General features: G+C 53.4%; 111 protein-coding genes and 3 tRNA genes (2 of these 114 only partly in view). 56 read left to right on the plus strand and 58 right to left on the minus strand.

The features are described from left to right. The 7 genes from nagZ to ACWWFX_RS12060 all read left to right on the plus strand — a co-directional run. Positions 1–998: the 3' portion of a beta-N-acetylhexosaminidase gene (gene nagZ / locus ACWWFX_RS12030; RefSeq protein WP_456147587.1), read on the plus strand. Its footprint begins 28 nt before the window's first position; only the last 998 of its 1026 coding nucleotides appear in the window; the start codon falls outside the window, past its left edge; its stop codon occupies positions 996–998. Between the two features lie 33 nt (positions 999–1031). Continuing rightward, on the plus strand, positions 1032–1574 hold the full coding sequence (ycfP, locus tag ACWWFX_RS12035; RefSeq protein ID WP_473223891.1) for an alpha/beta hydrolase YcfP: 543 nt from the start codon (positions 1032–1034) through the stop codon (positions 1572–1574). A gap of 270 nt (positions 1575–1844) precedes the next feature. Further along, the gene (locus tag ACWWFX_RS12040; protein ID WP_015964229.1) at positions 1845–3149 is read left to right on the plus strand and encodes an NAD(P)/FAD-dependent oxidoreductase; all 1305 of its coding nucleotides are present in this window, start codon (positions 1845–1847) and stop codon (positions 3147–3149) included. A 195-nt stretch (positions 3150–3344) separates the two neighbouring features. Next, on the plus strand, positions 3345–3884 hold the full coding sequence (locus ACWWFX_RS12045) for a glycine zipper 2TM domain-containing protein (RefSeq protein ID WP_015964230.1): 540 nt from the start codon (positions 3345–3347) through the stop codon (positions 3882–3884). A 289-nt stretch (positions 3885–4173) separates the two neighbouring features. After that, positions 4174–4530 (plus strand): hypothetical protein, encoded by a 357-nt coding sequence (locus ACWWFX_RS12050; protein ID WP_473223892.1) that lies wholly within the window; start codon positions 4174–4176, stop codon positions 4528–4530. A gap of 123 nt (positions 4531–4653) precedes the next feature. Further along, a complete protein-coding gene (locus ACWWFX_RS12055; RefSeq protein ID WP_473223893.1) occupies positions 4654–4935 on the plus strand; it encodes a hypothetical protein in 282 nt (93 codons plus the stop codon). A 3-nt stretch (positions 4936–4938) separates the two neighbouring features. Then, positions 4939–5436, plus strand: a complete 498-nt coding sequence (locus tag ACWWFX_RS12060) for a hypothetical protein (RefSeq protein ID WP_276220040.1) — start codon at positions 4939–4941, stop codon at positions 5434–5436. A gap of 59 nt (positions 5437–5495) precedes the next feature. On the opposite strand, the gene ACWWFX_RS12065 is transcribed toward ACWWFX_RS12060, so the two are convergent. Beyond that, positions 5496–6131, minus strand: coding sequence for a TetR/AcrR family transcriptional regulator (locus tag ACWWFX_RS12065; RefSeq protein ID WP_015964234.1), 636 nt, complete (start codon positions 6129–6131; stop codon positions 5496–5498). A gap of 249 nt (positions 6132–6380) precedes the next feature. Between ACWWFX_RS12065 and bhsA the strand changes: the two genes are divergently transcribed. Then, positions 6381–6638, plus strand: coding sequence for a multiple stress resistance protein BhsA (gene bhsA, locus ACWWFX_RS12070; RefSeq protein ID WP_015964235.1), 258 nt, complete (start codon positions 6381–6383; stop codon positions 6636–6638). A 100-nt stretch (positions 6639–6738) separates the two neighbouring features. Here bhsA and ldtC read toward each other — a convergent pair whose 3' ends face one another. Both ldtC and ACWWFX_RS12080 read right to left on the minus strand, forming a co-directional pair. Then, positions 6739–7704, minus strand: coding sequence for a L,D-transpeptidase LdtC (gene ldtC, locus ACWWFX_RS12075; protein ID WP_473223961.1), 966 nt, complete (start codon positions 7702–7704; stop codon positions 6739–6741). A 139-nt stretch (positions 7705–7843) separates the two neighbouring features. After that, positions 7844–10000 (minus strand): TonB-dependent siderophore receptor, encoded by a 2157-nt coding sequence (locus ACWWFX_RS12080; protein WP_473223894.1) that lies wholly within the window; start codon positions 9998–10000, stop codon positions 7844–7846. Between the two features lie 407 nt (positions 10001–10407). On the opposite strand from ACWWFX_RS12080, the gene ACWWFX_RS12085 reads away from it, so the two are divergent. The 6 genes from ACWWFX_RS12085 (at position 10408) to ACWWFX_RS12110 (ending at position 15701) form a co-directional block, all read left to right on the plus strand. Next, the gene (locus ACWWFX_RS12085; RefSeq protein ID WP_473223895.1) at positions 10408–11229 is read left to right on the plus strand and encodes an ABC transporter ATP-binding protein; all 822 of its coding nucleotides are present in this window, start codon (positions 10408–10410) and stop codon (positions 11227–11229) included. Beyond that, positions 11229–12254, plus strand: a complete 1026-nt coding sequence (locus ACWWFX_RS12090; protein ID WP_473223962.1) for a FecCD family ABC transporter permease — start codon at positions 11229–11231, stop codon at positions 12252–12254. The genes ACWWFX_RS12085 and ACWWFX_RS12090 overlap by 1 nt, the downstream gene beginning before the upstream one ends. Continuing rightward, on the plus strand, positions 12251–13303 hold the full coding sequence (locus ACWWFX_RS12095; protein ID WP_473223896.1) for a FecCD family ABC transporter permease: 1053 nt from the start codon (positions 12251–12253) through the stop codon (positions 13301–13303). Before ACWWFX_RS12090 ends, ACWWFX_RS12095 begins: the two co-directional genes overlap by 4 nt. Positions 13304–13313: 10 nt before the next feature. Beyond that, a complete protein-coding gene (locus tag ACWWFX_RS12100) occupies positions 13314–14258 on the plus strand; it encodes an ABC transporter substrate-binding protein (RefSeq protein WP_473223897.1) in 945 nt (314 codons plus the stop codon). Further along, positions 14255–15151, plus strand: coding sequence for a MurR/RpiR family transcriptional regulator (locus ACWWFX_RS12105; protein WP_473223898.1), 897 nt, complete (start codon positions 14255–14257; stop codon positions 15149–15151). Before ACWWFX_RS12100 ends, ACWWFX_RS12105 begins: the two co-directional genes overlap by 4 nt. Positions 15152–15404: 253 nt before the next feature. Next, on the plus strand, positions 15405–15701 hold the full coding sequence (locus ACWWFX_RS12110; protein ID WP_473223899.1) for a hypothetical protein: 297 nt from the start codon (positions 15405–15407) through the stop codon (positions 15699–15701). Positions 15702–15828: 127 nt separating this feature from the next. Here ACWWFX_RS12110 and ACWWFX_RS12115 read toward each other — a convergent pair. The 3 genes from ACWWFX_RS12115 to ACWWFX_RS12125 form a co-directional block, all read right to left on the minus strand. Next, positions 15829–15905: transfer RNA gene (locus tag ACWWFX_RS12115), tRNA-Val, on the minus strand. 4 nt (positions 15906–15909) lie between these two features. Next, positions 15910–15986, minus strand: a tRNA-Val gene (locus ACWWFX_RS12120). A 4-nt stretch (positions 15987–15990) separates the two neighbouring features. After that, a tRNA-Val gene (locus ACWWFX_RS12125) sits at positions 15991–16067 on the minus strand. Positions 16068–16306: 239 nt separating this feature from the next. Here ACWWFX_RS12125 and zinT point away from each other — a divergent pair. Further along, entirely contained in the window at positions 16307–16957 is a 651-nt protein-coding gene (zinT, locus tag ACWWFX_RS12130; RefSeq protein WP_276220048.1) for a metal-binding protein ZinT, read from the plus strand. A gap of 33 nt (positions 16958–16990) precedes the next feature. Here zinT and mdtK read toward each other — a convergent pair whose 3' ends face one another. Continuing rightward, positions 16991–18364 (minus strand): MdtK family multidrug efflux MATE transporter, encoded by a 1374-nt coding sequence (gene mdtK / locus ACWWFX_RS12135; protein ID WP_276220049.1) that lies wholly within the window; start codon positions 18362–18364, stop codon positions 16991–16993. Between the two features lie 237 nt (positions 18365–18601). Between mdtK and ACWWFX_RS12140 the strand changes: the two genes are divergently transcribed. Further along, positions 18602–19246, plus strand: coding sequence for a riboflavin synthase subunit alpha (locus ACWWFX_RS12140; protein WP_473223900.1), 645 nt, complete (start codon positions 18602–18604; stop codon positions 19244–19246). Positions 19247–19279: 33 nt separating this feature from the next. On the opposite strand, the gene cfa is transcribed toward ACWWFX_RS12140, so the two are convergent. Both cfa and punC read right to left on the minus strand, forming a co-directional pair. Further along, a complete protein-coding gene (gene cfa, locus ACWWFX_RS12145) occupies positions 19280–20428 on the minus strand; it encodes a cyclopropane fatty acyl phospholipid synthase (RefSeq protein WP_276220051.1) in 1149 nt (382 codons plus the stop codon). Between the two features lie 297 nt (positions 20429–20725). Further along, positions 20726–21910: a purine nucleoside transporter PunC gene (punC, locus tag ACWWFX_RS12150; RefSeq protein WP_473223901.1), complete on the minus strand. Its 1185-nt coding sequence runs from the start codon at positions 21908–21910 to the stop codon at positions 20726–20728. A 108-nt stretch (positions 21911–22018) separates the two neighbouring features. Between punC and punR the strand changes: the two genes are divergently transcribed. Then, positions 22019–22951 carry a DNA-binding transcriptional activator PunR gene (gene punR, locus ACWWFX_RS12155; RefSeq protein ID WP_473223902.1) on the plus strand — a complete coding sequence of 311 codons (933 nt, stop codon included), beginning with the start codon at positions 22019–22021 and terminating at the stop codon, positions 22949–22951. Here punR and purR read toward each other — a convergent pair. Continuing rightward, on the minus strand, positions 22948–23973 hold the full coding sequence (purR, locus tag ACWWFX_RS12160; protein WP_276220054.1) for an HTH-type transcriptional repressor PurR: 1026 nt from the start codon (positions 23971–23973) through the stop codon (positions 22948–22950). The two genes, punR and purR, sit on opposite strands and share 4 nt — an antisense overlap. Positions 23974–24267: 294 nt before the next feature. On the opposite strand from purR, the gene cydH reads away from it, so the two are divergent. Both cydH and ACWWFX_RS12170 read left to right on the plus strand, forming a co-directional pair. Continuing rightward, positions 24268–24357 carry a cytochrome bd-I oxidase subunit CydH gene (cydH, locus tag ACWWFX_RS12165; RefSeq protein ID WP_015964251.1) on the plus strand — a complete coding sequence of 30 codons (90 nt, stop codon included), beginning with the start codon at positions 24268–24270 and terminating at the stop codon, positions 24355–24357. 161 nt (positions 24358–24518) lie between these two features. Next, entirely contained in the window at positions 24519–25685 is a 1167-nt protein-coding gene (locus tag ACWWFX_RS12170; RefSeq protein WP_276220055.1) for an MFS transporter, read from the plus strand. Positions 25686–25723: 38 nt separating this feature from the next. Here the strand turns inward: ACWWFX_RS12170 and sodB are convergent, their stop codons facing one another. Together sodB and ACWWFX_RS12180 are read right to left on the minus strand one after the other, a co-directional pair. Further along, on the minus strand, positions 25724–26305 hold the full coding sequence (gene sodB, locus ACWWFX_RS12175; RefSeq protein ID WP_015964253.1) for a superoxide dismutase [Fe]: 582 nt from the start codon (positions 26303–26305) through the stop codon (positions 25724–25726). 122 nt (positions 26306–26427) lie between these two features. Continuing rightward, complete coding sequence (locus tag ACWWFX_RS12180) at positions 26428–27285, minus strand: C40 family peptidase (protein ID WP_276220056.1); 858 nt, start codon at positions 27283–27285, stop codon at positions 26428–26430. A 339-nt stretch (positions 27286–27624) separates the two neighbouring features. Between ACWWFX_RS12180 and ACWWFX_RS12185 the strand changes: the two genes are divergently transcribed. Further along, positions 27625–27972 (plus strand): Grx4 family monothiol glutaredoxin, encoded by a 348-nt coding sequence (locus tag ACWWFX_RS12185; protein WP_015964255.1) that lies wholly within the window; start codon positions 27625–27627, stop codon positions 27970–27972. 74 nt (positions 27973–28046) lie between these two features. Here ACWWFX_RS12185 and rnt read toward each other — a convergent pair whose 3' ends face one another. The 4 genes from rnt to ACWWFX_RS12205 form a co-directional block, all read right to left on the minus strand. After that, positions 28047–28691, minus strand: a complete 645-nt coding sequence (gene rnt, locus ACWWFX_RS12190) for a ribonuclease T (protein ID WP_473223903.1) — start codon at positions 28689–28691, stop codon at positions 28047–28049. A 104-nt stretch (positions 28692–28795) separates the two neighbouring features. Continuing rightward, positions 28796–29203 (minus strand): lactoylglutathione lyase, encoded by a 408-nt coding sequence (gene gloA / locus ACWWFX_RS12195; protein WP_015964257.1) that lies wholly within the window; start codon positions 29201–29203, stop codon positions 28796–28798. Between the two features lie 84 nt (positions 29204–29287). Then, positions 29288–30385: an alkene reductase gene (nemA, locus tag ACWWFX_RS12200; protein ID WP_276220058.1), complete on the minus strand. Its 1098-nt coding sequence runs from the start codon at positions 30383–30385 to the stop codon at positions 29288–29290. Between the two features lie 52 nt (positions 30386–30437). Next, a complete protein-coding gene (locus ACWWFX_RS12205) occupies positions 30438–31037 on the minus strand; it encodes a TetR/AcrR family transcriptional regulator (protein WP_276220059.1) in 600 nt (199 codons plus the stop codon). A 127-nt stretch (positions 31038–31164) separates the two neighbouring features. Between ACWWFX_RS12205 and ACWWFX_RS12210 the strand changes: the two genes are divergently transcribed. From ACWWFX_RS12210 to sodC, 3 genes are all read left to right on the plus strand, one after another. Then, positions 31165–31404: a DUF1289 domain-containing protein gene (locus ACWWFX_RS12210; protein WP_015964260.1), complete on the plus strand. Its 240-nt coding sequence runs from the start codon at positions 31165–31167 to the stop codon at positions 31402–31404. A 48-nt stretch (positions 31405–31452) separates the two neighbouring features. Then, positions 31453–32349 carry an aldo/keto reductase gene (locus tag ACWWFX_RS12215; protein WP_276220060.1) on the plus strand — a complete coding sequence of 299 codons (897 nt, stop codon included), beginning with the start codon at positions 31453–31455 and terminating at the stop codon, positions 32347–32349. 76 nt (positions 32350–32425) lie between these two features. Continuing rightward, positions 32426–32947: a superoxide dismutase [Cu-Zn] SodC gene (gene sodC / locus ACWWFX_RS12220; RefSeq protein ID WP_015964262.1), complete on the plus strand. Its 522-nt coding sequence runs from the start codon at positions 32426–32428 to the stop codon at positions 32945–32947. Here sodC and ACWWFX_RS12225 read toward each other — a convergent pair. Genes ACWWFX_RS12225 through ACWWFX_RS12235 form a run of 3 tightly spaced genes read right to left on the minus strand, consistent with a single transcriptional unit; the run spans position 32940 to position 36020 of the window. Continuing rightward, positions 32940–34964, minus strand: a complete 2025-nt coding sequence (locus tag ACWWFX_RS12225; protein WP_473223904.1) for an FUSC family protein — start codon at positions 34962–34964, stop codon at positions 32940–32942. The genes sodC and ACWWFX_RS12225 overlap by 8 nt on opposite strands. After that, a complete protein-coding gene (locus ACWWFX_RS12230; protein ID WP_276220062.1) occupies positions 34961–35818 on the minus strand; it encodes an efflux RND transporter periplasmic adaptor subunit in 858 nt (285 codons plus the stop codon). The genes ACWWFX_RS12225 and ACWWFX_RS12230 overlap by 4 nt, the downstream gene beginning before the upstream one ends. 10 nt (positions 35819–35828) lie before the next feature. Next, complete coding sequence (locus tag ACWWFX_RS12235) at positions 35829–36020, minus strand: DUF1656 domain-containing protein (RefSeq protein WP_051051017.1); 192 nt, start codon at positions 36018–36020, stop codon at positions 35829–35831. Positions 36021–36260: 240 nt separating this feature from the next. On the opposite strand from ACWWFX_RS12235, the gene slyA reads away from it, so the two are divergent. Continuing rightward, entirely contained in the window at positions 36261–36701 is a 441-nt protein-coding gene (gene slyA, locus ACWWFX_RS12240) for a transcriptional regulator SlyA (RefSeq protein ID WP_276220063.1), read from the plus strand. Between the two features lie 46 nt (positions 36702–36747). Here slyA and ACWWFX_RS12245 read toward each other — a convergent pair whose 3' ends face one another. Further along, the gene (locus tag ACWWFX_RS12245) at positions 36748–38112 is read right to left on the minus strand and encodes an MASE4 domain-containing protein (protein WP_473223905.1); all 1365 of its coding nucleotides are present in this window, start codon (positions 38110–38112) and stop codon (positions 36748–36750) included. A gap of 244 nt (positions 38113–38356) precedes the next feature. After that, entirely contained in the window at positions 38357–38824 is a 468-nt protein-coding gene (gene slyB / locus ACWWFX_RS12250) for an outer membrane lipoprotein SlyB (RefSeq protein WP_015964268.1), read from the minus strand. 283 nt (positions 38825–39107) lie between these two features. On the opposite strand from slyB, the gene anmK reads away from it, so the two are divergent. From anmK to tyrS, 4 genes are all read left to right on the plus strand, one after another. Then, positions 39108–40223 (plus strand): anhydro-N-acetylmuramic acid kinase, encoded by a 1116-nt coding sequence (gene anmK / locus ACWWFX_RS12255; RefSeq protein WP_456145635.1) that lies wholly within the window; start codon positions 39108–39110, stop codon positions 40221–40223. Between the two features lie 97 nt (positions 40224–40320). Beyond that, complete coding sequence (gene mliC, locus ACWWFX_RS12260; RefSeq protein ID WP_015964270.1) at positions 40321–40644, plus strand: C-type lysozyme inhibitor; 324 nt, start codon at positions 40321–40323, stop codon at positions 40642–40644. Positions 40645–40701: 57 nt separating this feature from the next. Then, positions 40702–41358: a pyridoxamine 5'-phosphate oxidase gene (gene pdxH, locus ACWWFX_RS12265; RefSeq protein WP_276220066.1), complete on the plus strand. Its 657-nt coding sequence runs from the start codon at positions 40702–40704 to the stop codon at positions 41356–41358. Positions 41359–41482: 124 nt separating this feature from the next. Next, positions 41483–42757, plus strand: a complete 1275-nt coding sequence (tyrS, locus tag ACWWFX_RS12270) for a tyrosine--tRNA ligase (RefSeq protein ID WP_473223906.1) — start codon at positions 41483–41485, stop codon at positions 42755–42757. A gap of 118 nt (positions 42758–42875) precedes the next feature. Here tyrS and gstA read toward each other — a convergent pair whose 3' ends face one another. The 13 genes from gstA to blr all read right to left on the minus strand — a co-directional run bounded on the left by gstA (position 42876) and on the right by blr (position 54763). Then, on the minus strand, positions 42876–43481 hold the full coding sequence (gene gstA / locus ACWWFX_RS12275) for a glutathione transferase GstA (RefSeq protein WP_473223907.1): 606 nt from the start codon (positions 43479–43481) through the stop codon (positions 42876–42878). A gap of 151 nt (positions 43482–43632) precedes the next feature. Continuing rightward, on the minus strand, positions 43633–45138 hold the full coding sequence (gene dtpA, locus ACWWFX_RS12280; protein WP_276220068.1) for a dipeptide/tripeptide permease DtpA: 1506 nt from the start codon (positions 45136–45138) through the stop codon (positions 43633–43635). A 593-nt stretch (positions 45139–45731) separates the two neighbouring features. Further along, a complete protein-coding gene (gene nth / locus ACWWFX_RS12285; protein ID WP_276220069.1) occupies positions 45732–46367 on the minus strand; it encodes an endonuclease III in 636 nt (211 codons plus the stop codon). Then, a complete protein-coding gene (locus tag ACWWFX_RS12290) occupies positions 46367–47062 on the minus strand; it encodes an electron transport complex subunit E (protein ID WP_276220070.1) in 696 nt (231 codons plus the stop codon). The genes nth and ACWWFX_RS12290 overlap by 1 nt, the downstream gene beginning before the upstream one ends. A 3-nt stretch (positions 47063–47065) precedes the next feature. Next, on the minus strand, positions 47066–47686 hold the full coding sequence (gene rsxG, locus ACWWFX_RS12295) for an electron transport complex subunit RsxG (RefSeq protein ID WP_276220126.1): 621 nt from the start codon (positions 47684–47686) through the stop codon (positions 47066–47068). Positions 47687–47695: 9 nt separating this feature from the next. Further along, positions 47696–48748 carry an electron transport complex subunit RsxD gene (gene rsxD / locus ACWWFX_RS12300; RefSeq protein WP_473223908.1) on the minus strand — a complete coding sequence of 351 codons (1053 nt, stop codon included), beginning with the start codon at positions 48746–48748 and terminating at the stop codon, positions 47696–47698. Beyond that, positions 48749–50872, minus strand: coding sequence for an electron transport complex subunit RsxC (gene rsxC, locus ACWWFX_RS12305; RefSeq protein WP_473223909.1), 2124 nt, complete (start codon positions 50870–50872; stop codon positions 48749–48751). Continuing rightward, complete coding sequence (gene rsxB / locus ACWWFX_RS12310; protein WP_015964280.1) at positions 50865–51440, minus strand: electron transport complex subunit RsxB; 576 nt, start codon at positions 51438–51440, stop codon at positions 50865–50867. The genes rsxC and rsxB overlap by 8 nt, the downstream gene beginning before the upstream one ends. Continuing rightward, on the minus strand, positions 51440–52021 hold the full coding sequence (rsxA, locus tag ACWWFX_RS12315) for an electron transport complex subunit RsxA (RefSeq protein ID WP_015964281.1): 582 nt from the start codon (positions 52019–52021) through the stop codon (positions 51440–51442). Before rsxA ends, rsxB begins: the two co-directional genes overlap by 1 nt. A gap of 77 nt (positions 52022–52098) precedes the next feature. Further along, positions 52099–52539, minus strand: a complete 441-nt coding sequence (locus ACWWFX_RS12320; RefSeq protein ID WP_456145627.1) for a DUF2569 domain-containing protein — start codon at positions 52537–52539, stop codon at positions 52099–52101. Between the two features lie 76 nt (positions 52540–52615). Continuing rightward, on the minus strand, positions 52616–52831 hold the full coding sequence (ydgT, locus tag ACWWFX_RS12325) for a transcription modulator YdgT (RefSeq protein WP_015964283.1): 216 nt from the start codon (positions 52829–52831) through the stop codon (positions 52616–52618). A gap of 277 nt (positions 52832–53108) precedes the next feature. Continuing rightward, positions 53109–54509, minus strand: coding sequence for a GH1 family beta-glucosidase (locus ACWWFX_RS12330; protein WP_456145626.1), 1401 nt, complete (start codon positions 54507–54509; stop codon positions 53109–53111). Between the two features lie 116 nt (positions 54510–54625). After that, entirely contained in the window at positions 54626–54763 is a 138-nt protein-coding gene (gene blr, locus ACWWFX_RS12335) for a division septum protein Blr (RefSeq protein WP_015964285.1), read from the minus strand. Positions 54764–55014: 251 nt separating this feature from the next. On the opposite strand from blr, the gene ACWWFX_RS12340 reads away from it, so the two are divergent. Then, on the plus strand, positions 55015–56055 hold the full coding sequence (locus ACWWFX_RS12340; protein ID WP_276220075.1) for an oxidoreductase: 1041 nt from the start codon (positions 55015–55017) through the stop codon (positions 56053–56055). Positions 56056–56104: 49 nt separating this feature from the next. On the opposite strand, the gene add is transcribed toward ACWWFX_RS12340, so the two are convergent. From add to malX, 3 genes are all read right to left on the minus strand, one after another. Continuing rightward, positions 56105–57106 (minus strand): adenosine deaminase, encoded by a 1002-nt coding sequence (gene add / locus ACWWFX_RS12345; RefSeq protein ID WP_473223910.1) that lies wholly within the window; start codon positions 57104–57106, stop codon positions 56105–56107. A 97-nt stretch (positions 57107–57203) separates the two neighbouring features. After that, complete coding sequence (locus tag ACWWFX_RS12350) at positions 57204–58376, minus strand: MalY/PatB family protein (protein WP_473223911.1); 1173 nt, start codon at positions 58374–58376, stop codon at positions 57204–57206. A 66-nt stretch (positions 58377–58442) separates the two neighbouring features. Next, a complete protein-coding gene (gene malX / locus ACWWFX_RS12355) occupies positions 58443–60035 on the minus strand; it encodes a maltose/glucose-specific PTS transporter subunit IIBC (RefSeq protein WP_473223912.1) in 1593 nt (530 codons plus the stop codon). Between the two features lie 172 nt (positions 60036–60207). Between malX and ACWWFX_RS12360 the strand changes: the two genes are divergently transcribed. After that, positions 60208–61236, plus strand: a complete 1029-nt coding sequence (locus tag ACWWFX_RS12360; RefSeq protein ID WP_276220078.1) for a Mal regulon transcriptional regulator MalI — start codon at positions 60208–60210, stop codon at positions 61234–61236. 25 nt (positions 61237–61261) lie between these two features. On the opposite strand, the gene ACWWFX_RS12365 is transcribed toward ACWWFX_RS12360, so the two are convergent. Together ACWWFX_RS12365 and manA are read right to left on the minus strand one after the other, a co-directional pair. Beyond that, entirely contained in the window at positions 61262–62845 is a 1584-nt protein-coding gene (locus ACWWFX_RS12365) for a YdgA family protein (RefSeq protein WP_473223913.1), read from the minus strand. Positions 62846–62944: 99 nt separating this feature from the next. Further along, positions 62945–64123 (minus strand): mannose-6-phosphate isomerase, encoded by a 1179-nt coding sequence (gene manA, locus ACWWFX_RS12370; RefSeq protein ID WP_473223914.1) that lies wholly within the window; start codon positions 64121–64123, stop codon positions 62945–62947. 227 nt (positions 64124–64350) lie between these two features. Here manA and fumA point away from each other — a divergent pair, with 227 nt between their 5' ends. Further along, positions 64351–65997 (plus strand): class I fumarate hydratase FumA, encoded by a 1647-nt coding sequence (gene fumA, locus ACWWFX_RS12375; protein WP_149462602.1) that lies wholly within the window; start codon positions 64351–64353, stop codon positions 65995–65997. A gap of 117 nt (positions 65998–66114) precedes the next feature. Next, positions 66115–67518, plus strand: coding sequence for a class II fumarate hydratase (gene fumC / locus ACWWFX_RS12380; protein WP_276220082.1), 1404 nt, complete (start codon positions 66115–66117; stop codon positions 67516–67518). Here fumC and tus read toward each other — a convergent pair. Both tus and rstB read right to left on the minus strand, forming a co-directional pair. After that, entirely contained in the window at positions 67515–68447 is a 933-nt protein-coding gene (gene tus, locus ACWWFX_RS12385; protein WP_473223915.1) for a DNA replication terminus site-binding protein, read from the minus strand. The two genes, fumC and tus, sit on opposite strands and share 4 nt — an antisense overlap. A gap of 73 nt (positions 68448–68520) precedes the next feature. Further along, a complete protein-coding gene (gene rstB, locus ACWWFX_RS12390; protein WP_473223916.1) occupies positions 68521–69822 on the minus strand; it encodes a two-component system sensor histidine kinase RstB in 1302 nt (433 codons plus the stop codon). A 164-nt stretch (positions 69823–69986) separates the two neighbouring features. Between rstB and ACWWFX_RS12395 the strand changes: the two genes are divergently transcribed. After that, entirely contained in the window at positions 69987–70526 is a 540-nt protein-coding gene (locus tag ACWWFX_RS12395; protein WP_473223917.1) for an isochorismatase family protein, read from the plus strand. Here the strand turns inward: ACWWFX_RS12395 and rstA are convergent. Then, positions 70520–71248: a two-component system response regulator RstA gene (gene rstA / locus ACWWFX_RS12400; RefSeq protein WP_473223918.1), complete on the minus strand. Its 729-nt coding sequence runs from the start codon at positions 71246–71248 to the stop codon at positions 70520–70522. The genes ACWWFX_RS12395 and rstA overlap by 7 nt on opposite strands. A gap of 122 nt (positions 71249–71370) precedes the next feature. Between rstA and ACWWFX_RS12405 the strand changes: the two genes are divergently transcribed. Then, entirely contained in the window at positions 71371–71706 is a 336-nt protein-coding gene (locus ACWWFX_RS12405; protein ID WP_473223919.1) for a GlpM family protein, read from the plus strand. On the opposite strand, the gene folM is transcribed toward ACWWFX_RS12405, so the two are convergent. The 3 genes from folM to ydgH form a co-directional block, all read right to left on the minus strand. After that, positions 71703–72425 carry a dihydromonapterin reductase gene (folM, locus tag ACWWFX_RS12410; protein ID WP_276220086.1) on the minus strand — a complete coding sequence of 241 codons (723 nt, stop codon included), beginning with the start codon at positions 72423–72425 and terminating at the stop codon, positions 71703–71705. The two genes, ACWWFX_RS12405 and folM, sit on opposite strands and share 4 nt — an antisense overlap. A gap of 37 nt (positions 72426–72462) precedes the next feature. Continuing rightward, entirely contained in the window at positions 72463–73845 is a 1383-nt protein-coding gene (locus tag ACWWFX_RS12415) for an amino acid permease (protein ID WP_456145614.1), read from the minus strand. Positions 73846–74017: 172 nt separating this feature from the next. Then, positions 74018–74968, minus strand: coding sequence for a DUF1471 family protein YdgH (gene ydgH / locus ACWWFX_RS12420; RefSeq protein WP_276220088.1), 951 nt, complete (start codon positions 74966–74968; stop codon positions 74018–74020). A 521-nt stretch (positions 74969–75489) separates the two neighbouring features. On the opposite strand from ydgH, the gene pntA reads away from it, so the two are divergent. From pntA to ACWWFX_RS12435, 3 genes are all read left to right on the plus strand, one after another. Next, positions 75490–77019 carry a Re/Si-specific NAD(P)(+) transhydrogenase subunit alpha gene (gene pntA / locus ACWWFX_RS12425; RefSeq protein ID WP_473223920.1) on the plus strand — a complete coding sequence of 510 codons (1530 nt, stop codon included), beginning with the start codon at positions 75490–75492 and terminating at the stop codon, positions 77017–77019. A gap of 10 nt (positions 77020–77029) precedes the next feature. Next, positions 77030–78418, plus strand: a complete 1389-nt coding sequence (gene pntB, locus ACWWFX_RS12430) for a Re/Si-specific NAD(P)(+) transhydrogenase subunit beta (RefSeq protein ID WP_276220090.1) — start codon at positions 77030–77032, stop codon at positions 78416–78418. Positions 78419–78543: 125 nt separating this feature from the next. Beyond that, positions 78544–78732: a YdiH family protein gene (locus ACWWFX_RS12435; protein ID WP_015964304.1), complete on the plus strand. Its 189-nt coding sequence runs from the start codon at positions 78544–78546 to the stop codon at positions 78730–78732. Between the two features lie 70 nt (positions 78733–78802). On the opposite strand, the gene uspE is transcribed toward ACWWFX_RS12435, so the two are convergent. Continuing rightward, positions 78803–79753 carry a universal stress protein UspE gene (gene uspE, locus ACWWFX_RS12440; RefSeq protein WP_276220091.1) on the minus strand — a complete coding sequence of 317 codons (951 nt, stop codon included), beginning with the start codon at positions 79751–79753 and terminating at the stop codon, positions 78803–78805. 576 nt (positions 79754–80329) lie between these two features. On the opposite strand from uspE, the gene ACWWFX_RS12445 reads away from it, so the two are divergent. Both ACWWFX_RS12445 and ACWWFX_RS12450 read left to right on the plus strand, forming a co-directional pair. Beyond that, entirely contained in the window at positions 80330–81433 is a 1104-nt protein-coding gene (locus ACWWFX_RS12445; RefSeq protein WP_473223921.1) for a cobalamin-independent methionine synthase II family protein, read from the plus strand. A gap of 152 nt (positions 81434–81585) precedes the next feature. Continuing rightward, positions 81586–82422 (plus strand): alpha/beta fold hydrolase, encoded by an 837-nt coding sequence (locus ACWWFX_RS12450; RefSeq protein WP_276220093.1) that lies wholly within the window; start codon positions 81586–81588, stop codon positions 82420–82422. Positions 82423–82493: 71 nt separating this feature from the next. On the opposite strand, the gene fnr is transcribed toward ACWWFX_RS12450, so the two are convergent. Together fnr and ogt are read right to left on the minus strand one after the other, a co-directional pair. Continuing rightward, a complete protein-coding gene (gene fnr, locus ACWWFX_RS12455; RefSeq protein ID WP_015964308.1) occupies positions 82494–83246 on the minus strand; it encodes a fumarate/nitrate reduction transcriptional regulator Fnr in 753 nt (250 codons plus the stop codon). A gap of 194 nt (positions 83247–83440) precedes the next feature. Further along, the gene (gene ogt, locus ACWWFX_RS12460; protein ID WP_276220094.1) at positions 83441–83956 is read right to left on the minus strand and encodes a methylated-DNA--[protein]-cysteine S-methyltransferase; all 516 of its coding nucleotides are present in this window, start codon (positions 83954–83956) and stop codon (positions 83441–83443) included. Between the two features lie 453 nt (positions 83957–84409). On the opposite strand from ogt, the gene smrA reads away from it, so the two are divergent. Then, positions 84410–84973 (plus strand): DNA endonuclease SmrA, encoded by a 564-nt coding sequence (smrA, locus tag ACWWFX_RS12465; RefSeq protein ID WP_276220095.1) that lies wholly within the window; start codon positions 84410–84412, stop codon positions 84971–84973. On the opposite strand, the gene ACWWFX_RS12470 is transcribed toward smrA, so the two are convergent. Then, the gene (locus ACWWFX_RS12470; RefSeq protein WP_231827175.1) at positions 84970–85776 is read right to left on the minus strand and encodes an IclR family transcriptional regulator domain-containing protein; all 807 of its coding nucleotides are present in this window, start codon (positions 85774–85776) and stop codon (positions 84970–84972) included. The two genes, smrA and ACWWFX_RS12470, sit on opposite strands and share 4 nt — an antisense overlap. Before the next feature lie 167 nt (positions 85777–85943). Here ACWWFX_RS12470 and ACWWFX_RS12475 point away from each other — a divergent pair, with 167 nt between their 5' ends. The 7 genes from ACWWFX_RS12475 (at position 85944) to ACWWFX_RS12505 (ending at position 91740) form a co-directional block, all read left to right on the plus strand. After that, on the plus strand, positions 85944–86633 hold the full coding sequence (locus ACWWFX_RS12475) for a 3-oxoacid CoA-transferase subunit A (protein WP_276220096.1): 690 nt from the start codon (positions 85944–85946) through the stop codon (positions 86631–86633). Between the two features lie 10 nt (positions 86634–86643). Next, complete coding sequence (locus ACWWFX_RS12480) at positions 86644–87300, plus strand: 3-oxoacid CoA-transferase subunit B (RefSeq protein WP_015964314.1); 657 nt, start codon at positions 86644–86646, stop codon at positions 87298–87300. 9 nt (positions 87301–87309) lie between these two features. Then, positions 87310–88512 carry a 3-oxoadipyl-CoA thiolase gene (gene pcaF, locus ACWWFX_RS12485; RefSeq protein WP_473223963.1) on the plus strand — a complete coding sequence of 401 codons (1203 nt, stop codon included), beginning with the start codon at positions 87310–87312 and terminating at the stop codon, positions 88510–88512. Positions 88513–88521: 9 nt separating this feature from the next. Next, positions 88522–89886: a 3-carboxy-cis,cis-muconate cycloisomerase gene (locus tag ACWWFX_RS12490; protein ID WP_473223922.1), complete on the plus strand. Its 1365-nt coding sequence runs from the start codon at positions 88522–88524 to the stop codon at positions 89884–89886. Then, positions 89864–90628 (plus strand): 3-oxoadipate enol-lactonase, encoded by a 765-nt coding sequence (pcaD, locus tag ACWWFX_RS12495; protein ID WP_473223923.1) that lies wholly within the window; start codon positions 89864–89866, stop codon positions 90626–90628. Before ACWWFX_RS12490 ends, pcaD begins: the two co-directional genes overlap by 23 nt. After that, positions 90618–91007: a 4-carboxymuconolactone decarboxylase gene (pcaC, locus tag ACWWFX_RS12500; protein WP_015964318.1), complete on the plus strand. Its 390-nt coding sequence runs from the start codon at positions 90618–90620 to the stop codon at positions 91005–91007. The genes pcaD and pcaC overlap by 11 nt, the downstream gene beginning before the upstream one ends. Positions 91008–91566: 559 nt before the next feature. Continuing rightward, positions 91567–91740, plus strand: coding sequence for a GhoT/OrtT family toxin (locus tag ACWWFX_RS12505; RefSeq protein ID WP_276220099.1), 174 nt, complete (start codon positions 91567–91569; stop codon positions 91738–91740). A 369-nt stretch (positions 91741–92109) separates the two neighbouring features. Here the strand turns inward: ACWWFX_RS12505 and yncL are convergent, their stop codons facing one another. Then, complete coding sequence (yncL, locus tag ACWWFX_RS12510; protein WP_015964321.1) at positions 92110–92205, minus strand: stress response membrane protein YncL; 96 nt, start codon at positions 92203–92205, stop codon at positions 92110–92112. Positions 92206–92406: 201 nt separating this feature from the next. On the opposite strand from yncL, the gene ACWWFX_RS12515 reads away from it, so the two are divergent. After that, the gene (locus ACWWFX_RS12515; protein ID WP_071843511.1) at positions 92407–92580 is read left to right on the plus strand and encodes a GhoT/OrtT family toxin; all 174 of its coding nucleotides are present in this window, start codon (positions 92407–92409) and stop codon (positions 92578–92580) included. A gap of 72 nt (positions 92581–92652) precedes the next feature. Continuing rightward, a complete protein-coding gene (locus tag ACWWFX_RS12520; protein ID WP_473223924.1) occupies positions 92653–93432 on the plus strand; it encodes an alpha/beta fold hydrolase in 780 nt (259 codons plus the stop codon). An 18-nt stretch (positions 93433–93450) separates the two neighbouring features. On the opposite strand, the gene ACWWFX_RS12525 is transcribed toward ACWWFX_RS12520, so the two are convergent. The 4 genes from ACWWFX_RS12525 to ACWWFX_RS12540 all read right to left on the minus strand — a co-directional run bounded on the left by ACWWFX_RS12525 (position 93451) and on the right by ACWWFX_RS12540 (position 101285). After that, positions 93451–94884 carry an aldehyde dehydrogenase gene (locus tag ACWWFX_RS12525; protein WP_473223925.1) on the minus strand — a complete coding sequence of 478 codons (1434 nt, stop codon included), beginning with the start codon at positions 94882–94884 and terminating at the stop codon, positions 93451–93453. Positions 94885–94990: 106 nt separating this feature from the next. After that, on the minus strand, positions 94991–97102 hold the full coding sequence (locus ACWWFX_RS12530) for a virulence factor SrfC family protein (protein WP_473223926.1): 2112 nt from the start codon (positions 97100–97102) through the stop codon (positions 94991–94993). Then, a complete protein-coding gene (locus ACWWFX_RS12535) occupies positions 97099–100068 on the minus strand; it encodes a virulence factor SrfB (protein ID WP_473223927.1) in 2970 nt (989 codons plus the stop codon). Before ACWWFX_RS12535 ends, ACWWFX_RS12530 begins: the two co-directional genes overlap by 4 nt. Before the next feature lie 2 nt (positions 100069–100070). Beyond that, complete coding sequence (locus ACWWFX_RS12540; RefSeq protein WP_473223928.1) at positions 100071–101285, minus strand: SrfA family protein; 1215 nt, start codon at positions 101283–101285, stop codon at positions 100071–100073. A 246-nt stretch (positions 101286–101531) separates the two neighbouring features. Here ACWWFX_RS12540 and ACWWFX_RS12545 point away from each other — a divergent pair, with 246 nt between their 5' ends. The 3 genes from ACWWFX_RS12545 (at position 101532) to ACWWFX_RS12555 (ending at position 105521) form a co-directional block, all read left to right on the plus strand. Further along, on the plus strand, positions 101532–103511 hold the full coding sequence (locus ACWWFX_RS12545; protein WP_473223929.1) for an acyltransferase family protein: 1980 nt from the start codon (positions 101532–101534) through the stop codon (positions 103509–103511). Positions 103512–103679: 168 nt separating this feature from the next. Beyond that, positions 103680–105278, plus strand: a complete 1599-nt coding sequence (locus ACWWFX_RS12550; protein ID WP_473223930.1) for an ABC transporter substrate-binding protein — start codon at positions 103680–103682, stop codon at positions 105276–105278. 9 nt (positions 105279–105287) lie between these two features. Beyond that, positions 105288–105521, plus strand: coding sequence for a YdcY family protein (locus ACWWFX_RS12555; RefSeq protein WP_473223931.1), 234 nt, complete (start codon positions 105288–105290; stop codon positions 105519–105521). Between the two features lie 3 nt (positions 105522–105524). On the opposite strand, the gene ACWWFX_RS12560 is transcribed toward ACWWFX_RS12555, so the two are convergent. Continuing rightward, on the minus strand, positions 105525–105974 hold the full coding sequence (locus ACWWFX_RS12560) for a DMT family transporter (RefSeq protein WP_276220107.1): 450 nt from the start codon (positions 105972–105974) through the stop codon (positions 105525–105527). Continuing rightward, a complete protein-coding gene (locus ACWWFX_RS12565) occupies positions 105971–106489 on the minus strand; it encodes a GNAT family N-acetyltransferase (protein WP_473223932.1) in 519 nt (172 codons plus the stop codon). The genes ACWWFX_RS12560 and ACWWFX_RS12565 overlap by 4 nt, the downstream gene beginning before the upstream one ends. A 39-nt stretch (positions 106490–106528) precedes the next feature. Between ACWWFX_RS12565 and ACWWFX_RS12570 the strand changes: the two genes are divergently transcribed. The 3 genes from ACWWFX_RS12570 (at position 106529) to ACWWFX_RS12580 (ending at position 109106) form a co-directional block, all read left to right on the plus strand. Next, positions 106529–107104 (plus strand): helix-turn-helix domain-containing protein, encoded by a 576-nt coding sequence (locus ACWWFX_RS12570; RefSeq protein ID WP_473223933.1) that lies wholly within the window; start codon positions 106529–106531, stop codon positions 107102–107104. 76 nt (positions 107105–107180) lie between these two features. Beyond that, the gene (locus ACWWFX_RS12575) at positions 107181–108215 is read left to right on the plus strand and encodes an NADP-dependent oxidoreductase (protein ID WP_473223934.1); all 1035 of its coding nucleotides are present in this window, start codon (positions 107181–107183) and stop codon (positions 108213–108215) included. A gap of 231 nt (positions 108216–108446) precedes the next feature. Further along, entirely contained in the window at positions 108447–109106 is a 660-nt protein-coding gene (locus tag ACWWFX_RS12580) for a GntR family transcriptional regulator (protein ID WP_276220128.1), read from the plus strand. 104 nt (positions 109107–109210) lie between these two features. Here the strand turns inward: ACWWFX_RS12580 and pqqU are convergent, their stop codons facing one another. Beyond that, positions 109211–111325, minus strand: coding sequence for a TonB-dependent receptor PqqU (gene pqqU / locus ACWWFX_RS12585; RefSeq protein ID WP_473223935.1), 2115 nt, complete (start codon positions 111323–111325; stop codon positions 109211–109213). Positions 111326–111584: 259 nt separating this feature from the next. Here pqqU and yncE point away from each other — a divergent pair, with 259 nt between their 5' ends. Further along, complete coding sequence (yncE, locus tag ACWWFX_RS12590; RefSeq protein ID WP_276220112.1) at positions 111585–112646, plus strand: 7-bladed beta-propeller protein YncE; 1062 nt, start codon at positions 111585–111587, stop codon at positions 112644–112646. Positions 112647–112696: 50 nt separating this feature from the next. Here the strand turns inward: yncE and ansP are convergent, their stop codons facing one another. Beyond that, a protein-coding gene (gene ansP / locus ACWWFX_RS12595) for an L-asparagine permease (RefSeq protein WP_231827196.1) crosses the window boundary here: on the minus strand, positions 112697–113695 show its 3' portion. 444 nt of this gene lie beyond the right edge of the window; the window shows 999 of its 1443 coding nt (coding positions 445–1443); the start codon falls outside the window, past its right edge; it ends in the stop codon at positions 112697–112699.

Raw genomic sequence — 113695 nt, forward strand, 5'->3', positions numbered from 1 at the left:
GCTACGAGCTGGATGCGGAAGAGCGCGAGATTCTGGCGCATCCGCTGGTGGGCGGCCTGATTTTATTTACCCGTAACTATCATGATCCGGCGCAGCTGCGCGAACTGGTGCGCCAGATCCGCGAGGCGTCGCGCAATCATCTGGTGGTGGCGGTCGATCAGGAAGGTGGCCGGGTGCAGCGTTTCCGTGAAGGCTTTACTCGCCTGCCTGCCGCACAATCTTTTGCCGCCGTACTCGGCGAGGAAGAGGGTGGACGCCTGGCGGTTGAGGCCGGTTGGCTGATGGCCAGCGAAATGATCGCCATGGATATTGATATCAGCTTCGCTCCGGTGCTGGACGTCGGGCATATCAGCGCCGCGATTGGCGAGCGCTCCTATCATGCGGACCCGCAAAAAGCGCTGGCGATGGCGCGTCACTTTATCGACGGTATGCACAGCGCCGGGATGAAAACCACCGGCAAACACTTCCCTGGTCACGGCGCAGTCACCGCCGATTCGCATAAAGAGACGCCGCGCGATCCGCGCCGCGAAGCCGACATTCGCGCGAAAGATATGGCGGTGTTCCAGACGCTGATTACGGAAAACAAACTCGATGCCATTATGCCTGCGCACGTCATCTACAGCGACGTAGACCCGCGCCCGGCAAGCGGCTCGCCGCACTGGCTCAAAACCGTGCTGCGCGGTGAGTTAGGTTTCGATGGCGTGATTTTCTCTGACGATTTGTCGATGGAAGGCGCGGCGATTATGGGCAGTTACGCCGAGCGCGGCCAGGCATCGCTGGATGCGGGTTGCGATATGATCCTGGTCTGCAATAATCGTAAAGGAGCGGTCAGCGTTCTTGATAACCTGTCGCCGATCAATGCTGAACGTGTTACGAAATTGTATCATAAAGGTTCATTTACACGTCAGGCGTTAAGGGATTCCGCCCGCTGGAAGACAGTCAGTGCGCAACTGGAACAGCTCCACGAACGCTGGCAGGACGTGAAGGCAGGCCATTAACCCTCCCGACAAGGGAGTTGTGGTGAGGATCAAATGATTATCTATTTACACGGTTTTGACTCGAACAGCCCAGGCAACCATGAAAAAGTGTTGCAGCTTCAGTTTATCGACCCGGATGTGCGGTTGATTAGCTACAGTACGCTGCATCCAAAACATGACATGCAGCATCTGCTGAAAGAAGTGGACAAAATGTTGCAACTTAACGTTGACGATCGCCCGCTGATTTGCGGCGTGGGGCTCGGCGGCTACTGGGCGGAACGCATCGGCTTTTTATGCGATGTGCGTCAGGTGATTTTCAACCCGAACCTGTTCCCTGATGAGAACATGGACGGGAAGATTGACCGCCCGGAAGAGTATGTCGATATTGCCACCAAGTGTGTGAACAACTTCCGCGAGAAAAACCGCGACCGCTGCCTGGCGATCCTTTCCCGGAAGGATGAAGCGCTCGACAGCCAGCGTTCGGCACAGGAACTGCATCACTTTTATGAAATTATCTGGGATGACGTTCAGGGGCATAAATTCAAAAGTATCTCGCCACATCTGCAACGTATCAGAGCCTTTAAAACCTTAGGCTGAGCCGTTTTTTCACGCCCCGTTCTGGGGCGTGAAATGTTAAATCCCCCTCGTTTTTTTACTCCCCTTATCCGCAAAAATCCCATGAAACGCTAAAGTTGCTTAACTTCTGCGCGGTAAAACTTGATACACATCAAATTTGGTATGACCAATGCACCGTTCATGTTATTCTTCTTGCTGCTGAATGGTTTCGGGATAGTAACTTGTTGTTAGATAAGAGCTATTTTAATAACTTTTAATTAACAATTGGTTAATAATTTTTAAGGGGGTCACGTGACTACACCAATCAAAAGAATCGTTATTGTGGGTGGTGGCGCTGGCGGCCTGGAACTGGCTACTCAACTGGGTAGAAAGCTTGGCCGGAGCAAAAAAGCGAAAATTACGCTGGTGGATCGCAACCACAGTCATCTGTGGAAGCCGCTGCTGCACGAAGTGGCAACCGGTTCGCTGGATGAAGGCGTGGATGCGCTGAGCTACCTGGCGCACGCGCGTAACCATCACTTCCAGTTCCAGTTGGGTTCAGTGATGGATATCAACCGCGAAGCGAAAACGATTACCATCGCCGAATTGCGTGATGAGAAGGGCGACCTGCTGGTGCCGGAACGTAAGCTGGCTTATGACACACTGGTGATGGCGCTGGGCAGCACCTCCAACGACTTCAACACCCCGGGCGTGAAAGAGCACTGCATCTTCCTCGATAACCCGCATCAGGCGCGTCGTTTCCACCAGGAGATGCTGAATCTGTTCCTGAAATATTCAGCGAACCTGGGCGCGAACGGTAAAGTCAACATCGCCATCGTTGGCGGCGGGGCAACGGGCGTCGAGCTTTCTGCTGAACTGCACAACGCGGTGAAACAGCTGCACAGCTACGGCTACAAAGGCCTGACCAACGACGCGTTGAACGTTACGCTGGTGGAAGCGGGCGAACGTATTCTGCCTGCGCTGCCGCCGCGTATTTCCGGCGCCGCTCACAACGAGCTGACCAAAATGGGCGTACGCGTCCTGACGCAGACCATGGTCACCAGCGCCGATGAAGGCGGCCTGCATACCAAAGACGGCGAATATATTCAGGCCGACCTGATGGTGTGGGCAGCAGGCATCAAAGCGCCAGACTTTATGAAAGAGATTGGCGGCCTGGAAACCAACCGTATCAACCAGCTGGTGGTTGAGCCGACGCTGCAGACCACGCGCGATGCGGACATTTTTGCAATTGGTGACTGTGCGTCCTGCGCGCGTCCGGAAGGTGGTTTTGTGCCGCCGCGCGCTCAGGCTGCGCACCAGATGGCAACCTGCGCCCTGAATAACATTCTGGCGCAGATGAAGGGCAAAGAGCTGAAACCGTATTCTTATAAAGATCACGGCTCACTGGTTTCACTTTCGAACTACTCGACGGTCGGCAGCCTGATGGGCAACCTGATGCGCGGTTCGATGATGGTTGAAGGTCGCATTGCGCGTATGGTGTATATCTCGCTGTACCGTATGCACCAGATTGCGCTGCACGGCTACATCAAAACCGGCCTGATGATGCTGGTCGGCAGTATCAACCGCGTTATCCGCCCGCGCCTGAAACTGCACTAATGCAACATTCCGGCCCGACGTCCAGTCGGGCCGTTTTCAGCAGATTGTTCGCTGACTAACGGTAATTCCCGCTAAGACTCCTCTGAATCACGCTGGTTTGTGGTTTTATCTCGCACTTTTCATCCGCTTTCTCATTTGCTAACCCCCTCGTCAAGTTGCAGAATTGTTACTATCAGCAACAAAGGAGGATCTCCCGTGAATAAATCGATGTTGGCGGGTATAGGGATTGGCGTCGCCGCCGCGCTTGGCGTGGCGGCAGTCGCCAGCCTGAACGTGTTCGACCGTGGCCCGCAGTACGCGCAGGTGATTTCGGCTAAGCCTATCAAGGAAACCGTGAAAACCCCGCGCGAAGAGTGCCGCAATGTGGCCGTGACCCATCGCCGCCCGGTACAGGATGAAAACCGTATCACCGGTTCCGTGCTCGGCGCTGTCGCTGGCGGCGTGATTGGTCATCAGTTTGGTGGTGGGCGCGGGAAAGACGTTGCCACGGTGGTAGGGGCATTAGGCGGCGGCTACGCCGGGAATCAGATCCAGGGATCGATGCAGGATAATGATACCTACACCAGCACTCAGAAACGCTGCAAAACCGTGTATGACAAATCCGAGAAAATGCTCGGATATGACGTGACGTATAAAATTGGCGACCAGCAGGGGAAAATCCGTATGGATAAAGATCCGGGAACGCAAATTCCGCTGGATAATAATGGCCAATTGGTCCTGACTAACAAAACGTAAAAATAGCGTTAATGTTGTTTTAGCCCCTCATTCGCTCAGGCTGAGGGGCTTTTTTTTATGCACAGGATGGGTAAGGGCATCTTTATGGATTCCGAAATATGCGTGGGACGTGGAAGAATCACACCGGAGATGATGGCCTTTTTGTAGAATACAGACACGCAGAATGCCGCGTGGTGGCGTCAGGGGGGGCGGTAGCAGAAGCCCCCTGTGTTAAGTAACTGGCGTGCAGACACGACTGTTCAGTAAGGTTATTTCGTATCCAGCAACTGAGGCTAGCGAAGGTAATATAATGGATCAAAATAATATCCACAGAATATGTAGAATGTTTTGGGGTTTAATTGGGTGTCTCTTGTTTATGCAAGTCAGTGTGTGGCTACAAGATGCAGAACTTCAAGTGTGGTCAGAAGTGAGTGGCTGGGTTGCGGCTTATATTTTTTTATATTTCTTCGCGTTCTCAATTATTGATTCCGGCGTCGATAATGTGGCATCCTTCCATCAAAGCTATAATCAACAGAATGTAAGCAAGTCATTTCTTGGCGGTTTTATTAAAAACAAAGGGGTTGTTTCTAAAGGATACAAATTGATGTTTAATGTGGGATTTTTATTTATGTTATTTTTCAGGATTAAAGATGAATTTTTTAAATAATAAATAAACAGCCCTCAGAAGAGAATGCGTTAATGAATTCATCATGCTGAATGTGATACCATGGCAAGATCATCAGAAGTATGTTTTTTTGCACAATTAAAACAGAATTGATAGGGGGGGGTAATGAGTGGTCTTGAGCAATATTATTCTGGTGATAATGACTGGGCAGCATTGTCAAAATTATATGAAAAGTATCAGGGCTTAGAGGATGTGGTAAAATTATCAAATGAGTTCAATGGCGATTTGGCATTATCCAGTGTTATTTATGGCAAGGTTGGGAAATATTATTATCTTAAATGGATAGGGAGGAAGATACCAGCACTTAATGATTTATCACCATTGGACTGTAATGATGACTTAATTTTAAACATCAGACTTAAAGAAATGCTGATGAGGATGCCATAACAAATGAATACATTATTTTTCATCTTAACACTCTCTGCGTTCTCCCCTAATGCGGCGTTATGTCCCTCGCAAATCTTTGATAAAGCCGACATCGCGATGGACACGCTAACATCCTGGCGAGCCGTAGACGATTTCTATACACGTTATCGCAATTGTGATGATGGTTACATCCTCGAAGGAACGTCAGACCGAATTGCGAGACTGCTGGTTGATGAATGGTACAGACTTGAGGAGTTATCGCCTCTAATTAAAGCCAGACCACCTTTAGCGGATTATATCCTTAGTCATATTAGCACTTATACGGATAAGGAAGACCTTGAAAAACTGCAATTTCTCTCTTCCAGTCAGTGTAAAATAGCTAATCAAAAATTTTGTGAACGACTTAATTTTGCGACTGTTTTGGCGTTAAAGGAGCAATTTAATGAAGAAAAAGAACCACCAGATAAAGACAAACGGATTGGACCTGATAATTATCAGCCAATGTCACTTGATGCTGTGTAACGGGGAGTTCTTCACATACCATCGCTCCCCGTCTCAACCGTTATCCTATCGCCAGAAAATCACTCACCCAACATATGCGGCCACAGCCCCAGCGTCGTACGGGTAATCTGCATCAACGTGTCAAAACTTGCGCCTTCGCGCGCGCTAATCGACATACCCTGCAATACACAGCTTAAGAACAGCGCCAGCTCATTTACATCTTTCCCGGCCGGAATTTCACCTTTCTCCTGACGATGCTGTAAAAACTCGCGCAGCGTTTGTTCCTGAACGGCGTGGCGGGATTTAATGGTTTTGGCTATCTCTTTTGACGACGCCGCCAGTGCGGCGGACGTGTTAATCATAAAGCAGCCCGCCGGAGTGTCTTTACTGGTGTAGCAGGTCGCGACAGCGGTGAAGTAATCTTTCAGCGCCTCATCCACACGCTTGTCATCACAACAGAGCTTCGCTTCATGTTTTGCGGCGAAGTGAGCGATGTAGTGATCGAGAACGGCGCGGAAGAGCCCCTCTTTATTCACGAATTCTGCATACAGGGTAGGTGCTTTTGCGCCCGTGGCCTCTACGAGATCGGAGAGTGACGTGGCTTCGTAGCCATGCTGCCAGAAAAGCGTCATTGCTTTATCCAGCGCTGCTTCCCGGTCAAATACTTTTGGTCGACCACGGCCCTTTTTAGCGCAACTTTGCGTCTCAGTTGTCATAGTGCCGTTGTACCTCTTTCGGTTTTAGTGAACGCTCATTATAAAAATAATCGCTTCAGGCTGCCAGCGGTGAATTCCCAAAAATAAATAATTCATATGGGTATGAAAAATATGCTGATTTTAATTATTTAAATGATCGTTATAAAAATCATGTTGACGAGTGATCCAGATCTCATTATTATTACCTTATCGATCGTTAAGTTAATAAAGTTTGCTCTACATCATAGTTCATCTGCATAGGTCATAATCATGAAAAACGTAAAAACTCTGGCTCTCGCCGCTGTTCTGAGTTCTCTGTCATTCGCAAGTTTCGCTGCGGTTGAAGTTCAATCTACCCCGGCGGATCAGCACAAAGTCGGTACCATCGCGGCATCAGCAGGCCCGAACCTGGCTTCCCTGGAAGATCAGCTGTCTCAGAAAGCAGACGAAATGGGCGCTAAATCGTTCCGTATCACTTCCGTAAGTGGTCCGAACAACCTGCACGGTACGGCTGTTATTTATAAATAAGCATTAACTCCCTCATTAATGCCGTTTTAAATAAGCCACTGCCATAAAAAAGCCCTGAGTGATCGCATCACTCAGGGCTTTTGCCTGTCTGGAATCAGCGTTACATCGACTGCTCTTGCGCAACGTGATGGCGGGTGACGTCAACCGGCATGCCGGAGCGCAGCTCCATCGCATAGTTCATCACATCAGTATTCGTCTGTGCCTTCTCTTTAAACGCACTCATCGTCTCATTCAGCACAATAGGCTGCGTTTTCGGGTCATCATCGATATGTTTCGACAGGGGCTGGTGAACTTCAACCAGATGCACGCCGCCCGGTTCAACCGAGGCTTTAATCGGCGTGTTGATGATATTCACTTTGGTGCCCGGCGTCACTTTCTCAAACAAGCTGCGGATATCACCGTCACGCAGGCGAATACAGCCGGAGCTAACGCGCATGCCGATACCGAAGTCGGCGTTCGTTCCGTGCAGCAGATAAACGCCGCCCTGAGCTGCTAAGCGAATGGCGTGATGGCCCATCGGGTTATCCGGACCGGCGGGCATCACCGCAGGCAAAATAATGCCCTGTGCTTTATAGCGCGCGCGAATGTTTGCCGTGGGTGTCCAGGTCGGGTTGGCACGTTTGTCCGATACGGTGGTCACCATGGTTGGCGTTACCGTATCCCCGCCTAACTGGCCAATGCCGATAGGGTAGACGGTTACCTTGTTGCTTCCTGGTGGGTAGTAATAGAGGCGCAATTCCGCCAGATTGATGACGATACCTTCACGCGGCACGTCCGGTAAAAGCGTTTGCAGTGGAATGGTCAGCACGCTGCCTGCACGCGGAACGTACGGGTCTACGCCAGGGTTTGCCTGCAATAACGCCAGGAAACCGACGTTATACTTTTTAGCGATTGCCTCCAGCGAGCCGCCGTCATTTTCAACCACGTGATAGCGGTTTTCCCCGACGAGACGGCTACCGTTGGTTGGCAGCGGCCAGGTATTGGCGGAAATGGGCAGGCTCCACGCAACGGTTGCGGCAAGCGCGATGCCCATTGCCCAGCGCGTAAAACGTCTTTGTTTACTCATCATGTTCATCCAGTTAACAAGTCGCTAAAACATAAACGGATATTATGATTGCTGGAAGTGTCGGGAAGTGAAGGGCGATTGCAAGTATGTGTAAATATTTCGTATGAGGCAGCCCTTGCCGCAAGGGCTGCCAGACGGTTCAGAACGCCATTTTGACCGTGAACTGCACTTCTCGCGGATCGCCAATCTGGTTGCCCAGATTGTTCGTGGCGATGGAAGAGGTGTAGTACGTTTTATCAAACAGATTTTTAACATTAACCTGCAAGGTGACCGGATATTTAAGCTTCATTTTGTACGCCGCGAAAACATCGGCTACCGCATAGCCCGGCAGGTAATAATCCGCGCCGTTGGTGCCGCTGCGGCGGCTCACCGCATGGCCGCCACCGCCGACGGTCAGCGTATTGCTGTCGATAACGTTGTTGAAGTCATAGGTCAGGAACAGCGAACCGGTGTGGCGCGGCACGTTTGGCAGTGGTTTACCCGCGTAATCCGGGTCTTCCAGCACTTTCGCATCCGTGTAGCCATAGCTGGCAATCACGTTGAGGTTTTCCGTGAGTGAACCTGCAACATCCACTTCGACACCGCGCGAGCGCACCTTGCCTGCGGTTTTAGCAACAGTTTCGTCACCCACGTCTTCGGTATAGAGCACGTTTTTCTTATGAATATCAAACAGCGCGATGTTGGCGGTTACGCCATCGAACAGATCAAATTTCGCACCCAGTTCATAGGCAGTTGACTCTTCCGGCGGCAGGTTACCGATATAGCTGGCGATGGATGACTGCGGCATAAAGGCCTGTGACACGTTGCCAAACAGCGAAACCGAGGGCGATAGCTTATACACCAGGCCAAATTTCGGCGTCAGTTTTTCATCGTGGCTGTCGGTATTAACGTTAAACGGACGACCTTTCCCGGCATATTGCGTGTAGTACTGGTAACGCGCGCCCGCCACGGCAATCCATTTATCAGTCAGATATAACGCGTCCTGAACGTAGGTCGCGTAGCTCTCCTGTTTGATGCGCTGATCGCTGTCGGATTCAGAAACGGTGGTACATTTTCCTACCGTCCCATATACCGGGTTGTAGATATTGAATCCTTTTACATTCTTACAGCGAATCATGTCCGTACGCAGCAGATCGTAATTTTCATACGCTACGCCGGTCAAAAGCTCGTTATAGAAACCACCAATCACAATATTGCCCTGAAGATCCGCCCGCGTGCTGTGCATCCGCTGGGTTGATCCCTGCGTGGCATCGACGCGGCGCGTCAGATCGCCGGTGGCGGAGTCATAGGCCGTCACGCGCGCCTGGTTGTCGTCATATTTATCCTGGCTGAAACTGTAATCAAAACGCGCCGTCCATTCGGGGTTGAGGCGATACTCGGCATTCAGTTGCGCCAGATCCGACTCACCGTTGGTTTCATTGTAAGGCTCATCGAAACGCTCCTTGCGCGAAACCTTCACCGCGTGCCCGGTATCGAGGTCAAAAATGGTGCCGCGATCGAACGGCGTGCGATAGTTGCGGTGCGAGTACGACACGTTAACCGTCGCATCGTCGCCAAACCAGGTCAGGGAAGGGGCGATAAAGCTGCTCTGTTCCTTGCCAAAATTACGCCAGTAATCTTCGTGCTGATATTCGCCAATTAACCGATAAGCCAGCCGCGTGCCTTCAATCGGACCGGTCACATCAAGCTGCCCGGTACCGCCGCCAAAGCTGCTGGAGGTGGCAGAAATCTCGCCAGCAAATTGTTGTTCCGGACGTTTGGTCACGACGTTAATTAACCCGCCAGGGTCGAGAATTCCGTACAGCGTAGAGGAGGGGCCTTTCAGCACTTCCACGCGTGACGTGGCGGCGTTGAAGCTGCGGGGCAACACGGTACGCAGGCCGTTGGTCATTATCGAACCGTCGCGGTTGGCGCTGAAGCCTCGACGGGTAAACGCATCCTGCGTCCCGCCGAGAGTATTGGTTTGCACCACGTTGGCGACGTTATACAACGCTTCATCAAGCGTAGTGGCATGCTGATCGGTGAGTACCCGATCGCTGACCGTATTCACGACCTGCGGAATATCCAGCATCGGCATCGATGTGAGTGTGGCGGTAGAGGTGCTCAGTGGTTGATAGCCGTCGGTCACGTTTTTATCGGCCTGCGCGACGCTTGCGTCGACCGTCATCGTCTCTTCCTTTGGCTTCTGGTCGGCAGTGGCTGCGCTGACAGAAGGGGCGGTTGTCACGCCAAGGAAGAGCAGTGAAAAAAGCGCATAGCCATTTTTGCCCGTGAACGTCGGGGTTAAGTGTGTCATCTGTCTGTTTTCCCATAAAAAAGCTGCCGTATCTGGCAGCTCAAAATCACGAAAAGTCATTGCCCGGTATTGCATGGCATACCTGTTTGCGATCGTGAGATGCGCTCAGGTTTGTAATTGAGAATCATTCAACCATGCGGGGATGTAGTAGTAAATGATTATGGTAATAAAAAAAGAGGGGCGTGATTCGCAGCGAAATTGGCGGCGGTAATTGGAGTGAAAAGAAAATATATACCTGATAAATAATGTATTACTGACTTTCTGACCGGCATTGTGTACACGATGTGGCCGTAAAGCGAGCTGAAGATGTAGCGCTATTGACTACTACATTACGACACTGCATGATCAAAAGAGAATGAGATTTATTCCAATTTGAAGCCAGGCCGCAGTGGCCGGAGAGTTAAACCATGCCACAACGGCAATCACCGCACGCCGAACAAGGCATTGTGCTGAAATCGTTATGCGCGGGCTATGGCAGCCAGCGTATCGTCAATGACATCAACCTTACGCTTCCTGCCGGGAAACTCACTGTTCTGATCGGCGCTAACGGGTCGGGAAAATCGACGCTGTTATCGACCATCGCGCGGACGTTAAAACCGCAGGCTGGAAGCGTACACCTGAACGGGCGCGACATTCATCAACAGCCCACTAAACAGGTCGCCCGACAGATGGGTATTTTGCCGCAGTCGCCGATCACGCCGGAAGGATTAACCGTTTTTGAACTGGTCTCAAGGGGACGTTTTCCCTGGCAGGGGCTGATTCGCCAATGGTCTGATGATGATGAACGCGCGGTGACAGACGCGCTGGCCCTGACGGGCACCGCTGCTCTGGCGCACTTACCCGTTGAGAGTCTCTCTGGCGGGCAGCGTCAACGCTGCTGGATAGCGATGGCGCTGGCGCAGCAGACACCGACCATTCTGCTTGATGAACCGACGGCGTGGCTGGATCTGCGTTATCAGGTGGAGATCCTGCAACTTCTGCAACGCTTAACCCGCGATCATGGCCGCACCGTGGTCACCGTTCTGCACGACCTCAATTTCGCGGTTAATTACGCCGATACGCTGGTGCTGATGAAACAGGGACGGGTGGTTGAGGTGCTGGACGACCTGACCCGCTGTACGCCGGAGCTGATCCGCCATGTGTTTGATGTTGACGTCGAGATGATGATAAACCCGCAGAATGGCAAACCGTGGTTTATGCCGTTTCGCGCAGTGGCGGACCACGCATGATGGCGGCTTCGTCGATCGCCCGACACCCTTCTTTGCGTCGTGCAACGCTGGCGGTTGTGCCTCTTACGCTGGTGCTCATGGCGAGTGCGGTAATCCATCTAGGCTTAGGGGCGCGGGCCATTTCCCCCCGCACGGTCGTAGAGGCGTTGCTGAACTACGATCCGCGCAATTTTGATCATCGTATTATTGTCAGCCTGCGGTTGACGCGTCTTATCGCCGCGCTGCTTACCGGCGCGGCGCTGGGCGTCGCCGGGATGCTTCTGCAAACGGTGATCCGCAATCCGCTGGGCGAACCGCATATTCTTGGTCTGAATGCCGGTGCTACGCTGGCGGTCGTGCTCTGCTCTGCATCAGGCGTCACCTCGGCGCAATGGGGCGTAATGCAACCGCTGGTGGCGGCCTGCGGCGCGGGTGGATTATTCGCGCTGGTGATGTTCACCGCCAGCGCCGGGCGCAGTGGCCCGACGGCGATGAAAATCACCCTTTGCGGTGTGGCGCTGTCCGCATTTGCGTCAGCGGTAAGCGCGGCGATTCTGATCCTCGATGAACAAACGTTGCAGGCCATGCGCACCTGGCTTGCGGGCGACCTGGCGGGCGTGAGCCAGAGCGTACTTCGCATTGCCGTGATCCCCATGGCAACAGGCCTGCTGATGGCAATGCTACTGGCGTCGCATATAGCCCAACTAGCGCTCGGCGATAACGTTGCCCGCGGGCTGGGCGTGAATGTCACGCGCACACGTGCGTTGTCGGTTGTCGCCATTGCGCTGCTGTGCGGCGGCGCGGTGACGGTCGCCGGGCCCATTGGCTTTATCGGCCTGGTGGTGCCGCATATTGTGCGTTATCTGGCCGGACACAACCTGCGCAGCGGCTTACTGCTGGCAATGCCGGTGGGCGCTGCGCTGTTGCTGATTGCCGATATCTTTGCCCGCTGGCTGCTGACGCCGCAGGAACTGGCGACGGGCGTAATGACCGCGTTGGTTGGCGCACCGCTGTTTATCCTGATTGCCGTGAGGTTTTTCAAATGAATCACGTCATTGCACGCGCGGGCTTTCGTCGATTATCACTGGGCGTATTCCAGAGGCTGATTCGCCCGCGAGCGTTAAAAATTGCGGCGACACTGGCGGCAATCATCGTGATGTTAATTCTCTTTGGCGTCACGCGCGGGTCGTTACCCATTCCCGCCAGCGCTATTGGCAAGGCGCTTTTTATGCCCGACGCGCTCGACGCGCAGCAGATGACCATCGTGCGGGATATCCGTCTACCGCGCCTGCTGATGGCGGTTCTGTGCGGAGGCATGCTCGGTATGGCGGGGGCGGCGATGCAATCTATTACCCGCAATGGTCTTGCCGACCCCGGTTTAATTGGCGTCAAAGAGGGGACCAGCGTGGTGGTGCTCACGCTGATTTTACTGTTTCCGTCCGTGGGGCTGGTCTGGCGTCCACTCGCCGGGATGGCAGGCGGGCTGCTGATTGCGCTGTTGGTGATGGTGCTGGCAAGGGATCTCTCACGACCGCGTTTTATTCTGGTCGGCATTGGCGTCTCCTGGGCGCTGTCGGCGGCGATGGGCATTTTTATCACCACGGCAGATATTCGCGATGTGCAAACGGCGATGACCTGGCTTGCCGGAAGTTTGCACGCCGCGACCTGGCCGCTGCTGCTGGTGGCGCTGGTCTGGGCGCTGCCTGCGATGATCATTCTTTATCTCACCGCCCGGGCGGCAGATGTGGCGCTGCTGGGCAATCAGGTTGCTAACGGGCTAGGCGTGGATATTACGCGCTTAACCTGGCTGCGGTTTTTGGCACCCGTCCTGCTGACCTCGGCGAGCGTTTCCTGCGTCGGCAGCCTGGGATTTGTGGGGCTTATGGCACCGCATATGGCGCGATTCTGGCTGCGCGGCGGGCAGGTGGCGTTGTTGAGTGGCAGCGCGCTGATCGGTGCTCTGTTGGTACTGGTGACCGACACGGTTGGACGGCTGGCTTTTGCTCCCTTACAAATTCCGGCAGGCATTGTGATTTCTCTGTTTGGCTGTCCCTTCTTCATTTTGCTGTTATGGCGTCGTCGCGACGTTTTATAAGGACTGAATCATGCGTTGGTTATTACTCATGCTGGCAGGCGTGGTGGCATCGGCAGGTGCGCAAACTCAACCGTTTACCGACGATCTCGGGCGTGTCGTGCAGGTACCCGTGCATCCGCAGCGAATCGTCTCTCTTCACGATCTGGATATCACGATCCCGTTGATCGAGCTGGGTGCGCCGCCGATTGCTAGCCACGGTCGAACGCGCCCGGATGGCAGCCACTATTTGCGCTCCAGCGCGCAGCTCACCGGCATCGACTTTGATAACAGCGACATTGCATTTATTGGCACGGCTGATATCGATTTAGAAGCGATTGCGGCGGCAAAGCCCGATCTGATTATTACTGAACCGAACCGAAATGTGCCGGTGGAGCAACTGGCGAAAATCGCGCCGACGGTCAGTATCGATCATCTGCTCGGCAGTGCGCCGCGTATTTACAGCAAACTGGCGCAGCTCACCGGCACCCAGGCGCGCCTTGCTGTGCTGGAACGTCGCTATCAGGCGCAAATCGCGCAGCTTAAACAGACGATAGATACGCAGAAAATCACGGTTTCGGTGATTCAGGCCAATAATGGCAAAGTCACCGTGCATCATAGCTATCACACTCTGGGACGCGTATTACGTGATGCGGGCTTCCGCTTCCCGCCGCTGGTTGACGCGATTCCTGACGGGCAGCGTATCGACGTCAGCGCAGAGCAACTTCCCGACCTGGATGCGGATTTTATCTTTGCAACATACCGTTCAGACACGGGGGGCAAACCACAGGATGAGCTTCAGGCAATGGAAAAAGTGATGCCGGGCTGGTGTGATTTTATGCAAGCCTGCCGTACCGGGCGCTACATTCTGCTGCCGCGTGAAGAGGTGATTTCCAACTCCTTTGCCGCGCTGAGTCTGATGGTGGCCCAGGTACAATCGCATATCGCCGGGCGGCCAGTGCCAGGAGACGCAAAATGACACGGATGCCGCAACGCAAGGATAAACGCCGGGTCGATCTGTTTGGCGAACGATTGCGCCACCGTAGCGCGCAGCTTTCCCCGCGCCTGTTGGCTGTCGTGCAGTGGATTGATGACAATCGAGAAGCGGTGCTCGACCACACGGCGATGGAAATCGCCCACGCCACGAACACATCAGATGCGACCGTGGTGCGCGCGATCCAGGCTCTGGGGTTTGCCGGGCTGCGTGATTTAAAACAAACGATGGCACACTGGTTTGGCCCCACCATTACCTCGTCGGAGAAAATGGTCTCGACGGTCAGCGAATTAACCAGCGACGTACATTCCAGCATCGACTTTGTGCTGGAAGGGCACCAGCGCGCCTGTGAAATGCTGGCAAGTCCCCACAACCGTGTCGCTATCGCTCAGGCCGTCGCGCTATTGAGTGAGGCGCGTCAGGTCGGATTATTTGGCATTGGCGCATCCGGGATCCTCTCGGAATACACCGCGCGCTTATTCAGCCGCATTGGTTTACCGTCTTATGTGCTTAACCGTACCGGCTTCAGCCTGGCGGAACAGCTTATTTCTATGCAGCGCGGTGATGTGCTGATCATGATGGGACAGAAGTCGCCGCACCGGGAAGGACTCACCGCGCTTGGCGAGGCGAAGCGTTTGGGGATCCCGGTTATTTTGTTGACGCAGGCGACGGAATCACGATTCAGCGAACTGTCTCAGGTGGTGATCGAGGTTCCGCGCGGTGAAAATGGACGCGTGCCGCTGCATGGCACGGTGATGGTTTGCCTTGAAATGCTGGTGCTGAGCGTGGCATCAACCACATCGCAGCGCACTATTCGTTCAATGAAGAGAATCAATGAGTTACATCGATCGATTGGAAAATCATCAGGTCGCAAATAATTTGAGTATGAGCTCTACGACGTAGACTTGCGCGACATCTCATTTTTGATTATCGATAGAAGATATCGCGGGTAATACTATTTTCAGCCGTAAAAAATCACGCTACATTAATTCTGAGATTGAGAAAATTCTTAAATCATTCTCGGCTTATTTGGATGTGATGTGGGATGGTTGAAATAAACGCTTATCAATGATTGATGGGCTTCGTCCACCGCGTCACAGGACTTTCTCACAGGACGTGAGGTATACACGGATGAAACGTACTCTTCAGTATGGCCTGATGGCCGCTCTCTTTGCATGCCCGGTATTGGCGAACGCTAATTCAGGGGTAATTCACTTCCGCGGCTCGATTGTTGAAGAAGCCTGCCGCGTCAATCCTGAGCGTGATGTGGTTCACGTCTCCTGTTTCCGTGATGGAAAGCAGCAGCGCGAAACGCAATCTTTACGTCAGGGTGCACAATTTACGATGATGCAGCATCTCGCGACGGCACAAGTGTATAACGTTGCGGACAACCCTAATTTACAGGTGTTACAGATTACTTATCGCTGAATATTATTGAAGGCATCGTGGGTAATGGGCAAATTGTTGTTCATTACTCATGGTGCTTTTTATTTATTCAAAATAGATGAGGAGCAAAAGAAAAGAGTAAGAAGAAAGAGGGGAGATAAAACGAGAATGGTGCGTTCGATTGGACTCGAACCAACGACCCCCACCATGTCAAGGTGGTGCTCTAACCAACTGAGCTACGAACGCATAATGGTGCGTTTAATTGGACTCGAACCAACGACCCCCACCATGTCAAGGTGGTGCTCTAACCAACTGAGCTATAAACGCAAAATGGTGCGTTCGATTGGACTCGAACCAACGACCCCCACCATGTCAAGGTGGTGCTCTAACCAACTGAGCTACGAACGCATTGTTGTCGTGACAACGGGGACGAATATTAGCGGCACCCGCCGGATGTGGCAAGGGGAAAATGTGCAATTTCATGTGACTGGAGAAGTTTTATGCACATCTGGCGTATTTTTCTGCCGTTAGGGATGAATCGTTGACCCGTGCGGCTTACAGGCGAGAGGTGAGATGACGAGTTGCCGGGTTCGTGTTGAAGTTTGAAATGTTATAATATAACATTCATTTTTTTAACGAATGAGGGAATGGCGTTGAAACATCTGGGGAAAATAACACTGACAGTAGCATTGATGACGGCCAGCGCAGCCTATGCGCATGGCGACCATAGCCATGGCGTACCGCTAACGGCAGCCGAGCAACAAGCGGCGAACGGTATTTTCGAAGACAGTGCGGTAAAAGATCGTGCGCTTTCTGACTGGGATGGCGTATGGCAATCCGTTAACGGCCTGCTGCTGAAAGGCGATCTTGATCCTGTTTTTAAGCAAAAAGCTGCAAAAGAATCGGGTAAAACCGCCGAAGAGATCAAGGCTTATTACCGCCAGGGGTATGCGACCGACGTCGAGACGATTGGTATTGAAAATGGCGTGATGGAGTTTCATGTCGGCGATAAGGTGAACACCTGCCACTACCGTTATGCCGGGCATAAAATATTGACCTATGCGTCAGGAAAAAAAGGCGTACGTTATCTTTTTGAGTGTCAGGATGCAGGCTCAGCCGCGCCAAAATTCGTGCAGTTTAGCGATCACACCATCGCGCCGCGTAAATCCGCCCATTTCCACATTTTTATGGGCAACACATCACAGGAAGCGCTGTTGAAAGAGATGGATAACTGGCCGACCTACTATCCGTGGCAAATGACCACAGAGCAGGTCGTTGATGAAATGCTGCATCATTAATGAAAAAGCCGCACGGATGCGGCCTTTAAAGGATTAGCGCGAAGCTCGCTGCAATATCAGGCTTGAGGGCTGACGCTGTAAAAAGCGCATTCTCAGCATCATCATAATCGCCGCAGAGGTCAGGCCGATAATAAAACCGAGCCAGAAACCGGCAGGCCCCATTCTCTCAACCACCAGATCGGTGAGTGCCAGCACGTAACCGCTCGGCAGGCCCAACACCCAATAGGCGATAAAGGTGATAAAGAAGATGGAGCGCGTATCTTTATAGCCACGTAAAATACCGCTGCCGATCACCTGAATGGAGTCAGAAATCTGGTACAGCGCCGCCAGCAACATCAACTGTGCCGCGAGCGTGACCACTTCAGGATTATCGTTATACAGCAGGGCGATATGCTCGCGCAGCGACACGGTGAAAATGGCCGTTAACACTGCCATGCAAACGCCGACACCCAGCCCGGTCCAGGCCGATGTTTGCGCATCGAGGGTAGAGCCCTGGCCCAAACGGAATCCCACGCGAATAGTGACCGCTGCCGCCAGCGACATCGGCAGAACGAACATCAACGAGCTAAAGTTCAGCGCAATCTGGTGTCCTGCGACATCGACAATACCCAACGGCGACACCAACAATGCCACCACGGCAAACAGCGTGACTTCGAAAAACAGCGCCAGCGCAATCGGCAACCCGAGTGAAGAGAGGCGTTTAAGAACGGTGACATCGGGTTTAACAAAACCCTCATTATTACGGATATCGCGCATTGAACCGGCATGCTTGATGTAATAAAGCATGCTGATAAACATCACCCAATAGACTGCCGCCGTGGCGACGCCGCAGCCCACGCCGCCCAGTTCCGGCATGCCGAAATGACCGTAGATAAAGATATAGTTCACCGGAATGTTAACCAGTAAACCAATAAACCCCATCACCATGCCCGGTTTGGTTTTCGCCAGCCCTTCGCACTGGTTACGCGCGACCTGGAAGCACAGATAGCCCGGCGCACCCCACAGCAGTGCACGTAAATAGCCGACGGCTTTATCCGCCAGCGCCGGGTCGATATTATGCATCGAGCGGATGATATAGCCCGCGTTCCACAGAACAACCATTATTAACACGGACACCAGGCCCGCCAGCCAGAACCCCTGGCTAACCTGCGCCGCGATACGCTCGCGTCGGCCCGAGCCATTGAGCTGAGCAATGACTGGCGTCAGCGCCAGCAGCAGACCGTGACCAAATAAAATGGCCGGTAACCAGATGGAGGTCCCGATAGCCACGGCGGCCATATCGGTCGCGCTGTAACCGCCCGCCATCACGGTATCCACAAACCCCATTGCCGTTTGGGCAACCTGCGCAAGAATAACGGGGATAGCCAGAGCCAATAACTGACGCGCTTCGCTAAAATACTTCTGCACGTTAACACCTATATTTTTTGTTATTTGAGAGACAGAAAAGCCGCCTGAACAGGCAGCAAGAAGATAATAAAGAGGATTGCCAGCTATTGTAGCGGGGATTTGCCATTAAGCCAGTCTAAAAATCGACGTCTTTACGCCGAGGCTGGCAACCTGTTTGGGCAACTGTTATTGTTCGTATCAGAAAATACGGTGTGGCCGTAAGCCCCGCCGGAGTAATTATCGACAGGAGTTAAGTGCATGTTTACTGGTATTGTGCAGGGCACGGCAAAAATCGTGTCCATCGATGAAAAACCGAATTTCCGCACGCACGTTGTAGAGCTGCCGGACTACATGCTGGATGGCCTGGAAACGGGCGCATCGGTAGCGCACAACGGCTGCTGTCTGACCGTGACCGAAATTAACGGTAATCAGATTAGCTTTGATCTGATGAAAGAGACACTGCGCATCACCAATCTGGGTGATGTGAACGTCGGCGATGTGGTTAACGTTGAACGTGCGGCTAAATTCAGCGACGAAATTGGCGGGCATTTGATGTCAGGCCATATTATGACCACCGCGGAAGTGGCGAAAATTGTCGCCTCCGAAAACAACAAACAGATCTGGTTTAAAATCCAGGAACCGTCACTGATGAAGTACATCCTGTACAAGGGTTTTATCGGTATTGATGGAATCAGCCTGACGGTCGGTGAAGTGACGCCAACGCGCTTCTGCGTGCATCTGATTCCGGAAACTCTGCAACGCACCACCCTTGGCGCGAAGCGTCTGGGCGATAAAATCAATATCGAGATTGACCCGCAGACGCAGGCCGTTGTTGATACGGTGGAACGCGTACTGGCAGCGAAAGAAGCCGCAGCCATCGCAGCCGCGCAGCCTGAAGCCTAAAAAAATCCCCCGGTGGATGCCGGGGGAGATCAACTAGCGTGCGACGCGTAAACCGTGCTCCACGCCCCGCGAGAAAACCACCTGCCAGAGATGAATGTCACGCGCACGAAACGCCCCCGCGCAGGCATTCAGATAATACGAAAACATTCTTTTGAAACGTTCCGAATAGTTGTCAGCAATTTCCGGCCAGCTTTCCAGAAAACGGTCATGCCAGGCCATCAGCGTGGTGTCGTAATCCGCACCAAAGTTGTGCCAGTCTTCCATCACAAAATGCGGCTCACTGGCGTTAGCGATATGGCGCACGGAGGGGAGGCAGCCGTTCGGGAAGATGTATTTGTTAATCCACGGATCGACGTTCAGGTCCGTACGTTTTGAACCGATGGTGTGCAACAGGAATAAACCGTCTGGTTTCAGGTTTCTGTCCACCACAGAGAAATAGGTGGCGTAGTTTTTTGGCCCGACGTGTTCAAACATGCCGACGGAAACGATGCGGTCAAACTTATCGTGCAGATCACGGTAGTCCTGAAGCAGAATGGTGACGTCCAGTCCTTCACAGCGCTGTTGCGCCATTTTTTGTTGCTCAGCGGAAATGGTTACGCCGACCACGCTCACGCCATAGTGCTCGGCCATGAACTGAGCCAGCCCGCCCCAGCCGCAGCCAATATCCAGCACGCGCATACCGGGCTCAAGTTTCAGTTTCTGGCAGATCAGATTGAGCTTCGCCTGCTGGGCCTCTTCCAGAGTCTGGGCATCTTTCCAGTAGCCACAGGAGTACTGCATAAAGGGATCCAGCATGCGGCTGAAGAGATCGTTGCCAAGATCGTAATGCTCTTTACCCACCATCCAGGCGCGTTTTTTACTTTGCAGATTAAACAGACGGGCCGCCGCGATACGCAGCGTATCTTTCAGGTGGCGGGGCAGTTGATTTTCCAGTCCAGCACGCAGGACTTTCTGGAAGAAAATATCCAGACGCTCGCATTCCCACCAACCGTCCATATAGCTTTCGCCTAGCCCCAGAGAACCTTCCTGCAATACACGTTTAAAAAACTGGGGATTTTTGACCTGCAAGTCTGCGGGGGCGTTACCGTTAATTTCAATGCCTGCCCGGCTTAACAGTTCGTTGGTGATGCGGTACCAGTCATCATTCGGTACGCTAACTTCTTCTATACATGATGAGCTCATAGCTTCTCCATCCCGACCCGGTGATCAGAACCTTAAAACAGCGTAGACGCTTTTTAGAGTTTGTGAGAAATCTCACGGAACTTCCGTGAGCCTGCTATCCGACGTAGCACAGAGGAAGGGAGATTACCCTTGCCGAAAAGACCATCCCTGGGGAACCGGGAGGCGTCCTGCTCCCGTTAACAAGTAATAACTATCGTAATTATGTGACACCGATTCAGTATAGGACGCAAAATCTACTGATTCAATCAAAAATCTTAGCAAACTAACTACGAGTTAATAACATTGATATTCATGACGTTAGGCACGAGAAGTTTCTTCAGCTGAATTTTCCTCTGCGCCAGCCTGCAACTTATAGCCAATCCCGGCGAGAACGACGGTGGCGACCATTACGCTGGTGGTGGCCAGCAGCGGGGCGGCAATCAATGAAGAAACCACCAGGCTTGCGAGGAAGCAAAGACCTAATTGCAGTGTATTCTGTAATGCTGCCGCGCGGCCTGTTGCCTGCGGGAATGGACGCAGCGCGCGCGCCACGACGATCGGGTAAATCGCGCCGTTAGCCATTGCCATCACGCAGAATGGAATCAGCAGCGCGGTGAGCGACACATGTGCGGTGAGGCCGACGCCCCAGGTGGCAAGTACGCTTACCGCAAACACCATTAGCAACCACGGTAGCAGTTTCCCGCCATCCCATTTTTGCAACGCGGCTCGGCAGCCATAACCGCCGACCAGGAACGCGATAGTCTGTGGGACGTAGCTCAGGCCAATCACCGTTGGGCTGTAGCCCATGGCATTGAGGATAAATGGCGAACCGGTCAGCCAGGCAAAGAAGCTGGCGGAGCAGGCGGCGTAGATAAGTACGTTGCCGCGATAGTCCTGACTGCGCAGGAGTTTCATAAAGGTTAGTTTGTTTTCACTGACCGCGTTCTTTTTATGTGCGGGTTTCAGGCGCAGGGCCGGAATCATCAACATAACGGTGATGATAAACAGGGTGGCAAAGATGGCCTGCCATTCAAAATGATGCAGGATCCAGCTTCCCAGTAACGGTGCCAGCGCCGGAGAAAGCCCGACCAGCGGCATGATGGTGGCGAAAATACGGTTAGTTCGCTGTGCTGGATAATAATCCGTCACCATAGCCTGCCAGGTCACTGCCGCAGCACAGACGCCTACGGCTTGTACAAAACGCAGAATCAGCAGGGTGGTGGCATCACGAACCCACAGCATACCCAGACAGCCAAAGGCGAAGATGGTCAGGCCAATCAGCAGAACAGGCTTGCGGCCATAACGATCTGAAAGCGGCCCCCAAAGCAGCTGCGCGAGAGCAAACCCGGCAAGAAACAGACTCAGGCTGGCGCTGACAGCCGCTGCCGGTGTTTGGAGATCGTTTTGAATCACGGCGAAGGCCGGAAGATACATATCGGTGGCCAAAAAGCCCAACACGCTCAGGCCGGCGAGCCAGACTAAAAATCCTTTCCCAGGTTGCATAAAAACGCCTTTTCTTGTTTTGGAAGAGGCTGAGAGTGTAGAGAGTGAAATCTCCCTTGTGAAACGCTAATATTTGCGTGTTGGTTTCAAAAAATTTGTGAGCAGAAAATGTGGTCTGAATATTCACTTGAAGTTGTGGATGCCGTTGCGCGGAATGGCAGCTTTAGTGGCGCGGCAAATGAGCTGCACCGTGTACCTTCTGCAATCAGTTATACGGTACGTCAACTGGAGGAGTGGCTGGCGGTTCCGCTGTTTGAACGTCGCCACCGGGATGTAGAATTAACCCCCGCCGGGGCATGGTTTTTGAAAGAGGGGCGCTCTGTTATCAAAAAAATGCAGATCACCCGTCAGCAGTGTCAGCAAATTGCTAATGGCTGGAGAGGGCAGTTGGCTATCGCGGTGGACAATATCGTAAAACCAGAGCGCACCCGACAGATGATTGTCGATTTTTATCGCCACTTCAGCGACGTTGAGCTGCTGGTGTATCAGGAAGTATTTAATGGCGTATGGGATGCACTGGCGGATGGGCGCGTTGAGTTAGCGATTGGCGCGACGCGCGCGATTCCCGTGGGGGGGCGCTATGCGTTTCGCGATATGGGCATGCTGAGCTGGCAGTGCGTGGTAGCTCGTTCGCATCCGCTGGCGCAGATGGCGGGGCCGCTCAGTGATGACGTGTTGCGCAACTGGCCGTCGCTGGTGCGCGAAGATACGTCACGTTCGTTACCTAAACGTACTACCTGGTTACTGGACAACCAGAAGCGGGTCGTTGTGCCTGACTGGGAATCGTCAGAAACCTGCTTATCCGCAGGATTATGCGTTGGCATGGTGCCAGAGCATTTTGCGCGACCGAAGATAGATAAAGGCGAATGGGTTGCTCTGGAACTGGAAAACCCGTTTCCCGATGCGGCCTGTTGCCTTACGTGGCAACAAAATGACAGTTCACCGGCGCTAAGCTGGTTACTCGAATATTTAGGGGACAGTGAAACGCTGAACAACGAATGGTTGCGAACGCCCGCAGCGAGCGTTCGCAAAGAGGCTTAACGACGATAGTCGCGGAACGGGCCGTCGGCCACGGAACGGCGTTCAATCAGGCGTGGGTGCACTTCAATGGACTGCGACTCTTCGCGTTTACTGACAATTCGGTCCATCAGCATATTGAAGGCGGTTTCCCCGAGGGAATCCTTCGGCTGGTGGATGGTGGTCAGAGCCGGGGTAAAGAAACGCGAGTTGCGCACGTTGTCGTAACCAATCAGCGAGATATCCTGCGGCACGCGCAGCCCCATTTCGTCTGCGGCGCACAACGCGCCCATCGCCATGACATCGCCACCACAGAAGATAGCGGTAGGGCGCGGATTCTGGGACAGTATTTGCTGCATCGCGCGATAGCCGGATTCCGGTTCGAAATCGCCCTGCACAATCCAGTTTTCCGGCACCTTGATCATCATCTCTTCCATGGCTTTCATAAAGCCAGCCAGACGACCTGCGCCGGTATTGCGCTCCAGCGGGCCTGGGATCACGCCAATTTCGCGATGCCCACGTTCCACCAGATAACGACCAGCCATATAGCCGCCTTCGAAGGCGTTATCGATAACTGAGTCGGTAAAGTCAGCTTTCGCTTCGCCCCAGTCCATAACCACCATCGGAATATGACGGTACTCTTCCAGCATCTGCAGCAGCGAATCCGGATATTCGGAACACATCACCAGCAGGCCGTCCACGCGCTTCTGCGCCATCATGGAAAGATACGCGCGCTGTTTCTCAAGATTGTTCCACGCATTACCGAGGATCAGGGTATAGCCTTTCTGGAAGCAGTTCTTCTCAACGGCTTCAATAATTTCTGCAAAGTAGGCAGCTTCGCTGCTGGTCGCCAACAAACCAATGGATTTGGTGTGATTGACCTTCAGGCTGCGGGCCACGGCGCTGGGAGAGTAGTGCAATTCTTTGATTGCCGCCCACACCGCTTCACGCGTCTCTTCGGCGACAAAACGTGTCTTGTTAATCACATGTGATACAGTTGTAGTGGAAACGTTTGCGCGCTTCGCTACATCTTTAATAGTTGCCATTCCATCTCACTCCAGACCCGGGCCTGCCCCTGATCGATTCAATACGAAAACGTTTGCCTTCACTCACCCTGGCGCAATGTTATGAATTGCGGTTCGCCGGGAAAACGACACAGGACGACAGGAGGGGGTCAATGGCCGATACACTTTTTAATAAGCGTCGAATTTTGTCTTATCTTTGACAAAAGTGGAAGCGCAAAATAGGTTATTGCGTGAAATCCGGGAAGATTTTTGCGAATAAGTGTGCAAAAATGACATAGCTCACTTTTGGTGTGGGGATAATAAGGAGAAAAATTGATGAGTACCGAACTGAAGATGTCAATTACCACCACGGTTATTACGCTGGCGCTGATCGTGGCTGCCGCGCTGACCGCCGTCCTGCATTAACCCATCCTAAAGGGAGAGGCTGCTCTCCCTCTCTGAGATTGTTATCAATTCAGCAAAAATATTTTGCTAATTTGTTCACTTCTGTTTTTTTGTGATTGATGTCATGCTTTTGCTATCTGTTGTCACGCCGCCCTGCGTTTGCGGCAAACCGGAGTCAAAGCATGAAAGTGAATTATCCCTTACTGGCGTTAGCCGTAGGCGCATTCGGGATAGGTACCACCGAATTTTCGCCGATGGGGCTATTACCCGTTATTGCCAAAGGGGTTGATGTCTCGATTCCTGCCGCAGGTATGTTGATCAGCGCCTACGCCGTAGGTGTCATGGTTGGCGCGCCGCTGATGACGCTGCTGCTCTCACATCGCGCACGCCGCAATGCCTTAATTTTCCTGATGGCGATTTTTACCCTGGGTAACGTCCTTTCTGCTATCGCCCCGGATTACACCACGCTGATGCTGTCACGCATTATAACCAGCCTCAACCACGGCGCGTTCTTTGGTCTGGGGTCGGTGGTTGCCGCAAGCGTGGTGCCAAAACATAAACAAGCCAGCGCGGTAGCGACCATGTTTATGGGGTTGACCATCGCCAATATCGGTGGCGTTCCGGCGGCCACGTGGCTTGGGGAGACCATCGGCTGGCGCATGTCGTTCCTGGCGACGGCAGGGCTGGGCGTAATTGCAATAATCGGCCTGTGGTTGTCGCTGCCGAAGGGCGGGGCGGGTGAGAAACCAGACGTGAAACGTGAACTGTCGGTGCTGGTACGCCCACAGGTATTGTCTGCGTTGCTCACGACCGTACTGGGCGCTGGGGCGATGTTCACGCTCTATACCTATATTTCTCCGGTTCTGCACACCATCACGAATGCGACGCCTGCCTTTATCACATTAATGCTGGTACTGATTGGCGTGGGCTTCTCAATCGGTAACTATCTTGGCGGTAAATTTGCTGACCGTTCAGTGAGCGGTACGCTGAAAGGTTTTCTGCTGCTGTTGATGCTGATTATGCTGGCGATCCCGTTCCTTGCGCGTACGGAAATCGGCGCGGCGTTCAGTATGGTGGTGTGGGGCGCGGCGACCTTTGCGGTGGTGCCACCGTTGCAGATGCGCGTAATGCGTGTTGCGCACGAAGCGCCGGGGCTCTCTTCTTCGGTCAATATTGGCGCGTTTAATCTCGGCAATGCGCTGGGTGCCGTAGCCGGTGGCGCGGTGATCTCCGGTGGACTGGGTTACAGCTTTGTGCCGGTAATGGGGGCGATTGTGGCAGGGTTTGCGCTGCTGCTGGTCTTCTTCAGCAGCCGTTCACAGGGTGAAGAGGCCGTGGTCAGCCAGTAACAAAAACGCAGAAGGGGATACCCTTCTGCGTCATTTCTTTATGCCGCCAGATTCTCAGCAACAAACTTCCAGTTTACCAGCGCCCAGAAGTGCTCCAGATAGCTCACGCGTGCATTGCGGTAATCAATATAGTAAGCGTGCTCCCACACATCTACCGTCAGCAGCGGTTTAGCATCCGTGGTCAACGGCGTACCCGCGTTAGAGGTAGAGACAATCGCCAGGCTGCCGTCGGCTTTTTTCACAAGCCAGGTCCAGCCAGAACCGAAGTTCTTCGCGGCTGCATCGCTGAACTGCGCTTTAAACTCAGCAAAGCTACCGAAAGCACGGTTGATGGCTTCTGCCACTTCACCGGTCGGTTCGCCACCGGCGTTCGGTGCCAGGCAGTGCCAGTAGAAGGTGTGGTTCCAGACCTGCGCTGCGTTGTTAAACACGCCGCCTTCAGAGGTGCGAATGATCTCTTCCAGCGATTTGCCTTCAAACGCCGTCCCTTTCACCATATTGTTCAGGTTGGTGACGTAAGTCTGGTGGTGTTTCCCATAATGATATTCGAGCGTCTCGGCAGAAATGTGCGGTGCCAGAGCGTCTTTGGCATACGGTAATGCAGGTAATTCGAACGACATTGCTACTCTCCTTTTTATAGTTAATATCCCCAGTAACCCTGTACTGAGTGTGGATAGAGTAGCAAATTAAAAGGTGTGATAAAAGAGAAGGTTACCCTGCCAGCAACGTGGCAGGGCAGGGGTTAGCGGATGGTTTTCGGCGTCATCACGCGGCGTGCGCCAACGTAGTGGCGATCCCAGTAGTCTTCACTGAGCGAGGTAATTTGAATATCGCGCCCGGTACGCGGAGACTGAATAAACTTCCCGCCGCCGATATAGACGCCAACGTGATCGGCGGTGCCACGGCCACGCGTGCGGAAGAACACTAAATCGCCGCTCTCCAGCTCACCACGGTCAATCGCACGGGCATCGCGCAGGTGGTACATTTCATTAGCGGTACGTGGGATCCGGAATTTCACCAGATCTTTATACGCGTAATACACCAGACCGCTGCAATCAAAACCGGTGCGCGGAGAGGTGCCGCCCCAGCGATAAGGTTTGCCAATCTGGTCCATCAATTTATTCATCGCGGTTTTTTGTGCTTTCTGCACGCGCGCCTTATGCGCTTCGGCGATAGTTAACGGTTTGCTCTCCACCGTGCTGGTGGTACAGGATTTCTTATGGCCTTTCCGGACCACGCATTTGGTGGTGACGTTTGCCGCTGCGGTTTTCATCGCGCTGCTTTTGCTGCGGCGCGTAGTGGCCGTCTTCGTGGTACTGGCAGTGCGCGCGGTGCGGGATGATTTGCTGGCGGTAGAGGCAATTTTTTTACTTGCCGTCGCCTTAGTGGTGGTTTTTTTACTGGTTGAGGCGGTGGACTTCTTCTTGCTGCTGCTTTTGCTGACGGTATTTTTCTTCTTCCGTTCGCTTCCTTTGGCGGAAAGCGATTTTTGCGCCGCCGTGGCTTTCGTGTGACCGGAAGCGTGCGAGAGCGGCGAGAATGCTAATGATGAAAACAGCAAAGCACAGAGCGTGATCGACATTTTTTTTATTCGCGCCACTGAGCAATCCTCTGAGTATGGAGGCATAAAATTCATGCCTGGGTATGATTTACAAAACTCATCAATTCTAATCCATATAAACCAATAAAGTTAATAGCGATTTTGTATCTAAAATAGTGTTTCGTTAGCAAGTGCAAAAAAAAACAGCAATCGAAATACAATCAGCCAAAAAATGCACAGTTTTTTTGGCTGCGGGCTGCTAAAGTGACATTTCGAAGGCATCTTCTGCGCTCAGACGGTAAAATAGTAAAGAGTGAATAAAATGTTATTTTCCGTCTGAGGTCTGAAACGCTACAATGTCAGACTACATGTGGTATTCGAAGTTAAGGAAGTAAGACAATGAGCACAACTGTTGAAACAATCCAACGTCAGATCGCCGAGAACCCCATCCTGCTGTACATGAAGGGTTCCCCGAAACTGCCAAGCTGCGGTTTTTCCGCACAAGCTGTCCAGGCGCTCTCTGCCTGTGGCGAACGTTTTGCTTACGTAGATATTCTGCAAAACCCGGAAATCCGCGCTGAGCTGCCGAAATACGCGAACTGGCCGACCTTCCCGCAGCTGTGGGTTGATGGCGAGCTGGTTGGCGGCTGCGACATCATCATCGAGATGTACCAGCGCGGTGAATTGCAGCAGTTGATCAAAGAAACTGCGGCAAAATATAAAGAAGAAGAGCCGAAAGCGGAGTAATTCGCAGGCGGTTACGGCGTTAACCGCCTCCCGGCAAAAAAAGCGACCTGAAACGGTCGCTTTTTTTATGTGATTTATTCAGCGGCTATTGGCAGCGGCCAGCCGCCCAGACGTTTCCAGCGGTTGACGATTTCGCAGAACAGCTGCGCGGTTTGTTCCGTATCGTACAGCGCGGAGTGCGCCTGCTCACCGTCAAAGGCCATACCTGCCGCAATACAGGCTTTCGACAGAACGGTTTGACCCAGCGCCAGCCCGCTCAGCGCAGCGGTATCGAAAGTCACGAAAGGGTGGAACGGATTGCGTTTCAGATTCGCGCGCTCGGCGGCGGCCATCATGAAGCTGTGATCGAAGGTGGCGTTATGCGCGACCATAATGGCGCGGTTGCAGCCCGCGTCTTTCAGGCCTTTGCGCACCATTTTGAAAATAGCATGCAGCGCGTCATGTTCGCTCACGGCGCCACGTTCAGGGTCAGTCGGATCAATACCGTTGAACGCCAGCGCTTCCGGTTGCAGATTCGCACCCTCAAACGGCTCGACATGGAAATGTGCAGTGGTGTCCGGCATCAACCAGCCATCTTCATCCATTTTCAACGTGATCGCTGCAATTTCGAGCAGAGCATCAGTTTTGGCGTTGAATCCGGCGGTTTCCACATCAATCACCACGGGATAAAAACCACGAAAACGGTCGCACAGACCATTCAGTTGCGCATTGTCGGACATTAGAATCTCTTAACCTGAAAAAAGTAGCGCGCATTATGGCAAATTTTGCCAGGGGATGCAGTAAAAGCGGATAAAAGAACGGGCGCCGTAGCGCCCGTGGGGAATCAGTTGCCGAGGCCTTTGCCGGCATCTTTTTCTTCAATCAGTTCGATTTTATAACCGTCCGGATCTTCAACGAAGGCGATAACCGTGGTGCCGCCTTTTACCGGGCCGGCTTCACGCGTAACGTTGCCGCCGTTGTTACGAATACGCTCACAGGCTTCTGCGGCGTTGTCAACGCTCAGGGCGATGTGACCATAAGCGTTACCGAGATCGTATTTATCAACGCCCCAGTTATAGGTCAACTCAATTACCGCTTCGTCTTTTTCGTCACCGTAGCCGACGAAGGCGAGGGAGTATTTGTATTCGGTGTTTTCACTGGTACGCAGCAGTTTCATACCCAGTACTTTGGTGTAAAACTCGATGGAACGTTGCAGGTCGCCAACACGAAGCATGGTGTGCAATAAGCGCATAATTTCCTCTCACTGGATAATCGTTATTTAAAACAAAACATTATTTTAGTATAGCGGCGGATCCCTGCCGCTATCAATGCACGATTACAGTGTAGGGTAATCGGTATAACCCTCGGCGTCGCCGCCGTAGAAGCTTTCCGGACGCTGCGGGTTGAGTTCCGCTTTGCGCTGCAGGCGAGCCACCAGGTCCGGGTTGGCGATATACGCGCGGCCAAAGGCAACAGCGTCAATCAACCCTTTTTGGATCAGATCTTCGGCTTTTTCCGGCGTGTAGGCCCCGGCACCGATAATCACACCCTGGAAGCGGGCGCGCACTTTCTCACGGAACGTTTCGCTGTACGGTTCGCCACCGGCCCAGTCTGGTTCAGACATGTGCAGGTAAGCAATGCCGCGTTTGCCAAGTTCTTCAATCAGATACAGCGCATCGGCTTCTTCGTTCGGGCCATTATCCACGTTCTGGAAGGAACCAATTGGCGATACGCGGATCCCAATGCGGTCGGCACCCCATTCTTCGATAGCGGCGTCAACCACTTCCAGCACCAGACGCGCACGGTTTTCGACGCTGCCGCCGTATTGATCGGTACGGTGGTTAGAAGAAGGCGAAAGGAACTGATGCAGCAGATATCCGTGCGCAGAGTGCAGTTCAACCAGGTCGAAACCGGCTTCACGGGCATTGGCGACCGCCTGACGGAAATCATTCACAATTCCCGGGATCTCTTCGGTTTCCAGCGCCCGCGGCATAGAGGTATCAACGCGAATAGCATGACCGTTTTCGTCACGCAGGGAAGTCCGCGTTCCTGCGCTCAGGGCAGACGGCGCAACCGGTGCCTGGCCGCCAGGTTGCAGGCTGGAGTGGGAAATACGCCCGGTGTGCCAGAATTGTACGGCAATGCGGCCGCCTTCAGCGTGAACACCTGCGGTGATTTTTTGCCATGCGGCAATTTGCTCTTTGCTGTAGAGACCCGGCGCGCCGGCATAGCCCTTCGCCTGGGCGGAGATTTGCGTCGCTTCAGAAATAATCAGCCCTGAACTGGCGCGTTGACGGTAATACTCAGCCATCAGCGGCGTTGGGATATCGCCGGGCTCAATGCTGCGTAAGCGGGTGAGCGGGGCCATAAAGACACGGTTAGGGGCAGTAACAGCACCCACTTTCAGTGGGGTAAACAGTTTTTCTTGCGACATGGTGACTCCTGAGTAGACCGGTCGTCTAGTGATTCGATAAAATAAAACGCCCTTATTGTGCGGGCGTTGCAATCATAATTTTGGCGTGAGCCAGCGCGCTTTCCAGCGGCGTTGAGCTCTTTGAAATCTTGGCCTGGAGGTTCGCGCCGAGCCAAAGTGAATAGAGCACTTCTGCCTGGGTATGCGCCTCGCCGTCGAAGCGTAAACAACCGTGACGACGACCTTGTTCCAGCGCCTGTGCCAGCAGGTTGATGATTTGGCTGGCGCCCTTATTCATTTCTGCGCGCATGTCTTCCGACAGGTCGCACACTTCCGCAGAGAGCTTCACGGTTAAACAACCGCTAATTTTTCCCTGCTGGCAAAACTGGTTAACGGCCTGCTGATAGTAAGCCAGCAGGCGATCGCGATAAGTTCCTTCACCTGCGGCAAAGTGTTGCGCAAGGCGCTGGTGATAATCGGCAAAATAGCGTTCGAGCATCGCGACGCCAAAGGCTTCTTTCGAACGGAAATAGTGGTAGAACGATCCTTTCGGAACTTCCGCCGTTTTCAACAGTTCGCTTAAGCCCATTCCAACAAAACCGCGTTGCATGCAAAGCTGCTCGCCGGTGGCCAGAATGTGTTCGCGGGTATCGTGTTCACTGTGTTTGCTCATGGGGAAATAATTTAATAGACCAATCGGTCTAGTGCAAGTTTTTTTCGCCTGGCACGTTGACATTAAAGTTGCAGAGGCGGGCGTAAACGTCTTCAATGTGAAGAAGCGTCGTAAACAGGAGGCCAACGTGGCGGAGCAGCTGGAATTTTTCCCGGTGCAGAGTCCGTGCCGGGGTATATGCCAGAGTGATGAGCGCGGATATTGCCGGGGCTGTATGCGCAGTCGCGATGAGCGCTTTAACTGGCAAAAGATGAGCGATACGCAAAAGCAGGAGGTATTACGCCTCTGCCGACAGCGTCTGCTGCGCAAATTACGCGCAAACAAAACCAACGATGCCGAAGAACCTCAGCAGCCCTCACTGTTTTAACGGCAGAATTGCGTATACTCGTTACAAATTTTCGTTGAGGAAGCTGTTATGGTTCAGCGTATTACCCTGGCGCCGCAAGGGCCGGAATTTTCACGTTTCGTCATGGGATACTGGCGTTTGATGGACTGGAACATGTCCGCCCGTCAGTTAGTGAGTTTCATTGAAGAGCACCTCGACCTGGGCGTAACGACGGTCGATCACGCCGATATTTACGGTGGATATCAGTGTGAAGCGGCATTCGGCGAGGCGATGAAGCTTGCGCCGCACCTGCGCGAGCGTATGGAAATCGTCACCAAATGCGGTATTGCCACCACCGCGAAAGCCGAAAACGTGCTGGGCCACTATATTACCGACAGCAAGCACATTATCAGCAGTGCAGAGCAGTCGCTGATTAACCTGGCGACCGACCGTCTGGATCTGCTGTTGATTCATCGCCCGGACCCGTTAATGGATGCCGACGAAGTGGCAGAAGCATTTCTGAACCTGCATCAGAGCGGAAAAGTGCGCCACTTCGGCGTCTCTAACTTTACGCCTGCACAGTTCACGCTGTTGCAGTCGCGTCTGCCGTTTACGCTGGCGACCAACCAGGTAGAAATCTCGCCAATCCATCAGCCGACGATTCTGGACGGCACGCTGGATCAACTCCAGCAGCTGCGTATTCGCCCGATGGCGTGGTCCTGCCTTGGCGGTGGTCGCTTATTTAACGATGATGAGTTCCAGCCGTTACGCGCTGAACTGGCGCAGGTGGCCACAGAGCTAAACGCTGCCAGCATCGAGCAGGTGGTTTACGCCTGGGTGATGCGTCTGCCGTCGAAACCGTTGCCAATCATCGGTTCCGGTAAAATCGAGCGTGTACGTTCAGCGATTGAATCTCAGTCGCTGGAAATGACGCGTCAGCAGTGGTTCCGCATCCGCAAAGCAGCGTTGGGATTTGACGTTCCCTGAGCCATTTCCCCGACCTTCGGTGAAAAACGTGTCCCTGGTTTACACTTAACGGGGACACGACAGTAACGGAGGTCTCATGAAACGATTTACTCTGACGATCCTTGCGCTGGCTTTTTCAGCTGGCGCACAGGCTGCGGGTGACAATGTTGAAATGAATCTTGTCACATCCCAGAGCGTCGGCCAGTCAATTGGTAGCATCAAAATTAGCGAAACGGATAAAGGGCTGGAGTTTGCGCCCGATCTCAAGGCATTACCGCCTGGAGAACACGGTTTCCATATTCATGCCAACGGCAGTTGTCAGCCCGCCATCAAAGAGGGGAAAGCCAGCGCTGCGGAAGCTGCAGGTGGCCATTTCGATCCTGAAAAAACCGGTAAACATGAAGGGCCGGATGGCAAAGGCCATCTCGGTGATTTACCTGCGTTAATCGTTGATAAAGACGGAAAAGCCACCACGCCGGTGTACGCGCCACGCCTGAAGAAATTTGCGGACATTGAAGGCAAAGCGCTGATGATCCACGTGGGTGGCGATAACATGTCCGATCATCCCAAACCGCTGGGCGGCGGCGGGGCGCGCTATGCTTGTGGGGTGATTAAGTAGTTCGTTCGGTAATCGTTCCGGCTACCGGCGCCTGTTCCAGCTGCGATAATGAGCAGTGCAGTCGCCAGACAATCGACGCCAGTTCACGGGCGGCCGGCTGGTGGTGATGGGACAGTGCTTCGGAAATACGTTGTAATTCCTGTAATGACGTGGTGAGCGGGCGTTGCTGTACGCCGCGCTCGCTCATCACATCGCGCAGCAGGCTGATACAGAGATCCCGCACCTGCGAAAGCGGGTCGGAGCGCGCTTCCCAACTGCGTAATTGCCACACTACGTGACTACAGTTCAACAGCACGACCCCCCAGCGCAGCAGCCAGCGCCGAGCCAGTTCATCCTTACTGTTACTTAACTGACTGATATGATGGTAAACCAGCGACTCAAAATCGTGCTCGCTGTTGTTGGGATGGCGGCTGAGTTGATCAACGAAGTGACGCCGTAACGCACGAATATGGCGACGGCTTTTTCGCGCATCGGAGCCGGGTTTTAATACGGCAAAGGCCATCCATGCCAGCCCAACGCCGAGGATCTTAGCCAGATTATCATTCAGAAAATCCGCAAAGTCATAGACCGGCGGATTGGTCACGGCGATAAACGAGCCCATAAAGACAATCAGTTGCCCCCACAGCCCGGCGCGCTTCGGCATTTGTAATTTGAGTAACTGCATAGTGGTCAGCAGCGGAAACAGAAAAAGCAGAAATTGCCATAAATCGGTTATTTGCACCATCAGGCCAAATTTAACCACAAAGCTGAACAGAGAGAGCAGCACCAGGGTACGCATCAATAGCGTCAGTGAGTTAAACGGCGAAGGTGAAACGGAATAGAGTACACAGCAGATAGCCGATAACGTCAGCGCCGCAGCACCCGACTCCCATTGCGTGCTGATAGCCCACGCACCGACAGCCAGCAGGGCGCAGAACGTGCGCACGCCGTTCCAGGCGGCCTCCGCGTGGTCCGTATGGCGCATCAGGGCGGGCGCGGCAGGTACGGTAAATTCAGAAACGGCGGTCGCATTTTCCAGCCGCGATAGCCATCGACTGCTGCTGAGATACACTCGGCAGAAATACCGCAGGCGATCCCAGAATGCGCGATGACGGTAATCCTGCGGGTCGGTCGGAGCCAGCGGCGCAATGATCCGCGCAACGGTGTAGATATCGCAACCGGGCCGCGCCAGCGCCTGCAAAAGTTGTTCAATCACCGGGCGAATGTTCTCCGGTGGATTGGGCCAGTTGAGCAGCATGCGTCGCAGGCTGGAGATCACGCTGGTTAGCCGCAGTTGCTGGTGGAGAAGCGCATTCAACAGCGAGTTTTGCTGGCGAAAACGATAATGGCTCCAGAATGCCTGAATACGCAGCAGGTTCATGGTAAGAATCTGGCCGATGACGCTTTCATGGGCGGTGCGAATCGCATCGGTCGTCACCGGTTGCCAGAGCAGGCTGGCGTGTTCAAGCAGGCGAGCATGCATGTTTTTAAGCGCGGTCAGCAGTGCGGTGCCGTCGGACGTACTGGGCAGGATCATCATCATCAACCCGCCGCATAAAATGCCGACAATCACTTCGCAAACACGCGCCTGTGCGATAGTCCATAGTTCGGTGGCATCGGTGACGTTGATCACCGGGAAGGCGATAATGGCGCAGGTATAGCCCGCCAGTTGAAACGCGTAGGCCACATTGTTGGTGAACATCGCGCACGCCCAGGTGCAAAAGCTTATCCAGCCTGCCATACAGACTAAAAACAGCCACGGATCGGTTAAAGTATGACCCGCAATAATCACCGCCGCCCAGGCGCCAAACAGGCTACCGGCGATGCGACCAAAACTTTTGCTGATAACGCCGCCGACGGTAGGAAAACTCACCACCGCCGCGGAGGTCATCGCCCAGTAAGGTTCATCCAGTTGCAGGTAGTAGGCGATGCTCAGCGCCAGGCACATGGCGATACCGTTACGTAATGCGTATCGCCACTGCGCCGGGGTTGCCTTAAACCAGGGCAGTGACGCCAGGCTCAGACTCGGTAAGGTCATTTTTGGCTGCCAATCGACACGGAGCAGGTAGTCCCGGCGACCAGCACGACGTCATCCGGCAGGCTATCAAATTCGATACGCACCGGCACACGCTGCGCCAGACGAACCCACGGGATATTGGGTTTGATGTCGGCCACCAGGCTGCTGTCGCTTTCCAGGCTTTGGTCGTAAATCGCGCGACCAATGCTGTTAACGTGACCCTGTAACGTTTTGCCGTTGCTGTAGAGCTGAATAGAGGCACTATCGCCTGGTGCGATATGGCGCAGCTTGGTCTCTTCAAAATAGCCGACGACATAGAATGAATGACTGTCGATCAGCGCAAACACCGGTTGGCCCTGAGTGGCATAGTTGCCGACGCGTGTAGACAGGTTAGTAACCCAGCCGTCGACCGGCGCTTTGACGAGGGTTTGCGTCAGCTGCCAGCGGGCATGTTCAAGCTCTGCGGCGGCGGCATCCTCGGTGGCTTTAGCGGCTTTGACCGACATATTTGCGCTATCAAGATCTTCTGCTGAAATATAATTATGCGGCAGGTTCTGACGGCGCGTGGCTTCATGGTTAGCTTTCACAAGGTCGGACTGCGCTTTTGCCAGCTGCGCTTCGGCGTTCATCACGGCAATGCGCCACGGCGTTGGGTCAATCTCAAACAGGACGTCGCCTGCTTTAACAAACTGGTTGTCCTTCACATTCAATTTCAGAATGCTGCCGGAAACCTGCGGGGTAATATTGACCTGCTCTGAGCGGATTTTCCCATCGCGCGTCCAGGGTGACTGCATATAGTAGTTCCAGCACAGCCAGACCGCGATTGCCGCCAAAGCAGCAACCAGAAGCGTAGAGAAATATTTTAATTTTTTCATTTAGATAGCTTCACCACAGAACTAAAATCAGCAACGCGCCACATACGGACAGGGCAAACAGCGAGAGATCCATCAGCAAGGGATGCCAGATATCGCCCGCGTACATCCAGTCACGGAGTTGCTGGTGCGCAACCAGCCAGATAAGAAAGCCGAGCAGGACGGCTTTAAATAGCGGTGGGAAATAGATAGAGGCACCCACCATGAGGTCTTGCAGCGGTAGTCCCGGGAGTTGAAGAATCGACTTCACAAGCAGAAATCCTTTGCAATTGAAGAGTTAAGACTCGATAGTGAGCGTAACGCTAACGAAATGCAGACAATTTTAACACAGTGTAAATCATTGCTCTGCTTTGCGCGTATGCAGCAATACATTTGTTTTGAGTATTTAAATACTGCACACTATTCTAAAATCAGTATAATAACTTAGCAAGCTAATTATAAGGAGATGAAATTGGAATCGCCATTAGGTTCTGATCTGGCACGGTTGGTGCGCATTTGGCGTGCTCTGATCGACCATCGCCTCAAACCTCTGGAACTCACGCAGACGCACTGGGTCACGCTGCATAATATTCATCAGTTGCCCCCTGAGCAGTCGCAGATCCAGCTGGCTAAAGCGATCGGCATCGAGCAGCCGTCATTGGTTCGCACTCTGGATCAGCTGGAAGAGAAAGGGCTTATCTCTCGCCAAACGTGCGCAAACGATCGTCGTGCTAAGCGAATAAAACTGACTGAAAAAGCCGAACCATTGATTGAAGAGATGGAAGCGGTGATCAGTAAGACACGGGGCGAAATTCTTTCGGGGATCTCGTCGGAAGAGACTGACCAACTGGTTGCGCTCATCCATAAGCTGGAACAAAACATCATCGATCTGCAATCCAGAGATTGATTTTGTTCCTCAAAAGCCCTGCCAGAAGGCAGGGCTTTTTTACGCCTTATTCCCACACCACCACGCGGTTGCGTCCGGCTTCTTTTGCCCGATACATCGCTTCATCCGCCCGACGTACGCACTCTTCTACGTTAACCGTCAGGTCAGTGGCGGTGAAAACGCCCATACTGATAGTGATAGGCTCCGGCAGTTGCGATTGACTACTTTCAGCGTCCTGGCTGGCGATGGCGACACGAATACGTTCGGCAATCCCTTCGGCAACGTTCGAGGACGCGCCGACCAGCAGCAGGGCGAACTCTTCTCCGCCAATGCGCGCGGCAACATCATTTTGCCGAACGGAATCCTGTAGCACCTTTGAGACAAACTGAATCACCTTATCGCCCTGCAAATGGCCGTATTTGTCGTTGATACGTTTAAAGTGGTCCAGGTCGCTGACAATCACCGAGATAGGCTGCCCGGTAGCGACTTTTGGCATCAATGCGGTAAACGTGTCGTAGAAATAGCTACGGTTAAAAAGTTGCGTCAGCGGGTCACGAATCGAGTTTTGATACGAATGCATGTACCGGGTATTGGACTGGCGATAGAGCGTGAAGACATCGCAGAGCAGCACCAGAATCAGGAACATAGTGGAGATGGTTTCGAACAAACGGGCTTCATACCAGGTATAACCCGCACTATGCCCCGACGACATCAGCACAATCAGGGTAAAGATGTAGCAGGCGCAGAAGAAGGCTCCGCTGTACCAGAATATATTATTGAGCTGTGTCACAACCAGAATTGCCAGCAGAGCGATAACCCATAGGGCAATTAATACCCATCCCAGCTGGTTTCCCCACAATTGCGTAAACTGATAGGTGTTATTATCTACGAAATCGACGCTCAGCAATTCGTAATGACTGGAGTAAAGCCAGGATAATAACAGCATGCCCAACGTAAATAGTAGGATGCCTACGAGAATAATCGTATGGATTTTAAAGGTATGCATCTCACGTTTTTTAAATGCATGCAAAATGACAGCGAAAATAAAAAGAAACGCCATCATGATATTGCGGAAAAAATAAAAAATTAGCGTGTCGTTATAGTTAACCTTCGTCAAGCCGGTACACATAAACCAGTCCGGGAAGCTGTCCAGCGTGCCCAGCATCAGAATGGCTGAGCCCGCAAAGGCGAAGGCTATCGGCGTGAGATAAAGACGATGTTTATCGCAGGAGTATTTCATTACCATGAAGGCGGCAATCATGGCATGAAAAACCATTAAAAACATAGTCAAAATAGGGAAGAGCAACGGCGCAATCGTAGGTGTACGATGAATTATCGCCGCCGAAAAATGGTTAAGGATAACAATCCCTATAATACAAATGGTGAAGTAAACCAAAAAACGCTGTAACGGAAACTTCAATTTCATCAGCATAGACGACATTCCAATATTATTCGGAGTGAAAGTACTCTCAGCTTCACAAGGCATCCAGCCTGGTGGGATTAATCTTAGAGTAATTTATCCAAAGGAATATTGTTTTTGCGCAAATAATAATTGAACGGAATGACTTCTTTATATTCATGCCGTCAATAAATCTAAATGAGTCTGGAGATAGGTAAGGAAGTGTCAGCAACGAAAGGCAAGTAAGCGTGACCCGAGCGGGCCACGCTGAAAATCATTAACGCGGGGAAACGGTCACCTGGCTACCGTTGCTCGCCATCACGACGCGCTGGCCAGCAGAGAAGCGGGTATCACCCTGTTTCTGTACCACCATAATGGTGTTGCCGTCATCTTTGCGAATTTCCAGCTCAACACCCTGGGTTTTGTTCATCGCACCCTGGACGCCCTGGCCTGCTACGCCACCCGCGACAGCGCCGGCTGCTGTTGCCAGTGAACGGCCTGTACCGCCACCGATGGTATTACCGAGGAAACCACCCAGCACCGCGCCGCCGATAGCGCCAATGACGTTGCTATCATCACCGCCCTGAATCTGTACCGGACGCGTGTTGACGATGGTACCGTAGGTGACATTCTGAACCTGCTTGGCTTCGGAAGCTGAATAGACATCGCCGGACAGACCGCTGCTGCTAACGCACCCTGCTAACGATAAACCGATCATAGAAGCGGCCAAAACACGTAACATCATTTATGAATCTCCTGTTCACCAAGAAACGCTCTTGCGAGCATCCGTATCAGGTAATTATATGGTATTTGCTCATGGCAGGTTATATATTCTGCACAACTATAGGCAAATAATAACGTGGAATAACTTAACCAACGTTAAACACTCCTCCTGAAAACCGCACATTTTTTATCCAGGTGTGCAACTGCTGTATAAAATATCACTAAAAATTATTATTGCATCATAGCATTGGGCATTGCTTTATGGTGGAGTGTAATTCCACTGCTTATGCAACTAAGGAAGGCGTATGAAATCAGGCCGTTATATTGGCGTGATGTCGGGAACCAGTCTCGACGGGGTTGATGTTGTGCTGGCGGCTATTGATGAAAGCAGAGTGGCGCAACTGGCCAGCCTCGCGTTTCCCATTCCCATTGACCTGAAAGAAGCGGTGTTGGCCGTTTGTCAGGGGCAACAGCTGACGCTCTCACAGTTTGGTCAGTTAGATACACGTCTGGGAAGGTTGTTTGCCGATGCGGTACTGGCGCTGATGAAGCAGGAAAATCTGCGGCCTGAGGATATCGTGGCGATAGGCTGTCACGGGCAAACCGTCTGGCATGAACCAACGGGCGATGCGCCTCATACGCTGCAAATTGGCGATAACAATATTGTTGCGGCGCGAACGGGCGTCACGGTGGTCGGCGATTTTCGTCGTCGCGATATGGCGCTGGGTGGGCAGGGCGCACCGCTGGTGCCTGCATTCCACCACGCGTTGCTGGCGCATCCTGGCGAGCGACGAATGATTCTGAATATCGGCGGGATTGCCAACCTCTCTTTGCTCATTCCGGGTCAGCCGGTTCGCGGTTTTGATACCGGCCCTGGCAATATGCTGATGGACGCCTGGATCTGGCGCAATCTGAAAAAACCGTATGACAAAGATGCGGCATGGGCCAGCGAAGGCAAAGTGTTGTTGCCGCTGTTGCAGGAGATGCTCTGCGACCCGTATTTTGCTGCGCCTGCGCCGAAGAGCACCGGGCGCGAGTACTTCAACTATGGCTGGATTGAGCGCATCCTTGGGCAATTCCCGGCGCTACGCCCGCAGGATGTGCAGGCGACGCTCGCCGAGTTAACGGCCACCACCATCAGCGAGCAGGTGTTGCTTAGCGGTGGCTGCGATCGTCTGCTGGTATGCGGTGGCGGTAGCCGTAACCCGATGGTGATGACTCGCCTGGCCGGCATGCTGCCGGGAACGGAAGTCGCCGCGACGGATGAATACGGTATCAGCGGGGACGACATGGAAGCGCTGGCCTTTGCATGGCTTGCCTGGCGTACTCTTGCGGGTTTACCGGGAAATCTGCCTTCGGTGACCGGCGCATCGCAGGAGAGTGTTCTGGGCGCTATTTTTCCAGCAAATCCGCGCAAATAGGAGTTTGCTGAAATCATCCCGGCGTGCTGCACGATAAACTCAGGGAAAAGGGGGGATTCGCACCTCCTGTGGACCAGGAAAGTCGTAAGGCACGCCAATGAAAAAATTACTTATCGCTGTTATTCCTTTAATGCTGGCTGGTTGCAGCACCTACAACCAGTTTATGGAACGGATGCAAACCGACACGCTGGAGTACCAGTGTGATGAGAAACCACTTACCGTCAAACTGAACAATCCGCGCCAGGAAGTCAGCTTCGTTTATGACAATCAGCAGTTGCATCTGCCGCAGGGGCTGTCGGCATCCGGGGCGCGTTACACTGACGGCATTTACGTTTTCTGGTCGAAAGGCAACGACGCTACCGTCTACAAACGTGACCGTATCGTGCTGAATAACTGTCAGTTACAAAACCCTAAGCGTTGAGATTTTCACCCGGGCGGCGCACAATAACGCTACCCATTTCTGACAATCACAATCGCTATGTCCGATAACGACGAATTGCAGCAAATTGCGCATCTGCGCCGAGAGTATACCCGTGGCGGTCTTCGCCGCCGCGATCTTCCCTCTGACCCGCTGACGCTGTTTGAGCGCTGGTTGTCTCAGGCTTGTGAGGCGAAGCTCGCCGATCCTACCGCGATGGTGGTGGCGACCGTTGATGAAAACGGTCAACCTTACCAGCGTATCGTTTTGCTCAAGCACTATGATGAAAAAGGGATGGTGTTCTACACCAACCTCGGCAGCCGCAAAGCGCATCATCTGGAACAAAATCCGCGTATCAGCCTGTTGTTCCCCTGGCATACGCTGGAACGTCAGGTGATGGTCACCGGCAAAGCCGAACGTCTCTCTACGCTTGAAGTGGTTAAATACTTCCACAGCCGCCCGCGCGACAGCCAAATTGGCGCCTGGGTCTCAAAACAGTCGAGCCGTATTTCCGCGCGCGGCATCCTCGAAAGCAAATTCCTTGAACTGAAACAGAAGTTCCAACAGGGCGATGTACCGCTGCCGAGTTTCTGGGGCGGGTATCGCGTCTCTATCGAACAGATGGAGTTCTGGCAGGGCGGTGAACACCGTCTGCACGACCGTTTTTTATACCAGCGTGACGCGAACGACTGGAAAATCGACCGACTCGCGCCTTAAGGGCAAAATTGTTGCGTTAAGCGCTGGTGCTGAAAGGGCTGGCGCTTTATTCTATATCCCTTTCGCGTCAGGCGAAAAAGTCGTGTACCGACAGAGGTGCAGTCGTTTATACATGGAGAATTTGATGGCAAGCAGTAACTTGATTAAACAATTGCAAGAGCGGGGCCTCGTGGCCCAGGTGACGGACGAGGAAGCGTTAGCAGAGCGACTGGCGCAAGGCCCGATCGCGCTCTATTGCGGCTTCGATCCCACCGCTGACAGCTTGCATTTGGGGCATCTTGTTCCATTGTTATGCCTGAAACGCTTCCAGCAAGCGGGCCATAAGCCCGTCGCACTGGTAGGTGGCGCGACCGGTCTGATTGGCGACCCGAGCTTCAAAGCTGCCGAGCGTAAACTGAACACTGAAGATACGGTTCAGGAGTGGGTGGATAAAATCCGCAAACAGGTTGCGCCGTTCCTCGATTTCGATTGTGGCGACAACTCAGCCATTGCCGCGAACAACTACGACTGGTTTGGTGGCATGAATGTGCTGACCTTCCTGCGTGATATCGGCAAACACTTCTCCGTTAATCAGATGATCAACAAAGAAGCGGTTAAGCAGCGTCTGAACCGTGACGATCAGGGCATCTCCTTTACCGAGTTCTCCTATAACCTGTTGCAGGGCTATGACTTTGCCTGCCTGAACAAACTGCACGGCGTTGCGCTGCAGATTGGCGGTTCTGACCAGTGGGGCAACATCACTTCCGGTATCGATTTGACCCGTCGTCTGCACCAGAACCAGGTGTTCGGCCTGACGGTTCCGCTGATCACCAAAGCAGACGGTACCAAGTTCGGTAAAACCGAAGGCGGCGCGGTATGGCTCGATCCGAAGAAAACCAGCCCGTATAAATTCTACCAGTTCTGGATTAACACCGCCGATGCGGACGTTTATCGCTTCCTGAAATTCTTCACCTTCATGGACATTGAAGAGATCAATGCGCTGGAAGAAGAAGACAAAAACAGCGGTAAAGCCCCGCGTGCTCAGTACGTTCTGGCCGAACAGGTTACCCGTCTGGTCCATGGCGAAGAAGGTCTGGTGGCGGCAAAACGCATCACCGAAAGCCTGTTTAATGGCACCCTGAGCGCGCTGAGCGAAGCAGACTTCGAACAGCTGGCGCAGGATGGCGTACCGATGGTTGAGATGGAGAAAGGCGCTGATCTGATGCAGGCGCTGGTGGACTCTGAGCTGCAACCGTCTCGCGGTCAGGCACGTAAAACTATCGCCTCCAACGCGGTCACCATCAATGGTGAGAAACAGTCCGACCCGGAATATACCTTCAGCGAAAGCGATCGTCTGTATGGCCGCTATACGCTGCTGCGTCGCGGTAAGAAAAACTACTGCCTGGTGTGCTGGAAGTAATTCAGCGCGGCAGAAATGAAAAGGGCGTGAGAAATCACGCCCTTTTTTACATCTGTTGCGGCATATTGCCGGATGGCGCTTGCGCTTATCCGGCCTACAAAATCGTGCAAATTTTGTGTTATTTCAGACCTTCAGCCGCCATCGCGGCCGCAACGGCAGGTCGCGCCGCGACCCGCGCCATATAGGCCGCAATATTTTTATAACCGCTCATCTCCAGTTTTACCGCAAATGCCCAGCGCAGTACGGTGAACAAATACGCATCGGCAATCGTAAAGCGTGAGCCGCTAATCCATTCGCAATCGGCCAGCTCGCTATCGATATAGGCCATTTTTTTGTCCAGCAGCGTGCGAGCGGTCGGTTTGTAATCTTCCGGCGTATCCGGGCGGAACAGGGGGGTGAAGCCCTTATGCAGCTCGGTGGCGATGAAGTTGAGCCATTCCAGCGTCTTATAGCGGCTGATGCTGCTGACCGGTGCAAGTAGCTGACGGTCGGCGACGCTGTCGGCAATGTATTGCATGATGGCAACGCCTTCGGTCAGAACGGTGTTATCGTCCAGCTGGAGCGTGGGAACCTGCCCTTTAGGGTTGGTTTTCAGGAAATCTTCCCCGGTTTCAGTCACTTTCTTTTGCAGGTCTACGCCCACGAGCGTGAAATCAAGCCCACTTTCACGCAGCGAAATATGCGACGCGAGGGAACAGGCACCGGGTTTATAAAACAGCTTCATAGCTAACTCCTTCTGGCAGATGTCATCGGTTTTTTTATCTTGAGCCACGCAGAGGTGACGAAGGGCATTTCGCTATGTTAGTGCCAGCGGGGATAAAAAAAAAGCCGTTAACTCGCGTTAACGGCTCAAATTCAAATGTTTCCCGATGATATTACGCGGAAGCAGTTTTCTGCGCAGTTACGGTTTTGTCGTCGTCCTGAGTCATGCGATTCAGCTTCGAAGCAGTCAGCAGCATCAACACGGCGATAACGCCAGTGGCAATACCAATCTGCATGAAGACTTTACCGTAGACGTCCAGCGACATCAGCGGGTCAGTAACGTTCTCAGGCACCGCCATCAGGTTGGCTACGCGGCCAGCAATCAGCGCCGCACCGGCAGTGGTCAAGAACCAGCTACCCATAATGAAGCCCATCAGACGTTGTGGGACCAGCTGGGCAACCATCGCCAGACCAAGGCCGGAGATCATCAGTTCACCGATACTCTGCAGGCAGTAGCTCAGAATCAGCCAGTTTACGGAAACGATACCCGCGTCGGTGGCGAATTTCGCACCCAGCGGCAGTACCAGGAAGGCACCAGAGCAGAGCACCATACCGATAGCAAACTTGTGCGGCATCGGCAGACGGTCGCCCATCTTGTTGTAGATAGCGGCCAGAATCGGGCTACCGATGATGATCCAGAACGGGTTCAGCGCCTGATACTGTTCCGGCTCAAACGCGATACCCAGAATAGAATGCTCAACGTTACGGATGGCGAAGAAGTTCAGTGAGGTCGGCATCTGGCTGTAGAGAACGAAGAACACAATTGCTTCCAGCATCAGGATGAACGCCACAATCATTTTGCGACGAGCAGCACCCTGCATCGCAAACGCTTCTTTACCGAAGATAACCACGATACCCAGCGCAACCACGCCCAGCACCATACGTGCGACATCCTGGTTGTGCAGCAGCCAGGTCGCGATAGTGACCAGAATGACAACACCTACGATAGTCAGCAGCAGATTACGGTAGTTAATAGGCTCAAAGTCAGGTTTAGAACCGTACTGTTTCACCCAACGCTGGCAGAACGCGAAGTTGACGACGGTAATCAGCATACCTACAACGCTCAGTGCGAATGCAACGCTCCAGCCAAATTTCGCAGCCAGCCACGGGGTTGCCAGCATAGAGAAGAAGGAACCGATGTTAACGGACATGTAGTACATGGTGAATGCACCGTCCAGACGCGGATCATCTTTGTCGTAGCAGGTAGAAAGCAGGGATGATGGGTTAGCCTTGAACAGACCGTTACCGACCGCAATGGTCGCCATACCCATATACACGACAGCCGCGTCATGACCGGACCATGCAACCAGCGCATAACCAATCGCCAGCACAATTGCGCCCAGCATAATAACGCGTTTGGTCCCCAGGATTTTGTCGCCCAGCCAGCCGCCGATAGCGACTAAACCGTAGACCAGGGCACTGAAGGAGGAGAACAACGTAATCGAATCGGCTTCGGACATACCCAGTTGTTTAACCAGGTAGACAGCCATAATACCTTGCAAGCCGTAGTAACCAAAACGTTCCCAAAGTTCGATCGAGAAGATCAAATAGAACGCTTTTGGTTGTTTAAAAGCGTTCAAACTTACGCTTTCAGTTGGTTTATTGTTTGCAGTAGACACATATACCTCTTTTTTTACATCCCATCTTAACGGGGCGTTACTGGGCGGAAATTCGTATCGACATCCGCCTTTATAGTTATTCTGGAGGGGAAACGGGGAGTAATGTTCACTATCCAGTGCTTTCGCACAAGGCTTTTGTCATACTCTGTTACAAATACGTAAGTTACTACAAATGACCAGATATATAAATGTTATTTAGATTTAAATTTCACGCATCGCCATTAGGTAGCGTTTTACTCTGCTGACCAGGGCGAAAAATGGCGTAGTGACCATATCTTCTGCTGATTCGCTTTTGAGGCAGTGATATAGCCTGGATTCTGAAAAATAACTGGTTGATCGTCTTGTGTTATAAGGGTGACACATTGAATTGATGGGCGTTATATGAGCAGAAGATAACATTGAGATAACACAATGTTACCAGGCTGTTCAAAACCCAAGAGATATAGAAAATTTAGGTGATAAAAAAAGAATTAACCAGAATAAGTGTTTAATGCATGGCATTCACACCAATAATTTCCCATATTCTAATGATTAACAGCGTAATGGCGGGGATACAGCGGCGGCACCGAAGGAAAGAGGACCGCCTTCTAAGTCTAGATATCGACCTTCTCTTTGAATTCACAGAGATCTTCGATGATGCAGGAACCACAACGCGGTTTGCGGGCAATGCAGGTGTAGCGGCCATGGAGAATCAACCAATGGTGACAATCGACCTTAAACTCTGCCGGTACAACTTTCAGAAGCTTTTCTTCAACCTGCTCGACGTTCTTGCCGGGAGCAAACTGCGTGCGATTACAGACGCGGAAGATATGGGTATCAACCGCGATGGTCGGCCAGCCAAACGCGGTATTGAGCACCACGTTGGCCGTTTTGCGCCCCACGCCAGGCAGCGCTTCCAGCGCCGCGCGATCTTCCGGAACTTCACCTTTATGCAACTCAATCAGCATCCGGCAGGTTTTTATCACGTTCTCGGCTTTGCTGTTAAACAGGCCGATGGTCTTGATATAAGACTTCACGCCTTCCACGCCCAGCTCCAGCATCGCCTGAGGCGTATTAGCGACCGGATAGAGTTTCGCTGTCGCTTTATTGACGCTCACATCCGTAGCCTGCGCGGAAAGCAGCACCGCGATCAGCAACTCGAAAGGGGAGCTAAAATTGAGTTCGGTTGTCGGATGCGGGTTGTTGTCCCGCAGGCGGCTTAAAATCTCCAGCCGTTTTGCTTTATTCATCAGGCCTTCTCAGCAGTTTCAACGCCGACGTCCGTGGCGGGCACGGCTTTCGCCTTGCGTTGTTTCGTCCGTTCATCAATCAGATATTTAATCGCCAGCAGCATGCCCAGACCAATAAAAGCACCCGGCGGGAGCATCGCTAACAGGAAGGGCGTATCCGTATGGAATACCTCGATACGCAGTGCTTTCGCCCAACTGCCCAGCAGGCCGTCTGCACCGTCGAACAGCGTACCGTTACCCAATAACTCGCGAAGGGAGCCCAGCACAAACATGGTGCAGGTCGCGCCCATGCCGATAGCAAAACCATCCAGCGCCGATAACGCTGGCCCTTTTTTGGCAGCAAAGGCTTCAGCACGCCCCACGACGATACAGTTGGTCACGATCAGCGGGATAAAAATCCCCAACGACTGGTAAAGGCCGAAGGCGTAGGCGTTGATCAGCATTTGCACGGCGCTCACGACCGACGCGATAATCATCACGTAGATAGGAATACGAATCTCCGCAGGAGTCCAGCGACGCAGGCAGGAGATGGCAAAGTTGGTTAACGTCAGAACCAGGGTCGTGGCCAGACCAAGGCCCAGCGCATTGGTAGCTGTTGACGTCACCGCCAGAAGCGGACACATCCCCAGTAGCTGAACCAGTGCGGAGTTGTTCTTCCACAGCCCCTGGACAATAACCTCTTTTACTTCGCTCATGGTTTACTCTCCACAGGCCTGCAGGTTAGAAAGTTGATTCGGTAACGTTTGAGCGTACAGCCCGGCGCGTTTTACCGCATTGACTACGGCGCGAGGGGTAATGGTCGCGCCGGTAAACTGGTCAAACTGGCCGCCATCTTTTTTCACCGCCCACGTTGCGTCGCTCTCGCTGGCGATGGTTTTCCCGGCGAAGTGGGTGATCCAGTCGGAAATTCGTAGTTCAATTTTATCGCCCAGACCCGGTGTTTCGTGATGTTCAGTCACTCGGCTGCCCAACACGGTACCGCTGAAATCGGCGCCGACCAAAAGCTGAATGGCGCCAGAGTAGCCATCCGGCGCGGTCGCTTCCATCACGGCGGCAACAGCCTGCTCGCCCTGACGAGCGATATAGACCTTATGCGTGCCTTTCCCCAGCTCTGGCGCGGTAACCAAATAGCAGCTTTGCAGCAAATCGTTATTATAGCGGTCCGCCGGGATCACCTGTTGAAACAGCGCGTTCTGCTGTTTAGCCGCCTGATCGGCGATGGTATTTTTAGTCAACTGGTCGATAGCCGCCGTCAGGCCAGTAGAGCCTGCGGCAAACAGTGCCAGGGTTACCCCATGTTTACGCATCGTTTTTAACATCATTAATCCTCAGCGATGGCCGTAAACGCGCGGGCGCGTATAGTAGTCAATCAACGGTACGGTAATGTTCGCCAGCAATACGGCAAAAGCAACGCCATCCGGGTAACCCCCGAAGCTGCGAATCAACCACACCAGCAGGCCCGCCAGCGCGCCGAAAATCAGGCGTCCACGGTTGGTCGTAGAGGCGGTCACCGGGTCGGTCAGAATGAAGAATGCACCCAGCATGGTCGCGCCAGACAGCAGATGCATTTGCGGCGAGGCGACATTTTCCGGGTTAAACAGCCAGCCAAGCGTCGCGCAGACGGCGAGGCTCAACAGGAAGCTCACCGGGATATGCCAGCGAATGGCACCTTTCCACAGTAAAAACAGCCCGCCTGCCAGATATGCCAGGTTTACCCACTGCCAGCCAATGCCCGCCAGCGCGCCGTGATAAATGGACGATTGCATGATGCTGTCTGGCGAATGACCCGCGTGACGCGACGTTTTGAAGGTATCCAGCGGCGTGGCCTGGCTGATGCCATCAATGCCCATTTTCAGCGCGTTCATGTCCTGACCCGCAGCCGTATGGTCGGTGAAAATCACCTTTAATGCGTCGATAAAACCGGGTGTGTTGGCGGCAATTTCATGCGGCGGCAGCCAGGAGGTCATCTGCACCGGGAAGGAGATCAGCAGCACAACATAGCCAATCATTGCCGGGTTAAACGGGTTCTGCCCTAAGCCGCCATACAGTTGTTTAGCGATGATCACCGCAAAGGCTGTGCCCAGGACCACCATCCACCACGGGGCGAAAGGCGGGATACTGATGGCCAGCAGAATGCCGGTCAGCCAGGCCGAGTTATCCGCAAGCGTCGCGGCAATAGACTGCTTACGCAGACGCAATATGAACGATTCCGTTGCCCAGGCCGTCAGCGAGGCCAGCAGAAGCTGAATCAGGGTTCCCCAGCCGAAAAACCAGCTTTGCACCGCAATGCCGGGCAGGGCGGCCAAAATCACCAGCATCATGATACGCGATGTCTGGCGTTGGTTATGGGTATAAGGGGAACTCGCTATCTTGAAAACCATTTATTCCTCGTTTACAGCTTGCGCGGCTTTTTTCGCCTGAACGCGGGCAATCGCTGCCGCAACGGCCGCTTTGCGTGGATCATCATTGGCAGCCGACTCATTTGCGGCCTGTTGTTCGGCTTTACGCGCTTTGGCCCGTGCAATAGCGGCTTCGACAGCGGCTTTACGCGGATCCACCGTTTCCACTGTCGCAGCGGGTTCACTGGCCGCTTGCTGTTCCGCTTTACGCGCTTTGGCCCGTGCAATAGCGGCTTCGACAGCGGCTTTACGCGGATCCACCGTTTCCGCTGTCGCAGTGGGTTCACTGACCGCTTGCTGTTCCGCTTTACGCGCTTTGGCCCGTGCAATAGCGGCTTCAACGGCCGCTTTACGCGGATCAACCGTTTCTGTTAGCGCAACGGGTTCACTGACCGCTTGCTGCTCCGCTTTACGCGCCTTAGCGCGTGCGATGGCAGCTTCGACGGCCGCTTTACGCGGGTCTACCGCATCGCTTGGTTGTTTTTCTGCCTGGGCAGCACGGGCTTTCGCCTTACGTGCTTCGCGGGCTGCAATCACGGCGCTGTTATCCGGCAGTGCACCTGCTTTGATGATGACCGGCTGCGTGGCCTGCTGCTGCTTCTCTTTCACGCGCGCCAGAGCGGCATTAATCGCATCCTGATCTTTCGCCGCTGGCTGTACGGCTGCTTTTTTATGCCGTTCAGCGCGCGCCAGTTTTTCACGCTCAAGACGATTCTGACGTGCTTCAAAGCGGGCTTTCGCTTCTGCGGCACGCTGCTCTTCAAGACGAATTGCTGAGATTTCTGCTTTTTCCTGACGGAAGTACTGCACCAGAGGAATGCTGCTCGGGCAGACCCACGCGCAGGCGCCGCACTCGATGCAATCAGAGATATTATGCGCAGTCGCTTTATCGTGTTGCTGGCCTTTGCTGAACCAGTAAAGCTGCTGCGGCAGAAGATCGGCCGGGCAGGCATCTGCACAGGCGCTACAGCGAATGCAGCCTTTTTCTTCTTCGGGCTCGCCCATTTCCGATGGCGATGGTGCCAGCAGACAGTTGGTGATTTTGACCACCGGGACATCCAGCCACGGCAGGGTAAAGCCCATCAACGGGCCGCCCATAATCACAAGCTGTTCAGCGGAGGGGCAGAAACCCGCGTCTTCAAGCAGATGACTGACCGGCGTGCCCAGACGCGCCCAAACGTTACCTGGGCGGCTCACGGATTCACCGGTTAAGGTCACCACGCGTTCGGTTAATGGTTCACCGTCAATCACCGCGCGTTTCACTGCAAACGCGGTACCGACGTTTTGCATCAGTACGCCGATATCGGATGAGCGGCCGCCGTGCGGAACCTGCTTGCCGGTGAGAATTTGCGTCAATTGCTTCGCGCCACCGGACGGATATTTGGTGGGAATGACCCGCAGGCTGATATCATGTGCGCCCGCCAGCACCGCTCGCAGCATTGATAGGGCCTGCGGTTTGTTATCTTCAATGCCAATAAGAATCTGCTGCGGTTGCAGGATATGACCCAGGATACGAATACCTTCGATAACCTGCGCCGCACAATCCTGCATCAGCCGGTCATCCGCCGTGATATACGGCTCGCACTCCGCCGCATTGATAATCAGCGTGGTGATTTTATCGCCGCCGCCGCGCAGTTTTGTGCCGGTCGGGAAACCCGCGCCGCCAAGGCCCGCGACGCCGAACTGATGAATTCGCTCAATCAATTCTTCACGCGAACGATTCTGGTAATCGTGCCAGCCGTCGCGTGAAACCCACTGATCTTCGCCATCGGCATCAATGATGACGCTCATTTCCGGCAAGGCGGAAGGGTGTGCCGTGGCGTGCGGCTCAATGGCAACGACGGTTCCGGAGGTTGGCGCGTGTACGGGCAGCATTCGCCCCCAGCCGCGCGTCAACGGCTGACCACGCAGCACGCGATCGCCGGGCTTCACGCACAGCTCGCCTTCAGCACCAATATGTTGCTTCAGAGGAATGACGAAACGCTGCGCAAGGGGGACCTGGCGCAGCGGCGTGCCATTAGACTGAGTTTTCATTTCCGGTGGGTGAATCCCCCCATCGAAATCCCAGATTTTCTCTTTTCTGAACGCGGAAAATAACTTAAGCATGTTGTTCCACAGGAATATTACGTACCGGGATACTTTGCAGGTCCCATTTCCAGCTGTCGGTTGTGGTGGCGACCGGGCGCAGTTCAATACACTGGGTCGGGCAGGGCGCAACGCAGAGATTGCAGCCGGTGCAGAGGTCGCTCATCACCGTGTGCATTGCGCGGGTCGCGCCGACAATGGCGTCCACCGGGCACGCCTGAATGCACTTGGTACAACCGATACAGTTGTTTTCGTCGATCACGGCCAGCATCCGCGCCGGTTCCTGAACGGCGGTATCGCCGTCGACAGGTTGCGGATCGACGTTAAGTAATTCGGCAATTTTCAACATTACCGCTTCGCCGCCGGGGGCGCAGCAGTTGATTTTTTCACCGTTGCTTACCGCTTCGGCATAGGGACGACAGCCCGGATAGCCGCACTGCCCGCACTGGCTTTGCGGTAAGAGTTCATCAATTTTTTCAACAACCGGGTCATCTTCCACCGCGAAACGGCGTGAGGCGTATCCCAGTATGACGCCGAAAATCAGCCCTAAAACGCTGATAGCGGCGACGGCAATCCAGAAGGTCATCATTACAACTTCACCAACCCGCTAAAGCCCATAAACGCCAGCGACATTAACCCTGCGGTAATCAGCGCAATGGCGTTACCGCGAAACGGCGCAGGCACATTCGATACCACCAGACGTTCGCGAATAGAGGCAAACAGTACCATCACTAGCGAGAAACCGACGGCGGCGGAGAAGCCATACAGCGCCGACTGTAAAAAGTTATGGCCGAGGTTAATGTTGAGCAGCGCCACGCCGAGCACTGCGCAGTTGGTGGTGATCAGCGGTAAGAAGATGCCCAGCAGACGATAAAGCGCCGGGCTGGTTTTACGCACCACCATTTCGGTGAATTGCACCACAACGGCAATCACCAGAATAAAGGCCAGCGTGCGCAAATAAATCAGATTAAGCGGAATCAGTATCCAGGTATCAATCAGCCACGCGCAAATGGACGCCAGCGTCATCACGAAGGTGGTCGCAAGCCCCATGCCCATTGCTGTTTCCAGTTTTTTGGACACGCCCATAAACGGGCACAGCCCGAGGAACTTCACCAGGACGAAGTTATTTACCAGTACGGTACCGATAAAGAGCAATAAATAGTCAGTCATCATTCGACCTGTAACAAAAAAAGCCGCCTATTATCGACGAAAGTGCGTCCATCGACAACTGGGCAAGAGTGTGGTTATTAAGGGTTCACAAACGTACGCTTCACGCGAGATGAGCGTTTGAGATAGGGCACAATCAGCGCCGCAGCGGCCAACGGCAGCAATAACTGGCGTAGCGCGATGATGTCGGACACCGGTGCGAATGCAAACGCCTTAAGCGCCAGCAATAATGAGACCAGCAACCAGATAATATAGTGCTTAGGCACATTTTTACGGCGCTTAAAGAAAGCAATGGTCAGCCACAGGGTGTAATACCACATGGCAATCACGAATGCTAAGGAAAGAACCCAAAGGGCCAGATGCGTGCTGCTTTGTGCTTTTAACAGGTTCAGGATCTGCGGATTAAGCAGGGCGTTAACGAACATCAGCAGTTGCAGGCTAATGCTAAGCAGGGCGACCAACAGCCACGCCAGCGGGCCGAGCAACCATCCACCAATTCGTTCTGCAGAATTTGACGACATTTCGTCTCCTGATTATCAGCGTCAGTTATAAATATGGCGGTGGAGTATAAGCAACTGACGCTGATGATAACAATAGTTACTGCACGTAATGCCAAACGGATTTTGGCACCTGGCCGATATCGAACAAACGACCGCCAGAAACCAGCTCCGCCCGACGGTGATCGGCAGCGCGATACATATTGATTAATTCATTGGTGTCGGAAAGCGAATAGTTAAGATGATCATAAAGTTTTTCGAGATTGTCCAGCGAGCTGACTTTACGGAATTTCAATAAATAATCCAGGACGGTCATTTGTAGGTATCCATTTTATAATGTTAAATCACGCAGGGCCTGAAGGGGGCGCAAAAGCACGGCACCACAATGGCGCATCACTCAGTTTGACAACAAGTTTATCGACACCCGTTTTCATTAAGAGTTCAGCCCGCAACGGGCATACTCTCTTCAGGACGCTGTAATTATTTGGGTTATAAATGACAAATTCAAGAACAGAAAATGGCGTTATTGATATATCGCAGGAAATGACGTTATCAGGAAAAGCGTTTGGGCGCCCCAGGGCGCCCGGAGCGGATTAGCGCACGTTGCCGTGGCTGTTGATCACTTCTTTATACCAGTAAAAGCTTTTCTTGCGCTTACGGGCAAGGTTTTGCTGATGATCGACATAAACAAAACCATACTGTTTTTTGTAACCGTTCAGCCAGCTTAGCAGGTCGATGAACGACCACGGATAATAACCGCGTACATCTGCACCTAACGCAATCGCTTTTTCCAGCGCATCAATATGCATAGCTAAATAATCGATGCGCGGTTGGTCAACGATGTCACCGTTAACAATCGGATCTTTGGCACCGAGGCCGTTTTCCGTGATGTAGATGGGGATATCACCATAGCGTTGTTTGATAGCCATAATGCCGTCGGTCAGCCCTTGCGGCCAAATCTCCCAGTCCCAATCCGTATAAACGCCGTTGGGGTTACGGACAAATTTAAACAAGCCTTTAAAGCCAAATTCGCCGCCGCTATTTTTTTCGCCACTATGATTGGACTGCGTTAGCGTCTCGCCCGGATTGGCCGTCACGGTTTCGCGACGGTAGTAGTTCAGGCCGATAAAATCGCAGCGATGATTACGTAATAATTCATCATCACCGGGCACAAAGCGGGGCACGCCCCACAGGGCTTGCGTTTGGGCAAGAAGTTCAGCCGGATAGGTGCCTTTCAGCACCGGATCGTAAAGCCAGTGGGTGTGAATAGCGTCAGCCAGTTCGCTTGCGGCGGTATCTTCCGGCGAATCAGTGAGCGGCGTATGCGGTTGCAGTACGTTAACAAAGCCAATCTGGCCCTCGATGTTCATTTCACGGAAGGCTTTTACTGCCATGGCATGAGCGATAAAGACCTGGTGGCAAGCCTGAATCGCCCGGGCCGGGTCTTTCACCGACGGCGGATGGCTACCGGTAATATAGCCGTGACCGATAAAGACGATGGTTTCGTTAAACGTCGCCCAAAGTTTGACCCGTGAACCGAAGCGGGCGTAGCACAGACGAGCGTACTCTTCGAAGGCTTCCGCCGTTGAACGGACTTCCCAGCCGCCTTCATCCTGCAACGCCTGGGGTAAATCCCAGTGATAAAGCGTAATCATCGGCACAATATTGTGCGCCAGCAGGGCATCAATCAAATCGCTGTAAAATTTAACCCCGGCTTCATTCACCTCGCCACGACCATTCGGTAATAAACGCGGCCAGGAGATGGAAAAACGGTAGCTTTGCAGGCCCATTTCCGCCATCAGTGCGACATCTTCCTGCATACGGTGATAGTGGTCTACGGCGACATCGCCGTTGGTTCCTTGATAAGTCGTTCCGGGCAGGTGCGAAAAAACGTCCCAGATAGACAGCCCTTTGCCATCTTCATCGTGTGCGCCTTCGACCTGATAGGCTGCTGTTGCAGCACCCCAGAGGAAATCTTTTGGAAAAGCAGCCATGAAACTCTCCTTATCTGTGCAATAAGTTGAGTGTAAAGAGGGGACAGAGGGTGTTGCAACCGGTTTCAGAAACCGGTTACACAGTTGCGATCGCCGTCACTGTTCAGCAAACAGACTTATTTCTTTTGTACCGCCGCAATCGGCTCTGGTGGTTGGTAGTTATCAATATGGTGCGCGATAACAAGAAGAAGAACCGAGACGCTAAGTACGCCCCAACCGATCAGTTCAACGATCCGTGTAAAGACAATAGACATAGTAATTAAGACAATTTCGACAAAATTAATGATACGGACGAAGATCTTACCTCGCCTGGCGCGCAACGCAAGTCCTCAGCCGAAACGATTCATGTCTTTCGCTCATTTTTCCGATAATTACCCGCTTCTGTACGCCATAATGTTATTAATCTGTTGTTCATCTCCGCAATATGTTGTGAAATAAGAAATCGATTACACGGCGACGGGTGCTTCACCGGGTCGGACAAAAACAGCACAGATAAGAGGCTATTATGAGTGACAGTATTCGTGTCGGATTAATTGGGTATGGTTATGCCAGCAAAACCTTTCATGCGCCGCTTATCAGCGGAACGCCAGGGATGGAGCTGGCCGTGGTGTCCAGTAGCGACGCCGACAAAGTTAAAGCCGACTGGCCCAATGTCAGCGTGGTCTCTGAACCTAAACACATTTTCGCCGATCCCACTATCGACCTGGTGGTGATTCCTACGCCGAACGATACCCACTTCCCGCTGGCGAAAGCCGCGCTGGAGGCGGGTAAGCACGTGGTGGTTGATAAACCCTTTACCGTGACACTGTCACAAGCGCGAGAGCTGGATGCGCTGGCAAAAAGCCAGGGTAAATTGCTGTCAGTGTTCCATAACCGTCGCTGGGACAGCGATTTCTTAACCGTGAAGTCGCTGATCAACGAAGGCCGACTGGGCGAGGTGGCTTATTTTGAATCGCACTTCGACCGCTATCGCCCGCAGGTGCGTAACCGCTGGCGCGAGCTGGCAGGGCCTGGCAGCGGCATCTGGTACGATTTAGGCCCGCATCTGCTGGACCAGGCAGTAAATCTTTTTGGTCTGCCGGTCAGTTTGTCCGTCGATCTCGCGCAGCTGCGTCCAGGCGCGCAGGCGACGGATTACTTCCATGCGGTGCTGGTGTATCCGCAACGCCGTGTGGTGCTGCACGGCACGTTGTTGGCTGCTGCTGAAACGGCGCGTTATATCGTGCACGGTTCGCGTGCCAGCTACGTGAAGTATGGCCTCGACCCGCAGGAAGAGCGCCTGAAGAACGGTGAACGTCTGCCGCAGGAAGACTGGGGTTACGACATGCGCGATGGCGTACTGACGCGGGTAGACGGTGAAGATCGTGTTGAAGAGACGCTGCTCACCACGCCGGGCAACTATCCGGCTTACTACGCGGCGATCCGTGATGCGTTAAACGGTGCGGGTGAGAATCCGGTTCCGGCAAGCCAGGCCATTCAGATTATGGAATTGATTGAGCTGGGGATTGAATCCGCGAAACATCGCGCGGTGCTTTCTCTGACCTGATGAAGATAATGAAGAACGGGCGCGCAGCACACGCTGTGCGCCCGTTTTTTTATGCGCCTTGTACGCGTGCGCGCAGCGCGGATTTTTCAGCTTCCGACAGGAAAGCAATTTCAAGCCCGTTGATTTGCGCCTGACGAATTTGCGCAGGCGTCAGCCCGGCCGCCGGTGCCGCAACGCGATATTCATGCTGAATATCGATACCCTGAACCGCCGGGTCATCGGTGTTGATGCTCGCCAGCACGCCATGTTCCAGGAAGGTTTTCAGCGGATGCTGGGCCAGTGATGGCACGGTGCTGGTCTGGATATTTGACGTCAGGCAGGATTCCACGCCGATGCGCTGTTTCGCCAGGAACTCCATCAGCGCCGCGTCTTCAACGGCTTTGACGCCGTGACCGATACGTTCCGCACCCAGTTCGCGAATGGCCTGCCAGATGCTTTCCGGGCCAGCGGCTTCGCCCGCGTGCACGGTAATGCGCAGCCCTGCATCGCGTGCACGGTTGAAGTGGCTAAGGAACAGGCTCCCCGGAAAACCAAGCTCGTCACCCGCCAGATCCAGCGCGGTAATGCCGTCGCGATGCGCCAGCAGGGCATCCAGTTCGCGCAGGCAGGCGGTTTCGCCAAAGGTACGGCTCATGATGCCAATTAAACGCGCCTCGACGTTGAAATCGCGGCAGCCTTCACGCACACCGGCGATTACGGCCTCTACCACGCCCTCAACGGGAAGCTGATGCGTCATCGCCATATAGCCCGGTGAAAAACGCAGTTCGACATAGTGCAGACCGTTCCGGGCGGCATCTTCGATGTTCTCGTACGCCACGCGGCGACAGGCATCGAGGTTGGCAAGTACTTTGACGCCCCAGTCGAGTTTGCTTAGAAAGCTCACCAGGTCAGGTTCATTACTGGTGACCTGCACATGCGGAATTAATGCCTCAAGGCTGGACGCAGGAAGGGGTAAATTGTGCTGACGGCCAAGATCGAGAATAGTTTGGGCGCGAATATTGCCATCAAGGTGGCGATGAATGTCAGTGAGGGGGAGCGTAGTATCAATCATGGTCGCACTCTTTTTTAGATTAAGTGCGCGCTATTATAAAAACATTTCACTGCAAAAAGCTATTTGCGCAACGAAAAATTATCGTTGCGCAAAATCGTTAGCGTAACGTATTGATGGCCGCGATCAAACGCTCGACGCCTTGTTCTAATTTAGAACGAGGGCAGCCCGCGTTCAGGCGAATAAAGCCGTTGCCTTCCTCGCCATAGGTATAACCCGGCATGATCGCCACTTTTTGCTGTTTGATCAGCACATCCTGTAGCGCGTTGTCGTCAATGTTTAATGGACGCAAATCGACCCATGCCAGATACGTAGACTCGGGCATCGCCCAGTTCAGCTCCGGAAATGCGGTATTCAGCGTCTGCGCGATGTAACGCATATTATCCTGTAAATAGCTGCGCAGAGCATCCAGCCACGGCTCGCCTTCGCGGTAGGCCGCGATGTGCGCCACCAGTGCCGGTACCGATGGGGAAGAGAGGCCGTCGCGGCTTTTCAGCGCAAACAGGTAATCGTTGCGCGCGGCTTCGTCGGCTATCAACCCATAGGCCCCGGTAAAGGCCGGAATATTGAAACTTTTTGAACCCGATGTGAACAGTGCCCATGGGCTTCGCGCCACGTCGCACCACGGAGTATGTTGGTGGTTGCCCCACACCATATCCATGTGAATTTCATCGCTGATGACCCGCACACCATGTTTCTCACACAGTTCAGCCATCGTGTTCAGCTCATCGCGCGTCCACACTTTCCCGGTGGGGTTATGCGGGCTGCACAACAGCAGAATTTTGTTTTGCGGCTGCGCCAGGGCTGCTTCCAGCTTCACCATATCGCAGAACCACTGGTTATCGACTTTCTCCAGCGGCACGCCGACAATCGTGCGCTGATTGCCGGTAATGGTTTTGAAGAAGGCATCATACGCAGGCGTATGCACCACAATCCCGTCACCGGGCGCGGACCACTGGCGAATCATCTCTGCCACCATATAGATGACGGATGGCCCGTAAACAATGCTCTCCCGGTCGATCACGCTATGAAAACGGCGGGCGAACCAGTGCACGATGGCGGGTGGAAACTCATCGTTTTTCCAGCGGCTGTAACCGAAGACGCCGTGCGCAAGGCGTTTGGTCAGCGCATCGAGAATACAGGGGGCGGTGGCGAAATCCATATCGGAGATGGTAAACGGAAGCAGGTCGGCGTCACCAAAACGGTCGGCAACATAATCCCACTGGGTACACCATGTGCCATGCCGGTCTATCACCGTTGAGAAGTCAAACATGTGAAATCCTTAACTGTTAGCGAGGACGCTATTTTGCCCCTGCGAGCGGCAGGGGCAAAGGGCGTTTTATGCCTGAACGGTATTCATCAGCACCGCAATCTCATCTTTCACGGATTGCACCTGCGGCCCAATCACCACTTGCAGGTTATGCTGGTTAAGCTGTACGACACCAATCGCGCGGTTTGCTTTCAGTGCTTCAACGTCGACTTTTGACATATCCTCGACGGACAAACGCAGGCGGGTGATGCAGTTATCAAGAGAGACAATGTTTTCAGACCCACCGAGTGCCGCCAGGATAGCTGGGGTGTTGTAACCGGATTTACCGATAGTCCCGGTGACTGCTTTTTCGACGGCGCTGCTGCTTTCAATATCACGCCCCGGCGTTTTGATGTTAAAGCGGGTAATGGCGAAGCGGAAAATCGCGTAATAGGCGACGAACCACACCGCAGCCACCACCGGCACCATATACCATTTGGTGGAGAGACCGTGCAGAATACCGAAGACCACGAAGTCGATAACGTTGCCGTCAGTGTTGCCAATGGTGACGCCAAGAATCGCCATCATGGTGAAGCCAAGGCCAGTCAGCAGCGCGTGGATGACGTACAACACAGGAGCCACGAACAGGAACAGGAATTCCAGCGGTTCAGTGGTGCCGCCCACGACGCAGGCAATGACGCCGGAAATCAGCAGGCCTTTAATTTTGTGACGGTTTTCCGGGCGAGCGCAGTGGTACATCGCCAGTGCCGCACCCGGCAGGCCGCCGAGGAAGGCAGGCATTTTACCCTGCGACAGGAAGCGAGTGGCGCTTTCGGAGAAGCCGTGGGTATCCGGGCAGCTTAACTGTGCCTGGAAGATGGTCAATGCACCGCTGACAGAATGACCGCAGACATCCATCGTGCCGCCAGCTTCGGTAAAGCGAATCAGCGCGACCAGAATGTGGTGCAGACCAAACGGCAGCAGCAGACGTTCACCGGTACCAAAGATCATTGGGCCAAAGTCGCCTGCACTGTTGATAACATGACCCAGCGCGTTGATACCCATCGCAAATACCGGCCAAATCAAGGGGATCACCAGGCCAACCAGGCCCAGGACGACGGTAGTGATAATCGGAACAAAGCGAGTGCCGCCAAAGAACGCCAGCGCATCCGGCAGGCGGATGGTGTGGAAACGTTCATGCAGCAGCCAGACGATGATCCCGGCGATCACCGCGCCAAGAATACCGGTGTCGATAGACTGAATACCGAGGATATTCTGGATGTTATTGGCTTTCAGAATCGCGGCATCGGTGGTCGGCAGGATACCTTTAGCCGTCAGCCAGAAGTTGACCGCCAGGTTCATGACCGCGTAACCGACAAAACCGGCGAAGGCCGCAACACCTTTGTTTTCACGCGCCAGCCCCAGCGGGATGGCGATACAGAACATCACCGGCAGGAAGCTAAACGCGAAAGAACCGACTTTGCTCATCCAGATAAAGAGCGCCTGCAGGAACGGGGTGTCGAGCCACGGCAGGAGCGTGAGAACGTCATGGCTGCTTAGGGAGCTGCCGATCCCCAGCATGATCCCACAGAAAGACAGCAGGGCGACAGGAAGCATGAATGTCTTGCCAAGCTGTTGAAAGAACTCCCACAATGTGACTTTTTGTGCTGCTCTGGTCGTCATCGAACGACTCCTTGTACAAAAAATGGGTTGAAGATGTTGTGGAGCGCAAGATAAAACGTTTTACCCAATTTTAGTGCGAGTGAAATCACATAATGAAATGATGATAACGTTTATAAAGTATCTTATTAGGTAAAACGTTTTATCGATCACTTAAAAGGAATCGCCAGTCCTTATGGCAATTGCAAAAAAAGTCACGATCAATGATGTCGCTCTGGCCGCTGGCGTATCGGTGAGTACGGTCTCACTGGTACTCAGCGGGAAAGGGCGGATCTCCAGCGCGACCGGTGAGCGGGTATATCAGGCCATCGACCAGTTGGGCTTTGTGCGTAATCGTCAGGCGGTGTCTCTGCGCGGCGGGCAAACCGGCGTCATTGGGCTGATTGTCGGCTCACTGTCGTCACCGTTTTATGCGGAGCTGACCGCCGGGCTGACGGCGTCGCTGGAGTCGCAGGGCAAAATGGTTTTTCTGACCCAAAGCGGGCGCAAGGGGGAGAACATGCTGGCGCGTTTTGATGCGCTGGTGGCGCAAGGCGTGGATGGCGTGGTAATTGCCGGAGCGGTGGATCAAGCCAGCGAGCTGCGCGAGAAAGCGGAGGCGTCGAATATTCCGCTGGTGTTCGCTTCTCGTGCGAGTTATCTCGATGAGGTGGATTTAATTCGCCCCGATAACATGCAGGCGGCGCAGGTGGTGACCGAAGATCTCATTCGCCGTGGGCACCAGCGTATTGCCTGGCTGGGTGGGCAGAGCGCGTCGTTAACGCGTGCTGAACGGGTTGGCGGCTATTGCTCAACGCTGATTAAGTACGGCCTGCCGTTTCACAGTGAATGGGTTGTTGAGTGCGAATCCAGCCAGAAGCAGGCGGCTGAAGCCATCACGTCGTTATTGCGCCATAACCCGACCATCACTGCGGTGCTGTGCTACAACAATGTGATCGCCATGGGGGCCTGGTTCGGCCTGATGCGCGGCGGGCGACAAAGCGGAGAAGGCAGCGTCGAGAGCTATTTTGACCAGCGCGTCACGCTGGCGGCGTTTGCCGAAGTGCCGGAAAGTGCATTAGATGACGTACCGTTAACCTGGGTCACAACCCCGGCGCGTGAGATGGGCGAAAGCGTAGCCGAGCGAATTTTACAGCGCATTGAAACCGGGCAGACGTCAACCCGCAATGTGATTATGCCGCCAAGGCTGGTGGCAAGAAAATAGCCCCTCGAATGAGGGGCTACGTGGTTTACTGTGCCGGAGCCGGAGCCGGAGCCGGAGCCGGAGCCGGAGCCGGAGCCGGAGCCGGAGCCGGTTCGCTCGGCGTGACTGGCGGCTGCGGTTCACTCTCCTGAATGGCTGGCGCCTGCAAACCAAACATTCCCGCAAAGTCGTCCAGCGGCATTTTATTGCCGTTCAGCGTCACCTGGCCGTTAGCGTACTGCAGGCTGGAGGTCACCTGGTTGTCATCCGTGGTGGTCAGACGGAACATCTGGCCCATCGCGGCGAAGCCTTTAACCTGCTGGCTGGCCAGTTTCTGGGCCTCTTCCTGCTGATACCCTTCCAGTTTCGCAATCTGGGTCATAAATTCGGTCGCCATATCCATCGGGATAACCAGCTTCCCGTCGATTGATTTCACCAGCGTGTCCACCTGCTGCGCCAGCGTTTGTACCGGCTGAGTGGCCTGCGCGGGATCTTTAAGCAGCAACGACAGATTCAGGGTGGTTTCGCCTTTGGCGTTTTTCCAGCTGAGTGGCGCGACGGTAATTGACGGATCGCCCTTCAGCAGCACCGGCAGCGCGCTAAAGAACGCTTCGGTAATTTTTTCCTGATACAGTTCCGGGTTACTTTGCAGTTCCGGCTGAGCCAGCAGTGCCTGTGCCTGTGCATTATACTGCTGACTAAACTGGTGCCACGCCTGACCGTCAATATTGCCGACTTTCAGCGTCAGTTTGCCGCTACCCATATCCTGGCTTTGCAGCTTCAGGCTGTTAACGGCGTAATCGAGCTGGCTGTTCACTTTCTTGCCGTCAGCAGAAAGGTCGGATTTACCATCCAGCGTCATACCTTCCAGAACGGTCAGCTCTTTGCCTTCAACGGAGACCGCCACTTTATCCAGGCTGATTTTCTGGTTGCCGACGCGTTCGTCGAAGCTCGCCAGTTTGCTGCTGCCTTCGGTTTTGAGATTATTAAAGGTGAGCTGCACCTTCTGATTGTATTCATTGACCGCATTTACGAGGCCGCTTTCTGCTTCGCCGGTAAGCGACACGACGTTACCATCACGGTCTGCCGAGAGTTCAAAATCACCGCCGCTGAACGCCACTTTTTCAGCGTCTTTTTCATAGTTCAGCGGTTTGAGATTAATAGCTGAGTGGGTATCACCGCTATAACTGATACGGGTGTCTACCACAAACGGAGTTTCACCTTTGGCGATATCAAACAGCGGTTTGGTCACGTCATTGTTCACCAAAGTGGTATTCACCGAGGCCATAGACGGAACGAGATTAAATCGTTTTAACGCTGCCAGAGGGAACGGGCCGTGGTCAACATCTTCGTTAAACACGACACTCTGGCCCGGTTTGAGCAGGGCTTTATCTGCGCCGGCAATCGGCTTAACCACCATTTTCAGTTGGCTGCTAAAGATGCCGCGCTGGTAATCCTGATAGCTCAGCTCCAGGCCTGCTTCCGGTGCGGTACGTTTCAGTTGGTCATTGGCCTGCGCCACCATGTCCGCAAAACGACTTTCCAGCTGTTTCCCGGTGTACCAGGCACCACCTGTCCAGATAACCCCTAACGCAACAACAACCCCAACAGCGACCAGCGATTTTTTCATAGCATTTATCCATAAAATGAAACCGGGCGAAATCATATCGCCCGGTTATGTCATAAGGCTGTGTTTAAGATTAGCAAGCCCACGCTAAAACTTCAGTATTTACTTCAGCTTATTATAGACTCGCGCCAGTTTGCCGTTGCCGCTCACCTGAACCGGTGATTCTGCCGCGCTGATAAACGCGGATTCGCCTGGCTTCAGGGTGAGGGATTCTTCGCCTTTACTCAGGACGGCTTCACCTTCCAGGCAGAACAGGATCGCGGCGCTCTGCTGGGCGATAGCTGTCGGCTGCGCGCTGAGATCGTGCAACGAAAACGCGAAGTCGTCGACCGGAATTGGGAAGTCCAGTTCAGAACCGTTTTTCACCGGTTGGGTGAGCAGCTCCGCCGCCGGTTTAGCCTCAAACTTCACGTTTGCCACCAGTTCCGGAATATCAATGTATTTCGGCGTCAGCCCGGCGCGCAGCACGTTATCGGAGTTGGCCATCACTTCCAGTGCGGTACCCTGAAGGTAGGCGTGCGGCGTTTCAGCAAACAGGAACATCGCTTCGCCCGGCTTGAGTTTCACCACGTTCAGCAGCAGCGGTGAGAACAAGCCGCTGTCGTCCGGGTAAAATTCTGAAATGACGCGGATGGTCTGCCACGGCTTGCCTTGCTGGCTCTCCAGTGCGGAGCGCAAGATTGCCAGCGCGCGCGCTTTCTCTTCGCCCTGCATATTCAGCAGGCTGGCGAAAAGGGCGCTCAGACGCTCGCCGTTCGGCTGTTCGAGGAAATGGGCAATGGCGGTATGCGCCCCGGCAACGGGTTGCAGCAGTGAAACAATCTCGCTGAATTCGCGAAACGCGTTCATCGCCAGGAAAGGCGTCAGGGCAAAGACCAGCTCCGGCTTATGGTTCGGATCTTTATAGTTACGTTCAGCCGCGTCCATGGCGATACCCGCCGCGTTCTCTTTGGCAAAGCCAATTTCCGAGGCGTGTTTGTTTGGGTGTACCTGAATGGACAGCGGCTGCGCCGCGCACAGCACCTTAAACAAGAACGGCAGCTCGCCAAAACGGTCGGCGACCTCGCGGCCCAAAAGAGTGGCTTTGTCGGCGTCAATCACGTCGCGCAGTGAACGTACGGTTCCCTGGCTATCGGTAATTTTTGAGCTGCTCTTCGGATGCGCGCCCATCCAGAGTTCTGCCATGGGCAGATTGTCCGGGTTGGCGATGCCGTAGAGTTCCGTTAACGCACTTTTACTGCCCCAGGCATAGTTTTGCACTGAGTTGATGAGTTTTTGCATTATCAAGCCCTGTATCAATGTGGATTCTTTGGCGGTATTAAAGCAATAAATGTGCTACGGCGTCACCGGAAAAATAAAAAGTCGTACTAGTCTCAGTTTTTGTTAAAAAATTGTGTACGATAGGGTGACTCGCTTTTGAGCCGGGCAAATGGATATGTGCTCTGCATGTTTGCCCTACATTCCCTAATGGGTAGAAAACATCACCTGAAGCAGTAAGTGAGAATACAATGTCGAACAAACCTTTTTACTATCAGGATCCTTTTCCACTGAAAAAGGATGAAACCGAGTATTACCTCCTCAGTTCCGATTACGTCAGCGTTGAAGAATTTGCCGGCCAGGAAGTGCTGAAAGTTGACCCGCAAGCCCTGACGCTCCTCGCTAAACACGCATTCCACGATGCCTCTTTTATGCTCCGTCCTGCGCACCAACAGCAGGTTGCCGATATCCTCAGCGACCCGGAAGCCAGCGAAAACGATAAGTACGTTGCGCTTCAGTTCCTGCGTAACTCTGATATCGCCGCTAAAGGCATTCTGCCAACCTGCCAGGACACCGGCACGGCGATTATTGTCGGTAAAAAAGGCCAGCGCGTGTGGACCGGCGGCGGTGATGAAGCGGCGCTGTCGCGCGGGGTGTATGACACCTTTATTGAAGATAACCTGCGCTACTCGCAAAACGCCCCGCTGGACATGTACAAAGAGGTGAACACGGGCACTAACCTGCCGGCGCAGATTGACCTCTACAGCGTCGATGGCGACGAATACAAATTCCTGTGCGTGGCGAAGGGCGGCGGTTCCGCTAACAAAACCTATCTTTATCAGGAAACCAAAGCGCTGATTACCCCGGCGAAACTGAAAAATTATCTGGTTGAGAAGATGCGCACCCTGGGTACAGCGGCCTGTCCGCCGTATCACATCGCCTTCGTGATTGGCGGTACTTCTGCCGAAACGACGCTAAAAACCGTGAAAATGGCCTCGACCAAATATTACGATGGTCTGCCGACGGAAGGGAACGAGCACGGCCAGGCGTTCCGCGATATCGAACTCGAAAAAGAGTTGCTGATTGAAGCGCAAAACCTCGGCCTGGGCGCGCAGTTCGGTGGCAAATACTTTGCTCACGACATCCGCGTGATCCGTCTGCCGCGTCACGGCGCATCCTGCCCGGTGGGCATGGGCGTTTCCTGCTCGGCGGACCGTAACATCAAGGCCAAAATTAACCGCGACGGGATCTGGATTGAAAAACTGGAGAGCAACCCAGGGAAATATATTCCGGAATCGCTGCGTAAAGCGGGAGAGGGCGAAGCGGTAAAAGTTGACCTGAACCGCCCGATGAGCGAAATCCTCAAGCAGCTGTCGCAATATCCGGTTTCCACGCGTTTGTCGCTTTCCGGCACCATTATCGTAGGGCGCGATATCGCGCACGCGAAACTGAAAGAGCGCATGGACAGCGGTGAAGGCCTGCCGCAGTACATTAAAGATCACCCGATTTACTACGCAGGCCCGGCCAAAACGCCGGAAGGTTATGCCTCGGGTTCGCTTGGCCCGACCACCGCAGGGCGTATGGATTCCTACGTTGATCAGCTCCAGTCGCACGGCGGCAGCATGATCATGTTGGCGAAAGGTAACCGGAGCCAGCAGGTCACGGACGCGTGCCACAAGCATGGCGGTTTCTACCTGGGCAGCATCGGCGGCCCGGCGGCGGTGCTTGCGCAAAGCAGCATCAAGAGCCTGGAGTGTGTGGAATATCCTGAACTCGGGATGGAAGCCATCTGGAAAATTGAAGTTGAAGATTTCCCGGCGTTCATTCTCGTCGATGACAAGGGAAATGACTTCTTCCAGCAGATTCAGGCCTCACAATGCACCCGCTGCGTGAAATGAGTTAGCCGCCCTACGGGGCGGTTTTTTTATGCTTAAAGGCGTAAAACCTTCCATAATTAATAATGGTTTGCATGAGCAATGTCACTTCACAATCACTTTGTAATCAAGGAGAAAGTAATGACAACGACACGCCGCGAGAACGATTCAATGGGTCCCATTGATGTGCCTGCCGATAAGCTCTGGGGCGCACAAACCCAACGATCACTGGAGCATTTTCGCATCTCTACGGAGAAAATGCCGGTCTCGCTGATCTACGCTCTGGCGCTCACCAAGCGTGCGGCAGCGAAGGTAAACCAGGATTTAGGCCTGCTGGCGGCGGATAAAGCAGACGCCATTATCCGTGCGGCGGATGAAGTGCTGGCGGATAAACATGCCGATGAGTTCCCGCTGGCTATCTGGCAAACCGGTTCCGGTACGCAGACCAACATGAATATGAATGAGGTACTGGCCAACCGTGCGAGCGAACTGTTGGGCGGCGTGCGCGGTATGGAGCGCAAGGTTCACCCCAACGACGATGTAAATAAAAGCCAGAGCTCAAACGACGTATTCCCGACGGCAATGCATGTCGCGGCGCTGATTGGCCTGCGCGAACAGCTGATCCCGCAGCTGAACGTGCTGAAAGAGACGCTGAAGCAGAAATCGTATGCCTTCCAGGATATCGTCAAAATTGGCCGCACCCATTTACAGGACGCCACGCCGTTGACGCTGGGGCAAGAGTTCTCAGGCTGGGTGGCGATGCTGGAACACAACCTGAAGCATATTGAACTCAGCCTGCCGCACGTCGGCGAGCTGGCGCTGGGCGGAACGGCGGTGGGTACCGGGCTGAATACGCATCCCGAATATGCGGTACGCGTGGCGAAAGAACTGGCGGAGTTTACCCATCAGCCGTTTATCACTGCGCCGAATAAATTCGAAGCGCTCGCCACCTGTGATGCACTGGTTCACGCCCACGGCGCGTTAAAAGGCTTAGCGGCGTCGCTGATGAAAATCGCCAATGATGTGCGCTGGCTGGCGTCTGGCCCGCGCTGCGGTATCGGTGAAATCGCTATTCCGGAGAATGAGCCTGGTTCTTCCATCATGCCGGGTAAAGTCAACCCGACTCAGTGTGAAGCGATGACTATGCTGTGCTGTCAGGTGATGGGCAACGATGTCGCCATCAACATGGGCGGGGCATCGGGTAACTTTGAACTGAACGTCTATCGTCCGATGATCATTCATAATTTCCTGCAATCCATTCGCCTGCTGGCGGACGGCATGGAAAGCTTTAACGAGCACTGTGCGGTGGGCATTGAACCGAACCGCGAGCGTATTAATCAGTTGCTTAATGAGTCACTGATGCTGGTCACCGCCCTTAATACGCATATTGGCTATGACAAGGCTGCCGAAATTGCCAAGAAAGCGCATAAAGAGGGGCTAACGTTGAAAGCCTCCGCGCTGTCTCTGGGCTACCTCACCGAAACTGAGTTTGATAGCTGGGTTCGCCCGGAAGCCATGGTCGGCAGCATGCCTGCGAAAAGTTAATCGGTCGCCAGCCATAGGTGCAGCCGTGGAATAATCAATTGTAGCGGCTGCGCCTGCGGTTTATGGCGATACTGAACGTTATCTGCATCGTAATTCAGCAACTCGCCTAAATCGGGCACGCTGACGGCACCTTGCCCGGAAACCAGCGCAATCAGCGGTGCAGGGCAGGCATACTGAACCTGTTTTTGTTCTCCCGCGTACCACACGCGGGCTATCGGTTGTACCTTCACTGGCCGTTTAATTTTGAGCCTTGCCTTTTGTGGCAGCGACGCCACGTCCTGATACTCCCGCTCCAGCTTCGTCTGCCACTGTTCGCGCGTCCACGGCGGGACGGCGCGCGGCGATTGCAGGCTTTTTTCCAGCTGCGCCAGCACCTCATCGCGGGTTAAATTCTTAATGATATGTTTATTTGCCCAGCCGAATCGAATGGTGCTGGGGTCATCAAGCAATGTCAGCGTGCGATAGGCATTGAGGGTGATAAGCCCCGGAAGATGACGATGCACCCAGTCGAAGCGGGCAACAGAAGGGAGCCCGGAATCAACGGTTATGATCTTCTCAAACGCTGCCTTCAGAGTATTCACGCGCAAAATTCGCTCGCGCAGCGCCTCGTGTTGTGACGTTGTCACGTGAAGGCAAATGGCGCCGGGCAGGCGCACGGCGGCTTTACTGCTGCGGTTTTCCGACTGCTGCTGAATAAACAGATGCCCGAAATGCGATAGCGCCATGGCCAGCGCAGTTTTACCAATATGCTGCACGACCTGAATTTCTGACAGCGGGGCGTGTTCGTCCTGTTTACGCACCTCCGGCAGTTCAAAAATGCGGGCGGCCAGCAAACGGCATTCGGCGAGTTGTTCACGCACGGCGAGCAACTCACGCTCAAGCTGACGAAATGTACCGGTTAAACGTTCAACGAGGTCATAGCTGGCCATTTTTCACCTTAGTTACAACATACTTTTTAATTATTGCACTATAGCCCGGCATCGGGCTCCGTGCAAATCGGCGTCAGGCAGCGGGGGGAAAGGTGATGTGGTGATATACGGGCCAGTGAAGGCTGAAGTTCGCGCCGCCCAGTTCGCTATCGTCGCAACGGACTTCACCGCCCATCGCCACCGCAATGGAGTGCACGATTGCCAGACCTAGCCCACATCCACCGGTGGCACGATCGCGGCTGGGATCAAGGCGGACAAACGGCTCGAAAACCCGTTGCCTTTCGGACGGCGCGATGCCGGGGCCATCATCCTCGACGCGTAAACAGGCGCGGCTGCCGTCAAGCGTCAGGCTGATTTGAATCTGCTTCTGACTGTAGCGCAGGGCATTGTTGATCAGATTATCCAGCACGCGCTCTATCAGACGCATATCCAGCGCGCCATAGTCGCCGGGCATTAGCTGCTTCAGCGAAAGCGTACGCTCGGGCGTGACGGCCTGAACATCTTCAACATGCGATGCAATCCAGACGGCCAGGTTAGGCGTAGTGAGAGACAGCTCGGTTTGTGGGCGGTCGAGGCGGGCGTAAGTCAGCAGTTCCTCAATCAGCGCTTCCAGTTGACCAATATCGCGATTCAGCGCCTGGGATTCCGCCGTGCTCAGGTTTTCGCTCATCTCCAGGCGATAACGCAGCCGCACCAGCGGCGTACGCAGTTCATGCGCGATCCCGTCGATAAGCTGTTTCTTACTGGCAATCAGCGCATTGATGTTATCGGCCATCTGGTTAAAGGCCACGCCTAAACGCTCGAAGCTCGACATACTGTCAAAATGAATGCGTTCTCCAAGATGGCCCTCGCCAAAACGTTGCGCGGCGCTCTCGAGGCGCAGCATATCCTGCCAGTGCGGGCGCATCCAGATAAATACAGGGAAGGCCAGTGAGATGGCGATAAACGCCATCAGCGCCACATCGAACAGGCGCATCTCATGCAAAAAATAGAGATAGGGCACCGGGCCGACCGCCAACACATAATGGCTGCGAGGAATACGTTGAATGAAGGTGTACTGATCGTCGAGCGCAACGATATCGCCTTCACGCAGGTGTTTCATCGACACTTCAGCGAGGTGGAATTTATTCAGTGGCTCAATGCGCAAATCAAAGGAGAGGTTAAGATCCAGCTCTTTTAACGTTTTGCTCCAGTCACGCGGCGGGATTTCGCGCAGTTCGCTACGCATCAGATAAAGCGAGCTTTTCATCAAATCGTCCAGCGACTGCCGGCCTGCGCGTTCGGCGGTAAATTTATAGACCAGCCCAACCAGCATGGTCATCACCAAAAAGCAGACAAACAGCAGCAGGTAAAACTGCACGAACAGTTTTTTCATTCAAATTATCCACCGAGTTTTCGGAGCATTAATGGGTCGTAATTAACGAAAAACGTTGCGTAAATCTGGCCTGGATTGGCTCCATATTATAATCTACTCGTTACGTTTTCTGCTCCCTGACAATGAGTAACAGAGTGTTATCTCTGAATTAAAAAGGCACAGCTATGCAGGCATTGTTGATCATTGATATGCAAAATTTTGTTGAAGACCGTATTGCTCAAGGGGTTGAATTCGCGCCTTCAGGCTGTATCGAAAATATGATAGAGGTCGTCAGGCATTTTCGGGCGCAAGGTAAACCGATTATTCATATTCGACATGAATCGAATGTATCAGGATCGACGCTGAGCAAAAATAGTTTCCATGCTGCGCCGATACCCGCATTTGCGCCACTGAAAGGGGAAACGGTCTTTATCAAAAGCACTTCATCAGCATTTGCATCGACAGAACTCTGTTCGTACCTGCAAAGTGCAGGCCTACGCGACGTTGCGGTCATCGGTGCTGTCGCAGGATATTGTGTGAACTCAACTGTTCGCGCTGGCGCTGATTTGGGCTTTAAAATGACTGTTATCCGTGATGCAATCATCAGCTTCTCTCTTCCTGAGGTCGGTCTTAAGGCACCAACAGTGCTGGATGTCACACTTGGCCTGCTTGATGGTGAATTCGCGCAACTTGTGGCCACTGAAGAGCAGTGCTCAGTTCATTGATTTGTATTATCCCAGGCATGTGGTGCAAACAAATAGCCTTTATTGCGGACCGTTTTAATCCGATAAGGCTCTGTCGCGCTATCCAGCAACTTTTTACGCAGCCGTGAAATCGCCACGTCAACGCTGCGGTCCATGCCATCGTAGCTGACGCCGCGCAGATTTTTCAGCAGCGCGTCGCGGTCCATAATTTGCCCCGCATGGGTCGCAAGCTCCCACAGCAGGTCAAAATCGGCGGTAGAAAGGGCAATGGATTCGCCGCTCAGTTCGACCTGCCGGTTAACCGGGTCGATGAACAGCGTGCCGAAGCGGATCCCTTTATGCGCCGTCATGGCGGGTTGTGGGGTAATTCCAGCGGAGGAAGGGGCATGCTGGCGCAGATGCAGACGTACGCGAGCGAGTAAAACGGCGGGCGGAGTCGTTTTCAGGATGTAATCGCTGGCGCCCATTTCCAGAGCAAGAATGTGGTTCATATCGCTGTCGAGCGACGTGAGCAAAACGATGGGGCCCTGAAACTGACCGCGCAGGTCGCGGCACAGGGTCATGCCATCTTTACCGGGTAGCATGATATCCAGCAGAACGAGATCGGGTTGCTCTCGGGCAATGGCCGCTTCGGCAGTATCGCCGCGCGGTTCGACCACAACATCCATATCGTGCTTTGCCAGATACGCGGCGATCAGTGCGCCAACGTCTGGATCATCCTCTACGAAAACGATCTTGTTCATGTGCTCAGATGTGCTCAAAAGAATTAACATACACCCGCAGTGCGTAGCCTTCCATTAATCATTCATAAACAACATAAATTCAGCTATGCTGCGAACACATCTTGTTGGTTGGCTGAAGAAAAATGGCACTGCTGATTAAGGCGCTATTGGGTGCGCTGGTGGTCTTGCTGATAGGGATTTTGGCAAAAACAAAAAATTACTACATTGCCGGGTTAATCCCGCTGTTTCCGACCTTTGCGATGATTGCACACTACATTGTCGCCACCGAGCGCGGTACGGAAGCGCTGCGTGCCACCATCGTGTTCGGCATGTGGTCAATCATTCCTTACTTTATCTATCTGCTCACTCTCTGGTACTTCACCGGTTTTCTGCGATTGCCTCTGGCGCTGGTCGGGGCGGTGGCGTGCTGGAGCCTGAGCGCCTGGCTATTAATTCTGGTCTGGAGCCGCTTCCATTAAGCGAGCGGTCGCCCGCCGTCGACGGCAAAGGTGCGTCCGGTCACGTAACAACTGGTGAGCAGATAATCGACCAGATCGATAATCTCTTTCTCACCAGGGGCAATTTTCATCAGTGATTTATTCAGGGCCTGCTGGCGGTAAGCTGCGTCGTCGGTTTCATTGAACAAGATCAGCGACGGCGCGATGGCATTCACTTTGACTTCCGGCGCCAGTTTTTTAGCAAACGAGCGGGTCATATTGTCGAGCGCTGCTTTGCTGGCAGCGTAGGCGATATGTTTATCGCTGCCGCGTTCCACCACGTAATCGGTAAAGTGAATAATATCGCTGGCAGCATGCCCATGGCCGCGCAGCAGGTTTTCCAGCGCATGGTTCAGCAGGTAAGGGGCATTGACGTGCACCTGCATCATGGCGTGCATCACGTCGCTTAGCGGCTGACGAGGGCTTTCCGGTACCCATGCGCTGGCGTTATGAATCACCGCGCGCAGGCCGCTACAGCGTTTTTTCACCTCTTCAGCAAAAGCGATAATGCCGCCATCGGTCGAAAAATCAGCCTGAATACACTGCGCGCCGGCTTTCTCCAGCACATCAATGGCAGGAAGGTGGGTTCGGTAGCTGACAATCACCGGTTGCTGCTGATTGAGCAAGTGGTGGGCCAGCGCCAGGCCAATGCGACGGCCAGCGCCGGTAATGAGGATTGGGCGCGAAAGCGTCTCTCCCATCGTCGTCTCCTTATTGTTTAACGATGGGGTACGTCGTTTACCCCACCAACAGCCACGTTGCCGGGATGGCGGCAACCAGTAATAAACCAATCAATGCCAGTTCGCGACGCTTCAACAGTACATTATCGACATGGGTACGGCGCGCGTAGATAAACACCAGCAGCCCCGGCGCGTAGAGCACAACGGATAACAGCAGATGCATTGGCCCGGAAGCATACAGTAACCATAAGCCATAAATGCACGCACCGATACCCACGGCTTTATGCAGCGGTCGGGTGGCAATTTTCAACAGAAATGCGCCCACGAGGAAATAGGGTACCAGAATCATCTCGGAGGCGATGGTCAGCAGTGTATTGTAATCAGAGCCTGTCAGCCAGATCAGCACCAGGCTGGCCTGTACGCTGATGTTGGTCAGCCAAAGCGATGCCGACGGCGCATTGTTAGCGTTCTGGCGGGCAAAAACGCGCGGGAAGGCTTTGTGCGTCGCGGCCAGCAGCGGCACTTCCGCCGCCATAATCGTCCAGCTCAGGTAAGCGCCGCAAACGGAAACAATCAGCCCGGCGGCAATGACGATTTCGCCCCATGAGCCCATCATTTTTACCATCAATCCGGCCATCGATGGGTTACGCATCTCGGCCAGCTCCGGGCGCGCAACCACGCCCAGCGACAGCAGCGTCACCAGCAGATAAACCCCGAGAGCGGAAAGCACCGCCAGCAGCGTAGCGCGACCCACATCCTTTTTGTTACGCGCGCGCGCAGAAACCACCACCGCGCCTTCCACGCCGATGAACACCCACAGGGTGATGAGCATGGTATTTTTCACCTGCTCCCACACCGGTACGCCCAGCTCCACGCCGGTAAAATCAAGGGTGAAAGTGTCCATTTTAAAGGCAATAGCGGCGAGAACGATAAATAGCCCAAGCGGTACCAGTTTTGCCAGCGTCGCGACAAGATTAATTCCCGCCGCCGTTTGTACGCCGCGCAATACCAGAAAGTGAACGATCCACAGCAGAACCGAGGCGCCAACGATCGATTGCCAGGTATTGCCGTCGCCAAACAGGCGAAGTTCAGGGGTATCAGTAAAGAAACTCAGCGCGGAGAAGACGATAACCAGATAGGAGACGTTAGCGATGACCGCACACAGCCAGTAACCCCATGCAGAGCAAAAACCAATCAGTTCACCGAAGCCTTCACGGGCATAGGTAAAAATGCCGCCGTCCAGATCAGGGCGAATACGGGTCAGGATTAACATCGCAATCGCCAGAAACAGGATCCCAACGCCGGTAATGGCCCAGCCAATAAGCAGCGCAGCCGGACTGGCGACGCCCGCCATATTCTGCGGAAGGCTGAAAACACCCGCGCCAAGCATTGAGCTTAAAACGAGGGCGGTCAGGGCGCTAAGGCCGAGTTTCTTTTCCATGAGAATCCTGTTGTAAACGACATCAAACCAGAATATTTATTTGGCGAAATCGCATAAACATGGAAGATTGCGCCAGGCGCGGGATTTTACGGAGTGTGGGGAGTGCATGCAATGAGTTCAGGCGTAAAAGCGTAAAAAAGGCGGCAAGCGCCGCCTTTCTGCACAACCGGGATTACTTGTAGAGGTCGGCGCTGATGGTGACGTTACCACCACGTTCCTGCCACTGGCGCGTAATATGGTAGTACTTCGCGCCTTTTTTGGCTGCGCGTTTGGCAACCTGGTAGGAGACTTCAGACATGTTGCCGTAGTTGCCGGTAAACTTCACGCTATCGAACGGAATCATCTGCGCGGCAGTGATTTTGTTCAGCTCTTCCACTTTAGTGCCATCCGGCAGCGTGACAGTGTAACGTCCACCTTTAGATGACTGGGTTTCGAAGAAGAGGCCTACGCCGGTACCTGCGCCCACGGAGGCAGAGGTTGCCACGCCTGGGATTTCCACAGTTTTGGCTTCTTCGCCACCTTTCGCCAGTTTCTCGCGGCCGGCTTCGGAATCAGCCGGGATGGCATCCGGGCTTTGCAGAACGCGTTTTTTCGCATCTTCTTTATAGATGAATGCGGTGATGCGCTGGTTGCCACCCTGGTTGGCATCAACCTGACGCACGATATAGAACGAATACGCACCTTTGGCTTTCGCCGCTTTGGTGATGGCGTCATTCACTTCCGGCTGGCTGCGATAGAAGCCCTGGATAGTGACGGTATCGTACGGTTCGAGGGCAACGGCCTGATCTTTCGGCAGTTCCATCACACCGTTAATGATGCGGTTTTTCGGGGCATCGGCTTTGGCGGCATCGTCTTTGTAGAGATCTGCCGTCACGCGCCAGTTACCGCCATTGCCGTAATCGGAGGTATCGACCACATAAAAAGAGGCAGCGCCTTCTTTATCTGCTTTACGGGAAACTGCCTGTACGGCATCGCCAATGGCATTAAAGCGGCCGGTAACCACGACGCGGTCGTAAGGTTTCAGTGCGGCTGCTTGCTCCGGCGTCAATTCTGTCGCTGCGTGAGCGGACACAGCCGCGGCAGACAACAGAGCGGACACGAGGAGAGTGTTCTTAAGCTTCATAAAAATAATCCTTCGCCTTGCGCAAACCAGGTACTGGTGTTGTTGTTGACTGAAAACCCGATGATTATTGCATTTAATTCGACTCACTGTCTGCGTGATTTTTCACATCAGATGCGAAGCGGATAACTGTTTTGCATAACTTTTCGCGATATGTTGAAAAAACAGGCGGTTGACCGGAAAAGCGGGTCATCGATATCACTTTTTCAAGTTAATATATTGTTAAATCGCTTCATCACTGTGGCGAAAAATTATGTTTTGCCGCTTCGCTTAAGCGAATTATCAGGCCTGGCTATCAATTTCAGGTCAATATCCCTGACCTGCTTATGCAAAGTAATTTTTCCTGCATAAAATCAAAAATAGTGTTTTCAGGTTGTAGATCACAACGGGTATTTTCAGTAGGTTATAGAAAGTTTGTTACTGTTTTATTTTTGGGTTGGTGAACCACTGTGCGTTTAATGTGCCAGCGGTTCTGGCCTGGTATGACGGCAAACCATCATTAAAAACCGATGGAAGGGAAAACTATGCGTATTGGTGTACCAAAAGAGAGGTGGCCCCAGGAGACGCGAGTGGCGGCAACACCGAAAACGGTGGAACAACTGCTAAAACTTGGCTTCAGCGTGGCGGTAGAAAGCGGCGCGGGTAAACTGGCGAGTTTTGAGGACGATGCGTTTACTCAGGCGGGCGCGGAAATTGTCGACGGTGATAACGTCTGGCATGCCGACGTTATTCTGAAAGTCAACGCGCCGCTGGAAGAAGAAATTGCGCTGCTCAATCCAGGCACGACGCTGATTAGCTTTATCTGGCCGGCACAGAATCCGGAATTAATGGAAAAACTGGCCGCGCGCAGTATTAACGTGATGGCGATGGACTCCGTGCCGCGTATTTCGCGCGCGCAGTCGCTGGATGCCCTGAGCTCGATGGCTAATATCGCTGGTTATCGCGCGATTGTCGAAGCCGCCCACGAATTCGGTCGTTTCTTCACCGGGCAAATCACCGCCGCAGGTAAAGTACCGCCTGCAAAAGTAATGGTGATTGGTGCAGGCGTCGCGGGTCTGGCGGCGATTGGCGCAGCCAACAGCCTTGGCGCGATTGTGCGCGCCTTCGATACTCGCCCTGAAGTGAAAGAACAGGTGCAAAGTATGGGCGCGGAGTTCCTGGAACTCGACTTCAAAGAAGAAGCGGGCAGTGGGGACGGCTACGCCAAAGTGATGTCGGAAGCTTTTATCAAAGCGGAAATGGCGCTCTTCGCCGCACAGGCGAAAGAAGTCGATATTATTGTCACCACCGCATTGATTCCAGGCAAACCGGCACCGAAGCTCATCACCCGTGAAATGGTTGACTCCATGACACCGGGTAGCGTGATCGTTGACCTGGCGGCGCAAAATGGCGGTAACTGTGAATATACGGTCGCCAATGAAGTGATCACCACTGCCGGTGGTGTGAAGGTGATTGGCTATACCGATCTGCCGGGCCGTCTGCCGACGCAATCGTCTCAGCTTTACGGTACTAATCTGCTGAACTTGTTGAAACTGCTGTGCAAAGAGAAAGATGGTTCTATTACCATCGATTTCGAAGACGTCGTCGTGCGCGGCGTTACGGTGGTACGCGAAGGTGAAGTCACCTGGCCTGCGCCGCCGATTACGGTTTCCGCTCAGCCTCAGGCCGCTGCGAAAACCGTTGAAGCGCCAAAAGAGCCGGAAACACCTGTCTCCCCGTGGCGTAAATATGCCTTGATTGCACTGGCGATTATTCTGTTTGGCTGGCTGGCCAACGTCGCGCCGAAAGAGTTCCTCGGTCACTTTACCGTCTTTGCGCTCTCCTGCGTGGTGGGTTACTACGTGGTGTGGAACGTCTCGCATGCGCTACATACGCCACTGATGTCGGTGACTAACGCCATCTCGGGGATTATCGTCGTCGGCGCGCTGCTGCAAATTGGCGACGGTGGTTGGGTAAGCTTCCTGAGCTTTATCGCGGTGCTGATCGCCAGCATTAATATTTTTGGTGGATTCACCGTCACTCAGCGCATGCTGAAAATGTTCCGGAAGAACTAAGGGGTAACACATGTCTGGAGGATTAGTTACTGCTGCATACATTGTTGCCGCAATCCTGTTTATTTGCAGTCTTGCCGGGCTTTCAAAGCACGAGACATCCAAACAGGGGAATACGTTTGGTATCACGGGGATGGCGATTGCGCTGATTGCCACCATCTTCGGGCCGGATACCCATAATGTGGTGTGGATTATTATCGCGATGGCGATCGGCGGTGCGATTGGTATCCGTCTGGCGAAGAAAGTCGAAATGACCGAAATGCCAGAGCTGGTGGCAATTCTGCACAGCTTCGTAGGTCTGGCCGCGGTACTGGTGGGCTTTAACAGCTACCTGCATCACGATGCAGGTCAGGAACAGATTCTGGTGAACATTCACCTGACTGAAGTGTTCCTGGGTATCTTTATCGGCGCGGTAACCTTCACCGGTTCGGTGGTGGCCTACGGTAAACTGTGCGGCAAAATCTCGTCTAAACCGTTGATGCTTCCGAATCGCCATAAGCTGAATCTGGCGGCGCTGGTGGTTTCCTTCCTGCTGCTGGTGGTCTTCGTTCGCACGGATAGCGTCGGCCTGCAGGGGCTGGTGCTGGTTATCATGACCGCTATCGCGCTGGCTTTTGGCTGGCATCTGGTGGCGTCAATCGGCGGGGCGGATATGCCGGTTGTGGTGTCGATGCTGAATTCCTATTCCGGTTGGGCGGCAGCGGCGGCGGGCTTCATGCTCAGCAACGACCTGCTTATCGTTACCGGCGCGCTGGTCGGTTCTTCCGGTGCGATTCTGTCGTACATCATGTGTAAAGCGATGAACCGATCGTTCTTTAGCGTGATTGCAGGCGGCTTCGGCTCCGACGGTTCTTCTACCGGTGGCGACGAAGAAATGGGTGAATACCGCGAAATTAACGCGGAAGATACCGCTGACATGCTGAAGAATTCGCATTCAGTTATCATCACCCCGGGCTATGGCATGGCGGTGGCGCAGGCGCAATATCCGGTGGCGGAAATTACCGAAAAACTGCGTGCGCGCGGTATTAAGGTGCGTTTTGGTATTCACCCGGTTGCGGGGCGTTTGCCTGGTCACATGAACGTACTGCTGGCGGAAGCCAAAGTACCGTATGACATCGTGCTGGAAATGGACGAAATCAACGACGACTTCAGTGACACCGACACCGTGCTGGTCATCGGCGCTAACGATACCGTTAACCCGGCGGCGCAGGACGATCCGAAGAGTCCTATCGCGGGCATGCCGGTTCTGGAAGTGTGGAAGGCGCAGAATGTTATCGTCTTCAAACGCTCAATGAACACCGGTTATGCAGGCGTACAGAACCCGCTGTTCTTTAAAGAGAACACGCACATGCTGTTCGGTGATGCGAAAGCCAGCGTCGATGCGATTCTGAAATCTCTGTAAATATCATGTCTGATAAGCCGTCCCTTACCGGGGGCGGTTTTTTTTTGCTCAGGATTGCTTTTGGTCAAAAAACAGACACTGTGATGTGATATACTTCACAGGTTCCTTCAAAAACAGAGGCTTCTATGGATACCGAATTGACCCCCGCACAGTTGGCTATTGAATTTCTTCGTCGTGACACCACTGTGCTTACGCCCGCGCAATACCTCAAAAAACTGAAACAGCTGGAATTAGAATTTGCCGACCTGATGGCGCTTTCTTCCCTCGAGCTGAAAGAAGAGATCGACCTTGCCTGGCGTTACGGTATTCATTAATGCAGCGTAACTGCAAAAAATAAACCCGCCGAGATGGCGGGTTTATTGTTTCAGACGACAACGTTATCTATTAATCGTCTTCGTCGTCATCCAGTTCGACAGGCGTTTCATAGTCGTTTGGCTTAATCGCCAGCAAATCACAGCGCAGGTGATCGATAACCTGTTCCGCCGTATTGCCAAGGAATGCCGCAGAAAGCCCTGTACGGCCAACTGTCCCCAGCACGACCACACCTGCGTCCAGATGTTCCGCGAGATCCGGAATCACTTCTTCAGGCAGCCCTTTTTCGACGTGGGTGAACTTCTCATCGATGCCATATTTTTGACGCAATGCTTTCATTGCCAGCAAGTGCTGACCGCGAATCGCATCGTTATATACGCTCGGATCAAAATCGGGCAGTTCAATGGCAATATTAATTGGCGTAACAGGATAGGCGCCAATCAAATGTACTTCGGTATGATTCACCAGTTGCGCCAGTTCCAGCGTCTCTTTAACCAGTCTGTCATTGAGCGCGTTGTGGTACGGCTCTTCGCTGGCGAGGTTCACCGCCACCAGCGCTTTACCGCCTTCAGGCCACGGCTGGTCTTTCACCATCCACACCGGGCACGGGCATTTACGCAGCAGGTGCCAGTCGGTTGGGGTAAAAATAACGGATTCGAGTTTGTCGTGCTGGTGTGCCATTTTCAGCAGTAAATCGTGACCGCCGCTAATGACTTCCTGAATGATGGCTTCGAAGGGACGGTTGTGCCAGACCACTTTGATATCAATCGGCACGCCTGCTTCAATATAGTATTTCGCCTGCTCGCGGATCCATGCGGCACGTTGGCTAATGACCCCCTGGCGCATCGCTGTTCTCTCATCGGGGGACAGCAGCGTCGTCATTTCATACGAAAAATCATAGATAGGCAAAAATGCCTTAATGGTGCCACCAATCCGTTGATGTAGATAAACGGCACGCCGCAATGCGGGCTGATCGTCCTGGTTAGGATCGATGGCTACCAGCATGTTTTGATACTTGGCCATACAGGGTCTCCTTACAACTGTAACCTCAGTTCGTCTTTAAAAGATAACTCATATGGAGTGAATGAAACAGGGGAGAACCTTCGCAAGATCAATAAATCAGGAAAATTTAATAAAGACGGGAGGATAAATCTGAAGGGAAATAATGCGGTGAGAAAAAACGCGCTCATCCTGGAGAAACAAAAAGGCCGCATCGCTGCGACCCTGATATTTCCGCATTTACGCGTGCAGAAACGCTCTCATTACCCATGCGACCGCGATGCAGCCGAAGGTCCATTGCACAACAAAACTCATATTCACAACCAACTTTTTCTTTTACCGGCCCGTGCGGCCCAATGCTTATCTCTGCGTGTAACGCGCAGATACAGGGGGTTAAGGTACTGCTGACTGTGATCAAGATCCACTTTTTTGGCATGTTTTCGGAAACATAAACATGAATATTCCTCATGTATGCTGAATTTTTCTCGTTTGCCAGTGAAAGCCGTCTGTGTGAAGGTGGACGTATAGCCATCCAGAAGTCTTAATTTATACTATTAATAATCACGTTCAGCAACGGTTAACTGGACGTTTGGAGATCACATGCAAAAACAACACGCTCCCTTCCGCGCCGATGTCGTGGGTAGTTTTTTACGTCCGGACACCATTAAGCTCGCTCGCCAGCAATTTGCACAGGGTGAGATCAGCGCGCAGCAGCTGCGACAGGTCGAAGATGAGGCGATTCGTCATGTGGTGGAACAACAATGCTCATGCGGTCTGCACATTGTCACCGACGGGGAATTCCGCCGCGCATGGTGGCACTTTGACTTCTTTGATGGCCTTCAGGGTGTAGAACGTTATGACTCTCAGCAGGGGATTCAGTTTAATGGCGTACAAACCAAAGCGCACGGGGTCCGCGTGGTGGGCAAACTCGGTTTTGGTGCGCATCCGATGCTGGATGATTTCCGCTATCTGAAGAGCATCAGCGGCAGCGCGACGCCCAAAATGACGATTCCTAGCCCCAGTGTGCTGCATTTCCGCGGTGGTCGTAAGGATATTGATGCCACTGTCTATCCTGACCTCGAGGCTTATTTTGACGATCTGGCGACCACCTGGCGCGATGCGATTCAGGCGTTTTATGCCGCCGGTTGTCGTTATTTACAGCTTGATGACACAGTGTGGGCTTATTTATGTTCAGATGCGCAACGCCAACAAATTCGTGAACGAGGCGAAGACCCGGACGAGCTCGCGCGTATTTATGCTCGCGTGATTAATAAAGCGCTGGAGAATAAACCGTCTGACCTGATAATTGGCCTGCATGTTTGTCGCGGTAATTTCCGCTCGACCTGGATTTCAGAAGGCGGCTATGAACCCGTTGCGGAAATCCTCTTTGGCAGCGTTAATGTTGATGCTTTTTACCTGGAATATGACAATGATCGCTCCGGGGATTTCGCACCGCTGCGTTTTGTTCGTCCTGGACACCAGCAGGTCGTGCTGGGGCTGGTGACTACCAAAAATGGTGAGCTGGAAAACCCGGAAGGGATCAAAGCTCGTCTGGAGGAAGCATCACAGTATGTGGCGAAAGGTCAAATTTGCCTCAGCCCGCAGTGTGGTTTTGCTTCAACGGAAGAAGGAAATAGCCTGACGGAAGCCCAACAGTGGAACAAAGTTAAACTTATTACTGATATCGCCCAACACGTCTGGTGAGCCTCTTCTGCGCTGCATTGCGTGATGCGGCGCAAGAAATTTCTCCCATCATCTATACTCCTTCTGACCACAATTCTTGGGTCAGAAACGCCTTCATTTCCTGAGCAGCCCGTTTCGTTAACAGCAATGAATCGACACAAGGGGTTAATTTTATGGCATTTGTAACGACTAAAGATGGCGTCAATATTTTCTTCAAAGACTGGGGCCCGAAAGAGGCACAACCGATTGTTTTCCATCACGGTTGGCCACTAAGCGCTGATGACTGGGACAACCAGATGCTGTTCTTCCTCGCAGAGGGATTCCGGGTTATCGCTATCGACCGTCGTGGGCATGGCCGTTCCGACCAGGTGAGTGAAGGGCACGACATGGATCACTACGCTGCTGATGCTTCAGCCGTCGTTGAACATCTCGACCTGCACAATGCAGTGCATGTCGGGCACTCAACCGGTGGTGGTCAGGTGGCGCGGTATGTGGCGCAATATGGCCAACCGCAGGGACGTGTAGCAAAAGCCGTTCTGGTCAGCGCGGTTCCGCCGTTAATGGTGAAAACAGCGGCTAATCCGGGCGGTACGCCTGTTGAAGTATTTGATGGCTTCCGTAAAGCACTCGCGGCTAATCGTGCTCAGTTTTATCTCGACGTCGCTTCTGGCCCATTCTACGGTTTTAACCGTGACGGCGCAGAAGTGTCTCAGGGGACTATCCAGAACTGGTGGCGTCAGGGAATGACCGGTAGCGCGAAGGCGCATTATGAAGGTATCAAAGCGTTTTCAGAAACCGATCAAACGGAAGATCTGAAAGCGATCACCGTACCGGTGCTGGTGCTACAGGGCGATGACGACCAGGTTGTGCCGTACAAAAACGCGGCTATTTTGCAGGACCAGCTGCTAAGCAACAGCACGCTACGCATTTATCCAGGCTACCCGCACGGTATGCACACCACGCATGCGGACGTGATTAACGCGGATATTCTGAAGTTTATTCGCGGTTAATTGCCTGATCAGCTGAATAAAAAAAGGGAAGCGAAATGCTTCCCTTTTTTAATGCATAAAACAGAAAGGCATCAGGCGACGTTACGCGTGTGCCCCGCGAGAACCGCCAGCGCATCGCTGTTCTCGATGGTGATGTATTTGCCTTTCACCGCCAGCATACCGCTTTTCTGGAAACGACCCAGCAGACGGCTGATGGTTTCAACGGTCAGACCAAGATAGTTACCGATATCGCCACGCGTCATGGTCAGACGGAATTCACGCGGAGAAAAACCACGCTGTGCAAAACGACGAGAAAGGTTATAGATAAACGCCGCCAGGCGCTCTTCCGCATTCTTTTTGGACAACAGCAGGATCATGTCCTGATCGCCTTTGATCTCGCCGCTCATCAGACGCATCATCTGTTGACGCAGGTTCGGCATTTTCCCGGAAAGATCGTCCAGCGTCTCAAACGGAATTTCACAGACCATTGAGGTTTCAAGCGCCTGCGCAAAACTTGGGTGATGCCCGGTACCAATGGCGTCGAAGCCAACCAGATCGCCCGCAAGATGGAAACCGGTAATCTGCTCATCACCTTGTTCGGTGATGGTGTAGCTCTTAATCGTGCCTGAACGGATCGCGTACAGAGACTTCAGCTCGTCACCCGCTTTGAACAGGGTCTGACCCTTCTGGATGGGCTTTTTACGCTCGATAATGTTATCCAGCTGATCAAGCTCATGTTCATTAAGAGTGAACGGGATGCAAAGCTGGCTGATGCTGCAATCCTGACAGTGGATAGCACAACCGCCAGATTGAATGCGTCGTATAATTCGCTTTTCCGGGATCATAAGTCTGCTCAAGCCGTAATTGATATTGGTCAATTTTAACATCTTTTTGGTGAGCAGGTAAGTAGCGAAGTCCTGATTCACCCAATATTAAAAAGGTAAATAGTTTCCGTATTTTATCTTATTGATAATTAATATGTTATTTGGAGCTTTTAGGCTCTCCTGCAATTAATGCTTCCTGAAAACGGCACAGAAGATCAAAGAAGAAGATAGCCTTCGTGGCGCAAAAGCCACTCTTTACGCTGAACACCCCCCGCATATCCGGTCATGGTGCCGTTTCGCCCAATTACCCGATGACAGGGAACCACAATACTGACCGGATTCGACCCGTTGGCAGCGCCTACCGCCCGCGCTGCGCCAGGGCGTCCTAACTGTTCTGCCAGTTGACCATAGTGCATAACGTGGCCACAGGGAATGGTGCGTAGTGCCTGCCACACTTCGCGCTGAAAGGCGGTTCCTGCCGTGGCGGTGGGTAAGGTTTCGATGACGCCCAGGTCACCCTCAAAGTAGTCCGCCAGTTTACGACTCAACCCACCTGGGTTTTGCGCCGCAACGCGCGCGTAGCCTTCGCCGCGATAGTGAATGTCCAGCAACTGTTCCATGCGATCGCTGTGCTCTTCCCATTCGATGGCGCGCAGGTGAAATGTTTCATCACACAAGATCCACAGCGGCCCAAGTGGGGTGGCGATTTTATCTTCAAGCAGGGTTAGCATCAGTTATCTACCTGTTGTTAAAGCATAAGTTTTGTCCAGAATATCATGTGGCCAGGACGAGAGGTATACTCCTGAATTGTCAATTGCGATGCATCGTCGGCGGGGCAGAAGCAGGGAAGAAAAACAGGGATTCGATGACATCCTCGAATCCCACAGTGAACAGCCGGGCGTTTCCAAACGGTTTCCGCATTTTTATCCGTTGTGCAGATGAGTCATTTATAACGGTTTTTGGTGCGATTGCCAGCAAAACCGAGGTGATATATTTCACATAATTGCAACAAAAACAAAACATTAGTAGTGTTTAAGTTTTAGTTAAGTCGCGTTGAATTTTTCAACAGATGAGTCAGGGAATAATCAGTCAGACGCCGCATAATCGGCTTGAGGGGAAAACGCATTGAGAGGCGTCTTCCGCGTCGCTATAGTAGGGCGTCCGTTGCAAACTGGGAGATTCTCATGAACCTTGACGACAAATCGCTGTTTCTTGACGCCATGGAGGATGTCCAGCCGCTAAAACGCGCACAGGATGTACACTGGCAACCTGCCCGCAATGCGCGAGCGCCACAGCGCATCGATACCCTGCAACTCGATAACTTTTTGACGACCGGCTTTCTTGACATCGTCCCGCTTTCAACGCCGCTTGAATTCAAACGCGAAGGGTTACAGGTAGGTGTGCTCGATAAACTCCGGCAGGGTAAATACACCCAACAGGCGAGTCTTAACCTGCTGCGCCAGCCGGTCGAGCAGTGTCGGCAGAATCTGTACGCGTTTATCCTTGAGGCGCAAAAGCAAGGGCTACGTAATCTGTTGATTATTCATGGTAAAGGCAAGGAAGAAAACTCACACGCCAATATCGTTCGTAGCTATCTGGCGCGCTGGCTGACGGAATTTGATGACGTCCAGGCCTTCTGTAGCGCACTGCCGCACCATGGCGGCAGCGGGGCGTGCTATGTGGCGCTGCGCAAATCGGAAGCCGCGAAACAGGACAACTGGGAGCGCCACGCCAAACGTAGCCGCTAGCGCAGCAGCAAGGAGAGTTCTGTCGCGGCTTTTTGCAGTTCCGGCAGAATGCGCGACAATAATTCCTCTGCCGACACCTGGCCGGCGTGCACCCCAACGTTCAGCGCCGCTTCTACCTGGCCTTGCGGATTAAACAGCGGCACCGCCAGCGAACGCAGCCCCATTTCCAGCTCCTGATCGTTCAATGCGTAGCCCTGCTGACGCACCAGTTTCAGCTCGCTTTTCAACTTACTCACTGAGGAAATCGTCTGCGGCGTATAGCGAATCATAGTGATGCGCGCCAGCATATCATTGAGTTTCTCTTCGGGTTGATAACTTAGCAGCACGCGGCCCATTGAGGTGGACCAGGCGGGCAGGCGGCTGCCGATATCCAGATCAATCGTCATGATGCGTGAACTGGATGCCCTGGCGATATACAGGATATCGTCACCGTCCAGCGTGGCAATGGAGCATGATTCATTCAGCATGTCGCTTAAGTGTTTCAGCACCGGCTGTGCTGAACGCGCCAGCGGTGTTGACGCCAGCCAGGCGTGACCGAGCGACAAAATTCGTGGCCGCAGCTGAAAGTTTTTGCCATCTTCTGCATAGACAAATCCCAGCTTACCCAGGGTATACAAACAACGACGCACGGCAGCGCGTGGAATGCCGGTTTTTTGGCTAATCTGGGAAATGGACATCAAACGTCGCTGCGGGGTAAAGGCCTGAATCACTTCCAGGCCGCGCGCCAGCGACGCCATAAAGTTCGGGTCGCCCTTAAACGGATCGCTATCGCCCGTCAGAATATCGTCGGGATGTTTCTCCATTTTTCTCTCCGTATTTGCCATCGATCACATTCTTTCGCTAAAGATACATGATGTTCGATTATCGCACCATATTTCGATTATCGCCCTTGACCGACATCGTTAACCGGGTCACATTTTGTTCGAACAACGAATAAAAGTGCGATAACCGCACATCAAGGAGCAACCTGATGATTGATAAAAGTGTATCGACACTGATCGATGCCGTGGCGGGGATCCCCGATGGGGCGACCATCATGATTGGCGGTTTTGGCCCCGCCGGACAACCGACCTACCTGATTGATGCGCTGATTGAACAGGGTGCGCGCGACCTGACCATAATCAACAACAACGCGGGTAACGGTGAGATCGGCCTGGCGGCGCTGCTCAAAGCGGGCCGGGTACGCAAAATGATCTGCTCATTCCCGCGCCAGGTCGACTCGCAGATTTTCGATGACCTCTATCGCCGTGGCAAAGTTGAACTGGAACTGGTGCCGCAGGGCAACCTGGCGGCACGCATTCAGGCGGCAGGTTCCGGGCTGGGTGCGGTGTTTACCCCAACCGGTTACGGCACACCGCTGGCCGAAGGCAAAGAAACGCGTGAAATCGACGGGCGTCATTACGTGCTGGAATATCCGATTAAAGCGGACTACGCGCTGATTAAAGCCCATCAGGCGGATCGCTGGGGCAATCTGGTGTATCGCAAAGCGGCGCGAAATTTCGGGCCAATTATGGCTACGGCGGCCAAAACGACCGTGGCGGAAGTCTCGAATCTGGTCACGCTCGGTGAACTGGACCCGGAAAACATTATCACCCCGGGGATTTTCGTTCAGCGCGTCTTCTCGCTGGAAAATCTTACCGCACACGCGCAGCGCGCATAAGGAGCCTTCAATGCAAAAATTGTCTCGTGACGATATGGCAAAACGCGTCGCTCAGGATATCCCTGAAGGGGCTTACGTGAATCTCGGTATCGGCCTGCCAACGCGTATCGCCAACTATCTGCCGGCAGATAAAGAAATTTTCCTGCACAGCGAAAATGGCCTGCTGGGCATGGGGCCAAAACCGCAGCCGGGTGAAGAAGATCCTGAGTTGATTAATGCGGGCAAAGAGTATGTCACCCTTTTGCAGGGCGGCTGCTTTTTCCATCACGGCGACTCGTTTGCCATGATGCGCGGCGGTCACCTCGATATCTGCGTACTTGGCGCGTATCAGGTTTCGGCCAGCGGAGATCTTGCGAACTGGAGCACGGGCGCACCGGATGCCATTCCGGCGGTAGGCGGCGCGATGGATCTGGCTATCGGCGCGCGTCAGGTCTTCGTCATGATGGATCACCTCACGCGCGACGGTGAGTGCAAGCTGGTACAGCACTGCACTTATCCGCTGACCGGAGTGGGCTGCGTCAGCCGTATCTATACCGACCTCGCTGTCATCGATATCACCGCAAAAGGCCCGGTGGTACGCGAAATTTTCAATGACCTCTCTTTTGACGAGTTGCAGCGCGTCACCCCGGTCAAACTGATTAACCAACAAGTGGCGGAAACCGCGTAAGGAACTATGATGAATCAAGCATTTATCTGCGATGCGGTGCGTACACCGTTTGGTCGTTTCGGCGGTACGTTATCCAGCGTTCGTGCGGACGATCTTGGCGCACTGCCGCTTAAAGCACTGCTGGAACGCAACCGCGGCCTCGACCCGGCGCGTATTGATGATGTGATTTACGGCTGTGCTAACCAGGCGGGGGAAGATAACCGCAACGTGGCGCGGATGGCGCTGTTGCTGGCCGGTTATCCGGAAACGGTGCCGGGCAGCACTATTAACCGTCTGTGTGGTTCAAGCCTTGACGCCATCGGTGTGGCGGCGCGCGCCATTAAAAGCGGTGAAACGCAGTTAATGATCGCGGGCGGCGTAGAAAGCATGTCGCGTGCGCCGTTCGTGATGGGCAAGGCGGAAAGCGCGTTTAGCCGCAGCATGAAAATGGAAGATACCACTATTGGCTGGCGCTTTGTTAACGCTCAGATGAAAGCCCTTTACGGCGTTGACTCGATGCCGGAGACGGCGGAAAAAGTGGCGAAAGAGTTTGGCATTTCGCGGGCCGATCAGGATGCCTTCGCGTTACGCAGCCAGATGCGTACCGCACAGTCGCAGGCCAACGGTATCTTTACCGACGAACTGATTGCGGTTTCCATTCCACAGCGCAAAGGCGAGCCGCTGAGTTTTACTCAGGATGAACATCCGCGCAGTACCTCACTGGAGGCGCTGACGAAGCTGAAAGGTGTGGTTCGCGCTGACGGTACGGTGACGGCGGGAAATGCCTCCGGGGTTAACGACGGTGCCTGTGCTCTGCTGCTGGCAAGCGAACAGGCGCTGGCGCAGAACGATTTACAGCCGCTGGCGCGCGTGGTTGGCGTGGCAACGGCGGGCGTTGCGCCACGCATCATGGGCTTTGGCCCGGCGCCTGCGGTGCGTAAAGTTCTCGCACAAACCGGGTTAACGCTCGGCCAGATGGATGTGATAGAACTGAATGAAGCTTTTGCCGCACAGGCGCTGGCGGTGCTGCGCGATCTGGGCTTGCCTGACGATGCGGCGCACGTTAACCCGCATGGCGGCGCGATTGCGCTGGGTCACCCGCTGGGCGCATCCGGCGGTCGTCTGGCGATGACTGCGGCGTATCAGCTGCGTCGTACCGGTGGACGCTACGCGCTGTGCACCATGTGTATTGGTGTAGGTCAGGGGATTGCGCTGATCATTGAACGCGTTTAAGGAGCAGGAATGAGTTTGTTGACCCCGTTATTGCGCTCAGGCGCGCTAACGAGTCTTTTCAGCGATGAACAGGTGGTGCAGGGGATGCTGGAGTTTGAGGCCGCGCTGGCGCGGGCTCAGGCCCGGTGCGGTGTGATTCCGGCTTCCGCGGTAGAGCCTATCGTTACTGCCTGTCAGTTCCACAACATCGATTTTCCGGCGCTGGCTGCTGCCGCTGCCAATGCCGGAAATCTGGCGATTCCCCTGGTTAAACAGCTCACTCAGAAGGTGAAGACGCAGGACGCCGATGCGGCTCGCTATGTGCACTGGGGGGCAACCAGTCAGGATGCCATTGACACCGGGCTGGTGCTGCAATTACGCGCGGCGTTAATGCAAACCGACCACGATCTCGCCGCGCTTACCGCCATTCTGGCGCAGCAGGTTGAGCGCTATCGCACCACGATTATGCCGGGGCGAACCTGGATGCAGCACGCGCTTCCCATTACCTTCGGTCTGAAGCTCGCCGGAACCCTCGATGCGCTCTTGCGCTGGCAGGAACGGTTAACCCAGCTCCGACCACGTGTACTGGTTCTTCAGCTTGGCGGCGCAGCGGGAACGCTCGCATCGCTAAAAGCCTCGGGGCCACAGGTGGGCGACGCGCTGGCGCAAACGCTGAATCTGGCGCTTGCCGACACGCCGTGGCACAGCCAGCGCGACAGGTTGCTGGAGGTCGGCGCGTGGTACGCCGGGCTTTGCGGCACGCTGGCAAAATTTGCGAACGATTTCTCTTTATTAATGCAGACTGAAGTGGCGGAAGTGAGCGAGCCCATTGCCGAAGGGCGCGGCGGCTCATCGGCTATGCCGCATAAACGCAACCCGGTAAGCTGTGCGGCGATTCTGACGGCGGCGCAGCGCACCCCGGGGCTGATGGCGACGCTCTACGCCAGCCAGATTCAGCAGCATGAACGTGCGCTCGGCGGCTGGCAGGCCGAGTGGGAAGTGCTTCCTGAACTCATTTCATTAGTGGGTGGGGTGATGGCGCAAAGCGATTACCTGCTGCGCGGGATGCAGGTCAATGCAGACAAAATGCGTGCCGACCTGGAGATCACCCATGGCCTGATTATGGCGGAAGCCGTCACGCTGGCGCTGGCTGAATTTATCGGTAAAGCCGATGCGCATCATCTTGTCGAAAAGCACTGTCATCAGGCTATCGATCGGCATCAATCGCTGATTGAGCTATTACAAAATGACCCGCTGATAAGCCAACACCTCTCTGCGTCAACGCTGGCGCAGCTGCTTGACCCGACCACTGCGCTGGGCAGCAGTGACCATTTTGTGCGCCAGGTGCTGGCGCGTTACAAGGAGCAGTGTCATGAACATTCACTTTCAAATTGACGGGCCACAAGATGCGCCTGTGATTGTCCTTTCCAACTCCCTTGGTACCTCGCTTTCTATGTGGGAGCCGCAGCTCGCCGCATTAACACAACAGTTTCGCGTGCTGCGTTACGATACACACGGTCACGGTCAGACGACAAAACGCGGGAAAGTGACCCTCGCGCAACTGGGCGAAGACGTGATATCGCTGCTCGATCATCTCAATATTGCGAAAGCCCATTTTTGCGGCATCTCAATGGGCGGCCTGACGGGCATCTGGCTGGCGCGTTTTGCGCCGGAGCGTTTTTTCTCCGTTAGCGTAGCAAATACCGCAGCGAAAATCGGCGAACAGTCAGCCTGGCTTTCGCGCGCGCGTACGGTGCGGGAAGAGGGCATGGATGTGGTGGCGGCGGGTTCAGCAGACCGCTGGTTTACGCGTGCCTTCCGCCAACATGAACCGGAAACGGTTGAGCAACTGGTGCATCAACTCGCCCGCTCGGAAGCCGAAGGCTACGCCGAATGCTGTGAAGCGTTGGCCGCTGCCGATTTGCGCGGTGAAGTGGCAGAAATTCGCGTGCCGATGCTGATTATCGCCGGGGAGCACGATCCGGTGACAACCGTGGCCGATGCGGATTTTCTGCATCAGCACGTTCCCGGTTCGCAGGCGATTACGCTTTGTGCATCGCATCTCTCCAACGTCGAAGCGGCTGCTGCGTTTACTGAGGCCTTAGCGGCATTTGTTCGGGGGCAGAATGGACGATAAATCACGTTACGAACAGGGGATGAACGTGCGGCGTAAAGTGCTGGGCGATGCTCACGTGAATCGCACGCTGGATAACCTTAAACCGTTAAACAGCGAGTTTCAGGACTTTATCACCCGCTATGCGTGGGGCGAAACCTGGACGCGCCCTGGGCTGGATCACCACACGCGCAGTATGATAACCATCGCTATGCTGATTGCGCTTAACCGGGAAGCCGAGCTCAAAATGCATCTTCGCGCGGCGTTCAACAACGGCGTGACGCGTGACGAACTAAAAGAGTTGATTATGCATTCGGCCCTCTACTGCGGTCTGCCCGCGGCCAACGCCACCATGCATCTGGCGCAGCAGGTGTTCGATGAACTTGACGCACAGGCTCGTTAAGCGGGCATAAAAAAGCCAGCCCGTAGGGGCTGGCATTATCATGGCGTGGGGGTTATTCCCTGTTATCGTCGTGCAACTGATGATGCGCCGTGGCGTTTTCGCTATCAGTGGCAATGGTCAGATAATGGTCCGCGACGCCCGCGACCACAATCAATAGTAAGAGTACTATTGATGCTGCTTTTAACCGCCTCCTTTCCCTGATTCGGCGTTGATGTGTCGCGTTAATAACCGGTTCCGCCAGACGCACGTGAAGCGATGCTCCACAGGTTGGCAGATAACCGAGTGCTCATGCTAATCATTACTTAATTAAACCCAGTTCGTAACGCGATGGTGCAGGTTTGCTCTTTGGCAATTCATTAGTTTGGTGAATGCTCCACGAAAACAGCCGCGATGTCCATATTTAGCTTAAGTATCATTTCCACTCATCTATTAATTGCGCAGTAATCGGGCACTTTTCCTGGTTATTGCGCGCTGCGTGGTTTTGTGATCGTCCAGGAATTGCAGTGAAAAGGAATAACGCATAGTACGCGCGACAGTCAGCAAGGAGGCACGAACAAAAATGACGGTGTTTGAAAAAATGATGATGGTCTATCTGGCGATCGGCGTCGTGAGCGGTGTCACAACCTGGTATCTGGCCCGCGATAAGCCGGGTATTCGCTTGCTGTGCGCGCTGCTCATTGGCGCAACCTGGCCGCTGAGCTTCCCCGTAGCGCTGCTGTTTTCACTCTTTTAAGCCTGAACCGCCGTTTTGACATATCAGGAACAACGTGCGAGGATCCGCGCCGTTATTAATTCTGGTATTCGAATCGGTTATGAATAAGACGGTATTTTGCGCCATTGCATTGATGGCAGTTATTGGAGTCGGAACACATGTTTCAGCTCATCGCGCGGTAGATTGTACACAACAGGGTGGCGCTGAAGCAGCATGCGTAGCCTCGGTATGGGATATGGAAAAGGTGAATCCTCTTCCGCAGTACAATCCGGATAATGGCGCACTGGAACCCGCGTCAAGAACCGTATATACCTCTGCCTTTTCAGGGCGTTAAGTAGCAAAAATCAAAAGCAGACAGCACACTGCTTTTGATTTTTTGCAGCTAAACCCTTAAGACAGCCAGCTAAAGCGTGCGAGCAGCAACGAAGCCAGACCCACTGCTGCGACGACATTAATCAAGACAACGGTTTTGCTTGAGACGTCCATTATTATGCCCTTTGTGAGTTAACCAGAGGATTTATAGTCCGCATTTATCAGTTTCGCAATACTATTAAATGGTGGTTATGAATATAAAGCGGTGAACGAAACGGCAAATACTCCGTCTGTACTCCGTTAGTCGAACTTGATCTACATCAAAAAAAATAGCATATTGCGCCCGGTTGTTAATTTATTATGCGGGCAATTTGGATGACGCTGTACCAGAATATGCTGATTTTCTACGCCGTGATGGCGACTCTCTGTGCTTTTATCACCTGGTTCCTGACCAAAGAAACCCCCACCGTTCGCCTGATGGCGACCGTATTGATTGGCGCGACCTGGCCGTTTAGCTTCCCCGTTGCCCTGATGCTCTCATTGTTCTGATTCCGGACAACCTGCTGGTAACCTAATGTGTGGTACTGTATAAAATTACAGTCATTCATCAGGAGGTTACCCATGAAGTCTTTTTACTCGATCATTGCCGGTGCCACCGTTCGCTTTCATGACTTACCGGGTCAGGGCGTTCCTGCCGTTTTTATTCACGGCCTCGGCTGTGCTTCTTCCTACGAATATCCCCGTATTGTTGTTGATGAAGCCTTCCGCAACCGTCGCGCATTGCTGATCGATCTCCCCGGTAGTGGTTACAGTGACAAACCGGCGGATTACTCGTTCAGCGTCAGCGCGCAGGCTCAGGTTATAGCTGAGCTTCTTACCCATTTGCACATCAATGACTGTTATCTCTATGGTCACAGTATGGGGGGCAGCATTGCGATTGAAGCGGCGCAGCTATTAGGACACCGCGTGCGTACCCTGGTGGTTTCTGAGCCCAATTTTTATCCCGGAGGCGGTATGTTCAGCTGCAAGATTGTTGAACAGACGGAAGCTGCATTTATTGCTACCGGTTTTACCCGGTTAGTCGCGGCAGAAACCACGCCGTGGGCAGGCTGTGTGCAGAACACGGCTCCCTGGGCGTTATGGCGTGCGGCGAAGAGCCTTGTCGACGGTGTATCGCCTGACTGGATGTCACGTTTTCTGGCGCTGAAGTGCGCAAAAGCGCTAATTTATGGTGCGCATTCACTCCCCGCTTCGGATGCGGATGAAGTAGCCGCAGCGGGTATACCGTTACACATTATTCCTGATGCCGGGCACTGTATGTCATGGGAAAATCCGTCCCTGTTGGCGGAGTCGCTGGATGCTATCTTCTCAGCGACGCAGAACAAACACTCCGGCCCGTAGGCCGAAGTAAGGGCATAATCAGAAAGGTAACGGCCGTGGCTGGGTTTGCATTGTTATCCAGCGCAGTTCAGTAAATTCATGAATACCTGCCCGGCCGCCAAAGCGCCCATAGCCCGAGTCTTTGCAGCCGCCGAAGGGCATCTGCGCCTCATCATGAACGGTTGGCCCGTTGATGTGGCAAATGCCGGTTTGCAGGTTCTGCGCAACATTCCACGCGCGGGCGGTATCGCGGCTGTACACGGCAGAAGAGAGGCCGTAGGGGCTATCGTTAGCAATACTGACAGCCTCATCGATATCACGCGCGCGAATAATGGCTTTTACCGGGCCAAAGGATTCCTCATGCCATAAACGCATGTCCGGGGTAACGGCATCGATTAGGGTTGCTTTCATCAACGTTGAATCCGCTTTGCCGCCGGTAAGCAGACGAGCACCTTTTGCCAGCGCATCGTCTATTAATGAATTGCAACGCTCAACCGTTTTCATGTCGACCACGGAGCCGAGCAGCCCTTTAGGGAGCCCGTTTACCCGGTTGACCAGCGCATCAATAAACGGGGCCGCAATGGCGTTATCAACAATAATGCGCTCGGTTGACATACAAATTTGTCCGGCGTTGGCAAATGCGCCAAAGGTGGCTCCGGCGGCGGCCTGCTCAATATCGGCATCATCAAGAACCAGCAGCGGTGCTTTGCCGCCCAGTTCAAGCACGACGGGTTTCAGATAGCGGGCACAGGTTTGCGCGATAATTCGGCCAACGGCGGTAGAGCCAGTAAAGTTAACGCGGCGTATTGCCGGATGAGCGATAAGTTGTTCGACGCGGGCGGGGGCAGATTCTGGCGTGAAAGTGAGGTAGTTCACCACTCCTGGTGGGATTCCAGCGTCAGCCAGTGCGGTAATGATCAACCCCTGTGTGGCGGGTGATAGTTCAGATCCTTTAAGGATCACTGTATTCCCGCAGGCCAGCGGCGTGGCGATAGCGCGTACGGCCAGAATAACCGGCGCATTCCACGGTGCCATGCCGAGTACCACCCCCGTTCCCTGACGCGTAGCCAGCGCAATGTTACCTGGGGTGTTAGAGGGAATGACCTGGCCTTCAATCTGGGTCGTTAGCGCTGCTGCTTCGCGCAGGATCTCCGCGCCAAGATGGACGTTAAACCCGGCCCACTGTTCGGTGGCTCCGGTCTCTGCGTGCAGGGTAGCGACAAACTGTTCGCGGCGATGCTCAAGCGCATCAGCGGCGGCAAGCAGTAAACGACGGCGCTCGCCGGGCGAGGTGTCGCGCCAGCCAGGGAAGGCCGCGGCAGCAGATTGCGCCGCGCATTCGGTGTCCTGTTGCGAGGCTGCCGATGCCACGCTTGCCGTGTCGCCGGTAACGGGGTTCAGTCGCGTGTAAGTTGCGTTATCCGCAGCGGCGCAAGCTTCGCCGTTAATAAAAAGGGGGCTGGTTATTGTCATGTTGACCTCATATGCACGGAAGACGCGTTGAGTGTAGAGTCCGGCTGTGAGGCTGCCCATGTAGCATACGGATTTCGCACACTTTTTTTCTGTCTTACTACATGGCTCACACCACCTTAAGAATGTGCTGAAGCGCCAGGCGGTCGGGTGTTGAGATCGCAAAAATATCGTCCTGACATTCCCCTGCGCGGGTGTAAAGCGCCACCAGCCAGTCATATACGTAGCGGCTGGCGGCGTGTACAGGCTGCTCAGTAAGCTGCGTCAGGCGATGCGATGTTCGGGCTGGCGGGTTGGCAAATATAGCAAGCCCTACAGCCACACGGCTGGCGGGTCTTTCGGCAGTATTGTTCCCGGCATAACCGAGCCAGGATATGAAATTGCCTATCATGGCGCGAAGCTGCGCAGGGTTCGCCTGATGCTGTGTGGCCGCGTGGCGCAATTGTTCTGCCAGCGTCAGTTGGGAACTGATGGCAATCAGCGTATCGCAAAGCTGTTGCAAAGTAGCCGGGGATACTCCCAACCGTTCAGCGCTGGCTTGCTGACGGCCCCAGTGGCGAACATGTTGGCACCACAATCGGAAAGCCAGCGTGCCAGCGTCGTGGGTTTGCTTTTGTGGCAATGTCAGCGATTTGGGTTCGGCAAACAGATCGACCACGGAGTGGATCTGGGTTGTCACGCGGGCTTCACGTGAATGCTGTACTTCAGCGATGGCATTAAAACGTTCGAGAGAAGGGAGCAATCCTTCAAGCAACTCGCCGTGATGCGCCGCCTGGCCCTGAAGAACGCGGATCATCGATTCGCATTGCGCAAAATGATATCCCTTCCCATTGAGTATTGGGCTGAGGAGCATCTGGAGGGCTTGCTGGTGTTGTGAGATTAACGAATCAAAGCGGCGATTTCGCGTTGAACGTAACGTGGCGCGTGAAAGCCATTCGATCAGGCGCGCCAGACTATTGCTGTCAAAGGCGTGTAGCGCACCCCAGCGCTGGCCAGGTTTACCGACTAAATGCTGGACAGCTTCATCATGCTGCACGGTATGCGCGGCGCGATCGTCTCGTGGGGTTATAGCCCATACCAGCCCCGGCAAGCCACTATCCTGTTGTGGTTGTGTTGTCTCAACCCACTGGCTCAGGGCTTTGGCGACACGCGGAATGGCGCTTCGCTGGTGGGTGGCATTGCATATCACCAACACATCAGGCTGCCGCTGTTGGCGGTAAGCTTCCAATAACCAATGACACTTGCTGGCCCACAATGTGCCTGACTCGTCGAACAGTGGCGCAGGGATATCGAGGATATCGACATCGTCCAGCGCCATGCACGGGCTGCATAAAACCAGTTCCGCCGTCAGGAGCGCCAGCGTGGAGCGAGAAAGATTGACGGTTTGTTGGCCGGGCAGCTGTAGCAGAACTGACGGATCGTTCTCGCAGGCGGCGGATAAAAATCCCTCTGTCGGCAGCAAGAACGTATCGACCAGCAGACTCAGCGGTGCATAGACATCGGTCGCGTTGCCCAGTAAATGCAAGGCATGCGACAGGGTTTGCCACTGCTGCGTAAGATCGGGGCGATCGCCCCACAGCAGTGACCACGCGCGGGTTCTGGCGCTGGGATCGAGTGACGGCAGTAGTTCAACAAACGTATACCACTCACTCTCGCCAACCTCCTGCTGTGCTGCGGGTACCACCGATTGCCAGTAATGCACCACGTTGGCGACCTCTTCAGCACTAACCGCAGCGGTCATCTGCGGCTGACGCAGGTTTTGCAGTAATGCCAGACGTTTACGAAACGTCTGTGCCCGAAAAGTACGGGTCTCGGCGTGAGCAATAAGGACCTGCGCCAGCTGTGCCTCCCGCAGTACCCGTAAACGCAACGGGAAAGCATCATGGGGAGAAGGGGTATCACGCGTAAAGCGCAGTGCCATCTGGCAACGTTGATGGCCCGGATTAATGTGATTGAAATAGTCGAGACGCTTTTCGCCCATCGAAATCGGCAGGCGATCATCACCCTCGCCGCACAGCGCGTTCAGCAGCCAGGCCTTCGATACCTGTGAATGGCCGAATAGTGCCAGCGTGCCGCGTTGCTGCCGGGATGCTTCCAGCGCGTGCTTTTGTGCGCTCAGACCCAGCAGATGAAACAGCAGCGCATCCGCATCCATGTCCAGCCCTGGTGCATTTTTGCGCGTGGTGGAAATCCATGCCATTACCGCCTGTTCTGTATTCATGCTAAGTAAACGCTCCCGCTATCGATCCAGTAATGGCTCCCGCGATGTCGGCGGTCGGCCAGGGTATTCAGTTTCAACGTCAGGGCCTGGGGTGATACCGGCGTGCCGTCGGCAAGCCACGCATCGTTCAGGCTAAATGAGCGTGCGCATTCCGTGTTGGTGCCTCCCTGAAGCGCCAGTCGCACCTGCAACACGCCGTCACCGGCGATGACTTTCGCAAGCTCAGGTGAGTTGATGCTCAGGGTATACAGCGGCGTGGCAGGCCAGCGCGCATTGGCGAGCTGGCGGAATCCCAGAGTGACGCTGCCGCGCAGCGGGAAATGGAGGCGCGCATCCAGGGTCACGCCAGGCTTATCGAGATCGAGATCCTGATACCAGATATTTTCATCACTCAGGGTATTCACGGTTTTATCCAGTACGCCAAGATAACGGACGGTGGAATAGGCTCCGATATCCGCCGCTTTAAAGTTAAAGTGCGGCAGGCGTAAATCGAGCGCCAGGCTGCATAGCATCGCGCCAACCGCAGCGGTAGATTTTGGATTGCCAATGCGCCCTTGCTGGCTAAAGGGATACCACTCATGTACCGGGTAGCGGTCGAGCCAGACCATGCGACTCACCGGCACGGGCTGCAAATAGCGAATCAGCGCCTGCACACCGGGCAGACAACCGGGACGGCCGGTAATCAGCAGCACATCACAGGTATAATGGGTGATGGCTTCACACAAGGCGTGCAGCGGCGCGGCGAGGGTAAACTCGCCCGCCAACATAGCGTCGTGCAGGTCGCGGAACGTTACCGCCATCGGTACTGACAGCACATCAAAGGTTTTGCTTTCAGCGGGTAACGCGTGCTCTACGGCCTGATTAATGTAATTCAACACACTGCGGGTAAGCGGTTGTTCGAGCAGTTCGCCGAACGTCGCGTGCAGTCCGGCAAACGGATCGGCGGTATCGCTCTGCTCCCAGGCGGCGAGAATGGCATGCCCGATGGGGATAAACAGCTGCAGCGTGGTCTGCTGGCGCAGGACTGCCAGTGCATCCAGTCGCCCAGAATCACCAAAAAGTGTCGCCATCAACGCTGTAGCGTCGTTCACACCGGCTCGTTGCAGATGTGTTTGCAACGCAGGAAGGACGCAGCGCTGGATGATATCCAGCAGGACGTCGTCTCCTGCCACTTTGAAGCCTTCGCGAAACAGCAACTGGGGCGTAATTTTGACGTTGCCGCCCGAGCCATCATCAAGTTGGTATTGGGTAATGGCCATGTCGGTGGTTCCACCGCCCAAATCAATAGACGCAACGCGTAGCGTGCGCTCGCGGGCAATGTCAGGATCTTCAGGCCGATCCGGGCGGGCGAGCGCAGCAAACAGCGCCTCTGTTTGGCCGCAATAATGGGCAATCGCTTCGTTATACAGCCAAACCAGTTGGCCACAGCTGGCTTCGTCCCATGCCATTTGAATCTGCGGCAGCGGTATTCGACACTGGCGTGCATCAAATTCATCATCCTGCGGATGCCAGCCCAACGCTTTCCACACCAGCGCCAGCGCGTCAGACATCCGGCGGCGGAAGATTTCACGCTCCTGTTTTGGCATTGCCGAGGGGAGTGTGAGGATCAGGGTGCGCAACTGGCGGGGCGACGCCGGAAAGCCGAGGCGTAACCGGGTGGCGACGCTATTGATCTGACCCAGCGCCTGCGCCAGTAATTCACAGAGCATATGTGTCATCAGCGTACTGCGGCTGTAATGCGGCGTAAATACCGGCATTCGCTCATCCTGAGGGAGGTTGAACAGCGGTTCGCCGTCGTCATTCATCAGATTCATTAACGGCGAGGCCGTCGCCAGCGGTTCACGCTGTGATTTACCGTTTAACTGGCTGAAGCGCCAGCTTTGCACGGTTGGCGTTTCATCCCACAGATAGCGTCGTGGGCTGGAAAGCCCGCTATAGCCTTCAGTACCGGTACGCTGCATTGCCAGCTTGCGAGCCTCGTCGCCAACGCGGACCAGTGATGGCCAGATAAACGCATTTTCACGCCCGCTTTCAACAGAAAAGTGCTGCTTACCAAACCGCGTCTGCGCAAACTCCACCCGGCTGGTAAACATCGGCGCATTCAAAAATTGCGGTTGACTCAGCGAGCGAACCTGGACTTCAGCTGTCTGCCGCAGCCCATCATTGGCGTCGCCATGATCTTCAATCAGTACGCCACAGGTGTGCGTATTGCCGACATCCAGAATCAGGTCAACTGGAATTGCAGGGGTGCTAAGCGTAGTGGTTACTAACTTTACTTCCGGAACGACCAGCTGTTCGCCAAGCATCGCGACGATGTTGAGCCAGTGCCCCTGATATTCAAACATCCGCATCGCTTGCGCCAGATCCTGTTCGCTGCGCGGTTCATGTTGATGCAGCGCCTGGGTAAAGGCCTCGCGCAGCCAGCCATCGATCCACGTCTGATCGAGAAAATCGGTCAGTTCGTCATCCTGGCAGGCCAGCGCAAAGCGCGTGCCGTTGAGAACGTCATTCTCGACTGGCGCCAGTGTTGCAGGGTCATTACTGCGCGTCTGGCTATCGAAAGCTAACGTCACGCGATGGCTATTACCGGCACTGTCGGGCGTTTCAAGCTTACGGATTTGCACGCGCGCCCAGTTATCAGGTCCCTCAACGAAGGTGCGTGGCGGATTAAAGCGGAAAAAAGGCAGCGGAAGCCATACGCCATCCAGTAAGCTGAGCGAGTGGTGCAGATCCAGCGTACTTTCCGGTTTGACCACCTCGGGTTGATTCCGGGCATCGCCCGCCAGCGTGTAGCGCAGATGCGCGGCATCCCAGCTCAATCGTAGCAGCGGGCCATTGGCGGTTTTACGCACAAAGCGGCCAATGCCCGGGGAACTTTGCGGCGTTAAGCCAAAATCAAGAAACTGCACGCCGCTGTCGGCAATTAGCGTAACGCTTTGTTTATAATCGCAAAGAGTGACAAGCATCGTCAGGCTCCGATTTTCTTAAAGGTGACAGGTACGATCTTGTCTGCGCTATAGCGCGCGGTACAGGTGGCAACATCAAAGGTGTTCGCTTTGCAGCTAATTTCTGGCATTGGGAAGCGAGAACCATCGCTACAGCGCGCCGTACCCCGACTTTTAATCAGCAGTTCGCCGTTCTGATGCAACCCGGCGAACAGGGCGACCCGGCAGATAATGTTGTCGTCATGTACCAGACGGGCCGTACCTTTGTTGTTTTCAATCTGATAGCGCAGCGATGGGGCATTTTTCATTTCAAGTAAAAGCCGCCAGTTGCCGTTCAGGAAACGTGTCGTTCCGGCGCGGAGCTGGTTGGGTTCCATCACCAGCACATCTTTAGCAATGGGGGCCAGTACAATGTTATTAACCGGAGCTGGCTGTTCCGTATGGCTGGCGAGCTGTAAGGGCAGAGCGCGGGTTAGCGTCGGCAATGTTGGGGAGATAACCGCCGGGGAATGCGCCAGTATAGGCGCTGGCGCTGATGGCCAGAACAGCGAGGCGGCTATCGCGACAATGAGTGCCGCCGCGAAGGGCAGCGTCCAACGCCAGCGTCCTCGCGCCGTGGCGGCGCGGTGAGTGATGGGGGCTACATTGGAAGCCGATTCCTGTTCGTAAAGTAGCGGAATATCGGCCTGAGCAAAGGCTACCATCGGTTCAGTGGGCGAGTCGTCGGCAGGAAGATGTTCAATGAGCGGTTCTGGCTCAGCGATACGCAGGCAAGCAAAAGCATCGCCACGAGGGCTTTCGTTGAGGTTAACAAATCCCCAGAAGCAAATAACCGGTTTGTCATTCACCAGAAAAAGATGGTTCTCGCCCGGAAACTGCAATGTATTTTCCAGCAACGCGCCGAAGAGCTGTTGTGCAGGTTTACCTGATTGCTGACAACTGCCGGAGAGCACCCACACCGTTTGCTGGAGCGCATCAAGAGCTCGCAGGGCACTTTCGCGCTGAGCCGTGCTGGCGGCGTTCCAGCTGACTACGCTGCCTTCAACAGGCGAGTACCAGTCAACGCGGTCCCCTTCATCATTTAACTGCGGAACCGCCAGGCTGTCGCATACAGCGAATTGTTTACGCAGGCGAAGGGTTTCGCGCACCTGATTTGCCGAATCAAACACGGCTTGCCCGCCGCCACCCACCGCCTGAAAATCATCAAGATTTCCGCTGCGTAAGAGAATTTTTGCCACGTTATTGCCCTTTAGACTTCTTCACCGATCTACTTTACAGAAGGGGGCTTCAGGCCAAACGGTGAAAGAGAGGGCTAAAATGGGCAATTCTCAGCGTATTGAATTTCAGCGCCCTAAGTAAAACCTGCTGTGGGATTGGGTGAGCGGTATAACAACACGCGCAGGAAGTTGGTGTTGTAATGACGACTTAAAAAGTATTTGCAATATGTTATGATCTAGCCTGCAAATTCATTTTTCAGGCAGATTATGAACTATCGAGCAGATATTGTTGGGTTGAGAGGGATTGCTGTTTTATTAGTCATTCTTTTTCATGCGGGGGTTACGCTTTTCCCATCAGGGTTTGTGGGCGTTGATGTTTTCTTTGTGATCTCTGGGTTTCTAATATCAGGGGTCATTCAGACAGCGATTGTTAATAACACGTTCTCATTTAGCCAGTTTTATGCCAGACGGCTATGGCGTTTACAGCCAGCAATGCTCACGATGCTGTTATTCTCGCTGTTGGTGGCCTCTGTCTTTTATTTGCCGGACGACTATTCAGACTTTCTGAAAAGTAGTCGTAAAGTTATTCAGGCAACGGCGAACCAATATTTCGCACATGAAACAACTGGATACGCAGCACCTGATGCCGATAAAATGTTGCTGCTGCATATGTGGTCATTGTCAATTGAATGGCAATGGTATCTGTTTTTCCCTTTAATCTATACCGTGTGTGTAAAGTTTTTAAATAAGCAGAAGTTGTTTCTGGGTATCTGTTTATTTACATTGATCGCCATTGCTTATTCACTCATCTTCGGGGTAAAACATCCTGTCCAAACATACTATGCTTTTCTCTCTCGCATTTTCGAGTTTATGTTGGGTGTGTTGGCCTATGAGATGTCTAAACGGAAAAGTGTCTTAAAGAATCAGTGGCAGACGGTAATAACAGTTGTGGCACTGATGGTTATTATTTTTGTTGCCACAAAAGAAGATATCCTCAAGGCCTATCCTAATTATTGGGCATGGGCTGTTGCCATGAGTTCGGCCGTGTTACTTGCCTGGGGCGCAACTGAAAAAGAAACACTCTATGCAAAATTGACCTCAACTAAGCCGCTGGTTTATATCGGAGAAATATCGTACTCGTTGTATCTCTTCCATTGGCCGCTACTGGCAGCGCTGCATTATGTTGGGTACGAGAGTATGCTGGCCCGCACACTGGCAGTAGCATTATCCTTTGCGCTGGCATCACTCACCTATTTTTATGTTGAGATGCCATATCGTAAGAGTAAAACCCCATTATTGAAATCACTTCTGCTACTGGTCATTGTTCCTTATATACTTTTCTATGGAATTTATAGCGTGGTGAAACATAACGACCAGTTTAGCAGTTTGCGTTTTGGTTCTGAAATGGCAAGAGTCAATAAGACATTGGATGAATCACGTTTGAAACAGCGTGAGGAGTGCATGAATATAAATGTAAAGGGAACGGATGCCAAATGCATTGTTGGTGATAAAACTTCAGCGAATCGCGTTTTATTGATGGGCGATTCTCATTCGAATCAATACTGGAATTTCTTTGACCGCCTGGGAAAAGACGCTAACCTTGCTGTGGATGTTAAATCGACCTCTTTATGTCTTGCATTTCCTGGGATTTATCAGTACGACTTTTGGAATTATCCAGATATGCCGTACCAGCAATGCCACGATAATGTTAATGAATACTACAAGGCGATTGATTCCGGTAATTACGCTTTTGTCATCATTTCTGAAGTATGGGAAAACTATGCGAGTTTTAATATTTACGAACATCCGGATGATAAAAAGTCACGTGATTTATCGATTGAACGCATCAACAAGGCAGCACGAGTGGGGATCAAACGAATCATAGCCTCTGGCGCTACACCTGTCATTGTCAAAACTATGGCGCCAATGCCAGCTGGTTTTTTGACCTGTTTTTATGAGCATTTTAAAACACGTCGGGCTTATTCAGAAAATGAGTGCAACCCGCATGCGCAGGTAAATGATGCTCAGTGGTGGACCACTAAAATGTTTGACTCGTTACAGCAAGAATTTCCGCAGTTAATCATTATTGACCCGAAAAGGGTACAATGCGACGGTCAGCGCTGTGATACTGAAATTGACGGTATCCCTTTGTATCGTGATGTCGGGCACCTTAATGATTATGCGACCAGTATATTTGCGGAGCGTTATCTCAGGAAAATTGGTAATCCATTGAAAAATAAAGATTAAAATGTAAATGCGCGGTGTGGGGAAAATCTAACCGCGCATTTCATGAATTTGTATATTAACGCATTGATAGTTCGAAAGTTTATGCCTTATGGTTTCTGGTTATTTGCCAGTTTGCGCCCCCTGTGCTGTTATTAAACCCCATATAATAAAATCGAAAGGCTTATAACCATGTCTACAGGGAAAACACTTCTCGCGCTGGCGCTGAGTGCATTATTACCGGCAAGCGCGGCGTGGTCCGCGAACAACGACACGCTGATTTACTGTTCAGAAGCGTCACCTGAATCTTTTAACCCGCAAATTGCCAGTTCCGGCCCGTCATTCGTCGCCAGTTCACAGGTGCTGTATAACCGTTTGATCAATTTTGATCCGGTGAAGAATACGCCGATACCGTCGCTGGCAACCGAGTGGGAAATTTCACCGGACGGGTTGACCTATACGTTTACCCTGCGTCAGGGAGTGAAATTCAACAGTAATAAATTCTTCAAACCCACCCGCGACTTTAACGCTGATGATGTGGTGTTCTCTGTGCTGCGCCAGAAAGACGCCGATCATCCGTACCATAATGTCTCGCAGGGCCGCTATGAATATTTCCACGATGTTGGCCTGGATTCGCTCATTAAAGAGGTGAAAAAGGTCGATGATTATCACGTTCAGTTTGTCCTTAATGAACCGAACGCCGCGTTTCTGGCTGACTGGGGGATGGATTTCGCGTCGATACTTTCCGCTGAATATGCCGATGCAATGCTGAAGAAGGGCACCCCGGATAACGTCGATAACTGGCCGATTGGCACCGGGCCGTATGCGTTGCAACAGTACAAAGTTGACTCGCTCATTCGCTACATTGCCAACCCGAACTATTGGGATGGCGAAGTGCCAACGAAACACCTTATTTTCTCTATCACGCCAAATGTCCAAACCCGTCTGGCAAAACTGCAAACCAACGAGTGTCAGATTATCCCGGCGCCGTCGCCGGTCCAGTTTGCGGAAATTACCAAGAATAAAGATCTGACCCTGCATAAAGTCGATGCGCTTAACGTGGGTTATCTGGCATTTAATACCGAGAAAAAACCGTTTGATAATGTGCTGGTGCGTCAGGCGCTGAACTACGCTACCGACAAGCAGGCTATTATCAAGGCCGTATTTTTGGATTCTGGTACGGTCGCGAAGTCGCCGATCCCGCCGAATATGCTGGGCTTTGACAAGAATCTGAAGGACTACACTTACGACCCGGAAAAAGCGAAAGCACTACTTAAACAGGCAGGGCTGGAGAAAGGCTTTGAAGCGACGTTATGGTCGATGCCGGTACAGCGCCCGTATAACCCAAATTCGCGGCGTATCGCGGAAATGATCCAAAGCGATTGGGCGAAAGTGGGCGTAAAAGCCAAAATTGTGTCGTATGAGTGGGGCGAATATCTGTCAGGGATGCGCAAAGGCGAGCATGATACCGCGCTGTTTGGCTGGATGTCGGACAATGGCGATCCGGACAACTTTGCCGGCACGCTGCTGGGTTGCGGCAGTATTAAATCCGGCTCCAATGCCGCGCGCTGGTGTAATAAAGAGTATGATGGGCTCGTGAAAAAAGCACTGCTCGCAAGCGATCCGGCAAAACGCGCTGCGCTCTATGGTCAGGCGCAGGAGATTTACTTCCAGCAAGCGCCGTGGATCGCGCTGGCGAACGGAAAAACGTTCTACGCGACGCGCAGTAACGTGACGGGGTACAGCGTCAGCCTGATGGGCAGTGATTTTTCGAAAACGAAAATCAATTAAGGAGTTTGTATGTCACATCTGGATGAGGTCATTACGCGGGTTGACGCCGCGATTGATGAGAGTGTGATCGCTCATATGAATGAACTGCTGGTGGTGCTCAGCGATGATGCGGAGCTTAGCCGGGACGATCGCTATACGCAGCAGCAGCGCTTGCGTACAGCGATTGCGCATCATGGTCGCCAGCATAAAGAGGATGAGGAGGCGCGTCGCGACCAACTCACCCGTAGCGGCACCATTCTGTAACGCTCAAAACTGGCGTCTGGCCACCAGCCAGGCGCCGACCACCAGCATTATTGCACCGCACACCGGGCCGATTAGCGCTCGCCACGCAATTCCCTCAGTTTTCACGATATCCATCACCAGCCCGCCAATCAACTGGCTGGCGACCAGCACCGCAATAGTTGTCGCCGCGCCCACGTATTGATAGCCGCTGATACTGGCAAAAACAAAAAACGACCCCAGCAGGCCCGGAATCAATGTCCACCACTTTACCGCAGATACCAGCTCACTCGCGCCCGCCAGCCCGTACTTCACCAACAGAATACTGACAAACAGCACGATGCCGACCAGCGAATTCAGCAGCATGGCGATCAGAATAGTCGAGGAGCTCTGAGTGATGCGCACCATGAGCGTATTCTGAATCACCAGGCCAATGCCAGCGGCAACCAGAAACGCTAAGGTGAGGGTGCTGTTCATGCTTTTCCATCCGGATCGGTGCGGTTATCCAGCTGTAGCTGCATGAAGGTGAGATCCAGCCAGCGGCCAAATTTTGTGCCGACTTGCGGCATCTGCCCGGTAGTGATGAACCCTAAGGTTTCATGCAGATGCAAAGACGCGGAGTTCTGCGCCTCAATACCCGCCACCATGACGTGCTTGCCACGACGGCGCGCTTCTTCAATCAACGCTGTCAGCAACGCTCGGCCAAGACCTTTTCCCTGATGATCCGGATGAACGTACACTGAATGCTCCGCCGTATGGCGGAAACCATCGAAAGCTCGCCAGTCGCCATAGGAAGAGTAGCCGGTCACCACGCCGTTTTCTTCGCTCACCAGCACCGGGAAATGGGCGAACTGACGGGCTTCGAACCAGGCGATACGGTTGTCGGTATCAACGGTTTTATCGTTCCAGATAGCCGCGGTATGCACGACGGCATGGTTATAGATTTCGGCGATCGCCGCGCAATCTTCTTTCGTCGCAAAACGAATGCTCATGACTTGAACCTCAGAGAATGTTCACTATAGTATAACGATATGAATACTATTGAAGACAATTTAAATCAACGGATCGGTGCAAGAATTCGTATCGAACGTGAATCACGCGGCTGGTCATTAAGCGATCTCACCGAGCGTGCGGGCGTCTCTCGCGGCATGATCCATAAAATCGAACGCGGCGAGAGCAGCCCGACGGCGGCGCTGTTGGCACGTTTGTCTGGTGCTTTTGGTATTAGCATGTCGACGCTGATTGCGCGAGCCGAAATGCAGGAGGGCAAACTGCTGCGCTTTGCGGATCAGCCAGTCTGGCACGATCCGCAAACGGATTATTTGCGTCGTCATGTTTCACCACGCAGCGATATGCCGATTGATCTCGTCCAAATTGAACTGCCTGCGGGCAGCGATATCCCGATGCCAGCCTCGGCTTATGCCCTGGCGCGGCAGTTAATCTGGCTGACGAAAGGCGAGCTGGTTTTTGTCGAGGGCGATACGCGCCATGAGATGAAGGCGGGTGATTGTCTGGAGCTGGGGCCGCCAAACGACTGCCGGTTTGTTAATGAGACGAAAGAAGCCTGTACGTATCTGGTGGTAAGGCTCAACACGCCTCCGGCCTGATGCGCCGCATATTGTTAAACGTAAAGTGTGAATCAACGCTACGCTCTGTACAGGTTTTCAAACAAAGGCACAGGTTATGACCAAAGACACATTACGTCAGCGTCGCTGGGTTCTGGCATCACGTCCGCACGGTGAGCCGGTGGCTGATAATTTCCGCCTTGAAGAGGCAAATGTTCCTGAACCCGCAGAGGGCGAAGTGCTGCTACGCACAATCTATCTTTCACTCGATCCCTACATGCGTGGGCGAATGAGCGATGCGCCATCTTACTCACCGCCGGTCGAACTGGGTGCGGTGATGGTGGGCGGCACCGTTAGCCGGGTAGAGCAATCGCGTCATCCGAACTTTAAAGCGGGTGAATGGGTACTGGGTTACAGCGGTTGGCAAAGCTATGATGTATCCAACGGTGAAGGGCTGGTGAAGCTTGGCGATGCGCCGGAGCATCCTTCCTGGTCACTCGGTATTCTCGGCATGCCAGGTTTTACCGCTTATATGGGGCTGCTCGATATCGGCCAGCCTAAGGCGGGTGAAACGTTGGTGGTGGCTGCCGCCACGGGCCCGGTTGGGGCGACGGTGGGGCAAATCGGTAAACTAAAAGGCTGCCGCGTGGTGGGTATTGCGGGCGGGCCAGAGAAATGCCGTCATGCGGTGGAGGTACTGGGGTTTGATCTCTGTATCGATCATCGGGCGGAGGATTTTGCCGAACAGCTTGCCAGCGCCTGTCCGGCAGGGATTGATGTGTACTACGAAAACGTAGGCGGTAAGGTTTTTGATGCCGTATTGCCCCTGTTGAATACGTCGGCACGCGTGCCGGTATGTGGCCTGGTGAGCGGTTATAACGCTACTGACCTTCCTGATGGCCCCGACAGACTGCCGCTGCTGATGGGCACTTTGTTGAAAAAACGGATCCGCATGCAGGGCTTTATCATTGGCCAGGACTATGGCCATCGCATCGGCGAGTTTCAGGAGGAGATGGGCCGCTGGGTGCAGGAAGGGAAAATAAAATACCGTGAACAAATTATTGATGGCCTGGAGAATGCGCCTGCGGCGTTAATCGGCCTGTTAAAAGGGGAAAATTTCGGCAAAGTCGTTATTCGCCTCGCTAACGATTAGTAAAGATTGAAACGGCGTAGTCAATACGCCGTTTTTTTTCGTGCAAAAATATCATAAACCGCTTTAATATAGTGTAACAGAAGCGTTGATATAAAACGCTCAGTCAAAAGCATGACATTTAGAAATTCATTCTCTCGCCATCATCAGGAAATGCAACACTGTCAGGTAGTCAATAACCGTATTTGAGATATGGCCCTGTGTTGGGTCATGACGATGAGAGCGACCATTATTATGTTTGATTTTGCCAAAGCGCAAAGATTGAGTCTGACTCAACAGGTAGAACAAAATTTAAAAAATGCATTAATTATTGGCGCGCTAAAACCCGGCGCGCGCCTGGTGACGAAAGATATCGCTGAAAGCCAGGGAATTAGTATTACGCCCGTACGTGAGGCCTTGCTGCGTCTGGTCTCGTCCGGCGCGCTGTACGCGGCCCCTGCACAGGCATTTTTAGTCCCGGAGCTTAATCTGGAGCGTTATAATGAAATTCAGATAATCCGGAAGAAGCTGGAAGGTATGGCGGCAGCGGCAGCGTCTGAAAAAATGACCATAGAAAAAGTAAGTCAATTACAGCGATTAGTCGAAGAGTTTCACTCAATTAAAAGCAGCGGCGACATCGCTAAAACGTTACAGTCAAATTATCAGTTTCGTTTTCGCCTCTATGAATTTGCTGAAATGCCGACATTAACGGCGCTAATTGAGCAACTCTGGGTTCGCATTGGGCCCAGCTTCAATTATTTATACCCGCACGCGGATGAACAATTCTATCAGCGTGAGTTTTATCGCTCATTGCTTTTGGCGTTAGCGAAAGGCGCACAGGTAGAAAGTTATGATGCTATGTGTGAAGTTATAGATGAAAGCGGGGCATTATTGCAGCAGCAATACATTAATTAATTTCAGGTATTAATTAGTGTTGATTAATAATGAAGTGTTAAATTTAGCGAATATTAAATATAGATGAAAGAACCCTCATCCCGCCGGGACGAGGGTTGGGGTGCTTACTCGAAGGTCCAGCCCACGTTTAAACCCACACCGTAGTTACGCCCCGGAGCGGGTTCGTAGTAGCGGCCATTTGATTCGTTAACGATGACTGAGCCGACATACTCGCGGTCAAACAGGTTATCCACGCGACCAAAGACGTCCATATTCACCTTGCCGATGTTGAATTTATAGCCTGTGTTCAGGCCAACAACCGTCCACGATGGCGCTTTGGCGGTATTTTCATCATTGGCCATGATATCGCTCAGATAACGAATATCGCCCCCGGCATACCAGCCGCTTTCTGGTTCATATCCCAGTGAGGCAAATCCCATATTACGCGCGATGCCCGGCATGCGGTTTCCGTTACAGTTGGTGTCGTCGCAGACGTTGGTACGATAGGTAGCATCCAGATAGGTCCACGCGGCTTTCGCACGCCAGTTCTCAGCAAAGCGTTGATCAAGCGATAGTTCTGCACCCTGACGGCGCGTTTTACCGGCATTTTTATAGCTGGTACGCCCGCCGCTGTGGGCATCGGTGACAATCTCGTTGTCAGTGTTGGTCTGGAAGAGGGCAACTGAGAGCAACCCGTTGCCGATACGGGTTTTACTGCCAATTTCGACGGTGTCATTGGTCGAGGGTTTAAGATCGAAATTCAAACCACTTTTCCCATCTGAGCGATAAGAAAGCTCGTTGATGGTCGGCGTTTCAAAACCGCGTCCGGCAGAAAGATAGACATTCCATGCGTCGGTGATGGCGTACTTCAGAGAACCAGCGGGCAACCATTTGTGATAATTCGCGTCGCCGCTGTCGTTGCCATTCTCAGGGGTAATGTAGCGATCGTTGGAATCAAACCAAACTGAACTATAGCGTACCCCGGCATCCAGGCTCAGTTTATCCGTCAATTGCCACTGTGTTTGCAGGTAGGGGTCGAGGTTCCACATCAGGTTACGTTCGTTGCGGCGCAAATCGCCTTTCTGACCATACTCCGGCGTGCTGCCATTCATCACAAAGTTTTCATACCCTTTGCGCTGTTCGCTCATGTTTTCATAATCGAGCCCGGTGGTGAAGGTCACCGGCACCAGCAGTTCGCCCCGGTGCGTCCAGCGGGTATCAATACCCTGATAATGGCGGGTCAGTTCAATCACGCCACCTGCGTGCTTCGGGTTATTAATTTGTGGCGTGTCGGGAATCGATTGGTACTGCGTGGTTTCGCGCTCACCGGCGTAGAGCATCATGCTCAGATCATCGTTTTCCGTTAACTGACGATCGTAGCGTAAGCCTGCCTGAGTTTGCTTGATGGTTTTGCGGGTGTGGTACTGCTCAGCGCGGGGTGACTGCTGCGGGTTATCGCGCCATTCGCTTTCGGTTAGACCGCCTGCATCGTCGGCTTTAATATCGACGCTGTTAAACAGCAGCGTCAGTTTGCTGGCGTCATCAATGCGCACACCCAGTTTAGCGTTAGCGAGATTTTTCTGGGCGCCGCTACGATCGCGATAGCCATGCGTCGAAAAGCGGCTGGTGGAAACGGTGTAATCGACGTCGCCCGCCTGCGTGCCGTCACCTACGGCGCCGGAGGCTTTCAGACCATATCGCCAGCTACCAAAACTACCGTAATAGCTGCTGGCTTCTATCGTCCCTGGTTGCTGCCCGGTTTGCGTGTTGACGTTAATCACACCGCCGGAAGAGTTCCCGTACAGCGCCGAGAAGGGTCCGCGCAGGACATCAATGCTTTCGACGCTATTGATATCAATATTAGAGGTCTGCCCCTGACCATCTGGCATAGTGGCGGGAATGCCGTCAACGTAGAGACGCAGCCCGCGTACGCCAAATGTTGAACGCGCACCAAAACCGCGAATCGACAGCTGAAGATCCTGCGCGTAGTTCTGGCGATTTTGCACCTGTAAACCCGGTACTGCGCCAAGAGACTCGGAGAGATTAACGCGCGGGGTGGCGTGACGCATTTCCTCGCCATCGACCACGCTCACGGCAGCTGGGGTATCCAGTTCTGACAAGGTCTGTGGAGCCGCGGTGACGATAATCGTTTGCTCATCGGCTGCAAAAAGGGCAGGCGAGAAAATGAGCGGTAAGAGAAGCGCCGGAAGCGATGCTGAATGTACATTTATGATTTTCATTAGAAACCCGCAAGACGAACCAAATGGAACATATCCTGGTCATGTTAATACTTATGTAAACACATTGAAAACTTTAGTGGCACTTTGCGTTAAACATGATGTCGAAAGGTGAAATTTTTTGCCCGGGACAGGGAATTAAGACTCCACTTTGCGTCAATTAATGATTACTATTCGCATCTATAAAACGTCGTGCAATGACGCGATGAAGTTAAGAAGCCTTGTGAAGCAGTAACATATTGGTCCATCAAAGGGAGTCGTCATGTCATTACGTCAATTGTCCGCACCGCGTCTGCGTCGTTCGTTATTACTGAGCACTCTGTTACTGGCGGGCAGCTTTAGCGCCCATGCCGCCGACGAGATGCTGCGCAAAGCGGTCGGCAAAGGGGCTTATGAAATGGCCTATAGCCAGCAGGAAAATGCGCTCTGGCTGGCTACATCACAGAGCCGTAAACTCGATAAAGGCGGCATCGTTTACCGTCTCGACCCGGTGACGCTGGAAGTAACCCAGATTATCCATAACGATTTAAAACCGTTCGGCGCCACGATTAATAACCAGACCCAGACCCTGTGGTTTGGCAATACCACCAACAGCACTGTGACGGCGATTGACGCCAAAACGGGCGATGTGAAAGGCCGTCTGGTTCTTGATAACCGCAAACGCAGCGAAACCGTGCGCCCGCTGGCAACGCGTGAACTGGCTGTGGATGAGAAAACCAACACCGTTTACGTGACCGGGCTAGGTAAAGAGAGCGTTGTTTGGGCGATTGACGGCGAGAAACTGGCGCTGAAAGCGACCATCGAAAATACCGGTAAAATGGGCACTGGCCTGGCTGTGGATGCAGACAAGCAGCGTCTGTATGTGACCAACGGTGACGGCGAGCTGGTGACTATCGACACCGCGAGCAACAAAGTGCTGGAGCGTAAGAAACTTCAGGACGATGGCAAAGAACACTTCTATATCAACATCAGCCTGGATACCGCAGGTCAGCGTGCGTTTATCACCGACTCTAAAGCACCGCAAGTGCTGGCGGTTGATCTGAAATCTGGTAAGGTCCTGGCGACTATCGATACGCCAGAATCCCTGGGCGTACTCTACAACCCAGCCCGTAATGAAGTTTACGTGACGCAACGTAAAGCGGGTACCGTGACGGTGATTGATGCGAAAACCTACAAGGTGACCAAAACCATCAAGACGCCAACCTTCCCGAACAGCCTGGCGCTTTCTGGCGATGGCAAAACCCTGTACGTGAGCGTGAAGCAGGAATCGACTCGCGAGAAAGAAGCGACTCAGCCGGACGATGTGATTCGTATCGCGCTGTAATATAAAAAAAAGCGGCTAATCAGCCGCTTTTTTTTATTCTCTTATATCAATTATGGTGCCGAGCGATGAATCTCATGCACGCGCTTACGTACACCAAACCAACCCGCAACCAGCAGTACTGCAATCACCGGAATTGAGCCAATGGTGTAGGTACCGTTTGGATAATCAAACGCCATCAGCACCAGCACGCTGAACAGGAACAGTAGCGTCAGCCAGGAGGTGAACGGTGCGCCCGGTAGCTTAAAGCTGATATCCGCCGCTTTACCTTCTTTAATCGCTTTGCGCAGACGCATCTGGCAGACCACGATAAAGGCCCAGGATGCAATAATCCCCAGTGATGCCACGTTCAGGACAATTTCAAACACCTGGGACGGCACCAGATAGTTCAGGAATACGCCGACGACATAGACGCCGAGTGTCGCCAGAATCCCCGCGTAAGGCACGTGCTGGCGGCTCATTTTGGACATAAACTTCGGTGCGGAACCGCCCATCGACATCGAACGCAGAATACGTCCGGTTGAATAGAGGCCCGAGTTCAGGCTGGAGAGCGCCGCAGTCAGGACCACCACGTTCATCACATCGCCCATATACGGCACGCCGAGTTTTGAGAAGAAGGTGACAAACGGGCTCTGGCCTGCCTGATAGGCGTTCCACGGTAGCAGCAGTACCAGCAGCACGACAGAACCGACATAGAACAGGCCGATACGCCAGATAACGCTATTGATCGCGCGCGGCACGGTGTTCTCTGGATCTTTCGCTTCACCGGCAGCGGTGCCAACCAGTTCAATAGAAGCAAAGGCGAAGACCACGCCCTGAACCAACACCAGCGCGGGCAGCAGGCCGTGCGGGAAGAATCCGCCATTATCGGTGATGAGATGGAAGCCGGTGGCGTTCCCGTCAAGCGGCTTACCGCTGCCGAGGAAAATCGTGCCGACAATCAGGAAGGCGACGATGGCCAGCACTTTCACTAGTGCGAACCAGAACTCCATTTCGGCGAACCATTTCACGCCGATCATGTTCATGGTGCCGACGATCGCCAGCGCGCCCAG

It is taken from the genome of Pseudocitrobacter sp. 2023LY-00077, from assembly GCF_055796175.1.

Bases quoted from the DNA above. Each gene is read 5' to 3' on its own strand.
- ACWWFX_RS12395 (WP_473223917.1), top strand. From the start codon at position 69,987: ATGCAGGCATTGTTGATCATTGATATGCAAAATTTTGTTGAAGACCGT.
- pcaF (WP_473223963.1), top strand. From the start codon at position 87,310: ATGAATCAAGCATTTATCTGCGATGCGGTGCGTACACCGTTTGGTCGT.
- pcaD (WP_473223923.1), top strand. From the start codon at position 89,864: ATGAACATTCACTTTCAAATTGACGGGCCACAAGATGCGCCTGTGATT.
- ACWWFX_RS12050 (WP_473223892.1), top strand. From the start codon at position 4,174: ATGGATCAAAATAATATCCACAGAATATGTAGAATGTTTTGGGGTTTA.
- ACWWFX_RS12235 (WP_051051017.1), bottom strand. From the start codon at position 36,020: ATGGTGGGTGCCTCTATCTATTTCCCACCGCTATTTAAAGCCGTCCTG.
- ACWWFX_RS12565 (WP_473223932.1), bottom strand. From the start codon at position 106,489: ATGAGCATTCGTTTTGCGACGAAAGAAGATTGCGCGGCGATCGCCGAA.
- sodB (WP_015964253.1), bottom strand. From the start codon at position 26,305: ATGTCGTTCGAATTACCTGCATTACCGTATGCCAAAGACGCTCTGGCA.
- ldtC (WP_473223961.1), bottom strand. From the start codon at position 7,704: ATGAGTAAACAAAGACGTTTTACGCGCTGGGCAATGGGCATCGCGCTT.
- fumA (WP_149462602.1), top strand. From the start codon at position 64,351: ATGTCGAACAAACCTTTTTACTATCAGGATCCTTTTCCACTGAAAAAG.
- tus (WP_473223915.1), bottom strand. From the start codon at position 68,447: ATGGCCAGCTATGACCTCGTTGAACGTTTAACCGGTACATTTCGTCAG.
- ACWWFX_RS12360 (WP_276220078.1), top strand. From the start codon at position 60,208: ATGGCAATTGCAAAAAAAGTCACGATCAATGATGTCGCTCTGGCCGCT.
- ACWWFX_RS12580 (WP_276220128.1), top strand. From the start codon at position 108,447: ATGTTTGATTTTGCCAAAGCGCAAAGATTGAGTCTGACTCAACAGGTA.
- ACWWFX_RS12060 (WP_276220040.1), top strand. From the start codon at position 4,939: ATGAATACATTATTTTTCATCTTAACACTCTCTGCGTTCTCCCCTAAT.
- ACWWFX_RS12170 (WP_276220055.1), top strand. From the start codon at position 24,519: ATGAAAGTGAATTATCCCTTACTGGCGTTAGCCGTAGGCGCATTCGGG.
- mliC (WP_015964270.1), top strand. From the start codon at position 40,321: ATGAAAAAATTACTTATCGCTGTTATTCCTTTAATGCTGGCTGGTTGC.
- pcaC (WP_015964318.1), top strand. From the start codon at position 90,618: ATGGACGATAAATCACGTTACGAACAGGGGATGAACGTGCGGCGTAAA.
- ACWWFX_RS12330 (WP_456145626.1), bottom strand. From the start codon at position 54,509: ATGGCTGCTTTTCCAAAAGATTTCCTCTGGGGTGCTGCAACAGCAGCC.
- rsxC (WP_473223909.1), bottom strand. From the start codon at position 50,872: ATGCTTAAGTTATTTTCCGCGTTCAGAAAAGAGAAAATCTGGGATTTC.
- zinT (WP_276220048.1), top strand. From the start codon at position 16,307: ATGGCGTTGAAACATCTGGGGAAAATAACACTGACAGTAGCATTGATG.
- ACWWFX_RS12140 (WP_473223900.1), top strand. From the start codon at position 18,602: ATGTTTACTGGTATTGTGCAGGGCACGGCAAAAATCGTGTCCATCGAT.
- ACWWFX_RS12480 (WP_015964314.1), top strand. From the start codon at position 86,644: ATGCAAAAATTGTCTCGTGACGATATGGCAAAACGCGTCGCTCAGGAT.
- ACWWFX_RS12450 (WP_276220093.1), top strand. From the start codon at position 81,586: ATGGCATTTGTAACGACTAAAGATGGCGTCAATATTTTCTTCAAAGAC.
- ACWWFX_RS12490 (WP_473223922.1), top strand. From the start codon at position 88,522: ATGAGTTTGTTGACCCCGTTATTGCGCTCAGGCGCGCTAACGAGTCTT.
- ACWWFX_RS12085 (WP_473223895.1), top strand. From the start codon at position 10,408: ATGCCACAACGGCAATCACCGCACGCCGAACAAGGCATTGTGCTGAAA.
- add (WP_473223910.1), bottom strand. From the start codon at position 57,106: ATGATTGATACTACGCTCCCCCTCACTGACATTCATCGCCACCTTGAT.
- sodC (WP_015964262.1), top strand. From the start codon at position 32,426: ATGAAACGATTTACTCTGACGATCCTTGCGCTGGCTTTTTCAGCTGGC.
- yncL (WP_015964321.1), bottom strand. From the start codon at position 92,205: ATGGACGTCTCAAGCAAAACCGTTGTCTTGATTAATGTCGTCGCAGCA.
- ACWWFX_RS12080 (WP_473223894.1), bottom strand. From the start codon at position 10,000: ATGACACACTTAACCCCGACGTTCACGGGCAAAAATGGCTATGCGCTT.
- ACWWFX_RS12525 (WP_473223925.1), bottom strand. From the start codon at position 94,884: ATGACAATAACCAGCCCCCTTTTTATTAACGGCGAAGCTTGCGCCGCT.
- pntB (WP_276220090.1), top strand. From the start codon at position 77,030: ATGTCTGGAGGATTAGTTACTGCTGCATACATTGTTGCCGCAATCCTG.
- ycfP (WP_473223891.1), top strand. From the start codon at position 1,032: ATGATTATCTATTTACACGGTTTTGACTCGAACAGCCCAGGCAACCAT.
- slyA (WP_276220063.1), top strand. From the start codon at position 36,261: ATGAAATTGGAATCGCCATTAGGTTCTGATCTGGCACGGTTGGTGCGC.
- ACWWFX_RS12545 (WP_473223929.1), top strand. From the start codon at position 101,532: ATGAACTATCGAGCAGATATTGTTGGGTTGAGAGGGATTGCTGTTTTA.
- gloA (WP_015964257.1), bottom strand. From the start codon at position 29,203: ATGCGCTTATTGCACACCATGCTTCGTGTTGGCGACCTGCAACGTTCC.
- ACWWFX_RS12505 (WP_276220099.1), top strand. From the start codon at position 91,567: ATGACGGTGTTTGAAAAAATGATGATGGTCTATCTGGCGATCGGCGTC.
- anmK (WP_456145635.1), top strand. From the start codon at position 39,108: ATGAAATCAGGCCGTTATATTGGCGTGATGTCGGGAACCAGTCTCGAC.
- malX (WP_473223912.1), bottom strand. From the start codon at position 60,035: ATGACGACCAGAGCAGCACAAAAAGTCACATTGTGGGAGTTCTTTCAA.
- ACWWFX_RS12215 (WP_276220060.1), top strand. From the start codon at position 31,453: ATGGTTCAGCGTATTACCCTGGCGCCGCAAGGGCCGGAATTTTCACGT.
- ACWWFX_RS12110 (WP_473223899.1), top strand. From the start codon at position 15,405: ATGAAACGTACTCTTCAGTATGGCCTGATGGCCGCTCTCTTTGCATGC.
- tyrS (WP_473223906.1), top strand. From the start codon at position 41,483: ATGGCAAGCAGTAACTTGATTAAACAATTGCAAGAGCGGGGCCTCGTG.
- fnr (WP_015964308.1), bottom strand. From the start codon at position 83,246: ATGATCCCGGAAAAGCGAATTATACGACGCATTCAATCTGGCGGTTGT.
- ACWWFX_RS12530 (WP_473223926.1), bottom strand. From the start codon at position 97,102: ATGAATACAGAACAGGCGGTAATGGCATGGATTTCCACCACGCGCAAA.
- ACWWFX_RS12470 (WP_231827175.1), bottom strand. From the start codon at position 85,776: ATGGAGAAACATCCCGACGATATTCTGACGGGCGATAGCGATCCGTTT.
- ACWWFX_RS12445 (WP_473223921.1), top strand. From the start codon at position 80,330: ATGCAAAAACAACACGCTCCCTTCCGCGCCGATGTCGTGGGTAGTTTT.
- uspE (WP_276220091.1), bottom strand. From the start codon at position 79,753: ATGGCCAAGTATCAAAACATGCTGGTAGCCATCGATCCTAACCAGGAC.
- ACWWFX_RS12560 (WP_276220107.1), bottom strand. From the start codon at position 105,974: ATGAACAGCACCCTCACCTTAGCGTTTCTGGTTGCCGCTGGCATTGGC.
- ACWWFX_RS12065 (WP_015964234.1), bottom strand. From the start codon at position 6,131: ATGACAACTGAGACGCAAAGTTGCGCTAAAAAGGGCCGTGGTCGACCA.
- ydgH (WP_276220088.1), bottom strand. From the start codon at position 74,968: ATGAAGCTTAAGAACACTCTCCTCGTGTCCGCTCTGTTGTCTGCCGCG.
- punC (WP_473223901.1), bottom strand. From the start codon at position 21,910: ATGCAACCTGGGAAAGGATTTTTAGTCTGGCTCGCCGGCCTGAGCGTG.
- ACWWFX_RS12435 (WP_015964304.1), top strand. From the start codon at position 78,544: ATGGATACCGAATTGACCCCCGCACAGTTGGCTATTGAATTTCTTCGT.
- pqqU (WP_473223935.1), bottom strand. From the start codon at position 111,325: ATGAAAATCATAAATGTACATTCAGCATCGCTTCCGGCGCTTCTCTTA.
- slyB (WP_015964268.1), bottom strand. From the start codon at position 38,824: ATGATGTTACGTGTTTTGGCCGCTTCTATGATCGGTTTATCGTTAGCA.
- ACWWFX_RS12225 (WP_473223904.1), bottom strand. From the start codon at position 34,964: ATGACCTTACCGAGTCTGAGCCTGGCGTCACTGCCCTGGTTTAAGGCA.
- rsxB (WP_015964280.1), bottom strand. From the start codon at position 51,440: ATGATGACCTTCTGGATTGCCGTCGCCGCTATCAGCGTTTTAGGGCTG.
- cydH (WP_015964251.1), top strand. From the start codon at position 24,268: ATGAGTACCGAACTGAAGATGTCAATTACCACCACGGTTATTACGCTG.
- rstA (WP_473223918.1), bottom strand. From the start codon at position 71,248: ATGAACAAGATCGTTTTCGTAGAGGATGATCCAGACGTTGGCGCACTG.
- ACWWFX_RS12555 (WP_473223931.1), top strand. From the start codon at position 105,288: ATGTCACATCTGGATGAGGTCATTACGCGGGTTGACGCCGCGATTGAT.
- yncE (WP_276220112.1), top strand. From the start codon at position 111,585: ATGTCATTACGTCAATTGTCCGCACCGCGTCTGCGTCGTTCGTTATTA.
- ACWWFX_RS12245 (WP_473223905.1), bottom strand. From the start codon at position 38,112: ATGCTGATGAAATTGAAGTTTCCGTTACAGCGTTTTTTGGTTTACTTC.
- ACWWFX_RS12475 (WP_276220096.1), top strand. From the start codon at position 85,944: ATGATTGATAAAAGTGTATCGACACTGATCGATGCCGTGGCGGGGATC.
- ACWWFX_RS12515 (WP_071843511.1), top strand. From the start codon at position 92,407: ATGACGCTGTACCAGAATATGCTGATTTTCTACGCCGTGATGGCGACT.
- punR (WP_473223902.1), top strand. From the start codon at position 22,019: ATGTGGTCTGAATATTCACTTGAAGTTGTGGATGCCGTTGCGCGGAAT.
- rsxD (WP_473223908.1), bottom strand. From the start codon at position 48,748: ATGGTTTTCAAGATAGCGAGTTCCCCTTATACCCATAACCAACGCCAG.
- ACWWFX_RS12520 (WP_473223924.1), top strand. From the start codon at position 92,653: ATGAAGTCTTTTTACTCGATCATTGCCGGTGCCACCGTTCGCTTTCAT.
- gstA (WP_473223907.1), bottom strand. From the start codon at position 43,481: ATGAAGCTGTTTTATAAACCCGGTGCCTGTTCCCTCGCGTCGCATATT.
- ACWWFX_RS12550 (WP_473223930.1), top strand. From the start codon at position 103,680: ATGTCTACAGGGAAAACACTTCTCGCGCTGGCGCTGAGTGCATTATTA.
- ACWWFX_RS12415 (WP_456145614.1), bottom strand. From the start codon at position 73,845: ATGGAAAAGAAACTCGGCCTTAGCGCCCTGACCGCCCTCGTTTTAAGC.
- blr (WP_015964285.1), bottom strand. From the start codon at position 54,763: ATGTCTATTGTCTTTACACGGATCGTTGAACTGATCGGTTGGGGCGTA.
- ACWWFX_RS12100 (WP_473223897.1), top strand. From the start codon at position 13,314: ATGCGTTGGTTATTACTCATGCTGGCAGGCGTGGTGGCATCGGCAGGT.
- ACWWFX_RS12575 (WP_473223934.1), top strand. From the start codon at position 107,181: ATGACCAAAGACACATTACGTCAGCGTCGCTGGGTTCTGGCATCACGT.
- cfa (WP_276220051.1), bottom strand. From the start codon at position 20,428: ATGAGCTCATCATGTATAGAAGAAGTTAGCGTACCGAATGATGACTGG.
- ACWWFX_RS12185 (WP_015964255.1), top strand. From the start codon at position 27,625: ATGAGCACAACTGTTGAAACAATCCAACGTCAGATCGCCGAGAACCCC.
- nth (WP_276220069.1), bottom strand. From the start codon at position 46,367: ATGAATAAAGCAAAACGGCTGGAGATTTTAAGCCGCCTGCGGGACAAC.
- nemA (WP_276220058.1), bottom strand. From the start codon at position 30,385: ATGTCGCAAGAAAAACTGTTTACCCCACTGAAAGTGGGTGCTGTTACT.
- ACWWFX_RS12090 (WP_473223962.1), top strand. From the start codon at position 11,229: ATGGCGGCTTCGTCGATCGCCCGACACCCTTCTTTGCGTCGTGCAACG.
- folM (WP_276220086.1), bottom strand. From the start codon at position 72,425: ATGGGAGAGACGCTTTCGCGCCCAATCCTCATTACCGGCGCTGGCCGT.
- rnt (WP_473223903.1), bottom strand. From the start codon at position 28,691: ATGTCCGACAATGCGCAACTGAATGGTCTGTGCGACCGTTTTCGTGGT.
- purR (WP_276220054.1), bottom strand. From the start codon at position 23,973: ATGGCAACTATTAAAGATGTAGCGAAGCGCGCAAACGTTTCCACTACA.
- pntA (WP_473223920.1), top strand. From the start codon at position 75,490: ATGCGTATTGGTGTACCAAAAGAGAGGTGGCCCCAGGAGACGCGAGTG.
- ACWWFX_RS12365 (WP_473223913.1), bottom strand. From the start codon at position 62,845: ATGAAAAAATCGCTGGTCGCTGTTGGGGTTGTTGTTGCGTTAGGGGTT.
- bhsA (WP_015964235.1), top strand. From the start codon at position 6,381: ATGAAAAACGTAAAAACTCTGGCTCTCGCCGCTGTTCTGAGTTCTCTG.
- ACWWFX_RS12350 (WP_473223911.1), bottom strand. From the start codon at position 58,376: ATGTTTGACTTCTCAACGGTGATAGACCGGCATGGCACATGGTGTACC.
- ogt (WP_276220094.1), bottom strand. From the start codon at position 83,956: ATGCTAACCCTGCTTGAAGATAAAATCGCCACCCCACTTGGGCCGCTG.
- ydgT (WP_015964283.1), bottom strand. From the start codon at position 52,831: ATGACCGTCCTGGATTATTTATTGAAATTCCGTAAAGTCAGCTCGCTG.
- ACWWFX_RS12340 (WP_276220075.1), top strand. From the start codon at position 55,015: ATGAGTGACAGTATTCGTGTCGGATTAATTGGGTATGGTTATGCCAGC.
- ACWWFX_RS12290 (WP_276220070.1), bottom strand. From the start codon at position 47,062: ATGAGCGAAGTAAAAGAGGTTATTGTCCAGGGGCTGTGGAAGAACAAC.
- ACWWFX_RS12055 (WP_473223893.1), top strand. From the start codon at position 4,654: ATGAGTGGTCTTGAGCAATATTATTCTGGTGATAATGACTGGGCAGCA.
- ACWWFX_RS12320 (WP_456145627.1), bottom strand. From the start codon at position 52,539: ATGTCGTCAAATTCTGCAGAACGAATTGGTGGATGGTTGCTCGGCCCG.
- rsxA (WP_015964281.1), bottom strand. From the start codon at position 52,021: ATGACTGACTATTTATTGCTCTTTATCGGTACCGTACTGGTAAATAAC.
- rstB (WP_473223916.1), bottom strand. From the start codon at position 69,822: ATGAAAAAACTGTTCGTGCAGTTTTACCTGCTGCTGTTTGTCTGCTTT.
- manA (WP_473223914.1), bottom strand. From the start codon at position 64,123: ATGCAAAAACTCATCAACTCAGTGCAAAACTATGCCTGGGGCAGTAAA.
- smrA (WP_276220095.1), top strand. From the start codon at position 84,410: ATGAACCTTGACGACAAATCGCTGTTTCTTGACGCCATGGAGGATGTC.
- ACWWFX_RS12570 (WP_473223933.1), top strand. From the start codon at position 106,529: ATGAATACTATTGAAGACAATTTAAATCAACGGATCGGTGCAAGAATT.
- ACWWFX_RS12205 (WP_276220059.1), bottom strand. From the start codon at position 31,037: ATGAGCAAACACAGTGAACACGATACCCGCGAACACATTCTGGCCACC.
- ACWWFX_RS12095 (WP_473223896.1), top strand. From the start codon at position 12,251: ATGAATCACGTCATTGCACGCGCGGGCTTTCGTCGATTATCACTGGGC.
- pdxH (WP_276220066.1), top strand. From the start codon at position 40,702: ATGTCCGATAACGACGAATTGCAGCAAATTGCGCATCTGCGCCGAGAG.
- ACWWFX_RS12230 (WP_276220062.1), bottom strand. From the start codon at position 35,818: ATGAAAAAATTAAAATATTTCTCTACGCTTCTGGTTGCTGCTTTGGCG.
- ACWWFX_RS12405 (WP_473223919.1), top strand. From the start codon at position 71,371: ATGGCACTGCTGATTAAGGCGCTATTGGGTGCGCTGGTGGTCTTGCTG.
- rsxG (WP_276220126.1), bottom strand. From the start codon at position 47,686: ATGTTAAAAACGATGCGTAAACATGGGGTAACCCTGGCACTGTTTGCC.
- ACWWFX_RS12105 (WP_473223898.1), top strand. From the start codon at position 14,255: ATGACACGGATGCCGCAACGCAAGGATAAACGCCGGGTCGATCTGTTT.
- fumC (WP_276220082.1), top strand. From the start codon at position 66,115: ATGACAACGACACGCCGCGAGAACGATTCAATGGGTCCCATTGATGTG.
- ACWWFX_RS12535 (WP_473223927.1), bottom strand. From the start codon at position 100,068: ATGCTTGTCACTCTTTGCGATTATAAACAAAGCGTTACGCTAATTGCC.